The sequence below is a fragment of the Pedobacter ginsenosidimutans genome, from assembly GCF_001442625.1.
Classification (GTDB): domain Bacteria; phylum Bacteroidota; class Bacteroidia; order Sphingobacteriales; family Sphingobacteriaceae; genus Pedobacter; species Pedobacter ginsenosidimutans.
The window spans coordinates 57,672-173,014 of sequence record NZ_LMZQ01000013.1 but is presented as its reverse complement, the minus strand read 5'-3'; the positions used below and the strand labels follow the sequence as shown (position 1 = coordinate 173,014).

The window sequence follows — 115,343 nt, the reverse complement described above, 5'->3', positions numbered from 1 at the left end:
AGATATCCAGACCTTTTTCTTCAATATCCTCGCGTTCTGCAAATTCCTTAATACCGTTTAATAACTCCTGGATATTTTCATACCGTGCACGTCCTTCAACGCTATCATCAGTATATAATTCTTTTAAAATACCTGCATGTTGGGCAATAAACAAAGCCGTATCATAAGCATCGAGCTTTTTTGCCTCTGCCTGAAAGCTTTGCACCATCATGGCAAAATCGTTCAATTGATTGGCTAAACGCCCATCTACATATTCGTGCGCATTCGAAATTACATCCCACATGGTTTTTCCATGCTGATCTGCCGCCACAATAATTTTGTCAATAGAGGTATCGCCAATACCACGTTTAGGATAATTGATTACACGTTTTATAGCCTCTTCATCCTTCGGATTAAAAGTTAAACGGAAATACGCAATTAAATCTTTAATCTCCTTGCGCTGGTAAAAAGACTGACCGCCATATATCCGGTAAGGAATATTTAGCTTACGTAAACCCTCCTCCATAGCCCTGCTTTGCGCATTGGTACGATACAAAATGGCAAAATCGTTGTGTTGGTAGCCTTTGGTACTGCGCTCCTGAATAATGGCTTCGGCAACCAGTTTACCCTCTTCGTTATCGGTAAAAGCCCGCGAAACTTTAATGCGGTCGCCAGGTTCGTTATCAGAGAAAACATTTTTTTCGAGCTGATTTTTGTTGTTTGCAATGATACTGCTCGCTGCATCAACAATATTTTGGGTAGAACGGTAATTCTGTTCTAATTTATAAACCTTTAAATCAGGGTAATCGCGTTCGAAATTTAAAATATTCTGGATGTTTGCACCACGGAACGCATAAATACTCTGTGCATCATCACCTACCACACAAATGTTCTGATAAGCCGCTGCCAGTTTTTTCACAATGGTATACTGCGAAAAGTTGGTATCCTGATACTCATCCACCATCAGGTACCTGAATTTCTGTTGGTATTTGTTTAAAACATCAGGATGTTCTTTCAATAAAATATTGGTTTTGAACAACAAATCGTCGAAATCCATTGCACCTGCTCTAAAACAGCGCTTGGCATAGGTTTCGTAAATCTGACCGATTAATGGGCGTTTATTCTGAATATCTTCGGCCTGTATCTGGTCGTTAGCTTGATATTCACCCCAGGAAATTAAATTATTTTTGGCTGATGAAATTCTATTGAAAACAAAGTTCGCTGCATATAATTTATCATCCAGCTGCATCTCTTTCAAAATAGCACGGATTACACTTTTACTGTCATCGGTATCGTAAATGGTAAAATTGCTCGGATAACCGATTTTCTCGGCCTCTACCCTTAAAATTTTGGCAAAAACAGAGTGAAAAGTACCCATCCAAATGTTTTTTGCCTCTGCACCAACCACTTTACTGATACGCTCGCGCATATCCTTACTCGCCTTGTTGGTAAAGGTTAAAACCAGAATGTTAAAGGGGTCAGTACCGGTTTGAATAAGGTGGGCTACACGAAATGTAATTACCCTGGTTTTGCCCGAACCTGCACCTGCAACAATCATTACGGGTCCTTTTGTGTTCTCTACTGCTGCTCTTTGTTGTGGGTTTAATCCTGCTAAATAATCCAAATCGGCTCCTGTTTTTTTGAGGCTCAAAAATAACAATTCCTATCGTTTTTTGCCAAAGTTGTTAGTAATTAGTTTAAAACCTGATCGGTCGTTGTAATGGCTCGTCATTCTGAACTTGTTTCAGAATCCATCATGCCATTAAATTTGGGTATGAAGTCCCCTTAGGGGATTTAGGGGTAAAGCAACAGCTGTATTTCATCGGATTCAGTAGCCCTTTGCTTTGCTCATACACCTGCAGGCATTACCCGCTAGGCCGGTATCCGCTTCGCCAAGGTTTATATAAATTTAGCTTGTGCTACTATTGAGGGATTAAAGCCCAAAGTTAAAATTAAACTTGTATATCATTTAATAATGTTTTCCTTCTAATCGCCCGAAATGGGGGTATTTTACTTAAAAAAAACGTTTATGCTGTCAGAATTGCACCCTATTTATTTGGGTATAGAATTTGATATGCTTTCGCTATGGATGAGAATAAAAATAATAAAGATATTGAGTTTACTGATATCCCAGATGGTACTAGTGGAGATATTTATGCTAATTTAAAAGAGAAACTGGAAAGTGTTGAGCAGTTTCCAGGTATTTATAATTTTAAATTCATTATCACTGGCGGGCTAGATAAAATACAAGATTTACGTGCCATTTTACCTGATGATGAGTTTATTGAGCAAGCTTCAAAAACCGGGAAATATGTTTCGATTACCGTAAAAAAGAAAATGCAAAATGCTGATGAGGTGATTGCTATTTATAAGCAAACCGGAAATATCAAGGGGATTATGGTACTGTAGGCTCTCCCACATATCAAAATGATTTTCTTCTGGTTTTTAGAAAAGCCAGATCCGTATTTCATTTTTGAGGCCGTAGTGTACACCTACGCTGTTCGTAAACCTGATGGCAGCGGCAGCCCCGAAGTATGAGGGCTACAGCGAACAGCAGGACTGCAATCCCCAATGAAAAACCACGCTTTCATTTCCGATCAATAAAAAATATATATCGCCTAATTTTCTTTTTCGGAGCGTAATCAAATTGGTTCCAGTTTCGCTTTACAATTTGATTCGTCGTGCCTCCTTGGTGCAGCGTAATGCTCAATGTCATTAAGTTAAACACCGCGGTTGTCAGTCTGTCCAAAGGACTCCTTTGGGCAGACTGACATCTTTTTGCGATTTATCCTTTAACTTAATGATATTAGGGTATCCGCTTCGCCAAGATTTATATCATTTAGTTTGTGCTACTATTGAAGGTTTAAAATCTATCTATATATTCGTTCGTCATTCTGATTGCCCAGATGAGTACATTTCAGATTAAACAGAACCATTTTTAATGGCCCAATCTACCATTGAATCTAATACCTGAAAAAGATCCTCCCCCGATTTTGTGAGGCTATAGGTAACTACCGGCGGAACAATAGCTTGTGCATCTCTATGAACAAGGTCATCATTTTGCAATTGCTTTAAATGTTGTATAAGCATTTTTTCAGTTATCTGTGGTATCGCACGTTTTAACTCGCTGTAGCGCTTTGGTCCGCTCATTAAATGAAAAATAATAATGGGTTTCCAATAACCACCAATTTTTTCCATTACAAAGGTAACCGGGCAACTGGTTAGTGCTATGCCTTTATTAAAATTACGGGTCGAACTTTCTTTAACAGCTGTCATGGTTACATACTTTGGGGTAAGTACTTGTATAAAAGTAAGTACAAATATAGCTTTGTATTCAATATTTAAAAACAAAAAATCATGAAAATAACATTAACAGGATCAATTGGTAATATTACCAAACCTCTTGCCGAAATATTGGTAGCCAAAGGTCACGAAGTAAAAATTATTAGCAGTAACGCTGATAGAGCCGAAGAAATTAAATCGCTGGGTGCAATACCTTTAATTGGTAGTGTAAGCGATACCGGATTTTTAAAGGATGCTTTTACAGGGGCTGATGCCATTTACACCATGGTTCCGCCAAATTTTGCAGCACCAAAATTTAGGGCATATATTAAAGGTATCGGCGAAAATTATGCAGCTGCCATAAAAGAGGCGGGAGTTAAAAAAGTAGTGAATTTAAGTAGCGTAGGTGCAGATCTGCCGGATGGAACTGGTCCAATTGCAGGATTACATGATGTAGAAAATATTTTTGCCGCATTAAATGGGGTAGACGTAAAACATTTACGTGCTGGTTATTTCTATATTAACTTTTTAGCCAACATCGATATGGTTAAACATGCAAATATATTAGGGTCTAATTTTGGCGCCGATTCAAAACTTGTTTTGGTGCATCCCCGTAACATTGCAGAAGTAGCCGCTGAAGTATTGGAGAGCAATTTTACAGGTAAAACCATACAGTATGTAGCCAGTGATGATGAAAGTACGCCGGCCGATGTTGCAAAAGTACTAGGCACTGCAGTCGATAAACCAGCATTGCCATGGATAGAATTTAGCGATGAAGATGCATTTAACGGAATGGTAGGAGCGGGTTTACCTGAAGAAATAGCCAAAAACTATGTAGAAATGGGCGATGCAATCAGGAGCAATAAACTTTTTGTAGATTATTACAAAAACAGACCTGTTTTAGGTAGCATTAAACTCAAAGATTTTGCTGTTGAGTTTGCTGCGGCATACCAGAATTAATTGAATTATTGCAGCTGCCTGGGTTTAAACCTGGCAGCTGCTATTTTTTATATGGCCACACAACTTCCGGCTATTACTTTCCATTCCTGATCAAACACCTTCCAAACTCTTAAATATCTGAAAATACCTTCGATAGATTGCGAATTATATACTGCCTTTAGCTCAATTTTCACACTAACAACTGCAATATCGTTAATCAGATTAATTTGCTGTTCAGCCGGTAGAATAGAATTTACAACCAAATTTCCGGATGTGTAAGTTTCCAAATCCATCGCCTTTGTTATAGTTACTCCATTGGGCAGGTTAAAAAGTAAATCTTCATGCAAGAGCAGATCCAGCTCCTCAATATCACCATGTTTTATGGCTGTTAATAACCTATCTTCATTTAAAACAATCTGTTCCCTGGTATTCATATTAATTGTTTTTTCTTTAAAAAATTACATCCAATTCTCATTTTTACGCTCTACCTGATACAACCAGTAATTTACCAGCTGTTTAATTTCGGTATAATTGCCATATTTAAAATGAATCTGACCTGCGGCTGTATGTAAAGTGAGATGACCAACGTCGACCCCTTTATGCCATGGATATTGAAAAGTGGTAATGGCCTGAATTTTATTTGGCTTTACAATTTCATTCGAAATATCCCAAATCCCGCTGGTTTTGATGATGAAATCTTGACTTACTGAAATCTGATGTCGGCGATAACTGATGTAAATCATCAAAATTCCAATTATTAAATAAGCAATTGATACACCGATATAGGGTTTTACTTCAGGAACGTTAAACGCAATAATTAAAAATGTCGCCACAGGCAAAATCAGTTTAAAGAAAATGGGTAAATTCAAAAAACGCCAATCGGGGATAAAGGTTTTTCCTTTTAATGGTGCTTCACCCAGTATCATTTTTAGCAGTTCATCACGCTCAGTTGGATTACATCCTGGAATTTCCAAAGTGTTTCCTTGTATTTCATGCCCTTTTTTACTTTGACCAAAATGAGCCTGTTTTAAACTCATATTCAGCATATTCATCTTTTTCTGAAAGTAATTCTGGCTGTATTTGGTAATCTGGACTTTATTCGGACTTATTAAGGTGTTTTTTTTTGCAATCAGCCCTGAAGAGAGTAAAAGTGTGTTTTTATGCTCACTAATTTCGAGCTCGAAATACTTGTAAAAGGTTCTAACCAGGTTAATAATTAACAATACAATTAAAAGGCATGCAATTAAAATAAAAACGGTAACAATGGTTAACATACCCGTTACCGTACTCTGAATTTCATCTTTATTAATTTTAAAGGCATCAAGTAACTGCCTGCCTTCATAAATAACGGTGTAAAAAAAAGCGGCAAGTAAAGCTAAACTTTGTCCATAATTAGAGGTAAGTCCTACTTTGAACAAAGTCCAGGCGCTTATTCTTAAAAATGGTGTTTCTGCTGTCCCGTCGTTTTCTTGTTCAATTTCCGATTGTACTTCAGTTGCAGTTCTGCTATTTAATAAATGTTCTTTAAGGTTATAGGCCGAAGTTTCGTCAATTGCTTTTATGCTTACCTCTTCTCCATGAGCACCGGCAGTATCGATTTTTAACCCATAAACGCCGATAATTTTCTGCAGAATATTCTGGTTAATGTTAACCTGCTGTATTTTATCGAGCTGAATAATGACCTGATCGCGATTGAATATTCCCTTATTAACGACAAATTCCTGCTTTTCTTTATCTAAAAAGAAGGTAAATTTTAAATACCATAAATAAGCAAATATGAAACTGAATACGATTATCGCAGAAATGCTCAATATCAGGTAGGTGAAAGAAGTGCTCGACATCTTTACAAAGGCAATAATGAATAAGAAAAAACTCGCCTTACCAATTTTTAGCATGGTATGAGCACCCATTACAATGATACCAAAGGCCGATTCCCGTTGCGGTTTACTAAAATCGTTATTCACTGGCATTCAATTCTGTTGTTGGATTTTCAAGTAGGTCTAGTTTTTTCAAAAGCAGATCCCTAATACGCTTGGCATCATCAATTGCAATCCCCGAAATATGGATATGCCCTGTTTGGCCACCTGCGGTAAATAACTGTAATGATCCCAGTTTATATATTCTGGAAAAAATTCCTTCATTTAATTCGATATGTTGAATCCTGTTTAAAGGTACGATTGTTGTCGATTCAGCAATAATCCCACTTTTATAAATTACATCATGTATTCGGATGGCATAACCGCGTTTCTTAAAACTGGCACGAAAGAGTAAAAAGAAGATAGCTAATAAAGCCAGATAAAGCGGGATAATCCATTTTGCGTTTGGTCTTACTTCATCAACAAAGAATAGGAGTATCCCAATAGCGATTCCCAGTAAGCCAAAAAAGATCAATAGATTAATACAGATGATTTTCCAATAATCGGGATGTGGCCGGCTTAACTGAATGTCTTCATATTTTGGAAGAAGATCGAGATCAATAACTTCATTGGTGAAAAATGTCTCAGGAGTCATGGTTTAAAGGTATAAAACATATTAATCTATAAATAGACTAATGTTTAAATCTTTTGTTACCTCGCTACAATAAACTTTTTGGCAGAATTGTATTGACCGGAATCGGAAGAGATTTTGAAGAAATAAATGCCGGGAACAAAAGTAGAGGTATTAATTTCTAAGGTGTGTTTTCCCGTATTAAGGTATTCGTTTACTACTGTTTTTACCAATCGACCCATTAAATCATAAATCTGGATGTTAATTTTGTCCGTTTCAGGCAAAACAACATCAATAAATGTTTGCATGGCTGCAGGGTTAGGGTAATTCTGAGAAACGGTGAATTTTAGGAATTTATCAAAAATTGCTTTATTAATGGCGTCGAAAATTACATAGCTCACCAACCTGTAACCACGTGCATTTGGGTGAAAAGGATCCTGATAAAGCGAAAAATCACGTCTCATAGCCGCATTTATATCAGCTAAATATATTTTATATTCTGCAGCCAATTTTCTGTAGGCTGTATTAAGATTTCTGATATTGGTATTTACAGCCACATAACTTTTAATGGTCCTATCATCAACAAACTGGAGTGTACATAAAATTGGGACTAATTTCTGTTTAAGACTTGCCGTAATCAATACCCGCATATTGGCAACGGTTTCGGCAATGCTTCCTTTGCCAGTAGTCATCGCAACGGCATCATTAATGCCCATATCAATTACAATGAAGCCGGTTCTATCGGCTATTGCATTATCAATTCTGAGTAATCCCTGAAAAGTAGTCTGGCCACCAATACCATGATTGGTAATATCCACGATTTTGTTCGTATAACAATTTATAAAATTGTTCTGAAGCATGGTTTGAAAACCAACACCATTAACACCTTCTACCGTGCTGGCTCCAAAGGTTACAATATTTATACTGTCTTTCGAATAATACTGGGCTGCTTCCGGGCAACTTACGCGGGTAGGGGGCGGCCCCTGAGCTAAGGAAGAAATGCGGACAACAAGAAGCAGCAGCAGAGATAAAAATACTTTTGCGCTAAACTTCATTGTTAAAATTCTTTCGTACAGGATTTAAGGATATCTGTTATTGGCGCAATTTACAAAAAAGTAAATATAAATAATGTTGTGTTATTTTTTTTTACAAACATTAAATCATTTTTTTGTATCTGTTAAAAGACGGGTTTTAAGTTTGAAAGGTAACACCGTGATTTTGAGCTTTAAAAAGAATAATTAACGCCATCAACCGTCTGGCTATAAGCAAAATTTTTACTCTGGTATGGGGATAATTTCTTAACCGCTTAAGTGCCTTTTTATTTGGTAAAGCCTATATTTGTCCAAATTCATTTTGTTATGCAAGAGATTAAAAATTATGTAGAAACGCACAAACAACGTTTTTTAGATGAGTTGTTTGAGTTATTGCGTTTTCCATCGGTAAGTGCTGATCCGAAATACAAAGGCGATGTTTTAAAAACAGCTGATTATGTTGCGCAGAAATTAAAAGATGCAGGTGCAGATCAGGTAGAAATTTGCCCAACCGCAGGATATCCTATTGTTTATGGCGAAAAAATTATAGATGCTTCTTTACCTACTGTTTTAATATATGGTCATTACGATGTTCAACCGGCAGATCCACTAGAACTTTGGCATACGCCACCTTTTGAGCCAACAGTACGCGATGGTAAAATTTATGCCCGCGGTGCTTGTGATGATAAAGGACAGTTTTATATGCACGTAAAAGCATTCGAACTGATGATGCAAACCAATACTTTGGCCTGCAACGTTAAATTTATGATTGAAGGTGAAGAGGAGGTAGGTTCTGCAAATCTGGGTATTTTTGTAAATGCGAATACCGAGCGTTTAAAGGCCGATGTAGTTTTAATTTCTGATACTTCGATGATCAGCATGGAACATCCGTCAATCGAAACCGGTTTGCGTGGTTTAGCTTATATGGAAGTTGAAGTAGTTGGTCCGAACCGCGATTTGCACTCTGGAGTTTACGGTGGTGCTGTGGCGAATCCAGCAACTATCCTTTGCAAAATGATCGCTTCATTACACGATGAAAATAACCACATCACTATCCCTGCCTTTTATGATAAAGTGCTTGAGTTAACAGATGAGGAGAAAAAAGCATTAAATTCTGCACCTTACGACGAAGCAGAATACAAAAAGGATTTAGATATTGAAGAAGTTTGGGGCGAGAAAGGTTATTCAACCTTAGAGCGTACAGGTACCCGTCCAACTTTAGAAGTAAACGGAATTTGGAGCGGTTACATTGGCGAAGGTGCAAAAACCGTATTGCCAAGTAAAGCCAATGCAAAAATTTCTATGCGCTTGGTTCCACACCAAAGCTCAGAAGAAATTGCCGAGATTTTTACCAAACATTTCGAAAGCATTGCCCCTAAAAATGTAAAAGTAAAAGTTACGCCACACCATGGTGGTGAGCCAGTGGTAACCCCAACTGATAGTATTGCTTACCAGGCAGCCGAAAAAGCAATTGAAGATAGTTTTGGTAAAAAGGCTATTCCAACACGTGGCGGTGGTAGTATTCCTATCGTAGCTTTGTTTGAAGATGTACTGGGTATTAAATCGGTACTTTTTGGCTTCGGTTTAGATAGCGATGCCTTGCATTCTCCAAATGAGAAGTACGACATTTACAATTATTATAAAGGAATAGAGACTTTGCCTTTATTCCATAAATATTTCGCAGAATTGAGTAAATAAGCTTGATTTAATTTATCCGTTCTGACCCAACAGATCGTCATTTCGAGCGGAGTGCAACGCAGTCGAGAAATCTATTTTCAGCAGATCTCTCCATTTCGCCAAACTTCAGTCGAGGTGACGATTTTTTTGAAAATGAGCGTTCTGTATTTCATAGGCGCTGCAGTCCCGCCATTCGCTTTATCCCGATGAAAAAATCGGGATGCCTGCTACTGTCGGGTTTATTTAACAGCGGCTCGTTCTTCGAAGCGAAGGCTGTTCCTGCATTCGCTATAAAAACTTTAAATAGTCTCACAGCCCCTGCAACCTAAACCTGACCGCAGTGTAAAACCCGCAAGCCGAAGCATGAGGGCGAGGATTTGAAACGGAGGGCAGGGCTGCTTTACCCCAACTGCTACAGGTTTTGCTTTTCAAAGCAACTAAATAAGGTTAACCTCCATTTTCAGTCTGAGCGGAGTCGAAGACCATTCCTGTTTAATTTTATTAGACAGGTTTTTTGAAAATGAACGGTTGGTTTTTCATAGGTGCTGTAGTCCCGCCATCGCTTATAGTCTTCATTTCGGGCTATTTAGCTTAGTTGGGTTTATTAACTTAGGCCAGTTCCAATGTCATTAAGTTAAGCATAGGCATTGTCAGTCTGAGCCTGTCGAAGACCGTACCCATCTTTAAACAGCCTCGCGCTTTTACTTTCTGTAATTGCGTTTAAAATAATGGACTAATTTTTTTACCACGGTTTTTTTTCTAAATTGCTGCCATGAAATACCTATTCTCATCTCTTTTACTTTTATCCGGACTCGCTTCTTTGGCTCAGGATACTAAAACGATTAACCAATCCGGGAATCCAATTTTTCAAGGTTGGTATGCAGATCCCGATGCTGCTATTTTTAACAATAAGTATTGGGTTTATCCCACTTATTCGGCCAGGTATAAAGAACAGGTCTTTTTAGATGCCTTTTCATCAGACGACTTGGTGAAATGGAAAAAACATCCGCATATTTTAGATACTGCTGCTGTAAAATGGGCCAACAAAGCCATGTGGGCCCCTGCAATTGTTCAAAAAGATAAAAAATATTACCTGTTTTTTGGTGCTAACGATATTCAGAGTGATAAAGAAATTGGTGGAATTGGCGTAGCCGTTGCCGATAAACCGGAAGGACCTTATAAAGACCATTTAGGGAAACCTTTGGTTGATAAATTCCATAATGGAGCCCAACCTATTGATCAGTTTGTATTTAAAGATAAAGATGGTCAGTATTATTTAATTTATGGTGGCTGGAAACACTGTAATATTGCAAAGTTAAATAAAGATTTTACCGGTTTTTTACCTTTTGAAGATGGTACTACTTTTAAAGAAATTACGCCTGATAATTATGTAGAAGGCCCATATATGTTCATCAGAAATGGTAAATATTATTTCATGTGGAGCGAAGGCGGCTGGACTGGTCCCGATTACTCAGTAGCTTATGCTGTTGGCGATTCGCCATTCGGTCCGTTTAAGCGGATTGGTAAAATATTGAAGCAAGATGCGGCTATTGCTACCGGTGCAGGCCATCACTCTGTAATTATCAACGAGAAAAAAGGACAATATTACATTGTTTACCACCGTCGCCCCTTGAGCGAAACTGATGGCAATCATCGAGTTACCTGTATTGATGAAATGAAGTTTGATGCAGATGGTAACATTCTTCCTGTAAAAATTACAAATGAGGGTGTAAAAGCCCAGAAAGTAAAATAATTGCTGTTCGGTTGGAGGTTTTATTCAATTTCCAGCTGAACTTCACTCTTTTGTAAAACAGTTTTTGCCTGCTTTTTATTAAGTGTGTTAAACCCCCAGGTACATAATAAAAGCATTGCGGCAAGGCCCATCCAAAGCCAGTTGTAGCCTAAGTTTTTAGCAATAAAGAAGCCAAACAATGGGCCAACAACCTGCGCGCAAGACCAGCTCAAGGTATAACCTGCTGCATATAAGCCTCTGTTATGTTCGTTACTTCTGCTAATTACGATGGTGTTTATAAAAGGTAAGGTGAGCATCTCTCCGCAGGTAAAAACGACAATGGTAAGTACTGCTGCAACAATATGGAAACTAACCGGGGCACTTAGTATGATATACGAAATTGAAAATAGAACCGCACCAACAATAATAAAAAACATGGGTGATCTTTTTGCTTCAATTTTGTTGATCATAATCATTTCAAACAAAGCGATTACAGCCCCATTAAGGCCTATAATAATTCCAATTTGAAACTCATCAATATGCCATTGTTCCTTAAAAAATACCGGAACAACCCTAAACATTAGAAAAGCACAGGTAATAAAAACAGTAGTAAGCAGAATGAACTTTACATAGAAAATATCTTCCCACGGTTTCATAATGACCATGTTGCTGGCATTTTCTTTGGCATTTTTAATAAAATCTTTCACTTGTGGTAAAAACGACAGGATTAATAAACCAACAATAATGCTTACCCCACCTTCAACAATAAATAAAAGCTTATAATTAATTGAAGCAATAATTCCTGCCAAGCTAATGCCTACTGACCAGCCGATGTTTACTGCAAGCCTGTTTAAAGAGTACGATCTTGTTATCGTGCCTTCTGCAGCGTAGTGTGCAACAGCCGTGAAATTTGCAGGGCGGAATGCCTCAGAAAAAAAACTGATGACAACAGTTAAAATGCATAGACTATAAAAGTGAGTAATGGTAGAAAAGAGGATGAAAAGTAAACCACCTACAATCGACGAAAGGATCTGTACCGGACGGAAACCAATCATATCGGTCAATTTTCCTCCTGTTGCCGAACCCAGAATTGAACCTACGCCAAATAAGGTGATAATTAAACCTGCGTCCATTTCCGAGCGGTGTAAACTTTGGGTAACGTATAAGCCCATAAATGGAACAGCCATGCTCCCACATCTGTTAAACATCATTACAATGCTTAAAAGCCAGGTTTCTCTGCTTAATCCGCTGAATGATGTTTTATAGGTGTTGTAAATAAGTTTTAACATGGTGTATTTAGATGCAGTAAAAATAGCAAAAGCCAGATGTTAATTAATCATATGAATTCAATATCCACTTGTTAGATTAAAAAATATGAGCAAAGAATATCCCATAATTTTTCACAAATTTGCATCCGGAAACCGATCAAATGCCGCCAGAGAAAAGAACCCCAATAAACAAAAGCCCTGTTACCAGAAAACCTGCTGTTAGGAAACCTGTAGCCAGAAAACTCACAACAGGCAAAAAAAAGAAAGGTAGTATTTCGGTTCAACTTAAATTGGTTATTGCAGGTTTATTGTTGGTTTTGCTCTCTCCATTTTACTACGGTTATGTATTAAGAAGTTTTGTGGCTACCTGGCGCTGGGTTAAAGATTGGGGGCAAGACCCCAATTACAGAACTTACGAAAGTTTTAACATCAAAATCCCCAAAAAATATACCGTTCACGGTATCGACGTTTCTTACTATCAGGGCAAAATAAACTGGCAAAAAGTAAAGGAAATGAAAGAGGATGAGGTAAGTATCCGTTTTGCCTTTATCAAAGCCACAGAGGGATTAATGCTGGTTGATCCTTATTTTCAACGCAATTGGCGTGAAGCCCCAAAAGCAGGAATTATTTGTGGTGCATATCATTTTTTCAGACCAAAAAAAGACGGCAAAACACAGGCTAAATTTTTCCTGCAAGTGGTAAATATCGAGAAAGGTGATTTACCACCAGTTGTGGATATCGAATCGCTGGATGGCGTTTCTCCTTTGAAAATGAGGGCAGAACTGTCCGATTTTCTCAATTATGTAGAAATGAAAACCAAAGTTAGGCCGATTGTTTATACCGGACTTAAATTTTATGAGGATTATTTAGTCGATCATTTTGATGATTATCCCTTGTGGATTGCCCATTATTATCAACCAAAACTAAGGATGGATAAAAGTCGTTGGAAATTTTGGCAGCACTCTGATAAAGCTAAAATTAATGGCATCGGCCATGTGGTTGATTTCAATGCCTTTAATGGAGATAGTTTGGCGTTGGATCGATTATTAGTTCATTAGTTATTGGTTCACTAGTCATTAGTTCATTGGTCATTAGTCATATACCCCGCTTACCGTCATCCTAAACTTGTTTCAGGGTCTATTATTTGTGATTTTTACAATCTTTAATTGCTTAAATAGGTTGTTCCAGACCATTTGACATCATATTGGAAAACCAATGAACTATTTTAGTACACTTGCTATAAAACCAATAAACTATTGACCAATGAACAACTGAACTAAACCGTCCAGCTTTCACATTTCGCTAAGAAAAATTCATCCGCTTCGGCTCCGATACCGATTTCTTCGGGAACATCAAGAAAATAACCGTTATAGGTTAAGCCACCCACCACTGGGTCAACCAGGTGTCCCAATAGTGCAGTATCTAAGTCAAAAAACTCAACATTAGGACTGGCCAATGCAAAATGTAGGTTGGCGCTTAAAGCAATCCTAGTTTCGAGCATACTGCCAATCATGCATTTTACGCCTCTTTGTAAGGCCTCTTCATGGATTTTCTGCGCTTCTAAAATGCCTCCGGATTTCGAAAATTTAATGTTTAAATAAGTTGTAGACTGGCTATTGATCAGTTTACGGGCATCGTGATGGTTATAACAGCTTTCATCGGCCATGAGCTTAATCGGTGAATTTACATTCAGTTCTGGTAGTTTATCATCATACCAGGTCCGCATGGGTTGTTCGCAAAACTCAATATTGTATTTTTCCAATTCGCCTAACGCAAATAAAGCGTCATCAAAACTCCAACCTTGATTAGCATCCAGGCGTAAAACCAAATCTTCTCCTACTGCCTCGCGGATATGTTTTACCCTTTGTATATCATCGTGCACTTTTTTGCCCAGTTTAATCTTTAGGATGTGGCAACCCTGACTTTTATATTTCAATGCTGTTACAGCCATTCCCTCTGGTGTATCGATACCAATGGTCATATCGGTTTCAATGGTGCGTTTGGTTCCACCAAGAAATTTGTACAGTGGTAATTTTGCATTTTTGGCTGCAATATCAAATAATGCCATATCAAAAGCGCTTTTAATGGTATTGTTATGATCGGCATAACCTAATAAATCGTTCATCCGCTCTGGGATTTCTAAAGGGTCTTTACCCTTTAAAATGGCGGCGAAGTCTTTAGCCATGGCAATACAGGTTTCCTGTGTTTCGCCTACAATCATCGGGAAAGCAGAACATTCTCCAATGCCGTGAATACCTGTATCGGTAAAAATCCTCACTAATACATTCTGGGCAAAATGCATGGTTCCGGTTGCAATAACAAAAGGTTCCATTGGTATGCTAAAGCGGTATATTTCGGTATGGGTGATTTTCATGGTTTTAAGGTTGAGGGTAGAAGGTAAAGGGTGTAAGGTTTGCAAATCGGGATAGAAGCCGATAATGTGTACAACTCAATTCGTGACGCAATGCGTCATATTTCGATTAAATAACTCATCAATTCCATTCATCGTATAGATTTCCAACTAAAGTATAAAAACAAAAACTAAATCGAAACAGGTTTGTAGATTATTAATAGATTTACGCCTCAAATTAAAATTCCTTTTTCCCGCTTACATTTTACATTAGCAGCCATGTCTGATACCAATAACCTAATCCACGCTTCTTCACCATATTTGTTGCAACATGCTCATAATCCTGTTAATTGGTACGAATGGGGCGCAGAAGCGTTAGAAAAGGCAAAAACGGAAAATAAGCTTATATTGGTAAGTATTGGCTATTCGGCCTGCCATTGGTGCCATGTAATGGAACGCGAAAGTTTCGAGAACCATGAAGTGGCTGAGGTGATGAACCGTCATTTTATCTGCATTAAGGTAGATCGTGAGGAGCGGCCGGATATCGATCAGATTTATATGTATGCCATCCAGCTCATGACAGGCAGCGGGGGCTGGCCCTTAAATTGTATCTGTTTGCCCGATCAACGCCCAATTTACGGAGGAACCTATTTCAGGAAAAACGATTGGATCAATATTCTGGAAAATGTGGCTGCACTTTGGGCAAATGAACCCGATAAGGCTATTCAATATGCCGAGCGGTTAACCGCTGGCATTAAAGACAGCGAAAAGATAATCCCTGCAGTAAAAGCAGAAGAGTATACCCATGAACATTTAACTGAAATTATCGATCCCTGGAAACGTCATTTCGATATTGGTTACGGAGGTTATAACCGTGCACCAAAATTTCCTTTACCCAATAATTGGGTGTTTTTATTACGGTATGGCTTTTTAAAAGATGATGAATCTGTTTTTACGGCTGTTTGCCATACACTCGAAGAAATGAGTAGGGGTGGTATTTACGATCAGATTGGTGGCGGTTTTGCCCGTTATTCGGTTGATGATAAATGGCATGTACCACATTTCGAAAAGATGCTTTACGATAACGCTCAGCTCATCAGTTTATACGCTGAAGCCTATCAGTGTACCAAATTCGATTCTTTTAAACAAACTGTTGTTGAAACGATAAATTGGGTTTTTGAAGAGATGACTTCAGCAGATGGATTGTTTTATTCAGCATTAGATGCGGATAGTGAGGGGATAGAGGGCAAATTTTATGTATGGGATAAAAGTGAGTTTGATCAGGTTTTGGGGGAAGATGCCCGATTAATCGGCGCTTATTACAACATTACCGAAGAAGGTAATTGGGAAGAAGAACAAACGAATATCCTGCGTAAAACGATCAGCGACGATGATTTACTTGCAGAATTTAATATCTCGGCAGAGGTGCTTTACGATAAGGTAAACTCAGCTAAAGAAAAATTATTGGCAGTCCGTAGCAAACGAATCAGACCAGGTTTGGACGATAAATGTTTAACTGCCTGGAATGGTATGATGATTAAAGCTTTGGCTGATACCAGACAGGTTTTAAATCACGATTTATACTATCAAAAGGCATCAGCTGCGGCCAATTTTATTTTAAACCACTTAAAATCAGAAAACGGTGGCCTATATCGCAATTATAAAAATGGAAAGGCTTCTATTACGGGTTTCTTAGACGATTATGCCTTTTTTATTGAAGCACTGATTGCATTGTACGAGGCTGATTTTGATGAAAAATGGTTAGAAGAGGCAAAATTATTGACCGATTATGTAATCGCTAATTTTACGGATACAGATTCGCCAATGTTTTTCTATACCTCTGCCGAAAGTGAAGATTTAATCGCCCGTAAACATGAAGTAATGGATAATGTAATTCCAGCTTCAAATTCTACCATGGCGCAGAATTTGAAGCAACTGGGTTTGCTATTCGATATTGAGCTTTATACTGAAAAAGCCTCCGAAATGCTTGCAGCAGTTCATTTAAAGATAAAAACCTATGGTTCTGCTTATTCAAACTGGGCGATTCAACTGCTGAATGAAATTTATGGCATAAACGAAATTGCCATTACCGGTTTAGAAACGGATAGTATTAAGTTAGCGTTAAGCGGACATTATATTCCTAACAAAATTACATTGGGCGGAACAAAAAGTAACCTACCGCTGTTAAAAGGTAAGCAAAGCAATGAAACAAAAGTTTATATTTGCCGAAATAATGTATGCCAGTTGCCGGTTAACACTGTTGAGGACGCATTAGAGTATTTACAATAAATTAATTTAAATGAATATTTCACCAAACTCTGTAGTAGCGTTAACTTACGAATTGCATACTACTAACGAAGAAGGACAACAAGTTTTTGTAGAAAAAGCTGACGAACAAAATCCTTTAGTATTTTTATATGGCGTTGGCATGATGTTGCCTAAATTTGAAGAACATTTAACCGGTTTGAAAACTGGTGATGAATATGGCTTCGAGCTATCTGCAGCAGATGGTTACGGTGATATCGATCCAGGTGCTTTTGCCGATCTTCCAAAAACGATGTTTACTGAAGCTGGTGGCGAATTGCCAAATGTAGGTGATGTGATTCCTTTACAAGATAACAATGGTAACCAGTTTAGAGCAGGTGTTACTGCTGTTCACGACGAAACCATTTCAGTAGATTTAAACCACCCGATGGCTGGTAAAAACTTAGTGTTTAGCGGTGTGATTTTAAATGTACGTGAAGCTACTCAAGATGAATTGGCTCATGGGCATGCTCACGGAGCTGATGGTCATTCAGGTCACTAATTATAGATAAACGATTTTAAAGAAGTCAGGTTTTAAATAGCAAATTTGCCGTTTAAAACTTGACTTCTTTCATTGATATCCATGTTTTAATCTTGAAAAACCTCCTCTAAAACAAGCTTAAAGCCTGGTATAATCGTTGTGGTTACCTCTTCGCCCTCAGTAAGTAGTTTAGTAGGTTGAAACTTGCCATTATCATCGAGTATATACCTGAAAAATGTTTTTTCCGAAGGGCTTACAATCCAGTATTCTTTAACACCTGCTTCTTCATAAACCTCATATTTATTGATCAATTCTTTTTTATTGTTGCCAGGTGATAAAATCTCGACAACGATATCCGGTGCACCTATGCATCCACGTTTATCGAGTTTAGTCGGATCGCAAACTACCACGATATCGGGTTGCACTACCGTGAAAACCTCTTTATCATCTACACTTTTCTTTGCTAAACGTACATCAAAAGGTGCTGAATAAACTTCACATTTATGGCCGTTCAGTGCATTATAAATTGGTACGTAAATTCTTCCCGATATTTTTTGATGGATCCTGGAAGGAGCAGGGCTCATCTTGAAAATGTACCCTTTGATAAGTTCTAAGCGCTCTTCAAATTCGAAGCGCATATAATCTGCATAACTGTAAGTGGCAGAAAAATCGACCTCGTTAAGGGTTTTAAATGGAGGTTGCCCCTCTTCAGTAGGATATGATTTGATATTCTTCATATTAGGTATTTAACCAAATATACTAAATATCTTAGTTTTTTTTCTAAAAATCGATCTTCAAACGCAGTCCGCCATTAGTGAGGTTAAGGTTTTCTTTAGAGAAAGTTTTCATCGGCAGCCTTAAAAAAGGCTCAATGGCAATATTGTTTTTTTTGGATATTTTCTGTTTATAACCCAAAGAAAAATTATAGAATCCGATGTATTTATCAGGATCTATATTGGCTTCGGGCTGTGGTTCGGTCGTTTTTTCTTTCACAATCAATGTCTTCGAATCGGCATAGCCATTTGCTGTTGTGGAAGAAAAATTCTGCACCTGGTTTACAATGTAGTTGTTCTGCTGTGAGTTGTTTAAAACAGCCAGTGCAGAAACCCCTATATTAGTATAGAGTTTATCACTTATGTTGTATTTTAATTCTAAAGGAACGTTAATTCCGCGTACTTTGGCATCAACCGACTCGAGGTTTTTGCCTGATAAGGTTTGTGGCGCAGAAGCATTTAACGATTCGGTAGTACTAATAGAAGCATAAGAAACACCAGAGCTTATCGATAGTCTGTTGGCAATAGCATACGATAAAGAAAAGCCATAGTTCATGGTTACTTTATTATCATTACCCATCGCTGGGGCAACGTACACATCAGGCTGCCATTTAGAATTTTCACTTGTTTTGGATGGCGGTTTTTGCTGATTTACATAACTATCATGGGCAAGCAGTTTTTCAAAACTTGTTTGCGCAATGGGTTGAGGTTTCTTCTTTTCGGTTAAAATATCAAACTGTTTTGTTTTCAGGTTTGAAAGATTAGCACCCGCAAGCTTATTATCTAAAAGGTTATTGTTTACAGGAGCCAATTGCGCTGATGTATTAATAACCGAATAACTGCTCTGTTCTGTTAATAATGGTTTTGTGCTCCCCGTAACTTTGGCTGGACGATTGGCCGCTAGGTTATTTACAGACACTGTATCGTTATTTAATGAAGTAGGCTTGGTTTGAGTTTCAATATTAGCATTTGTGTTTCCATTAGCTGCTGGATTTTGCTGAGCTTTAGGTTTAGTTATTGCAATATCTTTTTTCTGATCTATATTGTTTTGCGCAAAAAATACACCTCCGAAGACCAAAATTAAGGCAGCAGCAGCCCACAAAGGCCAAAAAGCGATGCCTCGTCTCTTATTTTTTTTCTCCGAAAAGCGCTCCCAAGCACCATTAGGGTATGTTTCCTCATGGTTTTGGAGTTGCGCGGTGATATGCTCAATTAATTCCTTATCCATTTTTTTCGTATGAATTAACCATGGTATTTAGGTAAAGGGTACGTAACTTATTTTTAGAACGTGTAAGGTAAACACGACTGGAACTTTCAGGAATGTTTAACATCTTCGAAATTTCATCGTGGGCAAAGCCCTCAATTTCATATAAGTTAAATACCAGTCTCTGCGTATCTGGTAAGTGATTTAGTAAATTCAAAATATCGTTAACGTGTAGTTCCGAAGCAACCGAAACCTGGGTAACCGGATGTTCACTTTCTGCTAAATCATCAACATAAAACTGAACTTTCGAACTCCGTATCTTGTCTATTGCCGTCCGCGAAGCAATCTGGGCAATCCAACCTTTAAACGATCGCTGTAATTCTTCTGGATTTTTTGGTGCTTTGAAGCCGCCAACATGTTTAAAAATCTTGATAAAACTGTCATTTACAAGCTCTTCACTGTCAGAAGGATTCTTTGTATACCTTAAAATAATGCCCATTAAATAGCCATAAAATGATTTATACATCATTTCTTTACAGCCATTGTCGTTTTTTACACAGCCTTTTAAAATTTCCTCAAAACTGAGTATTTTTTTTATCACCCCTGTAAAGGACTATTTATTAAAGGTTTATCATGATTAATTATTGCAAATTTAAGAAAAATAACACCACCCAATTTTTTGAGTGGTGTCAATTTTCGTTTCCACAGGTAGAGTGAAATATTTTTATTTATTTGTCATCACTGATAAGCCAACTCCAGTACTATCGGTTTTGCTTGATAAGCCTTTAGCCCAGATGGTATAAATTTTACCTTTTTCGATTTTAACGGCTGGTAAACTCACTTTAACTGTTCCGCTCTGCTTTAATTGGAAAGTGTAGCTGTCATTTGGTGCGATATTGCTAAAAGTGGTGAACTCTTTAAACGCTTTTGCGGTAAATAAAGGTGCATCAGTGCCTGCAATTGCTAAATCAAATGGAGCAGAACCTGGACTTAAGTTTACAAAACGAACTTTAGCCTTATCAGTTTCAGGTGCTTTTAAATCATCCTCAAGGATTAAAAGTTTTGTTGATTTTAAAGTGTCTACTACGAAAACCGAATAAAATGATCCTTCTTTTAATGTAGCTTGAGCTGTAGTTAAATATTTTAAAGAGTCTTTTTTAGCAACCCCAACCAATCTTGTTCCTGGATAAGCGGCATAGTATCCTAAATCTTTAGTGTAGGTAAAGCTATTTATTTTTTGGTTATCCAAGATAAAATCCAACGCGCCTGTTCCAGGTGATGCATGAACAAAGCCAATACCAGCCGCTTCTATTGGATCGTTATTGAAATCCTTTTTACAGGCCGTAATGGTTAAAGCTATCGCTAAGAGAGAGAGAATAATTTTTGTAGTGCTAAAATTTTTCAAATTCGTTTTCATTTTAATGTTTTAAATCAATTTTTTGAACAAAATTGGTTAATGGCCATTAACGCTTTTTTCTTGTAAAACGATTAACGGAATGAAAACGCTACAGCAGGTGTATTTTTTTATAAAGAAAAAGCCACATGAGTGCATGTGGCTTTTAAATCGATATTTTAATTGAAGAAATTAAGAATACATTTCTTCTCTTAATTTCGCAACATCGCTGCTGTTGATATATTCATCGTAAGTCATCAGCTTATCAATAGTGCCTTTTGGTGTAATTTCGATAATGCGGTTGGCCACGGTTTCGGTTAACTGGTGATCTCGTGAGGTAAACAATATAGCACCTTTAAAATCTTTCATGCCATTGTTCAGTGCCTCGATAGATTCGAGATCCAGGTGATTGGTTGGCTCATCAAACATTAACAGGTTGGCTTGTTGTAACATCATTCTAGAGAACATACAACGCATTTTTTCGCCTCCTGAAAGCACTTTTACGTTTTTAAGTACCTCTTCGCCCGAGAATAACATACGGCCTAAAAAGCTACGTACAAATTGCTCATCCGCATCGGTACCTGAGTACTCACGTAACCAATCTACCAGGTTTTCATCTTTACCGGCAAAATATTCAGAGTTGTCGTTAGGGATATCTGCGGTGCTAATGGTAACACCCCATTTAAACTCTCCTCTATGGTCTGTATCTCTGCCCGTTAAAACATCATAAAATGCTGCAGTAGCTAAACTGTTCTGAGATAATACAGCAATTTTATCACCCTTATTTACCATGAAGGTAATTTTGTCGAACAAAACACCATCGTTTCCATTTTTGCCCAGGTTTTCTACCTGTAAAATCTGGTCACCAGCCTCACGGCCAGTATTATTGAAGATAATGGCCGGATATTTTCTGCTTGACGCTTTAATTTCGGTGATATCAATCTTATCTAAAGCTTTCTTACGAGAAGTTGCCTGCTTTGATTTAGATGCATTTGCACTAAACCTGCGGATAAATTCCTGTAGCTCCTTCACCTTATCTTCCATTTTTTTGTTCTGGTCGCTACGCTGTTTTAATGCCAACTGACTAGATTCGTACCAGAAGGTATAGTTACCAGTGTAAATGCTCATTTTAGCGAAATCGATATCCACAATATGCGTACAAACCGCATCTAGAAAGTGCCTATCGTGCGATACAACCAATACAATATTTTGATAATCAGCCAAGAAGTTTTCTAACCATGCAATGGTTTCGATATCTAAATCGTTGGTAGGCTCATCCAGTAATAAGATATCCGGATTGCCAAATAAGGCCTGTGCCAATAACACACGCACTTTCTGCGTATTGTCTAGCTCTTTTAGTAATTTATAGTGGTTATCCTCGGTAATGCCCAAATTGCTTAACATGGTTGCAGCATTGCTTTCCATGTTCCAGCCATCCATTTCGGCAAAAAGATTTTCAAGCTCTCCGGCACGTTCGCCATCTTTCTCCGAGAAATCTTCTTTCATATAAATGGCATCTTTCTCTTTCATGATGGCATAAAGTTCTTTATGACCAATCATTACGGTTTCTAATACCGAAAACTCATCAAATTCGTAGTGGTTTTGTTTTAAAACCGCCATTCTTTCGCCCGGAGTAAAAGCCACACTACCAGAAGTTTGGTTAACTTCTCCCGATAAAATTTTTAGAAAAGTAGATTTACCTGCGCCGTTAGCCCCAATTACGCCATAGCAGTTGCCTTGGGTAAATTTTAGGTTAACATCTTCAAATAATGTGCGTTTGCCGTATCGTAACGATAAATTAGAAACTGAAATCATGCTATAATTGAAATAAGCCGCAAAGATAGGGAAAAAGGTTGAGGGTAAAAAGGCAGAAGAAGGAAAGCTTTGGGATTAATATCTGAAAAGAGAATTGAAGGCGGGAAGGTGGAGGGTAGAAAGATTGGGATCGAGAATTTGAAAATGAAGGGTTCGGTACTTTGTAGCTCAGGCAGTCCCGTTATCCGCTTTATCCCGATAGAAAAATCGGGATGCCCGCTACTACCGGGTTTATTTTACAAAGGGGAGAAGCTTTTGGCCAATGACTTAAAAATCAAAGCCTCAAATTAACAAGATTAATACATGGTTATTCAGTCTTTTTCTCAATGTAATTTTAGTACTTTAGTGATACACACACAAAATGAAATCAATATGAAAAAATTAACACTAGGCATCATCATGTCTGCTATTTCCGTCGTGGCTTATGGCCAAGAATCCCAGTATAAATATAAAGTAGATTTTTTTGGAGATACCATTCTGGTCGATTCGAAAGATAACACTATCGGCAAACAGAAGAAAGACTTTTTTGGCAATACCATCATTGTGGATAAAAATGGTAAAACCATAGCCAAGCAAAAGCAGGATTTTTTCGGCAATACGATTTTAGAAAATGAAGCGGGAAAAGCTGTAGGTACACAAAAGAAAGATTTTTTTGGCAATACAGTATTAGAAAGTGATCGTGAACAAAACCTGGTGCCAAAGCCATTAGGAGGGATAGTACCTGGAGATGGAAAAACGCAAGTTACCACTAAACAAAAAACAGATGTTTTTGGCAATATCATTATTGAAGATGAACGCGGCCAAACAGTAAGTGTTTACAAAAAAGATATTTCAGGTAATATCATCATAGAAGACGGTAATGGCAAAACGATAGGCAAACAGAAAGTCGACTCGTTTGGTAATACCATTATTGAAGACGAACGTGGTAATGTAATATCAAAGCAAAAAACAGATATTTTCGGTAATATAGTCGTAGAAGATGGTAAGGGAAATAAGATCGGGATTTACAAAACAGATATTTTTGGAAATAAGGTTTTTACTCCTGAACATTAAAGGGTATTGATGATTTAATAAACTGTTTCAAAGGGGGGCGTCATTCTCGCGCATGCGGGAATCTTAATGCAAGCTACATATAGCATTTAGATTATCTTTGATGAGCACTTCGTGGTTCCCAATCAGATGAGGCCATCTCCATAAATATAGAATTGTCATCATGTCCAAAGGACTCCTACGGAGAGCTTGTCGAAGGATCTGTTTTAAATCTCTTAAAAGGCGTTTCGACAGGCTCAACGTGACAAATTCGATTGAATTACATTTATGATACAGCCTCATGACGATTTATCTCAATGTACTTTGTCGTAAAATATTTATTTTAGTCCCATGCCAAATCATGCCTTGCTCGAAACCATAAAAACAACCCTTCAGAAAAGCAAAGTAGAAAAATTAGCTGCCATAGCTTCTGAAGACACCTTTTCTGTAAAAGACCTGATCGAGTTGAGTTTTTATCATGATGAACAGATTGGTTTCAGGGCCGCATGGATTTTAGAAAATGTATTTGCTAACCATCAGCAAAGGTTTCTACCCTATGCGCTTTATTTTTTAGAAAAATTTCCACAACAAAACAATTTATCGGCATTGAGGCATTATGTCAAAATCCTGGCCTTTATGACGAAGAAAAATGCCGCTATGGAAATTAAAAAGATTCTTGCCGGTTATGATACCGATCATTTGGTAGCGGTTGTTTTTGCCTGGTTAATTGATGAAAAGATTCCTGTAGCCGTAAAATCACATTGTTTAAACATTTTGGCTAATTTAAACACCAAACACAATTGGATAAGAGAAGAACTTTTGCAGACCATGGATTTTCTGGTTGATAAAGAAAGCATCGGCTTTTTTGCAAAGGTTAAACAGATCAGGAAACAGTTGGCAGTTCGAAGTTAACAGTTTGCAGTTCACAGTTTGAAGTTTTCAGTTAGCATAGCGTCAAATCTTTTATTAGAGGTCGAATTTCTCTCTCTTTCAGCTTTAGTCTTTCAGCTTTTAGCTATTTTTACCAAATGAGTACAACATACGATATCATTTCAAAAGTTATAAAAGAACGACGCAGTATTTTCCCTGCAAGCTATATAAAAAAAGAAGTTCCTGTTGAAGTAATCAACCAGATTTTAGAAACAGCCAATTATGCACCAACACACAAATTAACCCAACCCTGGCGTTTTGTTGTGATCAGAAAAGCGGGATTGACAAAACTTGGGGAAGAATTGGGTAAATTATATAAGGAATTGGTTAGTCCGCAACAGTTTTTACAGAAAAAGTACAACAGCTTTGCCGAAAAAACAAGTCAGGCTGATTGCATTATTGCCATCAATATGCAGGTGAGTGGTAAAATACCCGAATGGGAAGAGCTGGCCGCCGTTTCGTGCGCTGTTCAAAATATGGCTTTAACTGCTGAAAGTCTGCAGGTTGGCGCTTATTGGAGTTCTCCACCTTTAATTGATAATTTGGGTGATTTTTTAAGTCTGGGCGAAAATGAAAAATGCATCGGCTTATTTTACATGGGCTATCATAACGAAAAACCCTGGGCGCCAAACCGAACTTCGATGGAAGAAAAGGTGAGGTGGATCGAAGAGTAGTCCAAGGTCTTCGTCATCTCGACTGGAGCTTAGCGGAATGGAGAGATCTTTAAACAAAAGTTCTAAAGGTTAACTTGAAAAGATTTCTTCCCGAATTTTCGGGATCGAAATGACGATCTATCTACTGATTCATTATTTATGTTATGTTAAATCCTCTAGACAATTATTTCGAAAAAAAAGATGAACCTCTTAAAAGCTGCCTTCAATATTTAAGGTCGCTTTTAATGGGCTATGCGGATATTACTGAACATTGGAAATACGGAATGCCTTTTTATTACCATAAAGGAAAAATGTTCTGTTATCTTTGGACACACAAAAAAATTCATCAGCCTTACATTGGTTTGGTTGATGGAAATAAAATTGAACACGAAGATTTGTTGCAGGAGAAAAGAGCCAGAATGAAAATTTTATTGATCAACCACCTCGAAGATATCCCCAAAAAGAAAATCGAATCTATTTTAAAACAAGCCTTTGCCTTAAGGAAATAGTCTATCTTCCCTTTAATCATCCGTTTTACATTTTCCATTACTTATGTCTGCATTAAAATCTAAACTTTATCAGCTTTGCTTAACTTTTATTCAAAACAGGATAGAAAATATTGAATATTCGCTGCAACAGGCCAGGCAAGCTTCGAATGATGATACAAAAAGCAGTGCAGGCGATAAATACGAAACTACGCGCGAAATGATGCAGCAGGAGATGGACCGCAACAGTAAATTACTGTACGAAGCCGGACAACAGAAAATTGCATTACAGCAGATCGAAAATGTAGAATCAGATCGCCTGGTTAAAAACGGAAGTTTGGTTTTAACCTCAGAAGGTAATTTTTATATCAGCATCAGTGCAGGAGAACTTAATACCGATGGACAAAAATTCTTTGCAGTATCGCAGGCTTCGCCAATCGGGCGGTTTTTAATTGGAAAAGCAATAAATGAAAGCTTTAAGTTTAACGGCAAAGATTATATCGTAAAAGAGATATTATAAACCTGAGTTCGATTACTTAACATACAAAAATCGGTTTGAGGATACCTTTTGGTAAGCCGATTTTCAGGGAAGAATGAATAAACAATTACTCCCGCATTTGTAAAAACAAGATCGCCGGGTTGCCCATTAATTTTGATTATTCCATTCTGGAGACCATAATTTTAGTATATTAGGTTAAACAAAAGGATGTCACTCAATTTAGTCAGTCAGACTAAAAATCCCAAAAATATTTCAAACCCCACGTTTATGCCACCTTCCGGCCAGGCTTGGCTATGCCTTGCTGTACACCTACTTGCCTACTGCTTAGGACTTGCTTTGGTTGAAACAGAATCACGTTGAAGATCAGCGATGTCAAAAATTTGCATCGCTTTAGGTTGGAGCGTTAAGAATAGCTAAATAAAAGGTTAAGAAAGGCATAACTTAGGGTTATTTTGAGCCACAGCTGTTTCGGTATTGGGGTACGGAAAATGGTGGGGGGAAGGTAAAATACAAAAGTACGAATATATTAGCCGCTTATGGCTTAAGGTTCCCGCCTGCGCGGGATCCGATAGCTATCGGATGACGACCGTATTATAGCGAGCGCATTAGACCCCTATCCGTCTATAGGCACTTATCCCCTAAAATGGAAGGGCTAAAAAACAATACTGCATCCTGCAATGTGCTCCTCGCTATCTGCTCCATACTATCCGGCCTAGCAGATTTTCGCAGGAAAAAGCATGGAAATCTGTGCACTCTCCATCATTGCCCCACAGCCCAAGGCAGGATCAAGCGGGAGCGCTGGGATAAGTAAGGGTAAGAGCCTAGATACTGTCGCGATAAAGATTTCCGTAGGTTTTTACAAGAAAAGATGCAAGCCTTGATTTTTGGTTACCTTTTTATCAAGAAAAAGGTAAGAGCCCTTCGGTGGCTAACCGAGGCAAGACTGCGCGAAGGGCAAGAAAATAGCAACCGCATTAAGATTCCCGCTTGCGCGGGATCCGATAGCTATCGGATGACGACCGTATAAGTTACCCCCTCTTAACCTCATACCACCGCTCCATCCCCTCCACAAACCCCTCAAAAAAATCCTTATAATACCCTTTCGGTACCTGAACCCTAAAATTCACCCTACTAAAAAACCAAACCAGTTTATAATCCATTTCAGCCTCAAGCAAATACCACAAATACGTTTTAACGCGATCGCAAACCAAAAACAGCGCAATGCTATCGCTGCTCAAACGCAACAGCTTCCCTTTCACCTTAAGCCTAAGCTCCAGTTCATAATAATCACCCTCATCCCTTAACACGAAACTTAAAACAGGTACCTCCATCGAAAATTCAACCAGTTTCATATCCCGCATTACAGGTTTGCCCGTAACATTTCGCAGGCCATAAGTGTAGAAGTAATGTGTAAAACGCTGTTGCATCAATAGCGGCAAAGCCTTGTTCCATAACTTTAAAAGTACCAATTGGTTAGCATCATTAAGTTTATTGGCTTCGGCTACTTTTTCGGGCAGGTGCCCATTGGCGTTAAAGCGTATGGCAGCTATCTCTTTCATAGCGAAGCAAATGCTGTTCAGTTCCTCTTGTTGCGGCGATAAGCTAATGCCATCAACATCGTTCGCATTAAACACGAAACGTTTAAAAGATTTAACCGTTTTCAGGTAAGCCGTGGCCGAAAAAACATAAGGAATTAAAAAAGGATAATGGTTGCTGTGGAAATTAAGCAGATCGGTATTGGCGAAACAATAACCAATGCTAACCGGAGCCAAACGTGCCGCGGCATATTTATCCAAGAACCTTTCACACGGTACTACCGCGCGTTCGGTAACATCCGGGAAATCATCACCAGGCCTAAACAAACCGCTAAACTTTTTCTTTAGTGTAATGGTAAAACCGCCAGGTTTTTTAACCACATCTACATATCTCGACCGCTTGTTGCCCAAAGCAAAACATGCTGGCCAGTAATATTCCTGAAAATCGCAGTAACCACTCCGCATCATGGCCCGCAAAGTAAGGTAAGCATAACGCCCAAGGTATGTTTCATCCGTATCAACACTACAGCTCACCAGCAGGCAATCGTATTCTACGCCAATGTAAACCCTTGCCACCTCCTCCTTTCCCAATTTAACAGTAACGGTTAACAAACCCTGATCGAAAGAAAGCGATTGTATGGCCAACGGTTCAGGCTTTTTACCAACGCTAAATGTGCTATGCGATTCAAGCATCGCTAACCTTAACACCCTGCTCCCTTTTTCAAAAGGCAGTTTATAAAACTGTGAAAGTGGTTTCCCTGCAATTGTAATGGATTTAGTCATCATACTCGTATGGTTTTACGAGTCTTGTTGGGGTAAAATATAAAAGTGGGCTTCTACCTACCATAGCTCCTTAAAGTTTCTCAGGCCTTACGTTGATATGGAATTACAGCAGAAACCCACTCTCATTTAGAAATGCTAAAATAGCATAAACTACACAAGAATAGGCTATAAATCTACTGTTTTGCATCAACGGCCTGAGATGTGGAGCTGCAAAACTCTTATTTATAACTCTTTATTAATTAATCAAATATAATCAATCCAAAACAAAAGGACAAATAAGTCCTAATATTTTTTCAATAATATGTGGATTTTGCGTTGTGGGAAAACAATATCGAGATCAAGAGTATTTAGTCAAAATTGGAAAACGCATTGTGGAAATCCGTGATCTTAGAAAAACCACACAGGAGAAGCTAGCAGAGTTAACCGGAATTGATACCAGACAAATAGGTCGTATTGAAAGAGCTGAAACTAACGTTTCTATCAGCAGCCTTAAATTGATTGCTGACCACTTAAAAATATCGGTATCTGATTTACTGGATTTTTCTAAATCAACAGAAAAATAACAAGCCATAAAAGCAACTTGTTCAGGAAAGCGAAGAAATTGAAGATAGGACCTTAGAGAAAGTAGTCAAGGTGTTGGGCTTGACCTCGAAAATAAATTAGATAATTCAATTCTACCAATTAATAGTTAATCGGCGGAATCAATAATGTTTGATAGCTAGATGAATTTTCCTTGAAGTGTTGTTTTATATTATTAATAGTTTCAGGTTTAACTTTTGGGTTAAAATAGCCATGATTAAAGTGATTATATTCCCCATAAATATCGCTTAAAACATAGTTTCCATTATCAAAAAAACTGAGTTCAGTACAGTACAAACCTGCATATTTTGGAATATCAAATTTAAGTAACCGTTGCATTTGTTTCGCAGCAGAGTACATACCTAACCAATCAAACAATACATCTCGCGTATCGTCCAATAACCCAATATTTTTTTTTGGATTATCCATATCCAGTACCCGATTAGCAAATTTGAGGGTTTGCATCTCATGTTCTTTAAGTGCTTCGGGCATTGTAATATGTACTAAAGAAACAAAAGGGAAACCGTCTTCAATTAAACCAAACAATTGAGTTACACCTAAAGAATTCGCATTTCTTGAAGGATTCTTCCTGGTAGGTCTAACAACTTTAACTTCTGCTGCTACCGTCCTATCGTAATACACATTTGCATCGGAGAAAGGAATAATAACCACATCAAAGTCACCAGGCTTCTTTTTGTCTTTAAAGTTTAATTCTTCTCTAAGAACCAATTTAGCAACATAAAAACCAGTGTAATCAATAAGATCGTCATTAATACGCATTGGAGCGTATAAAACATTAGAGAAACATTTTAAAGGAAAATGTTTCTTGTCGCTATTGATCAAAATATCAATAACTTCCTCTTCACTAAGTTGTTTATTTATTTTTTTAAGCCCAGAAACATACTCTTTCATAACTTCTAATTGCTCATCTTATAACAATGCGATTTTATTAATCGATCAATTTTAAAAAGTAAATGGCTTGAAGAGGTAATAGGCTCTTATTCTCATCGCTCATTTTTGCGTAGTGTTTTTGCCACAAGCTGATCAACTCAGCACCATCCATTAATCTAATGTGGATAGCTGAATCTCTGGCTGTTCTTTTTGCTTCAGCAGTAAAAGATCCTGATGTTACAAATAGACCTATTTCGTCTGAACTATTTAGTAGTCCTTTTAAACTCCTTACTGGCTCTGGCCCTATCGGATTTTTAGGATAATGTTTAACCTGTACTTTTATACGAGGCTTATTCACGCCTAATTCATCCTGATAAGCAATTACATCTATCCCCCCATCTTTTCCTTTAGGTGCAACGAAGTCTATAAAATACCCCATTGCTTCGAGCAGCTTAGCCACTAAATCCTGAAATTCATAAGGATTTTTACTGTTGATAAAATCAATAATCTCATCCTGAGCTTGTTCTTCAATAACCTCTAACTCAACCGCAGCTTTTTTCTCCGATTCATCATCTACACCAGATAAATCTGTATCTATAGAATTTTGTTTAAGGAGTTTTTGTTGACGAGCCCAATCCCTATATGCTTTATTAGCGGCATCAATTAGGCCATAACTACCTAAAGCCATTGCCTCCTCTCCTTCTGGCGTCAATATCCAAGTACCCTTATTCTTAATAAGATAACCAGCTTTTAGACAGTCGACAGTGTAAAATAAAAAAACAGTAAGCCATCGAGGTTGCCCATTTGACTCATATTTTTCTTTCTCCCATTCATTAAAGTCTATTTCAGCAGTCATCTTACCTAATAACTCTTTTCGACTCATCTCTCCGCCTGCATCTCTTAATAGCTCGAAAGATTTATATATTGTTTTCGCACCAGTTTGCTTGGAAGGAGAGTTTTTAGATTCTTTTAATTTCATGGTTTTTATTTGAAATAACTTGGTTATAAATTACCGGAAAATTCATTAGCGATTATCTTCGCCTGCTCTAAAATCGTTTTTACAGCTTGTTCCTGCTTCTCTGGTGGGTAACCATACTTTTTAAGAATCCTTTTAATCATTACCCGCATTTTCGCTTGAACACTTTCCTTTTTCTCCCAGTCTATAGTTACTGAATTCTTAACGCTTTCAACTAGTTCTCTTGCAATGGTTTTTAATATTTCATCACCCAAAACCTTTACGGCACTATCATTAACTTCTAGTGCATCATAAAAAGCCAACTCTCTAAAATCAAGATTTAAATTGTCACCACGTTTATCAGCTTCCTTTAAGTCTTTAGCTAACCTAATTAATTCTTCTATGATTTCGGCTGCTGTTATTGCGTTATTCTGGTATCGCCTTATTGCTTCAGCAAGCATTTCAGAAAATTTCTTGCTTTGAATGATATTTCTAGTTGAACGTTTTTTAATTTCATCATTTAATAACCTTCTTAAAAGCTCTAAGGCTAAATTCTTTCTAGGCATATCTTTCAACTCAGCCATAAACTCATCAGAAAGAATATTTAAACCTGATATTTCTGGATTTTGTAAACCCGCAGCCTGAAAAATATCGATTACTTCAGTTGAAATTAGTGCATCAGAAATAATTTGTCGGATCGCTGTTTCCACTTCTTCGTCACTTCTCTTCTTGTTACTTTCTCTCAGCTTAGAAATCCTTGCTTTAATAGCTTGGAAGAAACTTAAATCATCTCTAATGGCTAGAGCTTTCGGATTAGGAACTGAAATAGCAAATGCTTTTGAAAGGTTAGATACATGAGTACTGAAACGTTCTTGTCCTTTATCTAAACCCAATATAAAATCAGTTGCATCTAAAAGAAAACTAAGTTTTTCTCTTGGTTTTAAATCAAAGAATTTTTTATAGTCAAAACCGTGGTACAAATCCACCACTGTTTCATATAACTCTTCCATTTTGGCAACAGCCTCTTCCTGATCAAACTCTATTTTCCCCTTTCCGCCACTAGCTGTATAAACACTTAAAGCTTTCTTTAAATCTTGTGCAATCCCCAAATAATCAACAATTAAACCACCTTCCTTATCTTTGAAAACACGGTTAACTCTAGCGATGGCTTGCATCAAATTATGTCCAGTCATTGCTTTATCAACGTACAAAGTATGCAAGCAAGGTGCATCAAAACCCGTCAACCACATATCACGAACCAAAACCAATTTCAAACCATCTTTCGGGTCTTTCAATCGGTCTCCAATAGCTTTTCTTCTTGGTTTATTTCTAATGTGTTCTTGCCAATCCAACGGGTCGGATGATGAACCTGTCATAATCACTTTAATAGCACCTTTGTCATCTTCTCCACTATACCATTCAGGTCTAATTTTAATAATCGCATCAAATAAAGCCACACAAATTCTGCGGCTCATACATACAATCATCCCTTTGCCATCAAATACTTCACTACGTTGTTCAAAGTGTTTTACAATATCAGCAGCAACTTGTTGCAAACGCTTATTACTCCCAACAATCGCTTCTTGCTGTGTCCATTTTGCAAAACGTTGCTGGCGTTCGGTTAACTCATCTTCTTCAGTAACTTCCTCTATTCGTTGGTCAATTATGTTTTGTTCTTCGGGGTTAAGTTCAATTTTAGCTAAGCGACTTTCATAAAAAATACGAACAGTTGCACCATCTTCAACAGCTTGCTGAATATCATAAATATCTACATAATCCCCAAAAATGGCTTGTGTATTTTTATCTTCCTTCTCTATTGGCGTTCCTGTGAAACCTATAAAAGAGGCATTTGGCAAAGCGTCCCTCATGTGCCTTGCATATCCATCAATAAAATCATACTGACTGCGGTGTGCCTCATCGGCCACCACCACAATATTTCTTCGGTCTGATAACTTTGGATAAGTTCCCCCTTTTTCATCGGGAATGAATTTTTGAATGGTGGTAAAAACTACGCCACCCGATGCCACAGATAATAAATTTTGTAAATGATTTCTATTTTCTGCTTGCACAGGCGTTTGCCTGATTAACTGTTGACAGTTACTAAAAGTTTCAAAAAGTTGCTGGTCTAAATCGTTTCGGTCGGTTAAAATAACAATGGTGGGATTATTCAATTCTGGTGCCACCACCATTTTACCAGAATAAAAAACCATGCTTAAACTTTTTCCACTGCCTTGAGTATGCCAAACTACGCCAGCCTGCTGGTTACCCATTACAGATGCAGCTCTTATCGTTGAACGAATGGCTTTATTTACAGCATAATACTGATGATAGGCGGCTATCTTCTTTACTGTTTTTTCTTTTGTTTTCTCAAAAACAATAAAGTACCTAATAAGATCGATAAGTGTTTTCTTATCCAACATGCCTTTTAATAACACATCCATTTCTACCTGTGCAGGCTCTTTCTGAAACAAGGTTGAATTATATATTGTAGGTGGTTCTTCTACAACCTGGAATCCATCTTGTTTTTTAACTGGAATTTTCCAACCGCTAAAACGGCTATAATCACTAGTAATGGTCCCTGCTTTTGCAAACCAACCGTCGGTTGCAATTAAAATACTATTGAAATTAAAAAGTGTTGGTATAGCTTGTTTATAAGTTTGCAATTGATTAAAAGCTGCCTTTATATCCGCTTTTTCGTCTGTGGCGTTTTTTATCTCGATAACAACCAACGGTAAACCATTTACAAATACAATTACATCAGGGCGTTTGTTATTGTGATTTTCTACAATGTTAAATTGGTTAACGGCCACGAAATCATTATTTTCTGGCTTTTGAAAATCTATTAACCATACTTTAAAAGTTTTGATTTGCTCGCCTTCCCTACCTTTTACATCAACGCCTTCGGTAAGTAGTTTATGAAAAGCTTCGTTATTTGCCAATAAAGTTGTATACTGAACCCTCAACACATGCCGCAATGCTTCTTCCAGAATTTCGCTAGGAACTTCAGGATTTATTTTATCAATGGCATTTTGCAATCGATTAATTAACACAACTTCGCTTGAAAATCTTTGTATAGTTGCACCATTAATAACTTCATAGCCTTGCGCTTGCAAAGTTTGCAAAGCCATTTGTTCGATTTCCTCTTCTTTGAGTATGTTCATTTTGGCTATTCGATAAGTGATTTTAGTTTAGTCTCAACTTTCTCGAAATCAGTGATTTCAAATTCTTTTTCTTGTGATTTACTTACAACTTCAAATTTATATTTCCCACCTCCCATTTTTTTCTTAAAAAAACAGATAAATGCATTTGTTTCATGTTCTTCTTGGTAAAAATGAATAAATGGTGATACAGAAAATGCAACATCATTTACCTGAGCATAAACAGAGGTATTATTGAATTCATCCATTATCTCAATATAATTCTCCTTATTTAAAGCTATGATATCTTTTTTACCATCTAAAGAACTTCCGTTAAAGATTTCACATCTTGGAAATAAAGGAAAATCGGCATCATGGTAACGAAATAATTTTATTTTTTCAAAACCAATAAGTTGCTTTAAAATATTTGAGACAATTGGATAAAGTTCAGAATATAATTTTTGCTGTTGTTTTGCAGTCTTTGCTGAGGCATGCTCGAATCCATTCCTTTCTTGATTAAGTCTTCTTATATCTGTCAGTGTCGATATTGGAATTATCTTAGCACACTCAAAATGAAATGAATTTTTGTTAACGTAATCTAGTATGTTTTCTACAATAGTTAATTTATCGTGAACTTTATCAGAGCGAAATATCTCATATTTAATCAAGCCTAATTCCTTGAACAGAATATTTCTATGCCTAGCTTCTGCCACTACTAAACCAAATACAAATGAGATAATTGCTTCCCAACATGACTTCAATAAATCAAGCCGATGATGGTCATTTTGATAATTATTTTCTGCCTGGTCTATGTAGTATGCTATTGGAGTTGGGAAATTTTTTGTTATTCTAGATAAAACTAACTGTGGGTCCTTATTGTATCTTTCAAGAGATTGTTGGTACAAATCATATTTTAAATTGTATAATACCTCACTTGATGAAAATTCATAGTCATCAATTAAAATAGGAAAACTTTCGTTTAACCAAAGATTAAATTCAGGATTATCTATAAATTCAATTTTAGGCGTTAATTCCATATTTAGATTTGTATTTCACCTTTCATTAATTTGGGCAATAAGCTATCTCGTAATATGATTAGACTTTGAGTTTTCTTGTTATTATTAATTATGTTTTCTCTAATTGATTTTACAAGTTTGTGAAATTCACCCAGTACTTTTTTGTTTGGAATTACAAATTCATAGCTTGCTAATTCAGAACTTCTTAAGTGTAAAACGGTAGATCCGTTTGTATGACTTAGACAGAAATCTTTAAATGTCGAATTCTGCAAAAAAAAGAACAAAACTTCATTTGTCAATTCACCATCTTTAGACTGACATTTTACCAGATCAATTGAGGCAATTAGTTTTTCATAATTATACGGATTCTCAACAATTGCAGGGCAACCAATAATGTCAGCATTTTGTGTAATGTCCGTTTGGGCAATTACTACATCACCTTCCTCTAATATTTGAGAGTTCTTATATTTTCCGTCAAATTCTTTAAAACCTCTAAAATTTAAACCTCCTCCTCTGTTCATTGATTTTAAAGTGACTAACGCTAGTTTTGATGGCACTAATTCATTGCTCCTATAAGAAACACCTTTTATTAGATTACAAACATCTCCTAACCTTGCAATTCTCCACCCTTCAGGTAATTTGTCCCCTTTAAACAAGCACATTTCCTTAAATATTGCCTGTGCAATAGCTTCGAGCGTTTTATTAGTTTGTTGGTTTAACTCTATTTTGTCATCTAGACAAGAAAGGATTGAGGCAATTCTTTCTTGTGTTTTAATCTCTGGGATAAAAATCTCAAACTGTTTAAGGGCAATAATAGTCAAGGCTTTCTGAGCCGAGCCAATCATTAAGCTTTCAATCCTTGCTTTACCTTCATTCGACTTAATCCAATGATATAAATAATAACTATTAAGTTTTTTATCTATCTGTTTTAGCCATATTAAATTACCATCCTTAAAATAAAAATTTCCATCATTTTTAACGACATATGGTATTCCTGCCCTTTCTCCAACTGCGCTTATTAATATATCTCCATCTTGAGGAATCCCATACTTATTTTTTATTTCAAAAAATCTTTCTTCAGAGATAAAAAGAACATCTTTTAAACTTTCACCTAAAGATTTCTGTATTATTTCTTTTGAACGATAAAAAGGAATTCCTGCATTAGTATAATCCGAAAGAAAAATTCTTTTACTAGAAGTTATGTCGGCAAGCTCGCCTAATTTGTATTTCTTCCACCTACTAAAACTCATATCCAATGCTTTTTAGGTTTTTGCGTATCTTCTTTTCCAACTCTGCACTTTTCTCAAACTGTTCAGCCAACGTCGCAGTTAAGCTCTGCATTTTTTCAGCAAACGGAATAAGGTCTTCCAACTCATCTTCAGCACCTACATACCTGCCCGGCATTAATACATAATTATTTTCTGCCACCTCTTCCATAGTTGCAGCTTTGCAAAAACCAGCTATGTCTTGATATTTACCATCTATATTTCTCCAGTTGTGATATGTATCTGTAATTTGTTTGATGTCTGCCGTAGTAAGTTCTTTGTTTCTACGGTTTATCATTGTGCCTAAATTTCTGGAATCGATAAACAATATTTCATTACTTCGGTTTTTGAATTTTTTATCTGATTTGTTTTTGGCTAAAAACCATAAACAGGCAGGTATCATTGTGTTGTAGAAAAGCTGTGCCGGCAAGGCCACTATACAATCAACAATACCTGCTTCAATCATGTTTTTCCTAATGATACCTTCATTTCCCGTATTGCTATTCATACTGCCATTGGCTAATACAATACCAGCTGTTCCGTTCGAACTCAATTTATTTATGAAATGTTGCAGCCATGCATAGTTGGCGTTACCAACTGGTGGTATGCCAAACTTCCAGCGTTTATCATCTCTTAGTTGTTCGCCTTTCCAATCGCTAATATTAAATGGCGGGTTAGCAATAATATAATCTGCTTTTAAATCGGGGTGTAAATCGTTGGTGAAAGTGTCGCCAAATTGTATATTGGCATCAATACCACGAATAGCCAGATTCATCTTTGCCAATTTCACCGTGGTTGGGTTGCTTTCTTGTCCGTAAATACTTAAATCGCCAATTTTACCTTGGTGGCTTTCAATAAATTTTTCACTTTGAACAAACATGCCCCCACTGCCACAGCAACCGTCATAAATTCTGCCTTTGTAGGGTTCGAGCATATCAACCAAAACTTTTACAATGCTTTGTGGGGTATAAAACTGTCCACCATTTTTACCCTCGGCGTCGGCAAACATACCTAAAAAGTATTCATACACTTGCCCTAATAAATCTTTGCCTTTGTGTCCTTCGCCACCAAAGCCAATATTTCCAATTAAATCAAGCAATTCGCCCAAACGAGGTTTATCTAAATCAGGGTCGGCGTAGTTTTTAGGTAAAATACCTTTTAAATTATCATTGATTTTCTCAATGCTATCCATCGCCTGGTCAATGAGTATACCAATAGTTGGTTGTTTAGCATTTGCTTGTAAGTAATTCCAACGCGCCTTTTCTGGCACATAAAAAACATTGTATGCCAGATATTCGTCTGGGTCTTCAGCATCTGCACCATCAAACTCACCTTGTCCATCCACTAATTTTTCGTGCAGTTCTGCAAAAGCATCAGATATATACTTTAAAAAAATTAATCCTAATACAACATGTTTATATTCTGCTGCATCCATGTTACTACGTAACTTATCTGCAGCAGACCAAAGCGTCTTTTCTATCTCTCTTATATTACTCATTATCATTTATAAACTTTTCGCACTAAAATATGCAAAATATAGCTGTTAATATCCCTCAAATTAATTTTAACAAGTTATTTCAGATAAACAGTTGCACTTCAGTCAAATTAAATATCTATGATTTCTCAGATATATACTTGATAATGATCTATAATAAAACCATTGGCTTGTCGGTCCAAATTTAATCTGTAACTGGCCATAAGATTTGGTTTTAAATTTATTTAGCCAAACTCACCAATTCCATTCATCATTTCCTACGGTTTCCCGTAGCTCCACAAAAAAATCAACCTATCTTTTTAGTTGTAAAGAAAATAATACTATCTTACAACTAATTAATTATATTCATTTACTTTTTAATCATTAATCTATGTCTAAAACAAATGACACCGGCCACGCCAAAAACGTAGCCAATTTCGAAACACTTATTGCCTATTTAACTGGTTATGGCGCAGTTTACAACCCTAGCAACGTAAACATCCAGTTAAGCAGTTTAAATGAAAAGGTAGCCGCAGCCCGAACCATTAGCGAGCAGGTACACGATCTGGCGGCCAAAAACAGCAACGCCATTGCCATCCGCGATCTGGCTTTTCAGCCTTTAAAAAAGCTGAGTACCCGAATCGTAAATGCGATAAAAGCGAGTGATGTAGCGCAACAAGTAATTGATAATGCCATTACCCATAACCGCAAAATACAGGGCCAAAGGGCATCGGTAAAGTTAACAGAAGAAGAAAAACAGAAGCTGGCGGCAATCGGCACCGTTGTTAACCAGGTATCGGCCTCGCAACAAAGTTTCGATAGCCAGCTCGATACCTTCGATAAACAGATCAAACTGTTAGCTACCATCCCGAGCTATACGCCGAACGAGGTAGAATTGCAGCAGGCCACCCTTACCACCCTTTACAACGATTTATTGCAGAAAAACCGCGATGTGGTATCAAAAACATCCGAGTTGAGTACCCTTCGCCTTAACCGCAATAAGATTCTATACGATGCTAACACAGGTATAGTCGCGCTGGCTTTAGATGCAAAGAACTACAGCAAATCGGTGTTTGGCGTAAGTACCCCGCAGTACAAACAAATTTCAGGCATCCCGTTTAAAACGATAAAAATTTAGCCTATCATGAAAAAAATCATCCCATCCCAATGTACATCTTAAAACAGCAACCCGGTTGCTGTTTTTATTTAAAAGACATCCTGCAAACTGTTAACTGCATTTATAATGTTCTTAACTGCAAACTAAAAACCGTTAACTGCCAACTAAAAACAACCTACCTCTCCAATAAAGTTATTAACTGCGTTGGTAAAACCATCAATTGCAAGTATAAACCTAGCAACTGCTAGTATAAAGTTGTTAACTGCACTGATAAAACTGTTAACTGCAGGCATAAACCTGTCATCTGCAAGTATAATGTTGTTAACTGAAAGTTTAGAACTAGCGACTGCAAGTTCAGAACTATTAATTGCGCTAACAATTCTGCCATCGGCAAGCATAAACCTACCAACTGCAAGTATAATGTTGTTAACTGAGCTGATAATGCTGCCATCGGCAAGTATAAACCTATCAACTGCAAGTATAATGTTGTTAACTGCGCTGATAATTCTGCCATCGGCAAGTATAAACCTATCAACTGCAGGTATAATGTTGTTAACTGCGGATGTTGATTAAACACCGTTCAAAGATTTCTCTCCCGAAATTTCGGGACTGCGCTCCAGTCGAAATGACGGATTATCGCGATTGAAATAACACTAATGATTCTCTGCATCCTGCAATCCGGTCTCAGGATATGATGGAAGGAGATCCTTCGACTCCGCTCAGGATGACAAAAACACAGAGGAAAATGCAAGGAGGATGAATTGATCGCGATTGAAAGAACGCGATAAATCCGCTGCCCCCTGCTATCTGCTCCCTGCTATTCGGCCTGGCAGATTTTCGTAGGAAAAAGCACGGAAATCTGTGCACTCCCTCTCATAACCCACAGCCCAAGGCAGGATCAAGCGGGTGCGCTGGGACAAGTAAGGGTAAGAGCCTAGATACTGTCGCGATAAAGATTTCCGTAGGTTTTTACAAGAAAAGATGCAAGCCTTGATTTTTGGTTACCTTTTTATCAAGAAAAAGGTAAGAGGCCTTCGGTGGCTAACCGAGGCAAGCCCGAGTCTAGGGGTAAAGAAATAATATCATTTCCTAACCATCCCTGCACATCCTGGATTAGGAGGGGAGTACCCTCTCATCGTTCCAGATATGCAGCCCACATCAAAGTAGAAATAAGTGTTAAACACTTGCTAATAAGCCCATAAAAATAATCGAACGCTGGTTATAAAGTTTTCGGTTGACAATTTGCAATGTTCAATAACTTGTGTAAGGTAATTTTAAAATATGCGTTTTAATCTTTGTCGTCTGCGGATAACCTTTTTTCATATTTATTCCCGTTGATTTAAGATGATAAAAGCAGACGATAAGTTTTCAGTTGGCAGTTTTCAGTTAACCAGTCCCAACAGTTAACCTATTAAGCAATAATCAACTGTAATCTATTTAATTCCCATTCTCTGTGCAAAAGCTGGTACCAAATAAGTCTTTAAATCCGAATAAGGAATAAATACTACAATCTGCCCTTGTGCATAACTCGCTATTTCATATGGGTTGTACATAAAAGCAATTCCGTTCGCATTGAAATAAAAATTTTTGTTCGGTTTTATAAAGTCATCAAAAAGAACAGTGCTCAGTGCATCTTTAGCTTTAATGTTATATTCTTTGCGGAGATTACGTTCTAAAATGCCTTGTAAGGTATTCGAATCTATTTTGATGATATCGCTCAGCACCAACTGTTTTTTGTTTTTTACATCTAAACAGAACATTATGCTGCTGTAATTGCCATGCGCACCGCCGGTGTAAGCATCAGCAAGGAAATCGATCACTACATAGCCATTATCATTAAAATTAACCGATTGCTGACTGTTATTGGTGTAGTTCATCCATGCCTGGAAATCGTCGCCACGGCTATTTTTTGATTGCTCGGTAACCTGGGCCTTATAATCTTTAAAATAAGCGGTGGCTATATTTTTAAAGCCGATAGAACGGTCAACAGTAGATTTTACACCCGATATTTTTTTAAGCTCGGAGTTTAGCCAGTTGCCGTATTCATCATTATTTTTGCTTTCCAGGTATTCAAAACTGATTTCAGCAGCAGGCGATTTTGGCTGATCTGCAAATGCCTTAATTGAGTCTTTGTAAATCCCGGCGTTGAACGGATAACTGCCCTCAGGATATTTTTCTGTTAAGGTTATTGGGTATTTTTTGGTTTTATCACCACTTTCCCAATTCCCACTAAAACCATCTCCATTCCATTTTAAAGCTAAATGCGGCGATTTAAAATCCCGGGTGAAGTACGATTCATAAAAACTGTATTCAGTGAGTGCAATACTATCTTTCCCGATTAAAGTATCGGTTGATAGGTTAAGCCACGAGCCGTCATAGTAATAGGTGCCGCTTACATCATCATCAACTTTTTGCAAATGCATTACTACTTTTTTGCCTGCAATGGTACCTTCCAATCTCTTGTAAAAACTTTCTGTAAGTTCGGCCTTTGCATTCACTGTACTATCATTTGTAGTTTCAGTGGTATTGGCTCCATTTTTAGGGTTATTACAAGCAGATATGATCAGTAATCCGGAAAGGAAAGAAAGCAAATAATATTTCATAGCGATGGTATAAATTTTTAGTGTTGCTAAGTTCGAATGTTGAAACGTTGTGCTTAACCTTTCAACATTCAAGCACTTTAAACTTTAAACCTCTTTGCTATGATTTTGTTTTATTAAAACTCTTGTTAATACTGTAATATAAATTTTTTGCAGTATATCTTCCCGGATCAATTATTCTCCTAATGGTATAAAGCGGGTAATTTTCATCCCGTGCTGTTGAAAGTATAAATGCCGCTTTAAAACCATGTTCTTTTAGCTTATGTAAAGTTGAAGCCTTAAAAACACCATAGGGATAAGCGAAATACTCCACTTTTTTTCCTGTAATTTCTTCCAGTTTTTTAGTTGGTGCATCAATTTGGGTTGTCCAGTCCCCGTCGGTAAACTGTGCAAAGTTTTTATGATCGTAGGTATGGCTGGCAATCGTATTTCCCTCGTCAGATAATTGTTTAATCTGTTCTTTAGTCATGTAATTGATCCGCCCTTTTCTGCCGATTGATACCGTCATAATAAAATAAACACCTTTAAAGCCGTATTTTTTCAGCGTTGTATTTCCAATGGTAAATTGATCTTCATCCGTATCATCAAAAGTAATCATGATTGGTTTTTCGGGCAACTTGGCACCGTAAACCAAATAATTATACAACTGATCGGGTAAAATAGAATGGTAACCACTATCTGCCAGCATTTTCATGTGGTCTTTAAATTTATCAGGGGCAATAATGTCGTCGTGTGCTCTTTTGCTATCGCTGGCAATGTTGTTTCTAATCTGGTGATAACAAAGAACCGGTACCTCCCTGCGGGCCAAAATGGTTTTGTTATCGGCAGGTTTAGTATTTGCCGAATCTATTTTAACTTCCTCAGTAGAAGCTTTTGCAGCAGTTTTTCCTTTTGAAGCATCAGATGATTGGCACGAAGCAAAAAATAATGTAGAAGCAGCGCTTAAGAGCAGAAAATTCTTCATATTCATTTAATAACGTTGTACGTCTAATTAAAAGCTGTTTTTTATGCTGTTGCTTAATGTTTTAGGCGACCAATAACCACTGGCAATAATCCGGCGGATCGTAAACAATGGGTCTTTTTCGTCGCGTTTGGTTGATAATTGATAAGCCATTCTAAAACCACGTTTTTTAAGCTCTGGAATACCTTCTGCATTCCATAAACCAAAAGGATAGGCAAATTCCGTCATTTTTTTACCTGTAATTTCTTCCAGTTTTTTTGTTGGTTTATCCAATTGCTCTTCCCAATCTTTGCCTGCATATTTTTTAAAGTTTTTATGATCATAAGTGTGGCTGCCGATAACATTTCCTTCGTCAGAAAGTTGTTTTATCTGCTCTTTGCTCATGTAATCTACAAATTTGCCTTTTTTGCCGATCGAAACAGTCATGATGAAATAAACGGCTTTGTAACCCAGTTTATCTAAAGTAGGGCGCACAATGGTAAACTGATCGAGATCCGTATCGTCAAACGTTAGCATAATGGGCTTGCTCGGTAGCGCAGCACCAGTGTTCAGGTAGGCATAAAGCTGATCTGGCAAAATGGTATGATAACCACTATCGGCCAGCATTTTCATCTGGTCTTTGAAATTCTGGATTTCTACAATATAATCTTTACCTACTTTGCCATCAGTTGGTTTCCAGTTTCTTACCTGGTGATAACATAAAATAGGTACCTGTTTTCTCGCTAAAATGGTTTTGGCATCAGCAACTTTTATTTTCGAAACGTCAACCGGTGTTCCCGTACTTGCGGCAGTTTTGGAAGATTGTGTGGTAGAATCTTTAGCCGTGGCGTTTTCTGTTTGAGATTTAGATTGGCAGCTGGCAAATAAGATTACTCCGGCTGTTATTAGGGTTAAAAAGCTGTATTTCATTATGAGGATATATAGCTACAAAACTATAAAATCTGTCAATTATTTAGCCATCAAAATAAATTGTGTTAATAATTAATTTCTGGTGCATAAAATTGAGCTAACTATCGCTTTTATTACACATTGAAACCTGCTTAATATACTTTAATTAAATAATTTAGCAGCTCAAACAAATTTTGATGAATAAACTTTATAAACTCCTGTTGTGTGCGCAGTTTTTATCCTTAACTGTAGCCGCACAAAACAAAACCTTTACCTTAACCGAAAATATTCAGCCACAGCCTAAGGCAAATTATCAGCTTGCATCGCGTTTTTCGCCAAATAAGTTGAAAAAAATGGTTTATTCTACGACTGTAGATCCGCATTGGCTAAAATTGAGCAACCGCTTCTGGTACACTTTCGAAAGCCCGAAAGGGAAATTCTGGTACCTTGTAGATCCTGCATCAAAAAGCAAAAAGCTGATGTTTGATAATGCTAAACTGGCCGCTGATATTACCCTAATTGTCCGCGATCCATTCGATGCCGAACATTTACCACTCGAAAACCTGAAATTTGCTGCCGATGAAAAAAGTATTTCTTTCGAAATCAAAAGCACGGTTGATGAGCTAAAAAAAGACAGAAAAGACAAAAAAGCTGCAGATTCAATGCAGAAGAAAATATTTTCTTTCAAGTACGAACTGGCCAGTGCGAAATTAACTGAAGTGCCAAACTTCAGTAAGCCAAAGCCAAAACCATCATGGGGATCAGTAGCGCCCGATTCGTCGGCCATTATCTTCTCCCGTAATTACAACCTGTATTGGATGGATAAAGACAACTATAAAAAAGCAGTCAAAAATGAAGATGACAGCACGATTGTAGAACATCAGCTCACTAAAGACGGTGTTAAATTCTATTCGTACGGAAGTGATGGCGATGGCGAGAACAACGTAGAGAATGAAAAAAACAATAAAAAACGCCGCGGTGCTTATGTGCTGTGGTCGCCGAATTCGAAATATTTTGTATTGGACAGAACCGATTCGCGTAAGGTTAAAGACCTTTGGGTAATTAATAGTGTTACACCTGGCCGCCCAACGTTAGAAACCTATAAATATCAAATGCCGGGAGAGGCTGAAGCCCCTCAGGATGAAGTTTTGTTGTTCGATTTTGCTGCAAAATCTTATAAAAAATTGAGTGTTGCTGCATTTAAAGATCAAAGTGTTTCGGTTTGGAGCAAGCCATCATTAAATAAAGACCGTGATAACGAATTCCGTCCGTCTATTTGGTTGGGTAACGATAGCAGGTTCTACTTTTCGCGCACCAGCCGCGATTTAAAGCGGATTGATATTGGTACGGTTGATATTGCTACCGGAAAAGTTACGCCTTTAATCGACGAACGTTTTAATACCTATGTTGAAGTTAACCGCCCAGGTTTGGTAAATGATGGCAATGAACTGATTCATTGGAGTGAGCGCGATGGTTGGGCACATTTTTATCTTTTTGACGGAAACGGGAAGCTGAAAAATCAGATTACCAAAGGCGCTTTCCACTGCGAGAGTATTGTAAATATCGACGAGAAAAAACGTATCCTTTATTTTACGGCCAACGGAAGGGAAAGTAAAGAAGATCCTTATTACTTACATTTATACAGCATCAATTTTGATGGCTCGAACATGAAACTGTTAAATGCAGGTGATTTCGACCATCTGGCGAATATGAACGATAACAATACTTTCTTTGTTGATAATTATTCGAGGGTAAACACAGCGCCAAAAGCGACGCTTTATAACGGAACCGGGAAAAAAGTGATGGATCTTGAAACTACAGACCTTTCATTATTGATAACAGCAGGTTACAAATTCCCTGAACCTTTCAAAGTAAAAGCAGATGATGGAATTACCGATCTGTACGGTGTAATGTATAAACCTTTCGATTTCGATCCGAATAAAAAGTATCCGATTATCGAATATGTTTACCCAGGCCCGCAAACAGAAGCTGTAAACAAAGCTTTTAGCAAAAGTATGGACCGTACCGAGCGCTTAGCTCAATTTGGTTATATCGTAATTACGGTAGGTAACCGCGGTGGAAACCCTTCTCGTTCTAAATGGTACCATACTTATGGTTATGGTAATTTGCGCGATTACGGTTTGGCAGATAAGAAAACTGCTATTGAGCAATTGGCAGCCAAATATTCTTATATCGACGAATCGAAAGTGGGCATTACAGGTCACTCTGGAGGTGGTTTTATGTCAACCGCTGCTATGTTGGTTTATCCTGATTTCTTTAAAGCTGCTGTTTCGAACGCAGGAAACCACGATAATAGCATTTACAACCGCTGGTGGAGCGAAAAACACCATGGGGTAAAAGAAACGATCTCGTTAAAAGGAGATACCTCATTTAAATATAGCATTGATAAAAACCCCGATCTTGCCAAAAACTTAAAAGGGCATTTGTTATTGATGCACGGTGATGTAGATAATAATGTGCATCCGGCAAACTCTATCCGCGTGGCCAATGCTTTAATGAAAGCTGGTAAACGTTTCGATTTCTTGATTATTCCAGGTCAGCGTCATGGTTTTGGAGATATGACTGAGTATGCTTTCTGGAAACTGGCCGATCATTTTAACAAGTATTTAATAGGCGATTTTTCTGAACCGAGCGATGTTGATCTGGTAGAAATGGACAGAGATATCGAACAGAACGGAAAATAGTTTTTAATACAAGAGTTATTACTATGGCCTGTGGAAACGCAGACCATTTTTTATAACGATAGCTAATTTCCTTGCCATGGTTTGTGTCCTCACAAACCATTTTATAATTTTTTGGAAAGCAGGGCCAGGTAACTCTTCGGTTATTTCAGTCCTGCTATTGCCTATAGTCCCGATTGGAATTTTCTTAAATACAATATAGGTTTAAATCGGGAGCTATTTGGCGCTATCAGGTTTAGGCACGAAGTAGGTGCTCATGCAACCTCAAAAATGGAATGCTGCATTGGCCACCTAGCCCCGGTTGAAGTGTTACCCTGCAGCAACGAGGTACGAGGCAGCGAAGCGTATAAACGAAAAACGGGGTGAGGCTGGATGTTCTGCACAGGTATTGCGCTCCGAAAAACTCGCCACTGCTGCATAAGCCTTCATCAGGTGTGGCAATCTATCTAATTAGTGTTACTGTTAGATAGCTTTTTGGGAAAGCAAGCTCCGGTAGTTCTTCGGTTATTTCAGCCCTGCTATTGCCTATAGTCCCGATTTGAAATTTTCTTAAATACAATATAGGTATAAACCGGGAGCTATATGGCGCTATCAGGTTTGGTTAACTTAGGGTTGTGTTCCAAATTTAAACCTTTCTATTGCAGAGTTTTTCCCCTTTCGCCACGTTTTGTGTTCTCACAAACCATTATAGTGATTTAGAAACAATTTGAAGGATATGGCTGTTGTTTTATTATGAATTACAAAAGCACAATTTTGGCATCATTATTTTTAGTTGGAGTAATTGCCAGTAGCAACGCTCAAGATATAGATCAAAAAAATGTTCCATCCGTTATTAAATCAGCATTTAATAAAGCTTATCCAAAAGCAACAGATGTAGATTGGGAAAAGAAAGGCGCAAATTATGAGGTCGATTTTAATTTGGGAAAGGTAGATCATAAAGCCACCTATGCGGCTTCGGGTAAAACGGTTTCTTTCGAAAAAGATATTCCAAATGCCCAATTGCCGGCAGTAATTGCTAAAAATATTAAGGCAAAATACCCAAAGGGTAGAATCGATGATGTAGATTGGATTAATACTGCCGGAAAAATAACCTACAAAATCGATATCGAAGGTACGCCGGATGTAAATGTTTGGTACGACGCCAGTGGAAAGTTTATCAAAGAGGTAGCCGATTAAATTTTTAAACACAATTGTCATGGTTTGTGTCCTAGCAAACCATTTCGTTATTTGTTTAACCACAGATAAATAGGATGAACACATATTCATCCGTGTTTATCAGTGTCCATCTGTGGTTAATAAACAAAAAAGCCCCGAAAATTTCGGGGCTTCTGATCTGTTAAGGTAATCCGTTAATGTTTTTTTATTTGTAAAGGTAATTTACTGCAATCACATCATTTGCATTGAAAGTACGGTTACCACCATTAGAACAGGCCAACATAAATGAGCCTGCATCAGGAGTTGAAGGCGTTCCTGGTATTCTAACGGCGCCTACGTTTGATGCACCTTCGTTGCCTGCACCACTTGCGCCACAGCTAAAGGCACGGTTCATATAATCCGTATGGCGGAAACCGATGCAATGGCCAACTTCATGCTGGATCACAGAAGCTAGATACAGTAAATTAGGATTTGAGCCATAAGCCGCTGCATTGGTGTTCATTCTGATCTGGTTAAAAGGCTGACCTGAAGAAGTAGGGAAGCCCGCAGAGCCTAAGGTAATAAAGCCACCACTTGGACCTTCGTTAAAACCCACAACATTAATATTTCCAGTGGTGCCTGCACTAGCCCTTTGGAAGGTAATACGTAAACCCAATGAGTTGTATCTCGAAATCATGGTGTTTACAGCATCGCTATATACCTGAGGTAAATTGGTTACCGACACTGTAATTACACGCGGTAATGATTTAACTAAGTTTGTGGTTCGGTACTGTTCAGTTTCGGCAATGTTTAAATTTGCACCAGTAGAAGGTTCAGCTAAATTGTCATCAGTTAAAAGAATATCTCCCTCTACCAAATAACCTTCATCTATCTTACGGATATTGTCGGTACTAAAGCCTAGGGATTTGATCTGTGATAATTTGTCTGCTGAAATTTCAGTTTTGCTTTCTACTGCATTTTCTGTATTATTACTCTTACAAGAGTATAGGTTCGTGAGTAGAAGACATGCTGATGCAATCGATAAAAATTTTGTTGTTTTCATCTTAGTTAGAATTAAATTAGTTTAGGTTGAATAAGTTAGTTAATAAAATTTGTGGATTACCTTATTAATCCTAATTTAGAGAAGATAAATGATGTAAACAAAATTTTATAATAAAATAATTTTTGAAAGTCAATACTGTATTTTTAGTTATATGTTTTTGTCTGTCTGCGCTTGGTTTAAACGCACAGGTACAACCTGCTGGAATAGAAAAATATTTTGAAAAATATATTTCCAAAAATGGAAATTCGCAAAAATTAACTGCCGAAGGGCTCATTTTGGTTCGGTTCAATCGTACGTTGACGGCTACCGAAATTCAATTATTGAACCCTAAAAAGAAGCTTGCCGGCGATTATTTTATTGTCGAAAAATCGCCTGTCTCCAGCCTCTCTAATCATGTAATTTATCAAGAGAAAGCTAACGGACTATGGAAAGCCAGCGATCGGTTAATCAAAGTGCTCGCCAAGTCCACAAAAAAGAACGATTCCATTCTGGTTAGGTTATCCTTTAAAAATATAAATGCTTTACCTGGTTCTGCTAAAAACTTAAGCATAAAATCAACAGATCATATCAACAACATGATTATGGTTAATATTTTGCCTGCTGATTTAATGTTGATATTGGAACTGGATGACATTTTATATGCTGATATTTTGCCTGTGGCTAAAGAGGAGGTGGTGATTAATGGACTCGATCTCGGTTTAAACCAAATTTCCAATGCCCATAGTCTTTTTCCAGGTATCGATGGTGCGGGGATAAATGTTTCCTTCAAAGAAGGGATGTACGATGCAGGCGATCTTGATTTGCTGGGGAAAACTTTACCTGGCGCGATTATCGGCAAAACGCCAACTTCCCACGCTACTATTATGGCCACTTTGGCATTAGGAAACGGCAATTCCTTTATCCGTGGTTTAGGTGCTGCGCCTAAATCCAAATTGGCATATTCTGATTTTTCTAATTTAATGCCAGATTTGGTGACTGATTTAAACCGGCTTCAGATTAAGGTTCAAAACCATTCATATGGTACCGATATAGACAATGACTACGGAATGGAAGCAGCTGCGTATGATAAGCAGATCTACGAAACCGATACTTTGATCCATGTTTTTTCTGCCGGAAATAAAGGAACAGCAACACCATCAGTTGGTTTTTATCAAGGGATAACCGCCAGAGCCAATTTAACAGGCAATTTTAAGCAGGCTAAAAATTTATTGGTGATAGGAGGGATTAACAGAGAAAATATTTCTGAAAATCAGAGCAGCAAAGGTCCTGCCTATGATGGACGCGTAAAACCGGAACTTGTTGCCTTGGGTGAAGACGGAACATCGGGCTCTGCTGCAATTACCAGTGGATCAATCGCTTTGTTAGAACAGTTTTATCAGCAGAAATATAAAAAGGCGCCTTCTGCTTCATTAATCAGAGCAACAGTAATTAATTCGGCTGATGATTTGGGAACAGCACAGGTTGATTTTTTATATGGCTATGGAAAATTGAATGTAGCCCAATCGTTAAAAACTTTAGATGAAAACAGGGCATCTTTGTACGAAGTGGCCAAAAATCAGGATTTGCTTATTCCCCTGGCAATTCCGGCTAATGTAGCTGAAGTGAAACTCACCATTACCTGGAACGATCCTCCTGCTGTTGTAAATGCAGCACAAAGTTTAGTTAATGGATTGGATTTAAGTCTCGAAAATCCTGCTGGGAATTTAACGTTGCCCTGGGTGTTAAGCAGCTTTCCACATTTAGATTCCCTCTCAAAGCCCGCGGTGCGTAAAGCCGATGTCGTCAATGCCATTCAGCAGGTTAGTCTCGATAATCCCACTGCCGGTGCTTATAATATTCATGTTAAGGGTAACAGGATCACACAGGGTAATAACCAGCGCTTTGCGATGGCTTATCGTTATACATTCAAAAACACTTTTTCCTTCATCAGTCCTGAAAAGAACGAATACTTTTTTGCCAATGAAGATAACTACGTCCGGTGGGAAAATACCTACACCAGTAAAACCGGAAACCTATCGGTGAGCTATGATGAAGGGACTACATGGAAATCAATTGCTTCGGGGATCGATTTAAGTAAAGGTTTTTACAATTGGAATGCTCCAGATTTGTTTGCTAAAGCAATGATAAAAATGGAAGTGGAAGGCAATATAATATTGAGCCAATCTTTCATTATTTCGAGTCCAAGGGTGTTAAAGGTTGGCTATGCATGCAAAGATGGAATTGCACTGAACTGGAATCCACAACCTGGGGCAAAAGATTACACGCTATATAATGTAGTAGATAATATCCTCTCTCCAGTGTTAACCCTTGCTGATACCATAGTTAAGCTTGATGCAAGCAAGATTAATAGTAAATATTTTGCTGTGGCAGCAAATGGCACAGGTTTTACAGGTCTGAAAAGTTATACCATCGATTATACACAACAAGGGATTGCCTGTTATGTAAGGAATTTATCGGCATCTGTAAATGAGGATAAAGTAAAACTAGATCTCAATATTGGAAGTACCTTAGATTTAAAGAATATCATTTGGGAAAAACAGACCGGACCAAATACTTTTAACGTTTTACAGCAGACCAAACCAGTTTCAAATCAACTCGATTATACAATTATTGATGAAAAGCCAAAAGCTGGAATCCAGTTTTACCGCGTTACTTTCGAAACTGCCAACGGCCGGGTGCAGAGCGATCTGGTTTCGGCAGTATTTCTTAAGGACAATGAATTTTCTTTCTTTCCCAATCCAGTAACCGATTATTTAACCGTTCTGAGCGGATCATTCGAAGATTATAGCCTATCTGTCTTTAACATCCTAGGACAGAAGGTTTTTGAGGAAAGGGCCACAAGTTCGAACCGTTTTTTGCTCAACGCTTTATCAACAGGTGTTTATGTTGGTGTAATCAATAAAAACGGGCAGCAGTTGAAGAAATTTAAGCTGATTAAGCAATAGATTTAATCATTCAGATCTCTCCTCCAAAGGAGTTCCTTCGGAATACTGCGGGCGAGATGACGATACGTTTCATAAATACCTGTAAGAATTTGCCATTTTCTTCGTATTTTTCAGCAAATGCGATTAATTAGCTAAAAACAATCCTTTATAAATGAAAAAACTCCTTCTATTTTCCAGTTGTGCGCTCCTTTTCTTTAGTTCCTGCAAGCAAGGCATAAAAAGCACTGATACTAGTGTCGATTCTTTAGCCGTAAAGGCCATTAATGATTCGAGTTTAACCCAATATCTATCGGTAATTGCGGCTGATAGTTTAGAAGGGCGAAAACCTTTTACCAATGGAGAAACCAAAACCATTAATTATCTAAAAACCCAGTTCGAAAAACTAGGCCTACAGCCGGGCAATGGAGATAGTTTCTTTCAGGAGGTACCCATGGTAGAAATTAAATCTGTGCCAGAAGATAAAATGGTTCTCAAAGGAAAAACAGCATCCTTAACACTCAATTATTTAACCGATTTTGTGGCTGGCACGCGCCGTGTGCAAGATGAGGTAAGTATGAGCAATTCGCCTCTGGTTTTTGCGGGTTATGGCATTGTTGCACCAGAGTATGGCTGGAACGATTATGCTAATCTTGATGTAAAAGGAAAAACGGTTGTAGTGTTGATCAATGATCCCGGTTTTGCTGATTCTACTTTGTTTAAAGGTAAAAATATGACTTACTATGGCAGATGGACCTATAAGTTTGAAGAAGCTGCCCGTCAGGGTGCAACAGGGATCATCATCGTACACGATACCGAACCAGCGGCTTATCCCTGGACAGTTGTGCGTAGTGGCTGGTCGAAATCTAAACTTACGCTCCAAAGCGAAGACAATGGCATGAATAGGACTGTGGTAGAAGGCTGGATTACTTTAGATAAGGCAAAACAGCTATTTGCAATGGATGGCAAATCATTTGATGAGTTGGCTTTAAGTGCCCGTAAAAAAGGTTTTAAGGCTGTTGATTTAAATATCACCACCTCACTAAAGGTTAAAAATACCATCAAAAAATCGGTTACTTATAATGTTCTGGCTAAAATACCTGGCGATAAGCGTAAAGACGAAGCTATTATTTATTCGGCACATTGGGATCATTTGGGCGTGGGAGAAAAAATACAGGGCGATTCTATTTACAATGGAGCGGTTGATAATGCAACTGGCGTAGCTTCTTTATTCGAAATTGCTTCAGCCTTTAAAAAGTTGCCTAAAACTCCTGGACGCACCATTTTATTTATTTCTTATACCGCCGAAGAGCAGGGCCTGTTGGGTTCAGAGTATTATGCCAAACACCCAGCTTTCCCTTTGGCTAAAACGGTTGCCAATATCAATATGGATATGATGGGTATAGCTGGTAAAACTAAAGATATCGTAGTGTATGGCTTTGGCCAGTCAGAACTGGAAGATTATGCTGTAGCGGCTGCGAAAAAACAGGGGAGGGTAATCGTACCAGATCCTGTTCCATCATCGGGCTTGTATTACCGTTCTGATCATTTTAACCTAGCTAAGGTTGGTGTACCCTCATTGTTTACAGGTTCAGGCGTAGATAACATTAAAAACGGCAGGGCATGGGGATTAAAGCAGGTAGCCGATTTTACCAAATTCCGTTATCATTCACCACAGGATAATTTCGATGCCAAAACATGGGATTTATCAGGTATTATAGAAGATGTAAGAATGCTCTTTGATATGGGTTACCGCATCAGTAATGAAGATTCATATCCGAAATGGAAAAACGGATCTGAATTTAAAGCCATCAGAGAAAAGAAGTAAAACAAAAAGCGTCCCGATGGTAAACCGGGACGCTCTTTGAAAAAAAGTCATTTATTAAATTTCCCTTAAGGGAGAATTAATTAAAAGTAGAACTGTACACCTAATCTTGGTGCGAAAGTATCAGCGTTTAAGCCAAAAGTATTGGTTTTAACTTTTGCGCCAGTTCCTTCAGCTTTTAAAGTATAGTTTTCATAACTTAAACCTTTAACCGAAAGTTCGATACCGATTCTTTTTGTAGGGAAAAATGCAAATCCTGGAGCAAGTTCTACACCGATTTTAGTAGTAGTACCGGTTTTAACAGCGTTATCACCGTTCGCATCAGTTGTTTTTAACTGACCGAAAGCCAAAGGCACAGATAATTGTCCGAAGAATTTGAATTGATCTGATAAACCAACATAGTAACGACCGAATGGAGCAACTTTAAAAGCACCATCTTGAGTTTTCTCACTTACCTTTTTATCGTATTCGTAACCAACACCAGTACCGATCGCAAAGTTGTTGCTGATAAAATAACCAACACTTGGTAATACGCTAAAGTTGAAATCTGCTTTTGGAGCGCCGTCAACTTTCGTAGAGTTTACACCTACATTACCACCTAACATAAAATTTCCTTTTTCAGTTTGTGCTTGTGCACCATAAACTAAACCTGCTACTGCTACTAAAGATAATAATAGTTTTTTCATCTTTTTTATTATTTATTTGTTATTAAAATATAGTCAATTTTTACTATTTTAATATCTGACTATATTTGCCTAAAAGTCAACACTTGTGCCAAAAAACTCTACCTACGTCATCAAAAAATCAGTTTTTAGTCAACTGCTTAATTGATAATCAGATATAAATTTAATGTTAGCTCAATATTATTTTAGTGTGACTAAAAATTAATCGACTGATTAACTTTTTAATCATGACAAATTGACAATCTGACTTTTTTTGTATAAATGTCAGACTTTGAAGTGTCTAAAATGGCAGGTTTTGGATAGGGATCTTTGCCGTTTTGAATTAAACTTTGCAGGCAGAAATTAAATTTTCAATTTTCTTTTTAATAATGCCGATGGTTTTCTCGTCGATTAGATTTCCTTCAGCATCGAATTTATTTTGAGCCTGGGCAACTAACACTTCTGGTTGTAAAACCGGATTCATATTCAGGAAGGTAAAAACAGGCAAAAATGCAGTTTGCATTCTAACTGTTCCCCACATGCCCTGTGTTGCACCCATCACAGCAACTGGTTTATGCATCAAGGGTGAATCTTTGCCGCGGCTGGCCCAGTCGATGGCATTTTTTAATCCACCTGGAATAGAATAGTTGTATTCGGGAGAAACAATAATAAAAGCGTCTGCAGTGGCCAATGCATCTCTAAATTTCACCACGCTGGCCGGCCTTTCTTCAACTTCGGGTAAATCATGATCTGCATTGTAAACAGGGATCTCATCGAAAGTCACCGTTTCGAACTGGATATCTTTGGGGATTAAACCGCCTGCGACTTTAAGTAGCATGGCATTGTACGATCCTTTTCTTAAACTTCCGCATAGGCCAACAATTTTTCTGTTCTTTTCCATAGCTATAAAACCAAAACTTTATAAAAATGTTTGGTTTTTGCAAGGACATATCGTTTAGTTTAAAAATTTATAATCACTATTTTTGACGGTATAATTTACCGTTATGACTGAGAATAGCACGACCACTTCCGTTATTGAAAAAACCGTTTTCCCGATACTTTTCGCTTTAAGTTTTTCGCATTTACTTAATGATACTATACAATCGTTAATTCCTGCAATTTACCCTATCATTAAAACCAGTTATCATTTAAGTTTTTCACAAATTGGGCTAATTACTTTGACCTTTCAATTGGCGGCATCATTATTACAGCCTTTTGTGGGTTTGTATACAGATAAAAAGCCTCAGCCATATTCACTAGCCGTAGGGATGGGTTTTACCCTGGTTGGGTTAATTTCGCTTTCACAATCGACCCATTTTTACACCATATTGCTTTCTGTATGTTTTATTGGGATCGGTTCTTCTATATTTCATCCCGAGGCTTCTCGTATGGCACACGCCGCGTCAGGAGGAAAGCGGGGATTGGCTCAATCTGTTTTTCAGTTGGGAGGTAATGCAGGGAGTTCTTTAGGCCCATTATTAGCTGCATGGATCATTGTTCCCTACGGGCAGTTCAGTGTGATCTGGTTTTCGGTAATTGCACTTTTAGCCATTATTATTTTAACCTATGTAGGCAATTGGTATAGGGGATTTATGCTTTCGAGAAGTAAAAAGATCAATATTCAAACTGTTGTAAACCAATTTTCGAGAACTAAGGTGATTTTCTCGGTGTGTATTTTACTCTTGTTGATTTTCTCAAAGTATTTCTACATGGCAAGTTTAACCAATTATTTTACCTTTTATCTGATCGATAAATTCCATGTTTCAGTGCAGACCTCACAGATCTATCTATTTGTGTTTTTGTTTTCGGTAGCTGCCGGAACCTTGTTAGGTGGGCCAATAGGCGATAAAATAGGTCGTAAATATGTAATCTGGGCATCGATATTGGGTACCGCTCCATTTGCATTATTACTACCACATGCCAGCTTGTTTTGGGTAGGTGTACTTATTGTTCCCATCGGGATGATTTTGGCATCAGCATTCTCCGCAATTCTGGTTTATGCACAGGAGTTGATTCCTGGGAAAGTTGGTTTGGTTGCTGGATTATTTTTTGGCTTTGCCTTTGGAATGGGTGGTATAGGATCCGCCTTGTTGGGGAAATTAGCTGATTCTACGAGTATTGAATATGTATTTAATGTTTGTGCGTTTCTGCCTTTAATCGGTTTGTTAACAGGATTCTTGCCGAATATAGAAACAAAGAAAAAATAAAAGGAGACTGTCTCGGTAGTATTGATTTTGTCATCCTGAGCCTGTCGAAGGACTAGCTAAAATATATGTTTTAGCGTTTCGACAGGCTCTCCGTAGGAGTCCTTTGGACAGCGTGACAGATTCGATTAAGTTTATGATAGAAAGAATAAATATTAATCTGGATTCAAAGGTTAGCCTGTAAATTATTGACAGTTGATTTTTTCAATAAAATAATAGGTGTCCAATGCGTCTTCCGATTTGGAATCGTCGTTTTCATTGGTGATTGATTTTACTTTACCATCACTTTTTTGCGAGCCAGTATTATTGTACTCAAATTTGATATGACCAATTGATTTAATTTTTCCATCTTCCGATTTAAAAACGGAATTATAATATTCAATTCTGATATCGCCAATAGCTTTAATTTTTCCATCCTCAGAAGGGAATACACTATTATAGTATTCCACTCTTTTATCGCCTATTGTTTTTACTTTCCCATCTTCCGATTTAAAAACCGAATTGTAGTATTCAATTTTAGTGCCGTTAATAGACTTGATTTTTCCATCTTCAGAAGGGAATACACTGCTGTAATATTCTATTTTGCCACGAAAGCGCTGAGCATTTGCCTGGTTGGAAAGGCTTAAAAGAAATAATATGCTGATTAAGCTTAATATTTGGATGAATATTTTTTTCATTTTATAAGCTGTTAAAAATGATAATTGAAAGTAAATGTTGGGGTAAAATTCTGTAGCGCCAATTTCAGGTTATTGGTTTTGTCGTAATTGTAGAGCGATTCTTCGGCATAATAATTTTGATGGAAGAAAGATACCACTGGCAATGAAAATTCCAAAGTAGCATGTCTGGATAGGAAATAACTAAAGCCAGGGCTTATACTTGCGCCCCATCCCTTTATTTTGGCATCTGTTCGGATTAAGTAACCTTCTTCATCAATCCTGTTAAAAGTATTGATCTGGAGTAATAGGTTAGCCTGCATAAAAAACTTAAACCGATTTTTGACATCCACATATTTGCGTACGAAAGGGGAGATACCAAGGCTAAATTCCTTTACCCCACGCTGTTCTTCGTAATATCCGTATTCTTCATTCCATGCGGTATAACTTTCGCCCCTAAGTTTCGACAGGTTTAAAGGAATTTCTAAGCCTATTGCAAAATTATTGGCTAAAAAATAGCCTCCCCTTGGCGTTAAGGTAAACGTGTTTAAACTGACCGACGAACTGTTTTGTTTAGAGGTTCCGAAACTGATGCTTCCGCCTATAAAGCCAGAGCCCTTTTCAGTTTGGGCATAGCAATGCCAACTAACGGCGCATAGCAGCGCCATGATGATTAATTTAGGTTTCATTTTATTTGTGTTTTTGTGTGTAATCAATAATAATCATTATTGAAACAAAAAACAAGAAAACGAACTATTATGTTAGTTACTTTTAATGAGGGCATTTTAAACAAAAAATCCCACAGAAATTAATCTGTGGGATTTTGATTGTTATGTTTTAATCTGTTTTTTGGTTCAGGAACACAAAATTATGATCAAACATATCCAGTTTAATTTTGCTGTCTTTATCTATCTTACCCGCCAATATCTCTTTCGACAACTCATTTAGGATTCTTTTTTGAATAACCCTTTTTAACGGCCTGGCACCAAACTGTGGATCGTAACCCAATTGTGCCAACCAATCTAGAGCTTCATCACTGGCATCCATTTCTATACCCATTTCGGCCAATGTTTGCTGTACATGTTTAAACTGCAAGCTTACAATATTCCTGATTTCGCTGCGGTTTAACGGTGTAAACATAATCAGCTCGTCAATTCTGTTCAAAAACTCCGGGCGAATGGTCTGTTTTAATACCTCGAACAATTCGTTTTTGGTTTTCGCAATTACTTCCTCACGGTTTTCATCGCTTAAGTTTTTAAAGTTATCCTGAATTAAATGCGCACCAATGTTCGAGGTCATGATGATGATGGTGTTTTTAAAATTCACCGTCCTTCCTTTATTATCGGTTAAACGCCCATCATCCAATACCTGTAACAGGATATTAAATACATCCGGATGTGCTTTTTCAATTTCATCTAGCAATACCACAGAGTAAGGTTTACGCCTAACGGCTTCGGTTAACTGTCCGCCTTCATCATAACCAACATAGCCAGGAGGCGCTCCAATTAAACGTGAAACTGCATGACGTTCCTGATATTCGCTCATATCGATTCGTGTTAGCGCATTTTCATCGTTGAATAAAAACTCTGCCAATGCTTTCGCAAGCTCAGTTTTACCTACTCCGGTTGTACCTAAAAAGATGAAAGAGCCAATTGGTTTACGTTTATCCTGCAAACCTGCACGCGAGCGACGGATCGCATCAGAAATGGCTTCTATCGCTTCATCCTGACCCGCTACGCGCTGGTGTAATTCTTCTTCTAAATGAAGTAATTTTTCGCGTTCGCTGGCAATTAGCTTGGTTACCGGAATGCCTGTCCAGCGACCTACTACGCCTGCAATATCATCAGCTGTAACTTCTTCCTTAAGCATACGGCTATCGCTTTGCTGGCTTTCTAAATCGGCTTTCAGTTTTTCAACTTTATCCTGTGCCTCTTTAATTTTTCCGTAACGGATTTCGGCTACTTTACCGTAATCGCCGGCTCGTTCTGCTTGTTCGGCTTCTAATTTATAGTGCTCAATCTGCTCTAATTCGTTGTTAACCGCATCTACCAGGTCTTTCTCGCCTTGCCATTTGGCCTTAAATTCATCGCGCTCTGCTGATAGGTTGGCAATTTCTTCTGAAAGCTCTTTAACCTTCCTGTCGTCTTTTTCACGTTTAATGGCTTCGCGTTCTATCTCTAAACGCATAATTTCACGGTCTAAAGCATCCACATTTTCTGGCACGCTATCCATCTCCATACGCAATTTCGACGCAGCCTCGTCCATTAAATCGATCGCCTTATCTGGCAAGAAACGATCTGAAATATACCGCTGGCTCATTTCTACGGCTGCGATGATCGCTTCATCTTTAATCCTTACTTTATGGTGTGTTTCATACCGTTCTTTTAAGCCACGTAGGATAGAAATCGCATCCTGGGTATCTGGTTCTTCAACCATTACTTTTTGGAAACGACGCTCTAGTGCTTTATCTTTTTCTAAATATTTTTGATATTCATCTAAAGTTGTTGCACCAATGGCACGCAATTCTCCACGGGCAAGGGCAGGTTTTAAAATGTTCGCCGCATCCATTGCTCCTTCGCCACCACCGGCACCTACCAAAGTATGGATTTCATCAATAAACAATACGATTTCGCCATCGCTCTGGGTAACTTCTTTAACCACAGCTTTTAAACGTTCTTCGAACTCGCCTTTATATTTTGCACCTGCAATAAGCGAACCCATATCAAGGGAATAAACCACTTTGCTTTTTAAATTTTCAGGTACATCACCTTTAATAATCCTAAAGGCAATACCCTCTGCAATGGCTGTTTTACCTACACCTGGCTCACCAATTAAAATAGGATTGTTCTTGGTTCTGCGTGATAAAATCTGGATCACGCGGCGGATTTCTTCATCGCGACCGATCACAGGATCAAGCTTTCCGCTCTCGGCATATTCGTTTAGGTTTCGAGCATATTTGCTCAAAGCCTGGTAAGTTGCCTCGGCATTTTGGTCGGTTACGCGGTTATCACCACGTAATTCTACAATGGCTTTTTTAAGGTCTTTTTCGTTAACACCCTGTTCTTTTAATAATTTTGAAGTACTATCGTTAACGGCCAGTATGCCTAATAATAGATGTTCTACAGACACAAATTCATCTTTAAATTCTTTTAAAAATGTTTGCGCTTTCTGCAGGGCGCTATTGGCATTAGATGACAGATAGACATTGCTTCCGCTCACTTTCGGGAACTTGGCAATCTCTGCATCTAAGTTTTGATTTAGTGAATTTAGGTTAACGTTCAGTTTCTTTAAAACATAAGAAACCACGTTTTCATCAACAGTAAGCAAACCTTTAAGCAGGTGTGCCGTTTCAATAGCCTGTTGCTGATTGCCTTGGGCTATTTCAGAAGCCTGTTGAACTGCTTCCTGGGCTTTTATAGTAAAATTGTTGAAGTTCATATTCCCGTTTAAGTCAAAACAAATGCCATGTTAGTTTTGATTTTTAAATCGGAAATTTTGTCGGTAATATTTTTATTTTCATGACTAAATTACTGATAATTAGTTATTTATGCTGAAAATTTGTCGTATTGGGGGATTGCGAATCGCCAACTGTTAACTGATTTGGGCGTTACCCAAGCTACGCAAGGGCCCGGGCTTTCCAGGGCTGCGCTGCGCTCCGGTACCGATGAAGGATCGGTACTGAACCCTTACAATCTCTAACGCGGAATTTATCGCTGGAAGATATCTCGCTTAAGAGGCAAGCATCATAAATATGGACCTGTCATCCTGAGCTTGTCGAAGGACTTAGCTAAATACGCTTTAATGTGTTTCGACAGGCTCAACATGACAAAATCTGAGAAGAAATTGTTTTTTATGATATAATCTTCTGTATTATCTTATGGTGTTTTATGTTCAATTACATACTTACCAGCTGCTAAATCTATCTTCCCAATGTTGTTTATCTTGCCATTTACATAATTATTCATGCCATGAGTAAGTGGAAGGTTAATAGTGGCTGTAGAATTTGCAGGAATGGTAATATCGTACCTGATTCCATTATTAATTCTTTTCCATGCACTCACAATTTTACCATACGGACCAATATGACTGGCCTCAAAAGAATTCAGGCCTTCCATAATGTGCGGATCCAATATTACATGTTTAAAGCCGGGTTGTTTTTCGTCTGGCTTAATACCACCTGGTGATTTATATAACCAGGCGCCAATTTCTCCAAACATAATGTGGTTCATCGATATATCCGATTTTGCATCAATAGGCCAGTTCTCGTATAAAGTGGTGGCTCCGTTTTCCATCCACCAGCCCCAGCTAGGGTAGGTTTTTTGAGCAGCAACTTTATAAGCTATGTTGCTGTAACCATTTTCGCTCAGCGCATTTAAAATGGCTTTTGTACCCAATAATCCCACATCTAGGTGGAAACCATCGGCTTCTACGCGTTTGGCTAAATTTTGGGCGACTAAGGCAACCGATTCTTCCGGAACAATTTTCCAGTAAAGCGGAACACTCATTTCGGTCTGTACGCCAGAAGCATAAATCCCTTTTTCCTTATTCAAATATCTGGCATTAAAAGCATCTTTAATTTTTTTAGCCAGGGCCATGTACTTTTCATAATCATCGTTTTTACCTAAAATTTTTGCTGCCTTGGCCAGAATAACCACATCAGCATAATAATAACAGGTCGAAGTAAGTTCAACAGGAGATTTTGATTTCACCGGAATCCAATCGCCCAAACCCCAGGTGGTTAAACCTGTCGGATAGGTTTCGTCAATATGGTTCACGTATTTTCTGATGTTTCCGTAACAATCGGCAAGTAGTTTTTTGTCGCCGTAAAACAGGTAAACATTCCATGGAATAATGGCAATTGTACTGGTCCAGTCTGGTCCGTTGCCCCATTCGTAACCCCAGCCATCGGTAGGGATAATGGAAGGTAAAACACCATTTGGCTGTTGCTCATCGCGGTGATCGGCAAGCCATTTTTCGTAAATGGTAATGCCGTCAAAACCATACAGGCCCGTTTCTATTGCAATCTGTGCGTCGCCTGTCCAGCCGTTTTTCTCTCTTTGCGGACAATCGGTCGGGTAGCCAAAAAGATTCGATAGATAAGAATTGTTGGTGGCGTAATAGATTTTATTGATGATCGGCTCTGAAGATTTAACCTCACCAACAACTGGCACGTCACTATGCATAAAATAGCCTACCAGATCTTCTTTTTTTAATTGGATGGGAGCGGAGCTGCTCACTTCTACATATTGAAAACCCTTATAATTGAAATGCGGTATAAAACTTTGTTCACCTTTTCCGTTTAAAATCAGGATATCCGTCTGAAATGGATCAGTATTATCAGTTGGCCGGTAATGGGCGTCAATATTGGAAATGTCTACGTGTCCGTTGGTATATAAACGTTCGCCATGTTTCAGTTTTATAACGGTTCCTGCCGGTCCGCTTACCGTGATTTTGCTTACGCCTGAGATATTCCTGCCCAGGTCGAAAAGATAAGTGGTATCGTTAAACTTTCTTAAACTTTTACTGGCTATTTCTTCAACATTGCGGATGGGGTGCATGGCTTGTGCAACAATATTTTTAGATGGCGCTGAACGGTACATCACATTTTTCCAATCCGCATCATCAAAATCTGGCGTGTTCCAGCCTGCTTTTTCCAGGCGGGCATCGTAATGCTCGGCGGTGTAAATACTATTAAAAATAATCGGGCTTAAAGCCGTTTTCCATTCTTTACCCGATTTAATGGTTTCGGTTGTGCCATCTTCGTAAGTAATGTGCACATCAAGACAAAAAGCTGGCCTATTTCGCCATGGAGCACGGTCGAAATACCAAACTGCGGTCGATTGGTGGTTGTACCAACCATTGCCTAATAATATGCCAATAGCATTTTTGCCTTTGCTGATGGCCTTGGTTACATCGTAGGTAACGTATAATGTTCGTCTATCAAAGCGGGTATACATCGGGTCCATGCGGTGGTTGCCGATTTTTTTGCCATTTATAGAGAGTTCGTACAAGCCAGCTGCAGCGATGTAAGCCCTGGCCGATCTGATTTTTTTAGTTGTGGTAAAGGTGTTTCGGAAATAAGGTGCAGGCTTAAGCTTGGTATTTTCATTATCCGAAATCCATGCACCTTGCCAGTTTTCCATTTTCATCATGCCGGTTTCAAAGTTGGCGATATATGCATTGTTTGATTTCTTTTGGCTTTCATCAGCAATATCAACCCTCCAGAAATATTTAGTAAAAGGTTTTAGTGCTTGCCCCGAGTAAATAACCAAATTATCATCTGATTTAACCCAGCCTGTATCCCAAAGTTTTGCACTGATTTTAACAAGCGAAGCCGAATCGGTATCTACCAGAGCGCGGTAGGCTGTTTGTTTGGCTCCTTGGCGGGCATCGTTCATTTGCCATGTAAAACGCGGATTTGGATTATCTATACCGATTGGGTTAACTAAATATTCGGTTTTTAAGGCTGTAACGGATTGAGCAAGTGTTTTGGAAATAGGAGCAAGGGCAAGAAATAAAGCAGTTACCTGGAAAAATCTGAGGTTCATAGTTTAAAGGTTATTCGAAAACTAAGGTATTAAAATAATGTGCTGATAAGAGAACGCAATGGAATTTTTACGCATAAAAAAAGACGAGGTTTAATTCGTCTTTTGTATCTGTGCAATCATTTAAATCTGTGCAATCACTTTTTACCCTAATATTTCTTTCAGTTTTTCCGTTTGGTGATCGGCCAGTTTTTGTAGTGGACCAGATGCCAGCATTTTCATCATCATGTTCAAATCAGCTGAGATAATGTGTTTAGCTGTAGTTGTTCCGTTTCCGTTATCTGCTACAGTCCACTTTAATTCTACATCGAAAGGTGCTTTTTCACTCGGAATTGCTGTTATTTCCTGATTTTCGATACGGCTCGAAATCTTAATGGCCAATTTTGCCATATTTTGGATGGTAAACCGTGCATCATCTTCTGTAGATTCCCAGTTGTAAATATTTTCTGGCATCAGTTGCTGATGATTGTTCATATTGGATAGAAATGCATAAACCTCTGCAACTGGTTTATTCACCTCTACTGCGCTTTCAATAACAGTCATTATATATTTTTTATAGATTTTTGTTTTTTACTCCAAACTTAAGACTCCGAACTCAAAACTTGTCCTTGGCCCCATTCTGAAGGATTTAAACGCCATTTACCTAATAATTCCATATCACTTTTGGCAATAATGCTGTGCTCGGCAGCATAATCGATTAAAGCGCCATAGTTTGATAAGGTTAAGTAACGGCATTTTGCAGCTGCGAAATTTTCGTCTGCTTTTTCGAAACCGTAAGTGAAAATTGCCGCTAAGCCAGCTACCGATAAACCTGCAGTTCTTAATGCATCAACAGCTTGGAGACTGCTTTTTCCGGTTGAAATTAAATCTTCGATAACCACCACACGTTGACCTTCTACCACTTCGCCTTCAATTAAACTTCCAGTGCCATGCTCTTTAGCTTTCGCTCTTACATAGATAAAAGGTAAACCAAGTTCTTGAGCTACTAAAACGCCTTGAGGGATTCCGGCGGTTGCAACACCTGCAATAACATCTACCGAACCAAACTCTTCCTGAATGGCCTGTGCAAGTTTCTGACGGATGTAAGTTCTAACCTGAGGGTGGGAAAGGGTAATTCTGTTGTCGCAATAAATTGGCGATTTCCAACCAGATGCCCAGGTAAAAGGATTATTTGGTTGTAATTTGATTGCTTTTATCTGTAATAAAAATTCCGCTACCTTTAATTCAATATCACTTTTATTATACATGGCTCAAAATTACAGATTTATTTGTGTTTGTCATAACGTTTATTAAGCCCCACTTGTTTTAGCGGGGAAAGAAAATGTCGGGATTTGAATTTAATCACGACTTCCAAATGATACAAATATCGGAAATTTTGATGGATGGTAAAAGCTATTTCTTGCCACTCCTTGTAAATCAGTATGATAAAGAATATCAGGGCTTAAAATATCTTAGAGATATGTTGTTGCGGTAACGGATTATTTTTAAGCTGCGACACTTTGATTACAGCACTTAATTATCTCAATAAGGCATAATTTGTTCCGATTTTTACAATCTTGAAGCTTGGAATTGCCCTAATTTTACGATCTTGTAATCAATTGGCATACATGGAATTTAAACAGTTTTTACCTTCAGATCTCTTAAAACCTTATATCAGGCATTATTATATTTTCAAGTCGGATGCTGATTCGACTTTTGAGGATGTAGTATTTCCCAGTGGGGATATGGAGGTAATCTTTAATCTGGGGGGTGGCAGTTGGGAATCGCTTGTAAACAATGGTTTTAAGAAAACACCAAAAATTGAACTTTGGGGGCAGATTACAAAACCACTTGCTATCCGATCGGTAGGTAAACATTTTATGCTTGGGATCAAATTTTATACACACTCGGCATCATACTTTTTTAATGATCAGATGGGGGTTTTTAACGACTCGATTACCGATCTTCGGGATGTGATCGGAGGAAGTGCAGATGTGCTCCATCAAAAACTATTGGAAACCGAGGGAGAACAAAAAAGGATCGATCTTTTAGAGGCATTTTTGTTGAAAAGACTGATCAGTCATGAAAAGAAATCCTTTTATATCAATAAGGTAGCCGATATCTTAAATAGTATCCTAAAAGATGCTTCGGGAAGCAATATTACCTATATCGCATCAAGGCATAATATCACTACGCGTTATTTGCAACGGTTACTGCATCAGCATACCGGGCTTTCGCCAAAATCTTACGATAAAATTAACCGTTTTCAGCAGAGTTTAAAGATGATTTCAAAAAACGAGGAGCCATTTACCAATATTGCCTATGCCTGCGGATATTTTGATCAATCACATTTTATAAGAGACTTTAAATCCTTTACCGGACTTACTCCTTCGAGTTATCTGGATAACCTTACTCCGGTAAATCAGCTGCTTTTTCCATAAATTTTATTTTGTTCGGATTTGTACAATCCGTTGATTTTTAAGGGCTATATCTTTGATGTATAATCAATTAAAACAAGATATAGCTTATGAATTCTTTTGAAACATTTAAACATCTGCACAAAAATACCACCCCACTTTTAATTGGGAATGTATGGGATGTGAAAAGTGCAGAAATCTTTCAAACCAATGGTTTTAGGGCCATTGGGATTTCCAGTCAGGCCATTTCGAATGCCTTGGGTTATCCAGATGGAGAAAACCTGCCCTTTGAAGAGTTGCTCCGTATAACAAGGCGCATTACCAACATGGTTAATATTCCACTTACCGTTGATATGGAGGCTGGGTATAGCCGCGACCTGCAAGGCATTTTAGAAAATGTAGAAAAACTACACGATTGTGGCGCAGTGGGAATTAACCTTGAAGATACTTTGCCGGGCGAAAAGAGAAGCTTGGTGCCGGCAGCTTCGTTTGCCGAAACAGTTGCTCTGGTGGCTGAGCACATCAATAAAAAGAAACTGAATATCTTTCTGAATATCAGAACGGATGCTTTTCTCCTGGGAGTGCCAAACGCTTTAGCGGAAACCAAAAAACGCATTAAATCTTATCAGGAAGCTGGGGCAGATGGGATTTTTGTGCCTTGCATTACCGATAGTAGTGATATTGCTGCTGTAGTTCAATCTACTTCACTTCCCATCAACGTAATGTGCATGCCCGATCTTCCAGGATTTAAAGTGTTGGAATCGCTTGGGGTTAAGCGCATCAGTATGGGTGGATTCTTCTTCAATAAAATATATGATAATGCGGGTCAGCTCGCCAGAAAAATATTGAAAGAACAAGAATTCTCCAGCATTTTTTCTTAAACATTAATAAAAATCAATATGAATTTACCAAAAAGGGCAGAAGATGCCCACTCGGCATTAGCTGCCGCATTTAACACTGGCGATGTGGCCACTGTTCTTAGTATGTATGATGCGTCGGGTATCATTGTTCCAGAACCTGGGAAACCTGTATCAGGCGAAGCACAATTTGAAGAAGCCATTAAAGCCATTCTTGCCATAAAGGGCACTATGGAAATTAAAACGGTGTACTGCTTGCAAACTGGAAATCTCGCTATAGGAAGGTCGGAATGGAATATCACCGATGGTGAAGAAGTTAAGGTTAGTGCAAAAGGCATCGAGCTAATGAAGCAAAGCGAAGATGGCACTTGGAAAATCGTTATCGATCATGCTTTTGGAGCGGAAGGAGATCTGATCGCTTAAGTTACAAAGAATCGTCATTTCGAGCTGGGCAACGCCACATCCGAGATGACGATCCTCAGCGTTTATTTCTCTCCATTCGTCATCCTGAACTTGTTTCAGGGTCTTTCCAACTTGTGTATTTGTAACAATCGATAAAATTTGCCGTCTTAATTAATATCCTCAATTTATGATTGTTTTAAAATCTGATTATTTCAGTTCGCATGAGCGCCTTACCCTTTTTATCAACGAGAACCATATTAAGCGTGAAGATATTTTAGCAATTACGCAGGCTCCAAGCTTCTTTACCATCTTTTTTTATGCTGATGATGCTGTTGTAGAAATCACACATGGATTGTTCTCCTAATAATTGAGACTCCTGTAATATTAATGCGTTACAGAATATACTGAGATCCCTTTTGACTGGAATGCTGTTTTTTCGGGGCCATTATAATCTGTAACCAAAATATCTACCAGCGATAAATCATCAAACTTTAAATATGAAGTTTTTCCTACTTTGCTGGCATCGCATAGCATGTAAGTACAATCACTTTGCGATGCCATAGCCAAAGTATTCGAAGCTTCGTGCTCACTTCCAGCATATAGTCCCTCGGCAGTAATTCCATCCACACCTAAAAAAGCTTTCGAAGCACGATATCTGCCTATATGCTCAAGTGACATTGTTCCATGAACTGCCTGCCTGATCGGATCAACTTCACCTCCAATAAGGTTAATGGTTACGGCACTATTTTGTAACTCATTAACTACAGGTATGGAATTGGTTATTACTTTTATTTTTTTGTTTTTGATGAACTGGCATAACCTAAAGGCCGTACTTCCGCAGTCAATGAATATAATGTCGCCATCATTAATATCATCTGCAGCCCTTTTACAAATCGCATCTTTTGCTTTAAAATTAACAGCAGCTTTATTGGCAAATGATACCGGTTTTATCAATTGACTTACTTTCATGGCCCCGCCGTGCGTACGGTAAAGCAGTCCGTTTGTTGCCATATTTGCAAGATCTCTTCTTACAGTAACTTCAGAAACGCCTATTTCTTGTGCCAACTGCCGAATATCAACTTCGCCATGATCCTCTAGAAGTTCTAAGATTTTATGCGCTCTTTTTTGAAATGTCATATATAATCAGTTAATTCGATCAAAAATAATCATAATCAATCAAAAATAATCATTTATGAAAAATATTAATATCCTTAACACGCAAATACTTTCAGATAACTGGTATACTTTGAAGAAAGTGAGTTTCGAAATAATAAGGCTGGATGGTGCTAAATCTATTCTGGAGCGAGAGGCGTACGACAGGGGAAATGGAGCCACAATTTTATTGTACAATAAAGAATATAAAACAGTTGTGCTCACACGCCAGTTCAGGATCCCGACATTTATCAATGGAAATGAGACGGGTTACCTGATTGAATGTTGTGCCGGACTGTTGGATAAAGATAATGCTGAGGATTGTATCAGAAGAGAGACCGAAGAAGAAACCGGGTTTAGGATTGATCACGTAGAAAAAGTTTTCGAAGCCTATATGTCTCCTGGTTCGGTTACCGAGCTGTTATACTTTTTCGTTGCTGCATATTCAAGTGACATGAAATTGCATAACGGAGGCGGGCTGAAAGAAGAAAACGAATATATCGAGGTATTAGAATTGCCATTTGAAAAAGCCCTGGAGATGATAAAAAGCGGTGAAATAAAAGATGGGAAAACGATTATGCTCCTTCAATACGCCTTATTAAACGGCCTGATGTTGTAACAGCATTGTTTGAATTTTGCAATGATTTATTTGATTTGTGTAATTGTTCTTAGCAAACCGCTACATACCTTTGTTAAGGTAAAATTAATTTAAATTTTTATGATAGCAACAAAAGGATATGCGGCACAAAATGCCGAGACAGATCTTGCACCCTGGAATTTTGAGCGCCGGGAAGTAGGTCCTCATGATGTTCAGTTCGAGATACTTTTCTGTGGGGTTTGCCACTCAGATCTGCACCAGATAAAAAATGATTGGTTTCCTGGGATATTTCCGATGGTTCCTGGTCATGAAATTGTAGGCAGGGTAGTGAAGGTTGGAGATCATGTTAAAAAATTTAAGGTAGGTGATCTTGCTGGTACTGGTTGTATGGTAGATTCTTGCCAGGTTTGCGAAAACTGTAAGCAAGATTTAGAACAATATTGTTTGGAAGGAAATACGCAAACATACAATAGTTTAGAAAGAGATGGTAAAACACCAACTTATGGTGGCTATTCGGATACGATCGTAGTGCGCGAAGAATTCGTACTTCATGTATCGGATAAATTAAATCTGGCTGCTGTAGCACCGCTTTTATGTGCAGGTATTACCACTTATTCTCCCCTGAAACACTGGAAAGTAGGGAAAGGCCATAAACTGGCTGTACTGGGTTTAGGTGGCTTAGGCCATATGGCTGTGAAATTTGGTGTAGCTTTTGGCGCCGAAGTAACGGTATTGAGTACTTCACCAAAGAAAGAAGAAGATGCCAAAAAACTTGGTGCTCACCACTTTGTGGTAACAACCGATCCTGAGCAGGTTAAAGCTGGCAGAGGTACGTTCGATTTTATTTTAGATACCGTATCTGCTGAACACGATTTTAACATGTATCTGTCTTTATTGAGAACAAATGGTATACACATTTGCGTAGGTGTTCCACCTAAACCGGCAGAAATTGCTGCTTTTAGTTTGCTTGGTGGTAGAAAAAGTCTTGCCGGATCGGGTATTGGCGGTATTGCCGAAACTCAGGAAATGTTAGATTTCTGTGCGGAGAATAATATCGTATCTGATATCGAATTGATTGATATCAAAGATATCCACCAGGCTTACGAGCGTATGGAAAAAGGTGATGTACGTTACCGCTTTGTAATTGATATGGCAACGTTGTAGATCTAAATATCAGATAAACTAACAATTAGGGGTTTGGGGCTGAAAAAGGTTTCTAAACCCCTGTTTGTTTATCAGACAAATCAATCTCCTAAGTCGTATAATTTTGCTTTACAAATTCTGATATAGAGATGTTATGATTGGATTCTACTTTTGAAATCTGTTTTTTGTTATCCAACAGCAGATTTTGGAGCGTACCTAGCGAATCTTTAAGATAAGAGATGGATAACATACGCGAAATCCTGCTTCTGATCTTTTCGGCCAGGAACAATTCGACCAGGATCAGTGTGATTAAAAAGGTATAATGGGTGAAGATCAGGTTATTGGTATTCTTGCTTAAGGCGGGCAATCCTAATGATACCAAGCTCATATCTATTATTAAAGGAATGCCGATAATGGCAATAATTGAAATTGCACTTGCTTTTAACGTAATACGTTTTTCTGCTTGCTTTATCTGTTCATTAAAAGCAGAAAATTTAATGTTCAGCGGTGTATTTCTATTGCTTTGTTGTTGTTCTAGCTTCTGAAGGTCTTTTCCATACGCTATATCTATTATTCTAACCTGCTCTACGATGGATGATTCGGCATTGTTAAGCTTTTCCTGATCTTCTACGATAGATTCTTGCTCGGCTATAATTTTATCCATTACCATCAAATCGTCGGGGATACCATGGCGAAGCTTTTGTTCTGCGGCAATAATACGGTTATCTAATTGTTTAAACTGCCTTTTAAGCTCTGCAATTTCTTTATTGTAATACTCTTTTTTTGAAGCATAGTTGTTCTCCAAACTATGGAGTTCAGATGCGTATTCGAAATTGGCCAATAACTGTTCATTGCCGGCAAAACGCTGATAAAGCCCAGTTAATGTGATAAAGAGCGTACCTGTTGATTTTTCTGGGTTAGAAAGATCGTTTCGGTATGCTTCCAGATCTGTTTCGGATAATGAAGGTATGGGCATGGCAGATTAAAAGGTTAAAATTATAAAAAATATTCATCGTTGCAGGAATTATTCGCCATTGTTTTCTAACTGAATGCTCCAATACAGATAACTAGCCATTTTTTTTACATTCTAGTGTGTATGGCTTTTGGTTATTCAGGTTCATCATTGATTAAATATTATTTTTTTTTCACTCTTTAATAAATTATTCTATATTTGTAGCAAGCAAGGGGTGAGAGCCTTGCATCAATCTTTGATTGAGAGCGTTAATTTAGATAAGGTTACAACATTAATTGTTGTAACCTTTTTTTATATCCTATACTATAAATAACTCAACAATTTTTCTACTTTTAGAGCATTGCAAAATATATAGGTTTCGCAGAAAGAACTCTTTAAATGTAATCGGGAAAGGAGCGGGTTGCTATAAAAAAGCACCATTCTCTATTTAATGTGTGTTAAAAATATATGCCAAGAAATTATAGAATTTATATCAACGATAACACTTTGTTTATCTCAGATTTTTTGCCAGAACAAAAAGAAAAAATTCAACAACTGGAATTTCAGGATTTTAATCTGCAAACATTCTACAAAAAACTAAAAAACGGTTCTAAAAAGAGCTATATTTTCTTGACAAAAAATCCTCAGGAAACCTTTAAAAAATTAAAGAAAGATTGCACTATTATTAAGGCCGCTGGTGGTTTGGTAGAGAGTGCAAATGGCAATTTTCTGTTTATTTTTAGGAACAAAAAGTGGGATCTGCCCAAAGGGAAGCTAGAAGAAGGTGAAAAAATGAAGGAAACCGCTGTTCGTGAGGTAGAAGAGGAGTGCGGAATCAGGGTTTTTAAACGCGAAGAAAAACTTTGTAAAACCTATCATGTTTACCCAATTGGTACAAAAATGGTAATCAAGAAAACCAATTGGTACAAAATGAAGGTTAAAGGTGAACCAAAACTGGTGCCTCAAAAAGAAGAAGGCATTGATGAAGCAGTTTGGTTAGATAAAAACCACATTTCGCCAGTAGTTAAAAATACTTTTCCATCAATTATGGATGTGCTGAGGGCCGGAGGAATATTGTAAGACCCCCGAAGCGTCAGATGGTAACATCTGACTACACAAAATTCCATTGAGTTTGTCACGTTGAGCTTGTCGAAACGCCTTCAAGATATTTAAGTAAGTCCTTCGACAGGCTCTCCATAGGAATCCTTTGGACAGGATGACATTTATATTTATAATACAGACTTGCACATTACTCATAATCCAACTCATCAACTACTTTTTTAACCTGCTTTAAATACTTGCCATAGTAATACCATGCCCATAGTTCGGTAATCACACCTATAATCAGAATGGTAATAAAACAGTTTAATAAGATGTAAACCGATGAAAGCTTAGCTAAAATTTTATTGAAAATGGAAGCCTTTTCTATAAATAAATAAATTGCAATGAATGCAACGCCGATAAAGGCAACGATATAGGTAAGGGCTTTATATAGTTCGATATTCAGTTTCATTTCGTAGAAAAACCAGAGGATGTTTTTGCGTGTATCTAAACTCATATCGTAAGAGTTTTTATAGAACAGATAAAACTTGAAAAAATAATAAGCGGTAAATCCGCAGGTAATGGCATAAAACATTAAAAACACCTGATTCATTGCCGATGAAAACCCAAAAAAGTAAGGTACAAAGGCCATGAGTACCAAAAAGAAGATCTGGTAAAAAAACTCGTGTTTCATTTTTCCCCTTATTTTATCAATTGGAGTATGTGCCTGTTTTATTTTAAGCATATCTGTAGAAATGTTGCTTCCTTCAGGAGTTTCAGCATTCCATTCATTTTTTATATCGTCAAAATTCATAACCGTTTTTCTTTATGATGGATTGTAATTTTTCTTTGGTTCTGTTGAGTTTAACCCGTGCATTTATCTCGCTAATGCCCAGGTTTTCGGCAATTTCGCGATGCGATTGATTTTCGAGAAATAGAAATATCAAAGCTTTTTCTATAACATTCAGCTCTTGTACTGCAGTGTACAAATAGGCTAGTTTTTCTTCCCTTTCGGCACTTTCATTTATATCTATTACATCGATATTTTCATCCAATGGTGTTTTATCTACTTTTCTATTGTCCTTCTTAAAGTAAATTAATGCAGTATTTAAGGATACGCGGTACATCCATGTGGTAAATTTGGAATTGCCCTTAAAAGTGGGGTAAGCTTTCCATAGCTGTAATACGATTTCCTGAAACAGATCGCGCTGCTCTTCGGCACCGTTCATATACATTTTAGAGATTTTATGTATAATCGCTTTGTGCTGATTGATCAGGGTGAGGAATATGTTTTCTGTTTCTTTCATTTAATATTATAACCCATTTGTAACCGATTCTTTAAAACGTTACATTTTAAATTTAAATAATATTAAACTACTATAAGGGAGGATGAACACAGATGAGATTCCAGTAGATTGGTCGTCTTTCCCGCGCAGGCGGGAATCTTACAATGCACACTATGTAGCGATCGTAAGATTGCTTCCTCGGCTGAAAAAGCCTCCTCGCAATGACGATCTTTAGATTAACGGAGTATTATAAAAAACTAAGTGCTTCTTTAGGTACAAATGGACTCACATCGCCATGGTTTCTTAAAATATCACGAACAATGGTGGAGCTGATGGCCGAATATTCGGGCTTGCTTAAAAGTAAAATGGTTTCTACCTCTGGCATCATCGTCTGGTTAATCTGTGCGATGGCTCTTTCATACTCAAAATCGGATGCTGAGCGAATACCGCGTACCATATATTTGGCATCTATTTTCCGGCAGAAATCTACTGTTAAACCTTCGTAAGTTTGGATTTCTATGTTTTGATAACCTTTAAAAACAGTCTGTAGAATTTGAAGACGCTGCTCTGCACTTAAGAAATTCTGTTTAGAACTGTTTAGTCCGATACCCACTACAATTTTATCGAAAAGTGGAGTGGCACGTTGTAAAATGTTTACGTGAGCAATAGTGATCGGGTCAAATGAGCCTGGAAATAGTGCTATCTTCATGATTCAAATATAGATTTTTATGGCGGAATTATTTACCACAAAGACACGAAGAAAACAAAGAGCGTTGTTTTTTTGCCACGGAAACACGGACTTGCATAGATTGAAGTATATTTTTAACATGTTTTTATCATTAAGAAATTAAGGACATTAAGAAATTCAATGGCATATGATTGAAGCAGGCTATTGACAATAAGCCTGATTGCAATGGAAAGCCCGGAACCCGATCCTTTATCGGGTGAGGACTTGCAATGAAAAGCAGGACTGAAGGCCGCCACAACACGCTGTGTGCTCAATTCTAAAAATAAATTAACTATGCGCCATTAACCAATGAACTAATGACCAATGAACAATTGAACTACTATAACTCAAAAAAGCTAAACGATGAATTGCCATATTTTCTAGTTTCGGTGTAGCCGGGCTGGCTGTTCAGTTTCATGTTACTTTGGTGTTCTACAATTAACAAGCCATCAGGTTTGAGTAATTTTTGCTCTTTCACCATCACCGGAATCTGTGGAATGTTAGGCATATTGTATGGCGGATCGGCAAAGATCAGGTCGTAAGTGCCTGTCATTTGTTTTAATAACTTGAACACATCGCCTTTACGCACATCAACTTGATCAAACTGGTGTTGTTTTGCTGTGTTTTTAACCCAGTTTACGCAACCATAATCCATATCAACGGCTAAAATACTTTCTGCACCGCGTGAAGCAAACTCAAAAGTTAAATTTCCGGTACCACAGAATAAATCTAAGACAGAACAGGTTTCGAAATCATATTTGTTGTTGAGGATATTGAAGAGTGCTTCTTTGGCCATATCCGTAGTTGGGCGTACCGGTAAATTTGCAGGGGGCTGCAAACGGATACCCTTTAATTTGCCACCAATTATTCGCATAAATCTAAAGCAAGGAGACCGCTGAAATAGTGCTTCGGCATATCGGCCAATAATTCGCTATTTTGTTTTCCAGCGGGAAGGAAGAAATAAAGTTGGTTAAAGTATTTTAACAGGCAGTTATAATGCTCATCATCTTCGTTTATAATGCCTTGTAAATAAACGGGAATGGCATCAGTTAAACCCAGTTGTTCGATCATCAGCAACAGGAAATAATTAAATTCCTCAGCGTTTTCTGATTGATAATGGTTTTGAAAAACTATTTTTTTATCTTTTATGTAGAGTACATTGAAAGATACTGCTGTAAAATCGATTAATAAAGACTCGTCTGCCAAATGATTAAATAAAACCATTAATGGTTCAGACTGGGGAAATAAATCTGTTTTCTCGGGTAAATTTGCTTTTAAATCCTCATCTAAACAAAAAACAGTATTAAAACCTAACTTATCGTTGTGTTTAGTATAAACTTTAGCATCAGAACCTAAATACTTAGCATAAACGGATAGATTTTCACCATCAAACCATTCATCAGGAATAAAAATAAAATTTGAGGTATGGATTGCGGCTTTTATTGTTGCATAGTTTAATGATAAGTAACTATCGGTTTCAAAGGCAGATTTCAGTTCTTTTTGTACATCTTCACAACCTTGTTTATCAAAAATGATATTAATCTCTTCTGTATCTTTACCTATCACAGCATAAGAAAAGCTGTCATTTGTTATTTTTAATAATAAATGACAGTTTGCAGATGCATCAGTTTTAAAATTCGGGTCGACTAATAAGAGACTATTGTTACTCATTGAAACAAAAATAGACTTTTTTAAGGATTAACAGTAAGATGAGGTTAATTTTTTGGTTGCTTTGTTTTTTTGCCACGGAAACACGGAGTTCACGGAAACCTGAGTGAATTGATATTCGCCCAAAATATGAAGTTAACTTTGGTTTCTTTGGTTTCTTTGCGCTTAATCTTGTCTCTGCGCGCTTTGCGTTTAAAGAATATCAAAAATATCTGTGTTTATCTGTGAAGATCTGTGGTAAAAATGTCTATGTTTTTTTACCAAAATCAAACCTTTCGGATATTCAAAAATCGAAATATTCGGCTTAAATTCGGAACATGAGTTACAAGCCTACCTATAAAGCGGCAAACACGATTGCAGCAACTATTGAGCAACATTTTGTTAAACTGCATAAAAATGCAATTGCACAGGGTGAAATAGATTTGGCTACTCAACCGGATCGAAAAATAATTGAAGCGATAATTGACGTTGCTTTTTGGAGCAGCTTGCGTAAAGAAGAGGGGCATTCGCCGAGGATTTCGATTGCTTTTTTACCGCCGGAACAAACCTCGAAACCATTGCGTTTTGCGAAAAAACTAGCGTTAAATGCCAACACCTTAACCAAAATAGCGCCTGGGATTGAGCGCTCCGGAATTCACTTAGGCGTTTGGGAAGAGGATGGCGAACTCTATATCTGGGGTACAACCCTTAATATTCCGAACTTTTGTTTTGTTGTTGATGTTTCTGAACCTGGATTAATCGTAATTAAACACCGAAGGATTTATGGCATCGGTAAGTTTACCAATGTTGCCGTACTTAAAGGAGAGCAGATCCGTATTGTTGATGATACCAGTTGTGCAAATAAAGATTGTCCACCTATTTTGCAGGCCTTGTTAGATCTGACTGTTTTAGCCAGCTGGAACGACCCTATTAATATTTTGATCCAGTTTTCTGTTTCTATGCGTGCGCATGGTCGTGGCGGAGCCCTGCTAATTGTACCGAAAGGCGATACGAAGTGGGAAGAATCCATTATCCATCCGATACAGTATTTGGTAGAACCTCCATTTTGTGGTCTATCCAACCTGGCGAAACAGAACGGAAACCAAAGCGAAATTTTTTCGCAGGGGGCCGTGCGCCGCGAGGTTGAGCATTTGGCAGGTTTAACAGCTGTTGACGGTGCAACGATCATCAATGAAGAATTTGACCTGATCGCATTTGGCGCGAAAATCGGCCGTGCTAAAGGTAAACCAACCGTAGAACAGATTGCATTTTCGGAGCCCATTGTTGGTGGTGAAGATAAAATTCTTTATCCCGGACAGCTCGGAGGGACCAGGCACTTTTCTGTGGCCCAGTTTGTTAACGATCAGCCCCAATCTATTGGTTTGGTAGCCTCTCAGGATGGTCATTTTACCATCTTTAGTTATAGTAAAAAACAAAATATGGTAATGGCACATCGGATTGAAACCTTACTTTTGTAATTGGCAGTGCGCAGGGAGCAAAGCGCATAAACCTTTGTATTGGTTTGAAAAGGTACTGTAATGCCAGTCGGTTACTGCAGTCCGTCTTTCCGCTAAATTCCCGATCAAAACCTTTTGCAAAAAACAAGCAGGCGATTAGATCGGGAGATATCGCTTCAATACGGTTTAGTTAACTTGGACCGATGCTAAAAACTCAGGTTTTATTCATGCGCCCTGAAAACAGTTAACCGATTAACCATTTAAACAATTAACCATTAATGATCCCGGATAAAAGTCAACTTATAGCTTCAGCATATGAACATACACCAACCAAGGAGCAATTGCTTTTTTGCGAGCGGATGTCGGTATTTTTGCAACAGGATGACGAGTACCGCTGTTTTGTGCTTAAAGGTTACGCTGGTACGGGTAAAACTACCTCTGTAGCGGCCTTGGTTAAGGTTTTGAAACAATTTAATCTGCGTAGTGAACTGCTTGCGCCAACAGGAAGGGCAGCGAAAGTAATGAGCCAGTATTCATACCGAAAAGCTTTAACTATACATAAACGGATTTACCGCAAGCGCTCGGCGGCATCGCCCGAAATGCAGTTTCAACTGGCACCTAACCTCTCGGAAAATACGCTGTTTATTATCGACGAGGCCTCGATGATTGCCGATGAATTTAACGAAACAGGTTCTTCAATATTGAGAGATCTGCTGGAGTTTGTGTACAATACCAAAAACTGCTTTTTGCTTTTTGTGGGCGATACGGCCCAGTTGCCCCCTGTGGGGAGTTTAGATAGTCCGGCACTGAACGAACAATATCTCAAAGATAAGTTTGCGTTAACTGTTTCATCTGTTGAGTTAAAGGAAGTGGTTAGGCAAGGAAAGAAATCAGGTATTTTGGCCAATGCCACGATGTTGAGAAATCAGATAGCTAAAAATCCTGAAAATCCGATGCCTAAATTCCTGACTAAAAGTTATACCGATATATATAATATGCCCGGGGCGCGTTTGGTTGAAGGGTTGGAATATGCTTACCGCAAATTTGGCATGGAAAATACCCTGGTGGTTTGCCGCTCCAATAAATCGGCTAATGTGTATAACCAACAGATTAGAGCAAGGTTGTTGTACCGTGAAGAAGAATTAACAGGTGGCGATCAGATTATGGTGGTGCGGAACAATTATTTCTGGCTGCCAGAGAACGAAGATACTGCTTTTATTGCCAATGGCGATATGGCAAAGGTGATTCGCGTGAGGGGAGAAGAGGAACGTTATGGTTTCCGTTTTGCCGATGCTACTTTAGAGTTTATGGATTTTCCGGCCGCAGGACAGATTAGTTGCAAAGTAATGTTGGATACGCTCAATTTAGAAAGTGCTAATCTGCCTTACGAGCAGAATAAAAAGCTTTTTGATGGGCTTAATGAAGATTATGAGCATATTGCTAATAAACGACAGCGGATGTTAGCCATTAAGGCTGATCCTTTTTATAACGCTCTGCAAATTAAGTTTGCCTATGCGGTAACCTGCCATAAAGCACAGGGCGGACAGTGGGATGCTGTTTTTGCTGATCAGGGTTATCTTACTGAAGAAATGATCGATCTCGATTTTCTCCGTTGGTTATACACTGCTGTAACGCGAGCAAAAAAAGAGTTATATTTAGTCAATTTTACACCGCAACTTTTTGCAAAGACAGCGCAGGAGGACTACTTTTAGAACGTGATTACACTGATTTAAGGATTGCACAGATTTATTCTCTTTTGTGTTTTCGTGTCTTTGTTGTGGTGAACATACTAACCAATTATAATATGAAATTTGCCTTTAGTCTTAAAAACAAGCTGAAAATTGCTTTTTTGCTGTTCTGCATCATGTGCTGCACCTTGTTGATCCGCTTTTTGGAAGATAAAAGTGTAGAGAAGATTAACGAATCTTTTATTTCAATGTACAATGATAGGCTTGTTCCGGCGACAGATTTATACTTTATTGCTGAAAACCTATATTATAAAAATCAAATCCTTCAGGAAACATTGTTAGGTAATGGTGCTGTTCATCCCTCAACTGGTATGGTGAAAATGAATAAACACAACCGTAAAATAGATTCGGTCATTACTAAATATGAACTTACTTTATTGGTAGAACAGGAGAAAAGTTTTTTAAACGACCTTAAAAAAGCATTAACCGTTCAACAGGGGTTGGAGGCGAAAATAATTAACATAGCAGGTACTGAAGGAAGAATAATTTATGAGTCGATGGGAAAAAATGCTGTTGATGAAACCCTGGCCAAGCTTTCGGCCTTAATTAAAATACAATCTAAAGTTGGGAACGAGCTGATTAAGGGTTCAAAAATTTTTGTTTCAGGAACCAAGGTTTACTCCACTTTACAGGTCATTTTAGCCATTGTGATTGGAATTATGATCGTGGCCATTGTTTCGGCCTCGAATGCGGTGAAGGTGCAGAGTGAAAAGTTTAATCTGAATTAGGTTTTAACCTCTCGTATTAGGATTGACCACGAAGACACAAAGAAAAATTTCGTTATCTCGATCGTAGCGGGGATCCTTCAACTACGCTATCAATGATATACTCTAATAAAAAGCGTCGTCATCTCGACTGGAACGCAGTGGAATGGAGAGATCTATCTAGAGAGATTTCTCCATTTCGTTTCACTTCAGTCGAAATGACGATTTATATATTGGCCACGGAGGCACGGAAATCACTGAAAATTATTCCGTGTTAATCTGCGTTTCCGTGGCTAATTATAGATAATCTGTGCTTATACTTTTGATCTGCGGCGATCTTATTCTGCTTCGTCGTCTGTAATCAGTCTGATCGAATCGTCAGAAAGTACAATTAAACGCTCCTTATATAGTGAGCCAATGGTTTTTTTGAAAGCACTTTTACTGATCTGGAAACGGTGATAAATATCTTCAGGAGAACTTTTATCGCCCAGCTCAATTACGCCACCACTCTTTTTTAGCTCTCTTAACATCATCTCTTTCGAATCGAGAATATGGCCGTAACCACTTGGCTGTAGAGTTAAATCGATCTTACCTTCCACTCTGATTTTCTTGATCCAGCCTTTGCGCATTTCGCCCGGTTGGATATTATCAAAAACCTCGTTATTATAAAGTAAACCAATATAAGTATTGTTGATAATGGCGTTAAAACCAAGATCAGTTTCTTCGGTAATCAATAAGCTCACCTCATCACCTTCTTCAAAATCAAAACCGTCTTCTTCAACAAAATCGTATAGCTTAGAAGAAGCCAATAAGCGGTCGTTACTTTCGTCTAAATACAGGTAAACCACATATTTATAGCCTTTTTGCATTGGCCTTTTTTGCTCGCGGTCTGGTACATATACATCTTTATCGATCCCAAGATCCATAAAAACGCCATCATCACCATCAGAAACCACTTTCAAAAAAGCGAAATCGCCCACTTCGGCATATGCTTTCTGGGTAGTACCGGTTAAGCGGCCATCTTTTTGTACAAAAACAAAAACGGTAATGTTATCGCCAATTTCTACGCCATTTGGAACGTATTGGTAAGGGAGGATGACCAGTTTATCGCCATCGGTTAAGTTTAATCCAGCTTCTGTTTTGCTTAAAATCCTTAACTCGTTGTATTTTCCTATTTCAATCATGTGTTTGGGTTTAACCATTTTCTTCAATGGCTTTTGCTGCAAAGGTAGCAATGTTTAGCTGCAAATTGGTTTTTAAATCAGTTGAAATAATTTTAAACACAGATAAAAAGGATGCACCCAGATATTAAGATCTGTGTGCATCTGTGGTGAAAAAACTAACCTAATATTTCTTTTTAGCCAAGTTATCATTGACTGACTCGGCTAGAGCGGTCGTCCTCTCGACCGAAGCAACGCGGAGTGGAGAGATCTATTACATGGGAGCTATCAATGATGATCTATCACAGCTATTTGAACCTGCAATGAAAAAAAATATATATTTTAGCAGCTTATCTAATATTAAATCTACAATATGAACAAGCAGATTCCTCCATTTTTTTTAAGCGACGAATATTTTATTGATGAGAAAGTAAACTTTTTAAAGTTTGCGAACGAGTATAAGGTTTATAACGATCAGGGTGCTCAGATCGGGATTATTAAACAGCGTATTTCTGGCTGGCAAAAAGCTTTAACCTTATTGGTTGATAAGCGAATGATGCCTTTTAAATTAGAAATTACCGATACCAATGATCAGTTACAGGCCACCATTACAAGAGGGTGGACCTTCTGGATGTCGAAAATTATTGTGACCGATCCGCTTGGTGTTGAAGTGGGGATTATAAAACAAAAATTTAAATTCTTCAAGCCAACTTTTACCATTTCGAGCCCAACATCTGGAGAAGAGATCGCAAAAATATCTGGCGATTGGAAAGCCTGGAATTTTAGTATCACCAATAACGCAGGTGCCGAAATGGGCAAAATAAACAAAAAGTGGGCTGGTGCTTTGAAAGAAGTTTTCACCACGGCCGATAAATACAATGTGTCTATCGATCCAAGTTATGCCGAAAGCAATCAGAAAGTTGCAATTGTGGCCACTGCCATTACCATTGATATGGTTTTGAAGGAAAGTAAGTAGGATAATTATTGAATGAGAGAATGATTGAATTATTGACTGAGCATATCCCTCTAATAAATTACATTCTCTCATTCAATAATTTAGTCATTTAATCATTTCTTTGGGTTAAATTTGGAGCCTACAATTTAAGGTATCTTCATTGATATGGAAAAAACCAAAGAAGCCAAAAAGCCGAGTATTTTCAGTTTACTTGGAAACTACAGAGGCTTAATTTTTATGCTGATCCTGTTTGCGTTGCTCAGTAACGGTATCAACTTACTCTTACCAAAGATTATTGCAAGCGGTATCGATTCTTATACCAACAAAACTTTCAACCTTCAATCCATTCTGCTTCAGTTTTCACTGGCTATTGTACTGGTTTTTATCTTTACTTATTTGCAGAGTATTGTACAGACCTATGCTTCTGAACGTGTGGCAAGAGATTTAAGAACAAGATTATCTGATCAGATTTCGCGACAAAGCCATGCCTATATTATTCAGGCTAATCCCTCAAAACTGTTAACCAATCTTACGGCCGATGCCGATTCGATTAAAATGTTTGTTTCGCAGGCTATCGTTTCTATCTGCTCGTCTATATTTTTAATTGTTGGGGCAAGTATTCTGCTACTGATGATTAACTGGAAACTGGCACTTTGTGTGATTGCTATTGTGCCGATAATCGGTGGGGCATTTTTCTACGTGTTAAGCAAGGTAAAAGTGCTTTTCAAAAAGAGTAGGGAAGTGATCGATTGGCTGAACAAAGTAATTAGCGAAAGTATTTTAGGCTCGGCTTTAATCCGGGTAATTAATTCACAAGCTTTAGAATACAATAAATTTATAGATGCAAATGCCAAAGCGAGAGATTTAGGAATTTCCATTCTCCGTATGTTTGCGGCACTGATTCCGGTTATTGTTTTTACAGCCAATTTATCTGGTTTGTGCATTCTGGTATTGGGTGGTCACTTTGTCATCACCAATTCGATGACCCTGGGAGAATTTACCGCTTTTAGCAGTTATCTCACACTCATTATATTTCCCATTTTGGTAATCGGTTTTATGAGCAATGTAATTGCGCAGGCTACAGCATCTTACCAAAGAATAGAAAGTGTGCTGAATGCTGCTGAGATCAAGCATCCAGGTACGCTAAGCACACAATTGCGAGGGGATGTAGAAGCGAAAGACCTTAATTTGAGTTTCGGACAAAAACCAGTTCTAAAATCGGTTTCATTTTCTGCCAATGCAGGTTCTAAAACCGCTATTATCGGCCCTACGGCTGCGGGTAAAACACAACTACTTTATATTTTAACAGGTCTTATTGAAGCAGATTCTGGTGCGGTGCTGTTTGATAACGAAGAAATTAAAAAGTACAACCAAGAGAATTTTCACCAACAGGTTGGCTTCGTATTTCAGGACAGTATTATGTTCAACATGAGTATCAGGGAAAATATTGCCTTTAGCGATACCGTTACGGACGAATCGCTGGCGAAAGCCATAGCTACCGCTGAACTGAAAGATTTTGTAGATGCCTTACCTGATCAATTGAATACCATTGTTTCAGAACGTGGAAACAGCCTTTCGGGTGGACAGAAACAACGGATTATGCTGGCCAGGGCTTTAGCGGTGAATCCGAAGATCTTATTGCTTGATGATTTTACAGCCCGTGTTGATACCAATACGGAGAAAAGAATTTTGGAGAACATCCAACAAAATTATCCTGGTTTAACTTTACTTTCCATTACACAAAAAATAGCTTCTGTTGAACATTACGATAAAGTGATCTTGCTGATGCAGGGCGAAATCATTGCAGAAGGAACCCATCAGGAATTGCTGAAAAGCAGTCCCGAATATGTTCAGATTTACAATTCACAACAGAGCACCAGTAATTATGAACTACAATCTTAACCAGCTTAACAGCAAGCAGGAAAAGCAATCTACTTTTAAGGCGCTGAAAAGCCTGCTTAAACTGATCTCGGCTGAACGTAAAAACCTTTGGCTGGCGCTGATTGCCATTTTAGTTAACTCAGGTCTATTGCTTTTGGGTCCATTACTGGTAGGCCATACTGTTGATACCTATATCCGCACCAAACAATTTCATGGTGTGCTTATTTTTGGTGGCATATTGTTAGTGATGTACATGATTGCCATGGTTACCGGCTACACCCAAACCAGGTTGATGGGGGGAGTTGGCCAGCGAATGTTATACACTTTGCGTAATGCCATTTTTAATAAACTACAGGAGTTACCCGTTTCATTTTTTAATCAGAACAAAGCTGGCGATCTGATTTCGAGGGTAAATAATGATACCGATAAGTTGAACCAGTTTTTCTCACAGTCCTTAATGCAGTTTATAGGCAGCATTGTAACCATGATCGGTGCCGGTATTTTCTTGCTTTCGATTAATTTAGAACTAGGTGCCGCAACACTTTCGCCTGCGGTGGTGATCGTTCTTTTTACGATGGCTTTATCACCCTGGGTAAAAGGAAAAAATGCCAAAAACTTAAAAAGCGTTGGCGGAATGAGTGCCGAAATACAGGAAAGCCTGAACAACTTTAAAGTGATTATTGCCTTTAACCGCAGGGATTATTTTAGGAAACGTTTTAATGAAGCCAATACTGAAAACTATAAAACAGCCATAGGTGCAGGTTTGGCCAACAATATTTTTGTGCCCGTTTATGGTTTATTATCAAGCATAGCACAGCTGATTACCTTATTATTTGGTATTTACCTGATTTCTACCGGTAACTTTACATTGGGTTTATTGGTGAGTTATATTGCTTATACTACCAATTTTTATAATCCGTTAAGACAATTGGCTGCTCTTTGGACAAGTTTTCAGGTGGCGATGGCCAGTTGGGACAGGATATCGCAGATCTTATCATTAGAGAGCAACTTAAAACAGATTCAAATTGACGAAAATGTCACTTCTGATGCTTTGCTTGAGTTTAAAAACGTGCATTTCTCTTATGATGACAGTAAAGAAATCCTTCATAACATTAACCTGAGATTCGAAAAAGGAAAAACTTATGCCTTAATTGGTCCAACCGGCGGGGGGAAAACCACTACTGCTTCTTTAATTTCGCGTTTGTACGATGCTACAAAAGGAACAGTTTTATTAAATGGTAAAGATATCCGTTCATTTTCTGCTGAGGAAAGAACACAAAAAATCGGATTCATTTTACAGGAACCATTTTTATTTACCGGAACTGTAAAAGAGAATATCTTGTATGGTAATAGTCAATATAAGGATGTAAGTGACACGCAGCTGGAGAAAATAATTGAAGAAGCCAATCTGAATGCACTTTTAGCCATATTTGATGAAGGGTTAAATACACCGATTACTTCCGGATCGGACAGTATCAGTTTGGGTCAGAAACAGCTGATTGCCTTTATGCGTGCGGTGCTAAGAAATCCTGAACTGTTAATCCTTGATGAGGCTACAGCCAACATCGATACCATAACTGAACAGCTTTTGGGTAGCATTTTAAATAAATTGTCGAAAGAAACCACGCTTGTTATTATTGCGCACCGTTTAAACACCATAGAAAACGCGGATGAAATTTATTTTGTAAATGAAGGCGAAGTGCAAAAAGCCGGAACGCTGAATGATGCACTAAATATGTTATTAAAAGGGAAACGGGTAAGTTAATATCGTTATAAACCTATCAGGTTTTTGAAACCTGATAGGTTTTTTAAAAAAAATACAAATGAAAAAATATTTCTTCTTTTTGGCTTTTTCAGCCTTAAGCACCATCTCTTTTGCGCAAAGCGAAGGGCAAAACCTTTTTGTTCAGGATAGTTTAAAGTTAATTTCTTCACAGTTTAAGTTTACAGAAGGTGCATCAGTTGATAAACAGGGGAATGTGTTTTTTACTGATCAGCCTAATGATAAAATCTGGAAATATGGCATCGATGGCAAACTGAGCCTGTATATGGACAAATCGGGAAGGGCAAACGGTACTTATTTCGATAAAAAAGGCAACCTGATTGTTTGCGCCGACGAGAATAACCAGATCTGGTCTATCGATAAAAACAAAAAGATAAAAGTGCTCTTCAGCGATTATGAAGGCAAAAAGGTAAATGGACCAAACGATATCTGGTTGGATGCTAAAGGAGGCATTTATTTTACTGACCCTTATTATCAGCGCGATTATTGGACCAGAAAATCACCTGAGATTCAAGGTCAAAAGGTATATTATCTTCTGAAAGGAAAAAAAGAAGCGATTGTAGTGACAGATGATATCATCAAGCCTAACGGCATAGTAGGTACTCCTGATGGTAAATTTTTGTATGTGGCCGATATGGGTGCCAATAAAACTTATCGTTATCGTATTGGTACCGATGCGAGATTAACGGATAGGCAACTTTTCCTTAATCAGCATTCTGACGGAATGACTTTAGACAGTAATGGAAATATTTATGTAACCGGGAAAGGGGTGAATATTTACAAAGCTACTGGCGAAAAAATCGGTCATATTGATATACCCGAAGAGTGGTGCGGTAACATTTGTTTTGGTGGAAAAGACAAAAATATGCTTTTTATAACGGCTTCAAAATCGCTGTATGTTATCCCAATGAATGCGAAGGGAGTGGAGTAATAGCTCGTTATAGCCATTTAAGAGTATGTAAAGCCGAAAAAACTAAGAATGAATTAACATGAAAATTTTTTCTGTTCAGTTTATTCAACCCCTAAAAATATTAAAGGCATTAATTAGTTTTGAGCTTCCTACTTATAGGGATAGACGACTATGAAAAAGCCCTCTCAGGATTGAAGGGCTTTTTTACTTTAATCCATCCTTAAGGTTTTAGGTTCTGCATGTAGCCGGTTGGCGTTACGCCGAACTCTTTTTTAAATGCTTTTGTAAAGTATGATTGTGTTTGAATACCGATCCTGTACATAACCTCTGTCATCAAAACATCTTCACTTTTCATGATCTCAATGGCTTTTCTGAGTCTAGCTGATCTTACAAACTCACCAATAGATTGTCCTGTGATTGATTTTATTTTCTGGTAAAGTTTGGTTCTGCTCATTCCAATTTCTTTGCAGAGGTAATCGATATCCATTTCAGGATTGATCATTTCCGCATCAATGATCGATAATAATTTGGTGAGGAAAGCCTTGTCTCTTTCAGAATGGGCAAGCGCTTTGGGCTCTGTATCTTTATTTTTTAAATAGTGGTCTTTCAGTTTTTGCCGTTGCTCAAAAATATTTTTAACGGTAAGCTGTAACAGGTTAATGTTGAGGGGTTTGGTGAAATAAAGATCGGCGCCCGATTCGGCACCTTCAATTTCAGCTTCCACACTGTTTTTAGCGGTAAGCATTAAAAACGGGATATGGCTTGTTTCAATATCTTCTTTAATGCGCTTACAAAATTCTGTTCCGTTCATGCCAGGCATCATCACATCGCTGATAATCAGGTCAGGTAAATTTTTTCGAGCCTGTTCAAGCCCTGAGTGGCCATCTGAAGCTTCAATAATGGCATAAAAAGGACTTAGCGTATCCTTTAAAAAAGTTCTCAGTTCTTCGTTGTCATCTACAATTAGGATACTGGTTTTAGTATTCGCAGGTGTTTGTTCGGTTCCCGGTTGGATTACTTCAGTTTCCGACCGGTAGCTGATACTTTCGAGCCTTGTACCACCAGGCTCGTTATTTTGGCTGAACTGTTCATTTTGCGTATAATCTGCCTTGCTGCTTGGGATGCCGATAATAATTTCTGTTCCTTCATTCCGCTGGCTCGATACCTGAATTAATCCTTTATGCAATAAGGTTAAGCTCTTTACGAAAGCCAATCCCACTCCCGAGCCCAGATGCGTTTCAGTTATCCGGTAGTAGCGCTCAAATAAATGCTGGATAGAATCTTTAGAAATCCCAATTCCACTATCAATCACGCGGAAATAGATGTAAGCTTTGGCCTCATAGTCACTTTTGATCACCAATTGGTTTTCAAATTGTGGTTTATAATCGATCGGTTCGTTGAAAACCTGAAGTTTGAGTATTCCACCAGCTTTAGTATATTTAATGGAGTTATTAATCAGATTGAGGATAATTTTTTCAATTACCTGTCTGTCGAACCAGATATCGGCTGGGAGATTTTCTTTTTCTACGGTAAAGCTGATTCCTTTTTCAGCAGCCATTTCCGAAAATTCTTCGGCAACCTCATCAATAAAAAGGTTCAGGTTACCGTTTATCACATTGAGTTTTAAAGCCCCCGAAGCTGTTTTTCTAAAATCCATCAGTTCATTAATGAGCCTCAATAAACGATTGGCATTGCGGTGAATGGTATGGTAATAACTTTGGAAACTTTCTTGTGTATCTTCCCTCAACAGGCGTTCTATTGGGCCCAATATTAGCGAAAGCGGTGTGCGGAACTCATGCGAAATGTTGGTGAAAAACTGAAGCTGTGTCTGGTGCATTTCTTCTCTTTTTTCTTCCTCTATTTTTCTGATTTCCAATCTACGTTTAAAGCTCAGCGCTAAATAGGTTAAGTAAAGAGCGGTTGCAATAACGATTAACCTAAACCACCAGGTTGCCCAGAAAGGTGGAGAAATGATGATTTTTACAGCAGTCCCGGTGGTATTCCAAACATTATCGTTGTTCGATGCCCTAACCCTAAAAGTATAAGTTCCCGGATCGAGGTTGGTGTAAAAGGCCTGTTTCACATGGCCGGCAAAAACCCAGTCTTTATCTTCACCTTCTAAGCGGTAAGCATAGTTATTATTTTCGTTGGCCACATAATTTAAACTGGCAAAACGGAACGATATTGAAGCCTGATCATAATCCAGCTGAAGTTCTTTGGTGTAACTGATGTCGTTTTCGAGTACAGAACCTGCTGTGTTTGGTAAGATTTTTTGATTGAAGATCTGAAATTCGGTAAGGTAAACAGGTGGGATAAATTTGTTGGTCTGAATATCATCAGGGAAAAACGTGTTGAAACCGTTTATTCCCCCAAAAAACATTTCCCCGTTTCGTGTTTTTAAATAGGCATTGGTTTCAAATTCAAGTCCCTGCAAACCATCAGCTGTATTATATTTTTTAAAAGTCTGGTTTTGTGGATTAAATCTCGTCAGGCCATGGGCAGTTGAGATCCAGAAATTGCCCTGGTCATCTTCCGTAATTCCTTTTATAAATTCAGTTGATAAACCTGCTTTGGTGGTGTAAAGTTCAAATTTGTTCTTTGCACGGTTAAAGCGGTAAAGACCAGCCTGCCCGATCCAAAGGTTTCCATTACTGTCTATAAAAATCACCCTTAAATCCGGTCGTTTTCCACCGCCCAAAAAATAATGGGTAAATACCTGGCTATTGAGGTTGTAACAGTTTAAACCGCCATCATCGGTGCCGATCCAAAGGTTTTTGTATTGATCTTCATTAATGGAAACAATGTTGTTGCCTGTTAACTTACTGCCATTTTTCCCCCCGGTAATGCGTTTAAACTGTTTGCTTTGCGCGTCGAAAAGGTTTAAACCACCATAATAAGTGCCGATCCAGATGTTTCCATTGCTGTCTTCGAACGATTTTTGTACATAATCCGAAGAAATGGAAGTAGGATTGGCATTGTGGTTAAAACGGGTAAATGAGCCATCGTTGTGCATGAGGTTTAAGCCACCCGCCCAGGTACCGACTAATAACAAGCCGCTTTTGGTTGCTGTTATATCTAAAACGGCATCGGCACCAATACTATTTAAGTTGAAGGGATTATAGCGGTGATGGATAAAGGTTTTACTGGTTTTGTTATAAATATCGAGTCCGCCACCATCGGTTCCAATATAAATGTTGCCAGCTTTATCGTCATGGAAAGCCCTCACATCATTGTAGCTTAAACTGTTTTTGTTGGGCTCCTGGCGCACCAATTTAAACTTTTCTGCCTGTGGGCTATAAAGGTTTACGCCCCCGCGGTGGGTACCGATCCACAGGTTATCCTGCTGATCGACAAAAAGGGCCGAAACGGTACGCTGCGATAAACTAAAAGCATTGCCAGGCTCGTTCTGATAATGTGTAAATGTTTCAGTTTTTGGATTAAAAAGGTTTAGGCCACCATTAATACCACCAACCCATAAGTTTTTATGCTTATCGAAAACAATTGCCCTTATCAGGTTGCTGCCTATACTATTGCTGTTTTTTTCCTGGTGTTGGTATGTTTTAATGGTATTCTTGCCAGGATCGTAATGGATGAGGCCATTTTCTTCTGTTCCAAACCAAAAAGAGCCATTTGAATCTTTTTTAATCACTCTAAAGGATTCATTTTCTAATGTCTTAATAATTGCTGCTTTACCTGATTTAAGGTCTAATATATGAATACCAGCATCAGTAGCCATCCAGATATTTCCTGCAGCATCGCAATACAGATCATTGATGTAGTCTTTTCGGTCGATTTTTGCCACATCGGATTGATATTGATATCGGCTAAAGGTATTCGAGGTTTTGTCGAGCAGGTTCAGTCCACCACCATAAGTGCCTACCCAGATTCCTTTGCTGGTTTCTTTAACTGAGGTAACAATGTTGGTCTGGTTCTTTTGGTTTTTGGCCCTGTAGGTAAAGAAATTGTTTTTCTCGGCATTAAACCTGTTCAGTCCATCCGAAGTGCCGATCCAAAGGGTATGGTTTTGATCTTCAAAGATGCACCTGATAAAATTATCACTGATGCTATTTTCGTTTTTGTTGTGCTTAAAAACAGTAATCTGATTGCCATCGTATTTATTCAAACCATCGCGTGTACCAAACCAGATGAAACCCCGATGGTCTTGAAAGATGCATTCAATGGTGCTGTTCGATAGTCCATCCTCTACACTAACGTGCTTAAATTTTAAATTTTGTGCGCTAACATTTCCTATCGAAAAAATAAAGAGGAGCAGGAAAAAAGTTTTCGTTAACGTGTTCATTTGACAGTTTATGCAGACAGTTCTGAGCCGATAAAGATAATTGATTTTTTATCAACCTTATTATAGAGGATGGGTTATCGTCGGAATTATAAACGATGGTTATCCTCGCAACCTCATTCACAACTTGATTGGGAATTTTGAAGCCTTAGCCAGGCTTGCATTATTCATTAATATTAGCTTCGCTGAGCACTTCGTGTTTTCCGCCTGCGGGGGAATGATACATGAGGAATGACGGATTGAAAGCAATTTAAAGCAATAATATGTCGATTAGCACAAAAGAAATGAACAATAGCACAAGGCGGACAATGCGATAAATCCTTCATTTGTATCGTTAATTCTAACCATAATATTCTATGCACATTTTTACATCTTTCTTCAAGGGTAACAAGCGAATGTTAATGCTTTTACTTCTGATTTTTACCCATGGATATCTTTTTGCACAGCAAGCAACCATTACCGGTGTTGTTAAATCAGCGCCCGATAATTTAGGTATGCCGGGTGTAAGTGTTCGCTTAAAAGGAACGGCGATTGCCACCTCTACTGATGCAAATGGAAATTTTAGTATCAAGATTCCTGCTAAGGCTGGTATGCTCGAATTTACTTCGGTAGGTTATAAAGTCCAGGAAGTCCCGGTTTCGAAAACCACAACCTTAAACATAACCTTAGTTGAAGATGCTTCTACCCTAAATGATGTGGTTGTAGTGGGGTATGGAACCACCCGAAAACAAGATCTTACGGGTTCTGTAGCAGTTGTTGGTGTAAAGGATTTCCAAAAGGGAAGTATTAGTACGCCAGAGCAGATGTTATCGGGTAAGGTGTCGGGGGTTTCGATTACTTCGAACAGCGGTCAGCCGGGAAGTGGCAGTACCATCCGTATCCGTGGCGGTTCATCATTAAACGCAAGTAACGATCCGTTGTTTGTGATAGACGGCGTACCTTTAGAAAGCGGTGGCGTTTCAGGCGCATCAAATCCTTTGAGTTTCATCAATCCGAATGATATTGAAACCTTTACGGTTTTAAAAGATGCATCGGCAGCAGCCATTTATGGTGCAAGAGCATCAAATGGTGTAATCATTATCACCACAAAAAAAGGTTTGGGCGATGCCTTAAAAGTAACTTTCAATTCGGTAAATTCTGTTTCTAAATTAAGCAAACCGTTGGATGTTTTAAATGCTGATGAAATCCGTGCGATTGTGAATTCGAAAGGAACGGCAACGCAAAAAGCACAATTGGGCACATTTAATACCAACTGGCAAGATCTGATTTATCAGGATGGTTTTTCTACCGATAACAATATCAGCATTAGTGGCGGAATCAAAAAATTGCCTTACCGTTTGTCAATCGGTTATCAGAATCAAACAGGTGTGTTAAGGACGGATGAATTGCAGAAAACTTCAGCTGCCGTTGTCTTTAATCCAAGGTTTTTTGACAATCACTTAAAACTCGATATCAATCTGAAAGGAAGTATGCAGAAAACACGTTTTGCAAATACATCCGCTATTGGTGGTGCAGTGAGTTTTGATCCAACACAAGCTACTTATACGAACAAGCCAGACTATAATGGTTATTGGGAGTGGTTAGATTCAACTACACCGACCGGTCTGGTTAATTTAGTTGGCCGTAATCCGGTTGGCTTATTGGAACAAAGAGAAGATCGTGCGAAACCAATGCGGAGTATCGGTAACCTGCAACTGGATTATAGTTTTCACTTTTTGCCAGAACTGCACGCTAATTTAAACGCTGCTTATGATGTGGCTTCGGGCAAAGGAACGGTTTATGTAGATCCAAATGCTGCGGAATCGATCTTAAGCAACGGCGTAAACAATCAATACAAACAAAATAGAAGAAATACGGTTCTGGATTTTTACCTGAACTATGTTAAAGAATTTAAATCGATTAAAAGTAGGATTGATGCAACCGCAGGTTATTCTTACAATGATTATTTAACTACACAGTACAACTATCCCAGTTTTGATGCTTATGGAACTAAAGTTGTAAACTCAGATCCTGCTTTTGCTTTTAACAAACCTCAATATCGTTTGATCTCTTATTTTGGAAGATTAAATTACAACTACGATGAGCGTTTTCTATTAACCGCAACGGTACGTCGTGATGGCTCATCCCGTTTCGGGCCTTCTTTTAAATATGGCGTTTTCCCATCTGCGGCCTTAGCGTGGACAATTAAAAATGAGTCTTTTCTGAAGGATAGTAAAATTGTTTCTGCATTAAAACTACGTGTAGGTTATGGTATAACCGGTCAGCAGGATGGGATTGGCAATTACGGATATATGTCTACCTATGGTTTGAGTGCCTTAAATGCCTCTTACCAGTTTGGCAATACCTTTTATCAGATGTACCGTCCAAGCGCTTACATTGCAAACATCAAGTGGGAAGAAACTGCAACAGCCAACATTGGTTTGGATTTCGGATTTTTGGATAACCGCATTACGGGCACACTGGAAGTTTACCGCAAGAAGACCAGCGATTTGTTGAATTTAATTCCTCAGCCTGCCGGAACCAATTTCGCTGCAACAGCAATTGTGAATGTTGGTGATATGGAAAACAAAGGAGCAGAGTTAACCCTGAATTTTAACCCAATAAGAGAGAAAGATTTCAACTGGGATTTTAGCTTTAATGCCACTTATAACAAAAATACCATTACCAATTTAACGGTAGTACCAAATGATCCAAATTATGCGGGCTTTCCGAGTGGAACCATTGCTGGTGGGGTTGGGGGACAAAATGCCTTTATCAACGCGGTTGGCGGACCGAAAAATACCTTCAACCTGTTTGAACAGACTTATGATCAGAACGGAAACCCAATTGAGGGCGTTTATATAGACCAGAATGGTGATGGTGTAATCAATCAGAACGATTTCAAAAAAGGAAAACAAGCAGATCCTAAAGTTTTCCTGGGTTTTAGTAATAACCTGAGTTACAAAAAATGGAACTTATCATTCACCTTGAGGGCAAATTTAGGTAACTACGTTTACAACAATAACTATAGCCAAAGCGGTAATTTAAACCAGATTTTAGGAACCGCAATTATTTTGAATGCTTCACCCAATTATCTGACTACCAATTTTAAAACCCAGCAGTTATTGAGCGATTATTATGTTCAAAATGCTTCTTTTTTAAGAATGGACAACGTTAATCTGGGTTATGCTTTCGGTCAGGTACTTAAAACTAAAGCAAACGTACAGCTAACGGCCAGCGTACAGAACGTATTTGTAATTACCCAATACAAAGGATTGGATCCAGAGGTGGCCTCTGGAGTGGATAACAATATCTATCCACGACCTCGTATTTTCTCTTTAGGCTTAAATGTTAATTTCTAAGATGATGAACTGCTTTAACAAAAAATATATGAAACCACGTGTTTTACCATTATTCACGCTAGTTTGTGCCATCGGGATGCTGATCACATCGTGCAACAAACTGGATTTAGTACCCACAAACGATCTTACGGCCGATAAGGTATATACCACAGCTGCCAGCTATAAACAATCATTAGCCAAGGTGTACGGTGCTTTTGCCCTCACCGGAAATGCATCCGTTGGTCAGCCCGATATTCCGGTAGAGATTATTAAAGACGAAGGTAATTCCGATTTCCTTCGTTTATACTGGAACTTGCAGGAATTAACTACTGATGAGGCTGTTTGGTCATGGCAGAACGATGCGGGTATCCAGGGACTGCACGAAATGACCTGGTCATCAATCAATTCCATCATCAATGGTTTATACTACCGTTCATTTTTTCAGATTACACTTTGCAACGATTTTATCAATCAATCTTCAGATGATAATTTAAGCAAAAGAGGAATTACAGGCGCTGATGCCGATCAGGTACGCAGGTTTAAGGCTGAAGCCCGTTTTATCAGGGCGTATCAATATGCGGTATTAATGGATATTTATGGAAATCCGCCACTGGTTACCGAAACTACCGAAATTGGGGGTAAAGATTTGCCGAAACAGATTGCCCGTAAAGATTTATTCGCCTATGTAGAATCAGAACTTAAGGCCATTGAAAATGATCTTGCTGCGCCAAAAGCAAACGAATATGGCCGTGCTGATAGAGCTGCATCATGGGCTTTGTTATCGAGGATTTATCTAAATGCAGAAGTATATACCGGTACCGCCAGATATACCGACGCGATTACCTATTGCAACAAAATTACGGCCGCAGGTTATACGCTTCATGGCAATTACCGCGAGTTAACTATTGCCGATAATCACTTAAATACCGACGAGAACATCTTTACCATTAATTACGACGGCACAAATACCCAGAATTTTGGGGGTACTACTTACCTGATGCATGGTCCTGCACACGTACCGGCAGAAGTTTCAGGATCCAACGGCGATTGGGGTGGATTAAGGATTACCCAACAATTTGTTAATCTTTTTGCCGATAAAACAGGTGCAACGGATACAAGGGCTCAGTTTTATATGTCGGGACAAAATTTGGAGGTGAACGATTTGTATACTTCTAATGATGGTTACTCCAGCACTAAATTCCGCAATAAAACCCGCTCAGGTGGGCCTGCTCCGCACCAGGATGTAGCCAAAGACTTTTCGGATATCGATTTTCCACTTTTCCGCTTAGGTGAAACCTATTTAACTTATGCCGAAGCTGTTTTACGGGGTGGCTCAGGCGGTAGTTTAACACAGGCATTAACGTACATTAACCAGTTGCGTACCCGTGCATATAACGGAAGCGTAGCCGGAAACATCACCTCAAGCGCTTTAACTACCGATTTTATTTTAGATGAACGCGGGCGTGAACTTTGGTACGAGGCAATCCGCAGAACGGATTTGATCCGTTTTGGAAAGTTTACCACCGCTGCTTATTTATGGGCATGGAAAGGTGGCGTTAAAAACGGTGCAGCCGTAAACAGCAAATACAACCTTTATCCATTGCCGCCAACGGATCTTTCGGCTAATCCAAATCTTCGTCAGAATACAGGTTATTAATCCAAAACAATTATGAAACAGTTATCAATTCAGATCATATATACTTTGCTTTTAATCAGTCTGTTCTTTGGCTGCAAAAAAGAAGAAAGTACAAACATCGTTATGCCACCAAATGCAGGTAGCCTTGCTTTTAAAAGTTCGGTAGCCAGTGTAGTATTAACCTCAGCGAATGATGCTGTTCAGGTGGCGACATTTAGTTTTAAAGCCGCAAACTTTGGTGCAAGTGTTATTCCAACCTATTCACTGGAATTTGATGTGCCTGCAGATACTGTAGGTGCAAACGCCTGGGCCAATGCGGTAATCGTTAAACTTACTGCCGGTACTTTTGAAAAAGCTTATCTGGGTGCCGATTTTAATTCACTTTTAGCCAATCAGCTGTTATTGCCAACAGGTGTAATAAGTACCGTAGTGGTGAGATTGAAAGCAGAAGTGACCCAAAATACCGGGACAGCCTCAACCATTAAACCAATTTATTCGAGTTTAACCATGACGGTTAACCCATACAAAGCCACCATAGAATATCCTGCTTTGATGGTAAAAGGAGGTAATTCCTGGAAAACACCAACCGCAAGAACCAATGGTTTTGTACTAACCTCTGCTAAATTCAATTCGAAATACGAAGGTTATCTTAATCTGCCAAATGCCGATGGTTATGGTGGCGATGCTTTTCAATTGGTATCTACAAAAGATGCGAGCAAGGTTTACGGCTGGGGAGGCACTTCAACTACGATGAGCTTAACAGGAGGTAATTTGTACCTTACACCAGCTCCGGCTTATATGAAAGTAAATGCCGATGTAGATGCATTGACGATCACCTATACACCTGTTAAATTTTTTATCTCTGGCGATGATAACGCCTGGAGTACTTCATCCACACCATTGATTTACAATGCAGCAACAGGCAAGTGGGTTGCGGCAAATGTTTCATTAACTGCAGGCAAAACTTTTGTGTTTACCTGTAATGGTGGTTACGATATCAGTTACAAAGTAGATGCCAATGGGGCCTTAGTTTACGCTGGTGCACCAACCTGGGGCGGTATCAATATCCCGGTTACCAAAACAGGGATTTTCACCGTTACTTTAGATTTAAGCGCTGGTGATGGAAATTATACGTATTCAATTAAATAGGCTAGAGATGTTAAAAAATATAAGCATAAACAGCATGAAATGGCTGGGATTTATTTTATTGCTGGCAATGATAGGTGCCGGATGTAAAAAATCAGTTAAAGGCGAAACACAAATTTATCCTGAGCCAGATCCTGTGGGCACTTATGCCTTGGGAGCCGATGTAAGCTGGCTGACCGAAATGGAAGCTGCAGGTAAAAAGTTTTACAATGCTGCAGGAGAACAGCAAGATCTGCTTAAAATTTTAAAAGATAAAGGTGTCAATACCATTCGTCTTAGGGTTTGGGTAAATCCAGCTGCAGGTTATTGCAATACAGCCGACGTTTTAGCCAAGGCAAAAAGGGCAAAAGCCATGAACATGCGTTTGTTGATCGATTTTCATTACAGCGATTCTTGGGCAGATCCAGGGCAGCAAAACAAACCTGCCGCATGGGCAACACAGGATTTTGCCGGCTTAAAAACTTCGGTTTACAACCATACCGTTGAGGTTTTAACCGTTTTAAAAACCAATAAAATTATACCTGAATGGGTGCAAGTGGGTAACGAAACCAATAATGGCATGTTATGGAATGATGGAAAAGCATCTACAAACATGAAAAACTTTGCAGATCTGGTGCTTTCTGGCTATAATGGTGTGAAAGCAGTAAATCCAACTTCGAAAGTGGTGGTGCATATTTCTAATGGTTATGATAACAGTCTATTCAGGTGGATGTTCGATGGACTAAAAAATTATGGTGCCAAATGGGATGTAATCGGGATGTCAATGTATCCTACAGCTACAGATTGGTCGGCAAAAAATACCCAGTGTTTAGCCAACATGACGGATATGGTTTCCCGTTACGGATCGGAAGTAATGATCTGTGAATTGGGAATGCCAGTTTCAGAAGCGGTAGCCTGCAAAGCTTTTATTAAAGATTTAATCGCGAAGAATAAATCGTTGCCAAATAACAAAGGATTAGGGGTTTTCTATTGGGAACCGCAATCTTACAATAGCTGGAGTGGTTATAAATTAGGTGCTTTTGATGATACGGGCAAACCAACGGTTGCAATGGATGCATTTCTGCCTTAACTTGGCAGTTGGTCAGGATTTGTAATCCGGACCTGGCGGGAAGCGGATTTTAAATCCGCAGTTAATGAACAATTTTTTATTTATGATTTTACTCAAAAAACTGTCTCTTTCTGTTGCTTTTGCCCTTATGGCAATCGTTACCCATGCGCAAAATAAACAAGGTATTGATATAGATGCATCGGGTGTAATCCGCTGGGAGAAAGATAATAAGGAAGCTGCTTTTTTCGGTACCAATTATACCGCACCTTTTGCCTATGGTAATCGGGCCATTTTAAGAAGGGGCGTAACTGCCGAACAAGCCATAAAAGACGATGTTTATCATTTCTCGCGATTGGGTTTAGATGCTTTTCGTGTACATGTCTGGGATCAGGAAATATCAGATGCTGAAGGAAACCTGATCAATAACGAACATTTACGTCTTTTTGATTTTCTGCTTGCAGAGCTTAAGAAACGTAAAATCAAAACCCTGGTTACGCCAATTGCCTTTTGGGGAAACGGTTATCCGGAGAAAGATGAAAATACAGGAAGCTTTGCCAATAAGTATGGTAAAGATAAATCTGTAGTAAATGAAGAAGCTTTTAAAGCACAGGAAAATTACCTGAAACAGTTTTTTAAGCATAAAAACCCTTACACTGGTTTAACCTACCAACAGGATGTAGATATTTTAGCCACCGAGATCAATAACGAACCGCATCACAGCGGGCCAAAGGAAAGGGCAACCGAATACGTTAACCGCATGACTGCCGCCATAAAAAGTACGGGTTGGACAAAACCTGTTTTCTATAACATTAGCGAATCGCCCTGGTATGCTGATGCCATTGTAAAAGCAGCTGTTCAGGGGCATAGCTTTCAATGGTATCCAACAGGTTTGGTTGCCGGGCATACTTTACAAGGAAATTACCTTCCAAATGTAGCCCGGTATAAAATCCCTTTCGATAGCATTCCCGCATTTAAAAACCGGGCTAAAGTAGTTTACGAATTTGATGCCGGTGACGTAATGGCGCCGATTATGTACCCTGCAATGGCCAGGAGTTTTAGGGCTGCAGGTTTTCAATGGGCAACCCAGTTTGCCTATGATCCGATGGCAACTTCTTATGCCAATACCGAGTATCAAACTCATTATTTAAACCTCGCTTATACGCCATCAAAAGCAATCAGTATGTTAATTGCTTCGAAGGTTTTCCATCAATTTGGTCGTTTAGATACTTTAAACAACGGCAATACTTTTGGCCCGTTTAAAATTGATTATAAAAATTCGTTGAGCGAAATGAATACCGCTGAAGAATTTTATTATACCAATAACACCACCTCAAAACTAATCAATGCAAAAAAACTAAAGCATATTGCAGGTGTGGGCAGGTCTAAAATTGTTCAATATCAGGGCAGGGGAGCCTACTTTATCGATCAGGTGGCTAGCGGGGTGTGGCGTTTGGAAGTAATGCCAGATGCAATCCCCATCAGAGATCCTTTTGAAAAAGCTTCACCACAAAAAGAGGTCACAAAGATTATCTGGTCTACTTTACCAATCGATATTGATCTTCCCGATCTGGGCGCTGGCTTTACAGTCAAAGGATTAAATCAAGGCAATACCTTTAATTCAGCTGCTGTTGAACATCGTTTTAGTGTTTCTCCTGGGGCTTATCTGTTGATTAAGAAAAACTTAAAAACCAATCTGAACGCTCAAAGCATTAGTCAGCATATAGCCTTAGGTGAATTTGTTGCACCAAAAGCTTCCAATGAGGCTATTTTTGTTAAACATGAGGCTTTAACAACGGTTTCAGAAGATATAGCCTTACCAATCAATGCACAAATTACAGGCTTAGGTGCAAAAGATTCAGCATTTGTTCAATTGAATGCTGCCAACCGCTGGAAAAATATTCCGCTAGAAAAAAATCAGGAATACCAATATCATGCAACAATTCCGGCCGAACTAGTGAAAAATGGTGTGCTGAAATATCAGATCATCGTTCATAAAGCTAATGGCGATTACATCACTTTTCCGGCAAATGTAAAAGGAAATCCCAATGCCTGGGATAAGCTTGAAACGGAAAGTTACCAGACCTATGTGGCCGTTAAAGATGCCATTGTAGAAATTTTCAATGCAGGCAAAGACAGCAAAAATATCAATATCTATAATCCTGATTGGGGAAACAATAAAATTGAATATGTTTCAGAAGAAAATCCATCGGTACTGAACCTGAAACTCTCCATGGGTAAGCCAAAAACTAATCAATTGATGGGTTTTCAAAGCTTCTTTGCTGATAAAATGACTGGGAGAACTGCCGAGCTGAACAATTTAAAAACATTGGTGATCAAGATTAAAGCAAATACCGAAAACACAAAGATTAAAATCGGTTTAACTGATACTGATGCACATTTCTTCGCGACAGAAATTCTCGTCGGAAAAGATTTTAAACTGATCGAAATTCCATTAAATCAGCTTAAAAACGATGCGCAATTGTTGCTTCCACGTCCTTATCCGGGTTTTTTACCACTTTACTATCAATCACCAAGTCAAGCTGCCTTTAATTTGAAGCATGCTGAAAAACTTGAAGTTACATTTGGTTATGGAAACCCCACTAAACCAACTCATATTACTATCGAATCTATCTATTTAAAATAACCATCAATTATATGTTCCGATTGAAGAAAATACTTTTTACCATTTTTATGGTTAGCCTGGCTTATTTAAATGCCTTTGCACAACGAACCGAAATTTTACTTGATGAAGGCTGGAAATTCTCAAAAGGAAATTTCCAGAATGCTGCCGAAGCTACTTTTAATGACACTGGCTGGGAAACTGTTTCTGTTCCGCACGATTGGGCAATTAGTGGACCTTTTGATAAGGAAATAGACAAACAGGTAACCGCTATCACTCAGAACGGCGAGAGTAAGGCCACTGAAAAAACGGGCAGAACAGGAGCCTTACCTTATATTGGCGAAGGCTGGTACCGAAAAAAACTGAATCTCCCAGTGCTTAAACCAAACCAGAAAGTGCTGCTTCAGATAGATGGCGCCATGAGCGAACCTCGTGTGTACCTGAACGGGAAACAGGTTGGACAATGGAATTATGGTTACAATTACTTTTATATAGACATCACTAACGACCTAAAAACAACCGGTAATTTATTGGCTATCCATCTTAAAAATATGCCAAAATCGTCTCGTTGGTACCCTGGGGCAGGTTTATACCGCAACGTGCATTTAATCATCAAAGACGAAAAAAGCATCGAACAATGGGGAATTACAGTAACTACCCCAATAGTTAAGAAAGAATTTGCCAAAGTGAATATCAAAACGAAATTAACAGGTAAAGGTGTTCGTTTGGTTACGCAGATTTTAGATAGCTTAGGTAAGCAGGTGGCAATTGATACAGCGAAATCAATCTTTGGAAATGAAACCGATCAAAATATAGAAATTAGCAATCCCAAACTTTGGAGCCCCGAAAGACCTTATTTGTACACTTCGGTATCGAGCGTTTATGAAGGTGGGATATTGAAGGATGTAGTAAAAACAAGATTTGGGATAAGAACGATCAATTTTAGTGCAGGAATAGGATTTAGCCTGAACGGCCAGGTAAGAAAGTTTAAAGGCGTGTGCCTGCACCACGATCTTGGTCCGCTCGGCGCTGCGATTAATACCGCTGCATTAAGAAGACAATTAACGATTTTGAAAGAAATGGGCTGCGATGCCATCAGAAGTTCGCACAACATGCCATCACCCGAGCAATTGGAGTTATGCGATGAAATGGGATTCATGTTTCTTGCCGAAAGTTTCGATGAATGGGCAAAGGCCAAAGTAGAAAACGGTTACCACCTTTATTTTAATACCGATGCTGAAAAAGATATTGTAAATCTGGTACAGGCCAATAAAAATCACCCTTGTATTGTGATGTGGAGCTCAGGAAACGAAGTGCCGGATCAGTTTGGTTCAGAAGGTGTTAAAAGGGCTAAATGGCTTCAGGAAATTTTCCACCGAGAAGATCCTACACGTCCTGTTACCGTAGGAATGGACCAGGTGAAGGCAACCATGCAATCGGGTTTTGGTGCACTAATGGATATTCCTGGCTTAAATTATCGGGTACATCTTTACGAAGAAGCCAATAAGGTTTTTCCACAGGGCTTTATTTTGGGATCTGAAACAGCCTCAACGGTAAGCTCCCGCGGGATATATAAATTTCCGGTTGTAAAAGGATTTGATAAACAATATCCTGATTTTCAGTCTTCTTCTTATGATCTTGAATATTGTAGCTGGTCTAATGTACCTGACGATGATTTTGTGATGCAGGACGATAAACCATGGGTAATAGGAGAATTTGTTTGGACAGGTTTCGATTACCTTGGCGAACCAACTCCTTATGATAGCAGCTGGCCATCAAGAAGCTCGTATTTTGGGATTTCTGATCTTGCAGGTTTACCCAAAGACCGTTATTACCTGTACAGAAGCCGTTGGAATAAAGCTGCGCCAACATTACATTTACTGCCGCATTGGAACTGGGAGGGAAGAGAAGAGCAAACTACGCCAGTTTTTGTATACACCAGTTATGATAGTGCCGAACTTTTCTTGAATGGTAAAAGTTTGGGTGTACGAAAAAAAGATAAATCAACACCACAGAACCGCTATAGGTTGATGTGGATGGATGTAAAATACGAACCAGGAACCTTGAAGGTTGTAGCTTTTGACAGCAATGGAAAACCCGTAGCCGAAGAAAAGGTAACTACGGCAGGGAAACCTTATAAAATTGTATTAACACCGGATAGAAAAGAGATTACGGCCGACGGAAAAGATTTGTCTTTTGTAACCGTATCGGTAGTTGATCAAAACGGTATACCTTGTCCAACAGCCACCAATGCTTTAAACTTTGAAGTTAAAGGAGCGGGGACATTCAAAGCGGTTTGTAATGGGGATGCTACTTCTTTGGAATCGTTTGTAAAACCAACCATGAAATTATTCAGTGGAAAACTGGTGGTGGTGGTACAATCAAATAAGAAAGCCGGAACTATACAATTAAATGTTAAAGGAAAAGAATTAAAGAGTGAAGGTTTGGAAATTGTTTCCCTAAAGTAATCTTTCATATCAAATATATCTTTATTTAGTGCATAAAGTTATAATCCAACAGATTTTTATTTAAATAATTGATTTTAAATGTGTTAATAATAAATAATTATCGTTTTAGTTGAAAAATTATCATTAAAAGAGCTGCATTATGCGGCTCTTTTGTTTTTTATTGGTTTTTAACGCGAATTGTATAGGTCCTGTTACAATTAATCTTATTTGGAATATTTTTTTAAATTAGCATATATTAAAAAAACCTGATAAGCTTATGGAAAATCTAAAAGAAGAAACCAAAATCAAAGCTTTCCTCACCAGGATAAAAGCAGAGTGGCCAGGAGTGGTAGAACGCTTTGAGTTTAAAACAGGCAGTGTAATTTACGTTCATTTAAAAGAAGGCATATCGAGTATGGATTTTCTCGGTAAACTTTCCAGACAGGTAGAACGTTTTGTTGATTTCAGTATGCCTATTATCTTGTATCATATTGAGAGTGATGGTATGAACTTAAGGTCGCACCCGATTAATTGGTATTCTTCCATCACGCAAGGAAAATCTTTTTAATGCTCATAAACATTCGTGGTTAATACCTTAGACTGTAAAATGGCAATCATAATCTTTACAGTTGTAAATCTTTTTGTGCATAATTAGCAATTTTGTTTGCCAGTAATTTTGGTTTTTGGGTTTTAATCCTATTTTTGGTTTTTAATTTAAAAACATCCAGTATAATGAAAAACGGAACAGTAAAATTTTTTAACTCAGAAAAAGGCTTTGGCTTTATTAAAGAAGAAAGCGGATCTGAGATTTTTGTGCATGCATCAGGCCTGATTGACGAAATCAGAGAGAATGATACAGTTGAATACGAAGTTCAAGAAGGCAAAAAAGGCCTTAATGCAGTGAAAGTAAGAGTTGTTTAATTCTTCCCCAAAAGATTTTGAGCAGGATTTAGTCCTGCTTTTTTTTGCCCTTATATTTTTATTTCGCCATCGAAACCGGGTACATCATTAACTGAACAAAAAGGTTGAAAAAATTTCGTTCTCATTTCTAGTTGATTACCAATCTGACCCGCTTTACAAGCTATCTCTATAGTTGTTTTCTGAATTGGATTTTTATTTTTGCTAATGTCGTCAAGTCGGCCGGAACCAAACAAATTAAATATTTTTGCAACTTTCTATTTTTTCAATTCAGGAACCTGTTATAAACAACAAACCTCTTGATCGGGGTACTTTTATGGCTGCGGCACAGTTTGTAACGGCACTTAATTTTGCTGGCGAATTTGAGCTCTTAAGTTTATCGGCCATGAATACACAGGTTGGAGCAGCTAAAAAAGGTGGGCTGGTGTTTGTGCGCAATGGGAAGTTGAAAATGCATCCCGAAATCTACGATCATTTATCCCTGATATCGATATCTTCCATCTGTGCAGGAAGTGTGTATTTCTATGGCCGTGATAAAATTGCTGCAGAAATTGTAAATCTTCCTTACAGGGATGGCCTTTTAAACTTAGAAGGTGCTGAAGAAGATTATATGGCCTTTAAGCGTTTATGTAGTCCTGTTTCACGGTTCTTTTTGCTACAGGCCAAAAAAGTACAGTGGTCTGCAATCCTATCTACCTTTAGGTTTTTTATGATGGAAGGCATTTGGGATGTGGTTAATTTTGTTGCTCATGCACTGCATCAGGCCGATGCCGATGTGCTCGCCTGTGCACAACTTTTAGAAAGTATGCAAAAACAAGAATGGTATCCTGGTTTTTGTCAGTCATTACAAGATTTCCACGGCTCTCGTTATCCTTTAAGTAAAGTTGGCTTAGAATCAGAACTGCCAGAAATGGCCTAAATTATTTCAGGTAATTTTCTAATAAAACACTTATTTCATCTCCAATAGCTCTATTACCCATGTTATTGAGTTTTTGTTGTGAAGAATTGTGCTTTTCGATATATGTAGCCTCTGTTTTATTGAATTTAAGATAACCCTGCTCAAAATAACGTTCTTCAATTTCTGTAGAAGAATCCATCGATCTGAACCATAGTTTAATCAATGAGCCTGTAATTTTATCGAAGTAAAGCCAGTGGTAGGTTGCTTCAGCATCTGCATTATCGGGCAGACCAAGACGTTGAATTTCTAGAATAGCAGTATCAGAATTTTGGAAAAAGTATAAAATCTTATATTTAGACGACATGCCGCAAAAATAGGACTTAATTTTTTATCACAAAAAACATTTTTGCTGTTTAGATTTAATATTGTTGATATAGGTAAACTTTTTTGTTTTGAAAGTCGAACAAAGTGTATGCATTAAAAAAGAGATGTCATCCTGAGCTTGTCGAAGGATAATCGTTTTTTGATTTGACAAAAATTGAAGGTCTTCGACAGGCTCAGACTGACACCGTGAAAGGTTTGACTAAACCCAAGGTTGGTGGCGCACCGATCTACTTCAAGTGAGATTCGCTTGTGAGGCCACCAGACAATATATACTCTTAATGTTTCTCGCCCTTAATCACCTTAAACAAATGCAAAACCTGTGGAAACAAGGCATCCATGCTTTCTTCTACACCACTTTTTGAACCGGGAAAGGTAAGCACCAATGTTTCTCCTATAAAACCTGCTACACCGCGCGAAAGCATGGCATAAGGCATGCGCTCTTGTCCGTAACGTCGGGCTGTTTCCATAATACCATCGATATTGCGGTCAATTAAAGGAGCAATGGCTTCTGGAGTTACATCGCGGGGTGAAAGGCCAGTTCCTCCGGTAAAAATGATCAAATGGTAACCACTTGCACTTAATTCGTTGGCTTTATCACGGATGATATTGATTTCGTCGGGTACGATTTCATACTTCTCGGCATTGATGTCCCATTGTGCTAATCTCGAAATAATCGCTTTGCCAGAGCTATCCTGTGCTTTGTTTTCGAAAACAGAATCTGAGCAAACTACAACAGCAGCTTTTAGTTCAGGGAATTTGGCATTTTTAAGATCAGATTTTCCTCCTGATTTTTTTAAAAGTCTAATATTTTCTATTTCAACACCTTTATCAATCGGTTTTAACATATCGTACATGGTTAAAGCTGTAACTGAGGCACCATGCATGGCTTCAACTTCTACACCTGTTTTGTATATAGTATGTACTTCAACCGTAATAATGATGGTTAAACCCACAATTTCGTAGGTAATAGCGGTATACTCAATTGGAAGCGGATGACAGTCCGGAATTACATCACTGGTTTTTTTTACGCCGAATAAGCCCGCTGCACGGGCAAATTCAAATACATCACCTTTGGGGATTTTGCGTTGCTCAACGGCATCAATGGTTTCTTGCTTCGATACCTTTACAGTAGCGGTTGCAATAGCAATCCTTAAGGTGTTGGATTTTCTTGTGATGTTTACCATATTAAATATTTTCTTTCCACTGATGGGTTTCGTCTTCGAATATTTCTTTTCCCCAGATCGGTAACTCTGCTTTTAACCGGTCTACCACCTCACTACAAGCTGCCATTGCCGGTTTACGGTGTGCCGACGAGGTGAAAACAAAAAGGCAGATTTCGCCTGTTTTAACTGTGCCCAAGCTATGATAAATATGCATGCAATTGAGTGGATATTTATCAAAGATTTCTTCCCTGATCTGATGCATTTTTTCGAGCGCAAGGTCTTCGTAGGCGGTATATGCTATTGCTGCAACAAATTTGCCTTCAATTTCATCTTTTCTTACCTGACCCATAAAAATACTATGGCCACCAATAGCTGTTTTGCTGTTGTGTTTGGCAATACTGTCGGCTATAAAATCAGGTTCGATTGGGCCATTTACAAATATGTTCTTTATCTTTTTTTCGCTCATGTTAGGGTTTGAGAAAATGATCTCTCCATTTTACAATACCACCTTTTAAACTGTATATTTTTTTTGCATCGCCATATTTTTCCTGCATAGCTTCTGCTGCGGCTACACTTCTGATGCCGTGCTGGCAAATCAGAACCACATGTTTTTGATAAAATTCTTTACTCATAAAAGCGCCAAACTCCGACATTGGTACCTGCGTAAAGATTTGTTTATCCAATATCGGCACTTCGTGTCTTTCGCGTACATCGATTAAAATTGTCGATTCTAACTGCTGAAGTTTAACCAGTTCGCTGGCATCAATTTCTTTATATCCCTGTGGTCCTTCGCTCGTATCCTGATAATCCATATTTAAAAATTCATCAACAGTTTTGGGTAGGGTATAACTGCCTCCATGACTGATGTTGATGGTATATTGTTCTTGTGTAAGTAAGTTGTAACTTAAAATTTTATTGGTGAGTGGTTGCCCGATTTTGGCAATCAATTTAATGGTTTCTGCGGCTGCCATGGTACCCAATATGCCTGGCAATACACCTAAAACGCCATTTTCGGCACAATTGGCTACTTCTCCTTTATCGGGTGGAATGGGAAAGATATCGCGGTAATTGGTGCTGGGGGTTAAATGATCAGGAGTGTTAAATATGGCCAACTGACCCTCAAAACCTGAAACTGCAGCAAATATAAGCGGTTTGTTCAATAGTGCACAGGCATCGTTAATCAAGTACCTGGATTCGAAATTGTCTGTACCATCCAATATGTAATCGTATCTGGATAGAATATCGAGAATATTATTTTTCTGCAAGCGGATGGGGTGGCGGATAATCCCGATCTGGGTATTCATATCCTGCAGGCGCTTTGCTGCAACCTCTACCTTCAGCTTTCCGATATCAGCTGTAGTAAAAAGAATCTGCCTATGTAAATTGGACAATGAAATGGTATCGTCATCAACAATACCAATATGGCCAATGCCGGCAGCGGCAAGATATTGCAATGCAGGACAGCCTAAGCCACCGGCACCAATTACCAATACTTTTGCCCTTAAAAGCTGCTGTTGTGCTTCCTCTCCAAATCCCTTAAGGATAATCTGCCTGTTGTATCTCTCTGCACTCATATCGTTTATCCCCCAGAAAAAGGCGGCATTATTGCTATTGTAGCACTGTTGGTAATTTCGGTATTTTCCTGAACGATATTTTTGTTCAAGGCAAGTTTATATTTCATGCTTTTTAAAGCAGGAAACTGGTTTTCGAGGTACTGTTTAAAAGCATCGGTATCAGCAATGCCATCAAGCTCAATATTTTGATTGTTGATAAACTCGGCAATCTTACCAAAACTGATCAATTCGATTTCCATCTGTATATTTTTGTTTTTATCGGTGATGAAGCTATCATGAGCATATTTTTCATCAGTATATGTTTGTTTTTTAATTGTTATGAAGCTATCATGAGTTTATATGCATTTCTGTTGGTGACTTGTAAACTCATGATGGTTTCACAAGTTTCTATTTGATTTTTATGTTCAAGCACTCGCAGGCTCGGTTTATTACCGTTTGTGAGTGTTTGCTCATGATGGTTTCATGCTGCTAATTTACCTGTAAGATGCTGATTTTACTCAATCCTTTTACAAATCTTCTTCCTGTAGCGAAATCGCTGGGCGTAATAATGGCGATATTTCCCTTTTCAGCCTTTGCAGGATCGGTATCATAACCTGTTAAAACCAATATTTGATTTCCCGTAGGCGAATTGAAAATTTCGTTCCACGAGTACAGCACTTTATAATTATCAGTTGCGGTAAAAACCAGAAAATATTCACTTAATGTTTTTGGTGAGGCAGCATCTATTTCTACTTTGGCCAAAATATCTTTCAAAAGCACACCTTTAATGTTTTTGATGCTGCTTTTACGCTGCATCAAGTGGTTAAAAATCGTCATACTATCCAAATTAACGGATTTATAGGTGCTTAAATTGTCTAAAGTGATTGTTAATGGCTTTTTAACCTTTCCTTCGATTATAAATTGCTTGCTTTCTTGAGCATTCACAGTAAAACTTAAAAATAATAAGGCGATGATCAGGTATTTCATATTATGCATGTGTAAATAGTAATTTATAAGCGGCCAGCGCCAATACACAGGCCAGCACATTTTTTAAAACGGTTTGCGGGAATTTTAAGGCACCAAAATAAGCGCCGCAAATGCCACCTACGAAAGCTACGCCAACATAAGCGAGCATATGGCTGTTAAATTCGAAACCTTTAATGAGCTGGCCGCCTAAACCAGCAACCGAATTAACAAAGATGAAAGCTGCACTGATGGCGGCGGTCTGTTTTTGATCCGTCCACTTTAACAGCAACAGGATAGGAGAAAGGATAATCCCCCCGCCAATACCAATCATGCCCGAAAGTAAGCCGATAATACCACCAATGGCAAGCGATAGCGGAATATTTGATGGTTTGAAATCTTTTGGATCGGTATTTTTAAAGAAGAAAAAACGGATGACGGGAATGAGTAAAAGCATACCTAAAATCTTTTTGTAAATGGAACTTTCGATTACCATCATACCGCCCACAAAAGAGAGGGGGATAGAGGCAAGCGCAAAAGGCCAAAAGGTTTTCCACTTGAAATGGCCACCACGGTAAAACTGGATAAAGGAGGTGGAGGAGACAAACAGATTGAGCAATAACGCAGTAGGTTTCATGATGGCTGGCGAAATGGCAAAAATGGCCATCAGCGCGAGGTAACCGCTTGCTCCGCCATGCCCTACTGAAGCATATAAAAAGGCAACAATAAAAAGTAAACAATAAAAAAGGATGAAGCTTTCTTGCATGGTTTAGTCTGGTAAAATCATTACGGTTAAGATGTTGCTTTTTTTAAATTGTTCTTGGATTTCATCAAGACAAATTAGACAATTAGCCTGTGCAAAGGAGCTTAACCGGTACGATTCCTGTGCACTTAGCGGGGTAACCAGCCCATTTTCATATTTGCCCTTCAGAAAATGTGTAAGCCCAGCAGCTTTGCTATAGGGATGTGTAAGCGCTGCCTGGACCTCAATTACGCTATTGCTTTTATGAGATAAGGTTTTAACAGATGGCAGTACGTAATTATAGTAGCAGCTGAGTACAGATGATGGGTTACCCGGAAGTCCGAATATTAATTTTTGATCTTTTGTGCCAAAAAATAAAGGTTTGCCTGGCTTCTGTTTCACCTTATGAAAAATCTGTTTAATTCCGCAATGTGTTGCTGCTTCGATTACAAAATCATAATCGCCTACACTTACGCCTCCGGTTAGCAGCACAACATCGCTGCTTTCTATTGCAGTTTCCAATACTTTTTTTAAGATCTCGAGATCATCATCGGCTTCGTAAACAACAATTTGTTCAATGCCTTCATATTTTAAAGCTGCAGAAAGCGAATAGGAATTCGATTCGTACACCTGACCAAATTCGAGTGTTTTTCCTGGTTGTTGTAATTCTTTCCCTGTTACAATAATCGAAATCTTTGGCATGGGATAAACGCTAACTTTGTTAATACCAATTCCGGCCAGAAAGCCAATAGCGGCAGGACTGAGCAGATTTCCTTTTTCCATCGCTAATGCTCCAGCCTTAATTTCTGAACCTTTATCCCGTACATTTAAGCCAAGCTTTAAATTAGAATCTTGCAAGGTGATTTTCTCATCCTTGCGTGTGATTTTTTCCTGCATCACCACAGTATCGGCACCTTCTGGTAAAGGAGCACCTGTAAATATTCTACTGGTTTGCCCGTTTTGTATAGTGATGGTAGTTGCCGTTCCTGCGGCCATTTCGCCGATTAAGGTGAGCTCTTGTTCGTGATCTGCAAACTTAATGGCATAGCCATCCATGGATGATTGGCTAAATGCAGGAATATCGTATTTCGCATAAACTTCAGCTGCAAGAACGTGCCCTGATGCCTTTGCTAAATCGATTGAAATGGGATTTAATGCTGTTATGTGTTGAGAAATGAGGTCTTTGGCTTCTTTAACGCTAATCATGAAAATTTTATCCTCCAATGGTAATCATACTTCTGTTTTGAATGGTAGTTGCATCAATTTTTTCGAAATCGCTTGCCAACTGTCCGCCTAATGCTTTCTTTTTGCTCCAAATGGCGGATTGAATTAGTGGGAGCACATCTTCATTTTTTCGCAATACGGTAAGCAGATCGGTTTCACTATCCGAAAACAGGCAGTTTTTTAATTTGCCATCTGCAGTTAAGCGCATGCGGTTACAGGTATCGCAAAAAGGATTGGTCATGGTGCTGATAATGGCAAAGGAGCCTTCGTGACCAGGAATCATGAAACTTTTGGCCGTATCGTGCGGTTCTCCCTTAACAGGTAATACGGTGAAATCTTTTTCAACAACGGATAGGATTTCATCTAAAGAAAACATCTTATTGCTCGTCCACTTGTTGCCGCTAAAGGGCATGAACTCAATAAATCGGATTTGGATGGGATTGTGTTTGGTCCAACTAATGAAATCGCAGATCTCATTGTCGTTAAGCCCTTTCATCACCACCATATTTACTTTTACCTTGATTTTGTGCTGCAAAAGGAGTTCGATATTACTGCGTACCTGATGGAAAACATCCCTTCGGGTAATCATAAAGAACTTCTCAGGTTGTAATGTATCCAGACTAATATTAATGGTTTTAATATCTGCTTCTTTTAAAACAGGTAACATTTCTGCAATGCGGGTTCCGTTTGTGGTAATTACGAGCTCAACCGGAAGTTTACCTAATGCCGCAATAATTTTGGCTGCATCTTTTCTCACCAATGGTTCACCACCTGTAAGCCTGATTTTTTTTACGCCATTGGCCACAAAAATTTCTGCCAGCTTAATAATTTCGTCGGTTTGCATGAGCCGGGATGCAGGGGTGAAGTCGTATTCTTCCTCTGGCATGCAATAAAAGCAGCGAAAATTGCAGTTATCCGTAAGCGATATCCGCAGGTAATCGTGTATTCTTCCAAAAGAATCTGCTATCATTGCTGGCTAATTAAATTGTTATAATCTGTTTCCGTATCAATATCAATCTCTCCTTGTTCAAAAACAACTGTTTCTACATCCTGAGGATATTGTTTTAGTATCTTTTTTGCTCCTTCTGCTCCTTTGAGCGATAAAAGTGCTTCAAAATAATCTTTTTTGAAGAGGGCAGGAGTTCCTATCGTTTCGGCATAGGTACTGGCAATTATATTTTTACCTGTTTCTTTCTGCTTTTCGATCAAGTTATTAAAGTTACTCATTTTTATAAAAGCCTGGTCGGCTACAGCAATAATGATACTTTCAATTTCACTATTATTTTTGACCATAGTTGAAAGTCCGGCAACAATACTCGATGCCATTCCACTTTCCCAACTTTCATTAATAACGAAATTAGCCTGATCATGCTGATGCTGGCTGGCTATTTCTTTAGCAGTTGCACCTAAAACAACGATAACAGGTCTGCAACTTGTTTCTAAAGCTTCATTTATTACGGTTTGTAATAGCGTTTTTCCTTTGTAATCCAAAAGCTGTTTTGGTCTTCCCAAACGTGAAGAACTACCTGCTGCCAATATGATAATGCCTGTTTTCAATGCTTAATTGTTTTTTAGTTCGTAAACATGGATCGGTTTTTTCTTCTCTTTTAAAAACATGGCCGAAGCACCTGTAAAAACAGATTTAATCTCCGCGAGGATGGAAATGGCGATTTCTTCTGCTGTTTCTGCACCAATATCCAGTCCAATCGGACCATGCACACGTGTTTGGTTTGCTGGCGTTGCCAAATCCAGTTCATCTAACATCCTAACTAGCTTTTTCTTTGGGCCCAGAGTACCGATATATGGAGCGTTTGTGTTTAATAGATATTTAAGTAGTTCGAGGTCGTAATTATAATTATGGGTCATCAGAACAAAAGCCGTTTGTTCATCTATCTGAATCTGAGCTAATACATTTTCGGGTTTGCTCACCAAAACTTTGGTTGCATTTGTAAAACGTTGTGGTGTAGCATGTGTAGGCCTTCCATCTATAACCGTTACTTCCCAGCCTAAAAGATATGCCATTTCGGCTAATGGCTGTGCATCATTGCCTGCGCCTGCTATAATTAATGAAATTGGGGGTTGGATGAATTCGAGAAAGGCATCAATTTGTTGGTTGTCCAAATTATACGCTTTAATTGCTGTAGTCTTATGTTCTGAAACTTCAAGAATATCTTTAATTGTCTTATCGAAGATCGCCTGAGGGGTTTTAGATAGAATAGGTTCATTTCTAAAAAGCATGGCTGTACCCAACTGCAGTTTATCTGTTAGGGAAAAAAGTGTTGCTAAAACTGCATTTTCCCTTTTGCTTTGCAATGCTGTTAAAATGGCGATGGGATTTAACTGATCTTCTTCTATAATGGGTTCGAACAAAATATGCACAACACCATTGCAGCCCAGCTGAACACCAAATTTGGCATCATCTTCGTCTGTAGTATCGTAAGTAATGAGCTTGTTTTCTTGTTGTACAATTGCCGAAAGTGCTTTCCGCAACGCATCGCCTTCTAAACAACCGCCACTAATGGCACCTGTTAACTGGCCATCTTCAGTAATCAGCATTCTGGCACCGGGCCTGCGGTAAGAGGAACCTTCTACCTTAACTACCGTTGCAAGGGCTGCTTTTTTCTTTTCCTTCTTTGCTTTTTGATATGCCTTTATGATATCGGTAATTTCTTTCATTAGGGGTTGATGCAATAGATGATGCAATTTAATGATAATCTATTACAAATAGCCAAAGCAAAGGAAGATGTACCCTTTATTTGTGCAGTCGGATGTTACCATCTGACTGATAAAGTAAATTCCAATGTGGAATTGCAATAGGAACTCCAATGCTTATTACATCTGAGAACGAGATTATGTGTCAGATAGTAATATCTGACACCACTGGAAACAAATAAAAAGCTTGGATTTTTTTGATTCTATTTGTGCAGTCAGATGTTACCATCTGACTGATAAAGTAAATTCCAATGTTGAATTGCAATAGCAACTCCAATACTTATTACATCTGAGAACGAAATTCAATAGGTTGTATCATAATATAGATTTGTCATCCTGAGCCTGTCGAAGGACCCGCTTAAATACGCTTTAAGGTGTTTCGACAGGCTCAACATGACAGCAACTGAGGTGAAATCGCCTTTATGATATACCCTCCCACCACATATGATATCCATAATAATTGCCGGAAATTTCAATGTTAGGCTTAAAAAGGCTCGGAATGAAAAATTTCGAGGTTAATACAGCGCAAACCAATACTGTTAAAGAGTTCGGTGATTTCTTTTGTCCAATCTCTTGGCGAATCTACCCTGAGGATTTTATCAGAATCCCATAAATCGATATTCCATTTGATTTCTTTGAACTGGCTGTTCAGCAATGGGCTGATTACGTTTAACTCGTTATCCGTGGATACATTTGTTTTGAAAACGGCTATCATATAGAAAAGTTTTTAGGTTTGTTGGAACTGTAGACGTACAACTTTAGAAATTACTTTAAATAGGATTGATTTTTTTTCTTTTTATTTGAGCCAGTCGTTATAACGATATAAATCCTGCTAAAAAACATAAAATAATTTGTAAGGATGTTTCATTTCATGCGACAAAGCAATTATGGAGTATATTTATATTAGATAATACCAAAAAATGCAAAACGAAACGGATAAGGAATATACAATCAAGAACCTTCATTCAGACCCATTGAGCTGGGTAGAAAAATATGCCGATTACCTGTATGGCTTTGCCTTTTCGAGAATAAGAGATGAAGAAGCGGCCAAAGATTTGGTTCAGGATACCTTTTTGGCAGGTTTGCAAAGATTAGGCGGTTTTGAGGGTAACAGTACAGAGAAAACCTGGCTAACGGCAATCCTTAAAAATAAAATAGCCGATTTTTACCGAAAACGTTCTTCCCATAATTTAAAAGTAGGAAGTGCAGCAGATGAAGTACAAGGTTTTTTTGATGTGGAATCAGGGCATTGGACGGAAAAAGATTATCCACGGGCATTTGGTTTGGAAGTAGATAACCCTTTAATGATGAAAGAATTGGGGATTGTATTGAACGATTGTTTGGCCAAACTTCCCGGCTTATGGTTTTCTGTATTTTCGATGAAACACATAGATGATCTGGCTTCGGAGCTGATCTGCACCGAATTAAAACTCACTGCAGCTAATTTCTGGGTGATTATGCACCGCGCAAAACTTAACCTGAGGGCCTGCCTTCAAAAAAACTGGAACTGATATGACGAACGCGCTAAAAAATATAATCTATAACTGTAGACAAGCTACTTTTTTGATCGAAAAAAGAATTGCCGGAAAAATTACAGCTGCCGAAACACTACAATTACATGTACATCTGGCAGGTTGTTCGGTGTGCAAAATTTATCAGCAGCAGAGTATATTGATTAATAGGGTGTTTGTAGGTTTTGAAAACAGCGATTTTAAACTGGATGAAGCCTTTAAAAAAACATTAAACGAGAAGATTGAAAAAGAAATAAATAAAAATTGATTTTAACTGTAAGGTTATTGCTGTTGGTTCGACTAAAAGGAAAAACATAAAGACAAAAAATGAAAAGGATTATCTTATTTACAGCGTTAGCACTTGTATTATCGCTGCAAACAAAAGCACAAGAGGGTTTAAAAGAAGGTGATAAAGCGCCCATGTTTAGCGGAATGGATCAAAACGGTAAAACCGTGAGTTTGAAAAGTGCACTTAAAGCGCACCGTTCTGTGGTATTATTTTTTTATCGCGGTCAATGGTGCCCTTATTGTAATAAACACATTAAAGCGCTGCAAGATTCTTTAAGTTTATTAAGTGGGAAAGATGCATATGTGATCGGAGTTACACCCGAAACGAAAGAAAACATTGATAAAACAATCAAAAAAACAAGCGCTGGTTTTTCTATCCTTCAGGATAAAGACGATGAGATTATGAAAGCCTACAATGTTAACTTTATGATGGACGAAGCAACCTTTACCAAA

99 protein-coding genes (2 of these 99 cut by a window edge) are annotated in these 115,343 nt (G+C 38.3%); 46 read left to right on the top strand and 53 right to left on the bottom strand.

The window, feature by feature from the left end; translation table 11 throughout:
- Positions 1–1,603, bottom strand: partial view of an ATP-dependent helicase gene (locus ASU31_RS16770; RefSeq protein ID WP_057933526.1) — the 5' portion only. 701 nt of this gene lie to the left of the window's left edge; only the first 1,603 of its 2,304 coding nucleotides appear in the window; the start codon lies at positions 1,601–1,603; the stop codon falls past the left edge of the window.
- 461 nt (positions 1,604–2,064) lie between these two features.
- Here ASU31_RS16770 and ASU31_RS16765 point away from each other — a divergent pair, with 461 nt between their 5' ends.
- A complete protein-coding gene (locus tag ASU31_RS16765; protein WP_057933429.1) occupies positions 2,065–2,388 on the top strand; it encodes a DUF493 family protein in 324 nt (107 codons plus the stop codon).
- A 513-nt stretch (positions 2,389–2,901) separates the two neighbouring features.
- Here the strand turns inward: ASU31_RS16765 and ASU31_RS16760 are convergent.
- Positions 2,902–3,255: a winged helix-turn-helix transcriptional regulator gene (locus ASU31_RS16760; protein WP_057933428.1), complete on the bottom strand. Its 354-nt coding sequence runs from the start codon at positions 3,253–3,255 to the stop codon at positions 2,902–2,904.
- A gap of 81 nt (positions 3,256–3,336) precedes the next feature.
- Here ASU31_RS16760 and ASU31_RS16755 point away from each other — a divergent pair, with 81 nt between their 5' ends.
- Positions 3,337–4,221, top strand: a complete 885-nt coding sequence (locus ASU31_RS16755; RefSeq protein ID WP_057933427.1) for an NmrA family NAD(P)-binding protein — start codon at positions 3,337–3,339, stop codon at positions 4,219–4,221.
- A 47-nt stretch (positions 4,222–4,268) separates the two neighbouring features.
- Here the strand turns inward: ASU31_RS16755 and ASU31_RS16750 are convergent, their stop codons facing one another.
- From ASU31_RS16750 to ASU31_RS16735, 4 genes are read right to left on the bottom strand one after another with little or no spacing between them, the layout of a single operon-like run.
- Positions 4,269–4,634 (bottom strand): nuclear transport factor 2 family protein, encoded by a 366-nt coding sequence (locus tag ASU31_RS16750; RefSeq protein ID WP_057933426.1) that lies wholly within the window; start codon positions 4,632–4,634, stop codon positions 4,269–4,271.
- 24 nt (positions 4,635–4,658) lie between these two features.
- Positions 4,659–6,170: a PH domain-containing protein gene (locus tag ASU31_RS16745; RefSeq protein WP_057933425.1), complete on the bottom strand. Its 1,512-nt coding sequence runs from the start codon at positions 6,168–6,170 to the stop codon at positions 4,659–4,661.
- On the bottom strand, positions 6,157–6,711 hold the full coding sequence (locus tag ASU31_RS16740) for a PH domain-containing protein (protein WP_057933424.1): 555 nt from the start codon (positions 6,709–6,711) through the stop codon (positions 6,157–6,159). Before ASU31_RS16740 ends, ASU31_RS16745 begins: the two co-directional genes overlap by 14 nt.
- 56 nt (positions 6,712–6,767) lie before the next feature.
- Positions 6,768–7,742, bottom strand: coding sequence for an SGNH/GDSL hydrolase family protein (locus tag ASU31_RS16735; RefSeq protein WP_057933423.1), 975 nt, complete (start codon positions 7,740–7,742; stop codon positions 6,768–6,770).
- A gap of 303 nt (positions 7,743–8,045) precedes the next feature.
- On the opposite strand from ASU31_RS16735, the gene ASU31_RS16730 reads away from it, so the two are divergent.
- Together ASU31_RS16730 and ASU31_RS16725 are read left to right on the top strand one after the other, a co-directional pair.
- Positions 8,046–9,416, top strand: coding sequence for a dipeptidase (locus tag ASU31_RS16730; protein ID WP_057933422.1), 1,371 nt, complete (start codon positions 8,046–8,048; stop codon positions 9,414–9,416).
- Positions 9,417–10,167: 751 nt separating this feature from the next.
- Positions 10,168–11,148 carry a glycoside hydrolase family 43 protein gene (locus tag ASU31_RS16725; protein WP_057933421.1) on the top strand — a complete coding sequence of 327 codons (981 nt, stop codon included), beginning with the start codon at positions 10,168–10,170 and terminating at the stop codon, positions 11,146–11,148.
- 20 nt (positions 11,149–11,168) lie between these two features.
- Here the strand turns inward: ASU31_RS16725 and ASU31_RS16720 are convergent, their stop codons facing one another.
- Complete coding sequence (locus tag ASU31_RS16720) at positions 11,169–12,416, bottom strand: MFS transporter (RefSeq protein WP_057933420.1); 1,248 nt, start codon at positions 12,414–12,416, stop codon at positions 11,169–11,171.
- A 140-nt stretch (positions 12,417–12,556) separates the two neighbouring features.
- On the opposite strand from ASU31_RS16720, the gene ASU31_RS16715 reads away from it, so the two are divergent.
- The gene (locus tag ASU31_RS16715; protein ID WP_057933419.1) at positions 12,557–13,453 is read left to right on the top strand and encodes a glycoside hydrolase family 25 protein; all 897 of its coding nucleotides are present in this window, start codon (positions 12,557–12,559) and stop codon (positions 13,451–13,453) included.
- Between the two features lie 218 nt (positions 13,454–13,671).
- Here the strand turns inward: ASU31_RS16715 and ASU31_RS16710 are convergent, their stop codons facing one another.
- Complete coding sequence (locus ASU31_RS16710) at positions 13,672–14,769, bottom strand: mandelate racemase/muconate lactonizing enzyme family protein (RefSeq protein ID WP_057933418.1); 1,098 nt, start codon at positions 14,767–14,769, stop codon at positions 13,672–13,674.
- A gap of 255 nt (positions 14,770–15,024) precedes the next feature.
- On the opposite strand from ASU31_RS16710, the gene ASU31_RS16705 reads away from it, so the two are divergent.
- Both ASU31_RS16705 and ASU31_RS16700 read left to right on the top strand, forming a co-directional pair.
- A complete protein-coding gene (locus tag ASU31_RS16705; protein WP_057933417.1) occupies positions 15,025–17,034 on the top strand; it encodes a thioredoxin domain-containing protein in 2,010 nt (669 codons plus the stop codon).
- A gap of 10 nt (positions 17,035–17,044) precedes the next feature.
- Positions 17,045–17,551 carry an FKBP-type peptidyl-prolyl cis-trans isomerase gene (locus tag ASU31_RS16700; RefSeq protein ID WP_057933416.1) on the top strand — a complete coding sequence of 169 codons (507 nt, stop codon included), beginning with the start codon at positions 17,045–17,047 and terminating at the stop codon, positions 17,549–17,551.
- Between the two features lie 86 nt (positions 17,552–17,637).
- Here ASU31_RS16700 and ASU31_RS16695 read toward each other — a convergent pair whose 3' ends face one another.
- The 5 genes from ASU31_RS16695 to ASU31_RS16675 all read right to left on the bottom strand — a co-directional run bounded on the left by ASU31_RS16695 (position 17,638) and on the right by ASU31_RS16675 (position 22,715).
- Positions 17,638–18,267, bottom strand: coding sequence for a Uma2 family endonuclease (locus tag ASU31_RS16695; protein WP_057933415.1), 630 nt, complete (start codon positions 18,265–18,267; stop codon positions 17,638–17,640).
- 43 nt (positions 18,268–18,310) lie between these two features.
- Complete coding sequence (locus tag ASU31_RS16690) at positions 18,311–19,531, bottom strand: hypothetical protein (RefSeq protein ID WP_057933414.1); 1,221 nt, start codon at positions 19,529–19,531, stop codon at positions 18,311–18,313.
- Positions 19,524–20,108 (bottom strand): RNA polymerase sigma factor, encoded by a 585-nt coding sequence (locus tag ASU31_RS16685; protein WP_083505402.1) that lies wholly within the window; start codon positions 20,106–20,108, stop codon positions 19,524–19,526. Before ASU31_RS16685 ends, ASU31_RS16690 begins: the two co-directional genes overlap by 8 nt.
- Positions 20,109–20,231: 123 nt before the next feature.
- On the bottom strand, positions 20,232–20,924 hold the full coding sequence (locus tag ASU31_RS16680) for a DUF4397 domain-containing protein (RefSeq protein ID WP_057933413.1): 693 nt from the start codon (positions 20,922–20,924) through the stop codon (positions 20,232–20,234).
- 168 nt (positions 20,925–21,092) lie between these two features.
- Positions 21,093–22,715, bottom strand: coding sequence for an ABC-F family ATP-binding cassette domain-containing protein (locus tag ASU31_RS16675; RefSeq protein WP_057933412.1), 1,623 nt, complete (start codon positions 22,713–22,715; stop codon positions 21,093–21,095).
- Positions 22,716–23,087: 372 nt separating this feature from the next.
- Here ASU31_RS16675 and ASU31_RS16670 point away from each other — a divergent pair, with 372 nt between their 5' ends.
- The 5 genes from ASU31_RS16670 (at position 23,088) to ASU31_RS16650 (ending at position 26,332) form a co-directional block, all read left to right on the top strand.
- The gene (locus tag ASU31_RS16670; protein ID WP_057933411.1) at positions 23,088–23,768 is read left to right on the top strand and encodes a hypothetical protein; all 681 of its coding nucleotides are present in this window, start codon (positions 23,088–23,090) and stop codon (positions 23,766–23,768) included.
- A gap of 327 nt (positions 23,769–24,095) precedes the next feature.
- Positions 24,096–24,656, top strand: a complete 561-nt coding sequence (locus tag ASU31_RS16665) for a hypothetical protein (RefSeq protein ID WP_057933410.1) — start codon at positions 24,096–24,098, stop codon at positions 24,654–24,656.
- A gap of 116 nt (positions 24,657–24,772) precedes the next feature.
- On the top strand, positions 24,773–25,348 hold the full coding sequence (locus tag ASU31_RS16660; RefSeq protein WP_057933409.1) for a nitroreductase family protein: 576 nt from the start codon (positions 24,773–24,775) through the stop codon (positions 25,346–25,348).
- 143 nt (positions 25,349–25,491) lie between these two features.
- On the top strand, positions 25,492–25,836 hold the full coding sequence (locus ASU31_RS16655; RefSeq protein ID WP_057933408.1) for a DUF1801 domain-containing protein: 345 nt from the start codon (positions 25,492–25,494) through the stop codon (positions 25,834–25,836).
- 43 nt (positions 25,837–25,879) lie between these two features.
- Positions 25,880–26,332 (top strand): hypothetical protein, encoded by a 453-nt coding sequence (locus tag ASU31_RS16650; protein WP_057933407.1) that lies wholly within the window; start codon positions 25,880–25,882, stop codon positions 26,330–26,332.
- Positions 26,333–27,339: 1,007 nt separating this feature from the next.
- Here the strand turns inward: ASU31_RS16650 and ASU31_RS16645 are convergent.
- Positions 27,340–28,632 carry a hypothetical protein gene (locus ASU31_RS16645; protein ID WP_157258067.1) on the bottom strand — a complete coding sequence of 431 codons (1,293 nt, stop codon included), beginning with the start codon at positions 28,630–28,632 and terminating at the stop codon, positions 27,340–27,342.
- Between the two features lie 314 nt (positions 28,633–28,946).
- Between ASU31_RS16645 and ASU31_RS16640 the strand changes: the two genes are divergently transcribed.
- A complete protein-coding gene (locus ASU31_RS16640; protein ID WP_057933405.1) occupies positions 28,947–29,192 on the top strand; it encodes a helix-turn-helix domain-containing protein in 246 nt (81 codons plus the stop codon).
- A 118-nt stretch (positions 29,193–29,310) separates the two neighbouring features.
- Here ASU31_RS16640 and ASU31_RS16635 read toward each other — a convergent pair whose 3' ends face one another.
- The 6 genes from ASU31_RS16635 to ASU31_RS16610 are packed head-to-tail and all read right to left on the bottom strand — an operon-like array spanning position 29,311 to position 37,970.
- The gene (locus ASU31_RS16635; protein WP_057933404.1) at positions 29,311–30,120 is read right to left on the bottom strand and encodes a hypothetical protein; all 810 of its coding nucleotides are present in this window, start codon (positions 30,118–30,120) and stop codon (positions 29,311–29,313) included.
- Positions 30,121–30,157: 37 nt separating this feature from the next.
- Positions 30,158–31,078 (bottom strand): restriction endonuclease, encoded by a 921-nt coding sequence (locus ASU31_RS16630; RefSeq protein WP_057933403.1) that lies wholly within the window; start codon positions 31,076–31,078, stop codon positions 30,158–30,160.
- Positions 31,079–31,101: 23 nt separating this feature from the next.
- Positions 31,102–34,215, bottom strand: a complete 3,114-nt coding sequence (locus tag ASU31_RS16625) for a type I restriction endonuclease subunit R (RefSeq protein WP_057933402.1) — start codon at positions 34,213–34,215, stop codon at positions 31,102–31,104.
- A gap of 5 nt (positions 34,216–34,220) precedes the next feature.
- Positions 34,221–35,228 (bottom strand): hypothetical protein, encoded by a 1,008-nt coding sequence (locus ASU31_RS16620; protein WP_057933401.1) that lies wholly within the window; start codon positions 35,226–35,228, stop codon positions 34,221–34,223.
- Between the two features lie 2 nt (positions 35,229–35,230).
- On the bottom strand, positions 35,231–36,457 hold the full coding sequence (locus ASU31_RS27245; protein ID WP_083505401.1) for a restriction endonuclease subunit S: 1,227 nt from the start codon (positions 36,455–36,457) through the stop codon (positions 35,231–35,233).
- Positions 36,447–37,970: a class I SAM-dependent DNA methyltransferase gene (locus ASU31_RS16610; RefSeq protein WP_057933400.1), complete on the bottom strand. Its 1,524-nt coding sequence runs from the start codon at positions 37,968–37,970 to the stop codon at positions 36,447–36,449. The genes ASU31_RS27245 and ASU31_RS16610 overlap by 11 nt, the downstream gene beginning before the upstream one ends.
- 367 nt (positions 37,971–38,337) lie before the next feature.
- Here ASU31_RS16610 and ASU31_RS16605 point away from each other — a divergent pair, with 367 nt between their 5' ends.
- Positions 38,338–39,084: a hypothetical protein gene (locus ASU31_RS16605; protein WP_057933399.1), complete on the top strand. Its 747-nt coding sequence runs from the start codon at positions 38,338–38,340 to the stop codon at positions 39,082–39,084.
- Positions 39,085–39,318: 234 nt separating this feature from the next.
- Positions 39,319–39,636, top strand: coding sequence for a hypothetical protein (locus ASU31_RS27560; RefSeq protein WP_167346197.1), 318 nt, complete (start codon positions 39,319–39,321; stop codon positions 39,634–39,636).
- A gap of 860 nt (positions 39,637–40,496) precedes the next feature.
- Here the strand turns inward: ASU31_RS27560 and ASU31_RS16595 are convergent.
- From ASU31_RS16595 to ASU31_RS16585, 3 genes are all read right to left on the bottom strand, one after another.
- Positions 40,497–41,666 (bottom strand): DUF3298 and DUF4163 domain-containing protein, encoded by a 1,170-nt coding sequence (locus ASU31_RS16595; RefSeq protein WP_057933397.1) that lies wholly within the window; start codon positions 41,664–41,666, stop codon positions 40,497–40,499.
- A gap of 97 nt (positions 41,667–41,763) precedes the next feature.
- Entirely contained in the window at positions 41,764–42,627 is an 864-nt protein-coding gene (locus ASU31_RS16590) for a polysaccharide deacetylase family protein (protein ID WP_057933524.1), read from the bottom strand.
- 27 nt (positions 42,628–42,654) lie between these two features.
- Positions 42,655–43,533, bottom strand: coding sequence for a polysaccharide deacetylase family protein (locus ASU31_RS16585; RefSeq protein ID WP_057933396.1), 879 nt, complete (start codon positions 43,531–43,533; stop codon positions 42,655–42,657).
- Positions 43,534–43,709: 176 nt separating this feature from the next.
- Between ASU31_RS16585 and ASU31_RS16580 the strand changes: the two genes are divergently transcribed.
- Both ASU31_RS16580 and ASU31_RS16575 read left to right on the top strand, forming a co-directional pair.
- Positions 43,710–46,217 (top strand): S9 family peptidase, encoded by a 2,508-nt coding sequence (locus ASU31_RS16580; protein ID WP_057933395.1) that lies wholly within the window; start codon positions 43,710–43,712, stop codon positions 46,215–46,217.
- A gap of 750 nt (positions 46,218–46,967) precedes the next feature.
- On the top strand, positions 46,968–47,390 hold the full coding sequence (locus tag ASU31_RS16575; protein WP_167346196.1) for a PepSY-like domain-containing protein: 423 nt from the start codon (positions 46,968–46,970) through the stop codon (positions 47,388–47,390).
- Positions 47,391–47,574: 184 nt separating this feature from the next.
- Here ASU31_RS16575 and ASU31_RS16570 read toward each other — a convergent pair whose 3' ends face one another.
- Positions 47,575–48,411 (bottom strand): M57 family metalloprotease, encoded by an 837-nt coding sequence (locus ASU31_RS16570; RefSeq protein WP_057933393.1) that lies wholly within the window; start codon positions 48,409–48,411, stop codon positions 47,575–47,577.
- A gap of 122 nt (positions 48,412–48,533) precedes the next feature.
- Here ASU31_RS16570 and ASU31_RS16565 point away from each other — a divergent pair, with 122 nt between their 5' ends.
- Entirely contained in the window at positions 48,534–51,356 is a 2,823-nt protein-coding gene (locus ASU31_RS16565; RefSeq protein ID WP_057933392.1) for a S8 family peptidase, read from the top strand.
- Between the two features lie 151 nt (positions 51,357–51,507).
- Positions 51,508–53,160: a M28 family metallopeptidase gene (locus tag ASU31_RS16560; protein WP_057933391.1), complete on the top strand. Its 1,653-nt coding sequence runs from the start codon at positions 51,508–51,510 to the stop codon at positions 53,158–53,160.
- Positions 53,161–53,240: 80 nt separating this feature from the next.
- Here ASU31_RS16560 and ASU31_RS16555 read toward each other — a convergent pair whose 3' ends face one another.
- Both ASU31_RS16555 and ASU31_RS16550 read right to left on the bottom strand, forming a co-directional pair.
- Complete coding sequence (locus ASU31_RS16555) at positions 53,241–53,843, bottom strand: outer membrane beta-barrel protein (RefSeq protein WP_057933390.1); 603 nt, start codon at positions 53,841–53,843, stop codon at positions 53,241–53,243.
- Positions 53,844–54,162: 319 nt separating this feature from the next.
- Entirely contained in the window at positions 54,163–54,720 is a 558-nt protein-coding gene (locus ASU31_RS16550; RefSeq protein WP_057933389.1) for an NADPH-dependent FMN reductase, read from the bottom strand.
- Between the two features lie 103 nt (positions 54,721–54,823).
- Between ASU31_RS16550 and ASU31_RS16545 the strand changes: the two genes are divergently transcribed.
- Positions 54,824–56,026, top strand: coding sequence for an MFS transporter (locus tag ASU31_RS16545; protein WP_057933388.1), 1,203 nt, complete (start codon positions 54,824–54,826; stop codon positions 56,024–56,026).
- Positions 56,027–56,208: 182 nt separating this feature from the next.
- Here ASU31_RS16545 and ASU31_RS16540 read toward each other — a convergent pair whose 3' ends face one another.
- The 6 genes from ASU31_RS16540 to pyrE form a co-directional block, all read right to left on the bottom strand.
- On the bottom strand, positions 56,209–56,700 hold the full coding sequence (locus tag ASU31_RS16540; protein ID WP_057933387.1) for a hypothetical protein: 492 nt from the start codon (positions 56,698–56,700) through the stop codon (positions 56,209–56,211).
- An 11-nt stretch (positions 56,701–56,711) separates the two neighbouring features.
- Positions 56,712–57,365, bottom strand: coding sequence for an outer membrane beta-barrel protein (locus tag ASU31_RS16535; RefSeq protein WP_157258063.1), 654 nt, complete (start codon positions 57,363–57,365; stop codon positions 56,712–56,714).
- Between the two features lie 148 nt (positions 57,366–57,513).
- Complete coding sequence (clpB, locus tag ASU31_RS16530; RefSeq protein ID WP_057933385.1) at positions 57,514–60,114, bottom strand: ATP-dependent chaperone ClpB; 2,601 nt, start codon at positions 60,112–60,114, stop codon at positions 57,514–57,516.
- Positions 60,115–60,551: 437 nt separating this feature from the next.
- Entirely contained in the window at positions 60,552–63,224 is a 2,673-nt protein-coding gene (locus ASU31_RS16525; protein WP_057933384.1) for an alpha-L-rhamnosidase, read from the bottom strand.
- Positions 63,225–63,365: 141 nt separating this feature from the next.
- On the bottom strand, positions 63,366–63,764 hold the full coding sequence (locus tag ASU31_RS16520) for an SRPBCC family protein (RefSeq protein ID WP_029280423.1): 399 nt from the start codon (positions 63,762–63,764) through the stop codon (positions 63,366–63,368).
- 38 nt (positions 63,765–63,802) lie between these two features.
- Entirely contained in the window at positions 63,803–64,468 is a 666-nt protein-coding gene (gene pyrE / locus ASU31_RS16515; RefSeq protein ID WP_057933383.1) for an orotate phosphoribosyltransferase, read from the bottom strand.
- Between the two features lie 360 nt (positions 64,469–64,828).
- Here pyrE and ASU31_RS16510 point away from each other — a divergent pair, with 360 nt between their 5' ends.
- From ASU31_RS16510 to ASU31_RS27555, 4 genes are all read left to right on the top strand, one after another.
- Positions 64,829–65,641 (top strand): helix-turn-helix transcriptional regulator, encoded by an 813-nt coding sequence (locus ASU31_RS16510; protein WP_057933382.1) that lies wholly within the window; start codon positions 64,829–64,831, stop codon positions 65,639–65,641.
- A gap of 86 nt (positions 65,642–65,727) precedes the next feature.
- Positions 65,728–66,498 (top strand): isocitrate lyase/PEP mutase family protein, encoded by a 771-nt coding sequence (locus ASU31_RS16505; protein WP_057933381.1) that lies wholly within the window; start codon positions 65,728–65,730, stop codon positions 66,496–66,498.
- Between the two features lie 18 nt (positions 66,499–66,516).
- Entirely contained in the window at positions 66,517–66,897 is a 381-nt protein-coding gene (locus ASU31_RS16500; protein ID WP_057933380.1) for a YybH family protein, read from the top strand.
- Between the two features lie 166 nt (positions 66,898–67,063).
- Positions 67,064–67,240 carry a hypothetical protein gene (locus ASU31_RS27555; protein WP_157258061.1) on the top strand — a complete coding sequence of 59 codons (177 nt, stop codon included), beginning with the start codon at positions 67,064–67,066 and terminating at the stop codon, positions 67,238–67,240.
- A gap of 20 nt (positions 67,241–67,260) precedes the next feature.
- Here ASU31_RS27555 and ASU31_RS16495 read toward each other — a convergent pair whose 3' ends face one another.
- Positions 67,261–68,013 carry a DeoR/GlpR family DNA-binding transcription regulator gene (locus ASU31_RS16495; RefSeq protein WP_057933379.1) on the bottom strand — a complete coding sequence of 251 codons (753 nt, stop codon included), beginning with the start codon at positions 68,011–68,013 and terminating at the stop codon, positions 67,261–67,263.
- A gap of 55 nt (positions 68,014–68,068) precedes the next feature.
- Between ASU31_RS16495 and nudK the strand changes: the two genes are divergently transcribed.
- Complete coding sequence (nudK, locus tag ASU31_RS16490) at positions 68,069–68,647, top strand: GDP-mannose pyrophosphatase NudK (RefSeq protein WP_057933378.1); 579 nt, start codon at positions 68,069–68,071, stop codon at positions 68,645–68,647.
- Between the two features lie 99 nt (positions 68,648–68,746).
- On the top strand, positions 68,747–69,790 hold the full coding sequence (locus ASU31_RS16485; RefSeq protein WP_057933377.1) for an NAD(P)-dependent alcohol dehydrogenase: 1,044 nt from the start codon (positions 68,747–68,749) through the stop codon (positions 69,788–69,790).
- Between the two features lie 88 nt (positions 69,791–69,878).
- On the opposite strand, the gene ASU31_RS16480 is transcribed toward ASU31_RS16485, so the two are convergent.
- Entirely contained in the window at positions 69,879–70,745 is an 867-nt protein-coding gene (locus tag ASU31_RS16480) for a hypothetical protein (RefSeq protein ID WP_057933376.1), read from the bottom strand.
- Positions 70,746–71,189: 444 nt separating this feature from the next.
- On the opposite strand from ASU31_RS16480, the gene ASU31_RS16475 reads away from it, so the two are divergent.
- Positions 71,190–71,801, top strand: a complete 612-nt coding sequence (locus ASU31_RS16475) for an NUDIX hydrolase (protein WP_057933375.1) — start codon at positions 71,190–71,192, stop codon at positions 71,799–71,801.
- A 169-nt stretch (positions 71,802–71,970) separates the two neighbouring features.
- On the opposite strand, the gene ASU31_RS16470 is transcribed toward ASU31_RS16475, so the two are convergent.
- The 5 genes from ASU31_RS16470 to ASU31_RS16450 form a co-directional block, all read right to left on the bottom strand.
- A complete protein-coding gene (locus ASU31_RS16470; protein ID WP_057933374.1) occupies positions 71,971–72,576 on the bottom strand; it encodes a hypothetical protein in 606 nt (201 codons plus the stop codon).
- A complete protein-coding gene (locus ASU31_RS16465; protein WP_057933373.1) occupies positions 72,566–73,069 on the bottom strand; it encodes an RNA polymerase sigma factor in 504 nt (167 codons plus the stop codon). Before ASU31_RS16465 ends, ASU31_RS16470 begins: the two co-directional genes overlap by 11 nt.
- A gap of 226 nt (positions 73,070–73,295) precedes the next feature.
- The gene (coaD, locus tag ASU31_RS16460) at positions 73,296–73,757 is read right to left on the bottom strand and encodes a pantetheine-phosphate adenylyltransferase (RefSeq protein WP_057933372.1); all 462 of its coding nucleotides are present in this window, start codon (positions 73,755–73,757) and stop codon (positions 73,296–73,298) included.
- A 358-nt stretch (positions 73,758–74,115) separates the two neighbouring features.
- A complete protein-coding gene (gene rsmD, locus ASU31_RS16455) occupies positions 74,116–74,649 on the bottom strand; it encodes a 16S rRNA (guanine(966)-N(2))-methyltransferase RsmD (protein WP_057933371.1) in 534 nt (177 codons plus the stop codon).
- Complete coding sequence (locus ASU31_RS16450; protein WP_057933370.1) at positions 74,640–75,446, bottom strand: DUF3822 family protein; 807 nt, start codon at positions 75,444–75,446, stop codon at positions 74,640–74,642. The genes rsmD and ASU31_RS16450 overlap by 10 nt, the downstream gene beginning before the upstream one ends.
- 314 nt (positions 75,447–75,760) lie before the next feature.
- Between ASU31_RS16450 and ASU31_RS16445 the strand changes: the two genes are divergently transcribed.
- The 3 genes from ASU31_RS16445 (at position 75,761) to ASU31_RS16435 (ending at position 79,355) form a co-directional block, all read left to right on the top strand.
- Positions 75,761–76,900, top strand: a complete 1,140-nt coding sequence (locus ASU31_RS16445) for a putative sensor domain DACNV-containing protein (RefSeq protein ID WP_057933369.1) — start codon at positions 75,761–75,763, stop codon at positions 76,898–76,900.
- Between the two features lie 257 nt (positions 76,901–77,157).
- Positions 77,158–78,591, top strand: coding sequence for an ATP-dependent DNA helicase (locus ASU31_RS16440; RefSeq protein WP_057933368.1), 1,434 nt, complete (start codon positions 77,158–77,160; stop codon positions 78,589–78,591).
- Positions 78,592–78,683: 92 nt separating this feature from the next.
- On the top strand, positions 78,684–79,355 hold the full coding sequence (locus tag ASU31_RS16435) for an MCP four helix bundle domain-containing protein (RefSeq protein WP_057933367.1): 672 nt from the start codon (positions 78,684–78,686) through the stop codon (positions 79,353–79,355).
- Between the two features lie 314 nt (positions 79,356–79,669).
- Here the strand turns inward: ASU31_RS16435 and ASU31_RS16430 are convergent, their stop codons facing one another.
- Entirely contained in the window at positions 79,670–80,515 is an 846-nt protein-coding gene (locus tag ASU31_RS16430) for a CvfB family protein (protein WP_057933523.1), read from the bottom strand.
- Positions 80,516–80,864: 349 nt separating this feature from the next.
- On the opposite strand from ASU31_RS16430, the gene ASU31_RS16425 reads away from it, so the two are divergent.
- The 4 genes from ASU31_RS16425 (at position 80,865) to ASU31_RS16410 (ending at position 86,041) form a co-directional block, all read left to right on the top strand.
- Positions 80,865–81,467, top strand: coding sequence for an LURP-one-related/scramblase family protein (locus tag ASU31_RS16425; RefSeq protein ID WP_057933366.1), 603 nt, complete (start codon positions 80,865–80,867; stop codon positions 81,465–81,467).
- Between the two features lie 144 nt (positions 81,468–81,611).
- Complete coding sequence (locus ASU31_RS16420) at positions 81,612–83,348, top strand: ABC transporter ATP-binding protein (RefSeq protein ID WP_057933365.1); 1,737 nt, start codon at positions 81,612–81,614, stop codon at positions 83,346–83,348.
- Positions 83,293–85,092 carry an ABC transporter ATP-binding protein gene (locus tag ASU31_RS16415; protein WP_245224557.1) on the top strand — a complete coding sequence of 600 codons (1,800 nt, stop codon included), beginning with the start codon at positions 83,293–83,295 and terminating at the stop codon, positions 85,090–85,092. Before ASU31_RS16420 ends, ASU31_RS16415 begins: the two co-directional genes overlap by 56 nt.
- Before the next feature lie 58 nt (positions 85,093–85,150).
- On the top strand, positions 85,151–86,041 hold the full coding sequence (locus tag ASU31_RS16410; protein ID WP_057933363.1) for an SMP-30/gluconolactonase/LRE family protein: 891 nt from the start codon (positions 85,151–85,153) through the stop codon (positions 86,039–86,041).
- A gap of 199 nt (positions 86,042–86,240) precedes the next feature.
- On the opposite strand, the gene ASU31_RS16405 is transcribed toward ASU31_RS16410, so the two are convergent.
- Entirely contained in the window at positions 86,241–90,320 is a 4,080-nt protein-coding gene (locus ASU31_RS16405) for a hybrid sensor histidine kinase/response regulator transcription factor (RefSeq protein ID WP_057933362.1), read from the bottom strand.
- Between the two features lie 398 nt (positions 90,321–90,718).
- On the opposite strand from ASU31_RS16405, the gene ASU31_RS16400 reads away from it, so the two are divergent.
- The 9 genes from ASU31_RS16400 (at position 90,719) to ASU31_RS16355 (ending at position 104,371) form a co-directional block, all read left to right on the top strand.
- Entirely contained in the window at positions 90,719–93,658 is a 2,940-nt protein-coding gene (locus tag ASU31_RS16400; protein ID WP_245224556.1) for a SusC/RagA family TonB-linked outer membrane protein, read from the top strand.
- A gap of 28 nt (positions 93,659–93,686) precedes the next feature.
- Positions 93,687–95,294, top strand: coding sequence for a RagB/SusD family nutrient uptake outer membrane protein (locus ASU31_RS16395; RefSeq protein ID WP_057933522.1), 1,608 nt, complete (start codon positions 93,687–93,689; stop codon positions 95,292–95,294).
- A 12-nt stretch (positions 95,295–95,306) separates the two neighbouring features.
- Positions 95,307–96,422, top strand: a complete 1,116-nt coding sequence (locus ASU31_RS16390) for a SusE domain-containing protein (RefSeq protein WP_057933360.1) — start codon at positions 95,307–95,309, stop codon at positions 96,420–96,422.
- Between the two features lie 7 nt (positions 96,423–96,429).
- On the top strand, positions 96,430–97,488 hold the full coding sequence (locus ASU31_RS16385; RefSeq protein WP_245224555.1) for a glycoside hydrolase family 53 protein: 1,059 nt from the start codon (positions 96,430–96,432) through the stop codon (positions 97,486–97,488).
- 64 nt (positions 97,489–97,552) lie between these two features.
- Positions 97,553–100,111, top strand: coding sequence for a membrane or secreted protein (locus tag ASU31_RS16380; protein ID WP_157258059.1), 2,559 nt, complete (start codon positions 97,553–97,555; stop codon positions 100,109–100,111).
- A gap of 20 nt (positions 100,112–100,131) precedes the next feature.
- Positions 100,132–102,555, top strand: coding sequence for a DUF4982 domain-containing protein (locus ASU31_RS16375; RefSeq protein WP_245224554.1), 2,424 nt, complete (start codon positions 100,132–100,134; stop codon positions 102,553–102,555).
- Between the two features lie 256 nt (positions 102,556–102,811).
- Entirely contained in the window at positions 102,812–103,102 is a 291-nt protein-coding gene (locus ASU31_RS16370; RefSeq protein WP_057933358.1) for a hypothetical protein, read from the top strand.
- A 164-nt stretch (positions 103,103–103,266) separates the two neighbouring features.
- Positions 103,267–103,455, top strand: coding sequence for a cold-shock protein (locus tag ASU31_RS16365; RefSeq protein WP_025142821.1), 189 nt, complete (start codon positions 103,267–103,269; stop codon positions 103,453–103,455).
- Between the two features lie 244 nt (positions 103,456–103,699).
- On the top strand, positions 103,700–104,371 hold the full coding sequence (locus ASU31_RS16355; protein ID WP_157258057.1) for a hypothetical protein: 672 nt from the start codon (positions 103,700–103,702) through the stop codon (positions 104,369–104,371).
- A 1-nt stretch (position 104,372) separates the two neighbouring features.
- Here ASU31_RS16355 and ASU31_RS16350 read toward each other — a convergent pair whose 3' ends face one another.
- The 12 genes from ASU31_RS16350 to ASU31_RS16295 form a co-directional block, all read right to left on the bottom strand.
- Complete coding sequence (locus tag ASU31_RS16350; RefSeq protein WP_057933355.1) at positions 104,373–104,714, bottom strand: hypothetical protein; 342 nt, start codon at positions 104,712–104,714, stop codon at positions 104,373–104,375.
- 295 nt (positions 104,715–105,009) lie between these two features.
- On the bottom strand, positions 105,010–105,918 hold the full coding sequence (gene moaCB / locus ASU31_RS16345; protein WP_057933354.1) for a bifunctional molybdenum cofactor biosynthesis protein MoaC/MoaB: 909 nt from the start codon (positions 105,916–105,918) through the stop codon (positions 105,010–105,012).
- Between the two features lies 1 nt (position 105,919).
- Positions 105,920–106,363 carry a molybdenum cofactor biosynthesis protein MoaE gene (locus tag ASU31_RS16340; protein ID WP_057933353.1) on the bottom strand — a complete coding sequence of 148 codons (444 nt, stop codon included), beginning with the start codon at positions 106,361–106,363 and terminating at the stop codon, positions 105,920–105,922.
- Between the two features lies 1 nt (position 106,364).
- Entirely contained in the window at positions 106,365–107,471 is a 1,107-nt protein-coding gene (locus ASU31_RS16335) for a HesA/MoeB/ThiF family protein (RefSeq protein ID WP_057933352.1), read from the bottom strand.
- A gap of 5 nt (positions 107,472–107,476) precedes the next feature.
- Entirely contained in the window at positions 107,477–107,710 is a 234-nt protein-coding gene (locus ASU31_RS16330) for a MoaD/ThiS family protein (protein WP_057933351.1), read from the bottom strand.
- Between the two features lie 229 nt (positions 107,711–107,939).
- Entirely contained in the window at positions 107,940–108,437 is a 498-nt protein-coding gene (locus tag ASU31_RS16325) for a molybdopterin-binding protein (protein ID WP_057933350.1), read from the bottom strand.
- A 1-nt stretch (position 108,438) separates the two neighbouring features.
- Positions 108,439–109,179, bottom strand: a complete 741-nt coding sequence (locus tag ASU31_RS16320) for a sulfite exporter TauE/SafE family protein (protein ID WP_057933349.1) — start codon at positions 109,177–109,179, stop codon at positions 108,439–108,441.
- Positions 109,180–109,182: 3 nt separating this feature from the next.
- Positions 109,183–110,361, bottom strand: a complete 1,179-nt coding sequence (locus tag ASU31_RS16315; RefSeq protein ID WP_057933348.1) for a molybdopterin molybdotransferase MoeA — start codon at positions 110,359–110,361, stop codon at positions 109,183–109,185.
- Between the two features lie 7 nt (positions 110,362–110,368).
- A complete protein-coding gene (gene moaA / locus ASU31_RS16310; protein ID WP_057933347.1) occupies positions 110,369–111,349 on the bottom strand; it encodes a GTP 3',8-cyclase MoaA in 981 nt (326 codons plus the stop codon).
- Positions 111,346–111,936, bottom strand: a complete 591-nt coding sequence (locus ASU31_RS16305; RefSeq protein ID WP_057933346.1) for a nucleotidyltransferase family protein — start codon at positions 111,934–111,936, stop codon at positions 111,346–111,348. The genes moaA and ASU31_RS16305 overlap by 4 nt, the downstream gene beginning before the upstream one ends.
- A 3-nt stretch (positions 111,937–111,939) precedes the next feature.
- On the bottom strand, positions 111,940–113,055 hold the full coding sequence (locus tag ASU31_RS16300; RefSeq protein WP_057933345.1) for an XdhC family protein: 1,116 nt from the start codon (positions 113,053–113,055) through the stop codon (positions 111,940–111,942).
- Between the two features lie 520 nt (positions 113,056–113,575).
- Entirely contained in the window at positions 113,576–113,806 is a 231-nt protein-coding gene (locus ASU31_RS16295; protein WP_036669980.1) for a hypothetical protein, read from the bottom strand.
- Between the two features lie 205 nt (positions 113,807–114,011).
- Between ASU31_RS16295 and ASU31_RS16290 the strand changes: the two genes are divergently transcribed.
- The 3 genes in view from ASU31_RS16290 to ASU31_RS16280 are tightly spaced (at most 59 nt apart) and all read left to right on the top strand, a layout consistent with a single transcriptional unit that may run on beyond the window.
- A complete protein-coding gene (locus tag ASU31_RS16290) occupies positions 114,012–114,602 on the top strand; it encodes a sigma-70 family RNA polymerase sigma factor (RefSeq protein ID WP_057933344.1) in 591 nt (196 codons plus the stop codon).
- Between the two features lies 1 nt (position 114,603).
- Positions 114,604–114,870, top strand: coding sequence for a zf-HC2 domain-containing protein (locus ASU31_RS16285; protein WP_057933343.1), 267 nt, complete (start codon positions 114,604–114,606; stop codon positions 114,868–114,870).
- A gap of 59 nt (positions 114,871–114,929) precedes the next feature.
- On the top strand, positions 114,930–115,343 hold the 5' portion of the coding sequence (locus ASU31_RS16280; protein ID WP_057933342.1) for a peroxiredoxin family protein. It continues 168 nt past the right edge of the window; the window shows 414 of its 582 coding nt (coding positions 1–414); its start codon is at positions 114,930–114,932; the stop codon falls past the right edge of the window.

Excerpts from the sequence above, each read along its gene's own strand:
- ASU31_RS16765 (WP_057933429.1), top strand. The coding sequence starts at position 2,065 with ATGGATGAGAATAAAAATAATAAAGATATTGAGTTTACTGATATCCCA.
- ASU31_RS16760 (WP_057933428.1), bottom strand. The coding sequence starts at position 3,255 with ATGACAGCTGTTAAAGAAAGTTCGACCCGTAATTTTAATAAAGGCATA.
- ASU31_RS16755 (WP_057933427.1), top strand. The coding sequence starts at position 3,337 with ATGAAAATAACATTAACAGGATCAATTGGTAATATTACCAAACCTCTT.
- ASU31_RS16750 (WP_057933426.1), bottom strand. The coding sequence starts at position 4,634 with ATGAATACCAGGGAACAGATTGTTTTAAATGAAGATAGGTTATTAACA.
- ASU31_RS16745 (WP_057933425.1), bottom strand. The coding sequence starts at position 6,170 with ATGCCAGTGAATAACGATTTTAGTAAACCGCAACGGGAATCGGCCTTT.
- ASU31_RS16740 (WP_057933424.1), bottom strand. The coding sequence starts at position 6,711 with ATGACTCCTGAGACATTTTTCACCAATGAAGTTATTGATCTCGATCTT.
- ASU31_RS16735 (WP_057933423.1), bottom strand. The coding sequence starts at position 7,742 with ATGAAGTTTAGCGCAAAAGTATTTTTATCTCTGCTGCTGCTTCTTGTT.
- ASU31_RS16730 (WP_057933422.1), top strand. The coding sequence starts at position 8,046 with ATGCAAGAGATTAAAAATTATGTAGAAACGCACAAACAACGTTTTTTA.
- ASU31_RS16725 (WP_057933421.1), top strand. The coding sequence starts at position 10,168 with ATGAAATACCTATTCTCATCTCTTTTACTTTTATCCGGACTCGCTTCT.
- ASU31_RS16720 (WP_057933420.1), bottom strand. The coding sequence starts at position 12,416 with ATGTTAAAACTTATTTACAACACCTATAAAACATCATTCAGCGGATTA.
- ASU31_RS16715 (WP_057933419.1), top strand. The coding sequence starts at position 12,557 with ATGCCGCCAGAGAAAAGAACCCCAATAAACAAAAGCCCTGTTACCAGA.
- ASU31_RS16710 (WP_057933418.1), bottom strand. The coding sequence starts at position 14,769 with ATGAAAATCACCCATACCGAAATATACCGCTTTAGCATACCAATGGAA.
- ASU31_RS16705 (WP_057933417.1), top strand. The coding sequence starts at position 15,025 with ATGTCTGATACCAATAACCTAATCCACGCTTCTTCACCATATTTGTTG.
- ASU31_RS16700 (WP_057933416.1), top strand. The coding sequence starts at position 17,045 with ATGAATATTTCACCAAACTCTGTAGTAGCGTTAACTTACGAATTGCAT.
- ASU31_RS16695 (WP_057933415.1), bottom strand. The coding sequence starts at position 18,267 with ATGAAGAATATCAAATCATATCCTACTGAAGAGGGGCAACCTCCATTT.
- ASU31_RS16690 (WP_057933414.1), bottom strand. The coding sequence starts at position 19,531 with ATGGATAAGGAATTAATTGAGCATATCACCGCGCAACTCCAAAACCAT.
- ASU31_RS16680 (WP_057933413.1), bottom strand. The coding sequence starts at position 20,924 with ATGAAAACGAATTTGAAAAATTTTAGCACTACAAAAATTATTCTCTCT.
- ASU31_RS16675 (WP_057933412.1), bottom strand. The coding sequence starts at position 22,715 with ATGATTTCAGTTTCTAATTTATCGTTACGATACGGCAAACGCACATTA.
- ASU31_RS16670 (WP_057933411.1), top strand. The coding sequence starts at position 23,088 with ATGAAAAAATTAACACTAGGCATCATCATGTCTGCTATTTCCGTCGTG.
- ASU31_RS16665 (WP_057933410.1), top strand. The coding sequence starts at position 24,096 with ATGCCAAATCATGCCTTGCTCGAAACCATAAAAACAACCCTTCAGAAA.
- ASU31_RS16660 (WP_057933409.1), top strand. The coding sequence starts at position 24,773 with ATGAGTACAACATACGATATCATTTCAAAAGTTATAAAAGAACGACGC.
- ASU31_RS16655 (WP_057933408.1), top strand. The coding sequence starts at position 25,492 with ATGTTAAATCCTCTAGACAATTATTTCGAAAAAAAAGATGAACCTCTT.
- ASU31_RS16650 (WP_057933407.1), top strand. The coding sequence starts at position 25,880 with ATGTCTGCATTAAAATCTAAACTTTATCAGCTTTGCTTAACTTTTATT.
- ASU31_RS16645 (WP_157258067.1), bottom strand. The coding sequence starts at position 28,632 with ATGATGACTAAATCCATTACAATTGCAGGGAAACCACTTTCACAGTTT.
- ASU31_RS16635 (WP_057933404.1), bottom strand. The coding sequence starts at position 30,120 with ATGAAAGAGTATGTTTCTGGGCTTAAAAAAATAAATAAACAACTTAGT.
- ASU31_RS16630 (WP_057933403.1), bottom strand. The coding sequence starts at position 31,078 with ATGAAATTAAAAGAATCTAAAAACTCTCCTTCCAAGCAAACTGGTGCG.
- ASU31_RS16625 (WP_057933402.1), bottom strand. The coding sequence starts at position 34,215 with ATGAACATACTCAAAGAAGAGGAAATCGAACAAATGGCTTTGCAAACT.
- ASU31_RS16620 (WP_057933401.1), bottom strand. The coding sequence starts at position 35,228 with ATGGAATTAACGCCTAAAATTGAATTTATAGATAATCCTGAATTTAAT.
- ASU31_RS27245 (WP_083505401.1), bottom strand. The coding sequence starts at position 36,457 with ATGAGTTTTAGTAGGTGGAAGAAATACAAATTAGGCGAGCTTGCCGAC.
- ASU31_RS16610 (WP_057933400.1), bottom strand. The coding sequence starts at position 37,970 with ATGAGTAATATAAGAGAGATAGAAAAGACGCTTTGGTCTGCTGCAGAT.
- ASU31_RS16605 (WP_057933399.1), top strand. The coding sequence starts at position 38,338 with ATGTCTAAAACAAATGACACCGGCCACGCCAAAAACGTAGCCAATTTC.
- ASU31_RS16595 (WP_057933397.1), bottom strand. The coding sequence starts at position 41,666 with ATGAAATATTATTTGCTTTCTTTCCTTTCCGGATTACTGATCATATCT.
- ASU31_RS16590 (WP_057933524.1), bottom strand. The coding sequence starts at position 42,627 with ATGAAGAATTTTCTGCTCTTAAGCGCTGCTTCTACATTATTTTTTGCT.
- ASU31_RS16585 (WP_057933396.1), bottom strand. The coding sequence starts at position 43,533 with ATGAAATACAGCTTTTTAACCCTAATAACAGCCGGAGTAATCTTATTT.
- ASU31_RS16580 (WP_057933395.1), top strand. The coding sequence starts at position 43,710 with ATGAATAAACTTTATAAACTCCTGTTGTGTGCGCAGTTTTTATCCTTA.
- ASU31_RS16570 (WP_057933393.1), bottom strand. The coding sequence starts at position 48,411 with ATGAAAACAACAAAATTTTTATCGATTGCATCAGCATGTCTTCTACTC.
- ASU31_RS16560 (WP_057933391.1), top strand. The coding sequence starts at position 51,508 with ATGAAAAAACTCCTTCTATTTTCCAGTTGTGCGCTCCTTTTCTTTAGT.
- ASU31_RS16555 (WP_057933390.1), bottom strand. The coding sequence starts at position 53,843 with ATGAAAAAACTATTATTATCTTTAGTAGCAGTAGCAGGTTTAGTTTAT.
- ASU31_RS16550 (WP_057933389.1), bottom strand. The coding sequence starts at position 54,720 with ATGGAAAAGAACAGAAAAATTGTTGGCCTATGCGGAAGTTTAAGAAAA.
- ASU31_RS16545 (WP_057933388.1), top strand. The coding sequence starts at position 54,824 with ATGACTGAGAATAGCACGACCACTTCCGTTATTGAAAAAACCGTTTTC.
- ASU31_RS16540 (WP_057933387.1), bottom strand. The coding sequence starts at position 56,700 with ATGAAAAAAATATTCATCCAAATATTAAGCTTAATCAGCATATTATTT.
- ASU31_RS16535 (WP_157258063.1), bottom strand. The coding sequence starts at position 57,365 with ATGAAACCTAAATTAATCATCATGGCGCTGCTATGCGCCGTTAGTTGG.
- clpB (WP_057933385.1), bottom strand. The coding sequence starts at position 60,114 with ATGAACTTCAACAATTTTACTATAAAAGCCCAGGAAGCAGTTCAACAG.
- ASU31_RS16525 (WP_057933384.1), bottom strand. The coding sequence starts at position 63,224 with ATGAACCTCAGATTTTTCCAGGTAACTGCTTTATTTCTTGCCCTTGCT.
- ASU31_RS16520 (WP_029280423.1), bottom strand. The coding sequence starts at position 63,764 with ATGACTGTTATTGAAAGCGCAGTAGAGGTGAATAAACCAGTTGCAGAG.
- pyrE (WP_057933383.1), bottom strand. The coding sequence starts at position 64,468 with ATGTATAATAAAAGTGATATTGAATTAAAGGTAGCGGAATTTTTATTA.
- ASU31_RS16510 (WP_057933382.1), top strand. The coding sequence starts at position 64,829 with ATGGAATTTAAACAGTTTTTACCTTCAGATCTCTTAAAACCTTATATC.
- ASU31_RS16505 (WP_057933381.1), top strand. The coding sequence starts at position 65,728 with ATGAATTCTTTTGAAACATTTAAACATCTGCACAAAAATACCACCCCA.
- ASU31_RS16500 (WP_057933380.1), top strand. The coding sequence starts at position 66,517 with ATGAATTTACCAAAAAGGGCAGAAGATGCCCACTCGGCATTAGCTGCC.
- ASU31_RS27555 (WP_157258061.1), top strand. The coding sequence starts at position 67,064 with ATGATTGTTTTAAAATCTGATTATTTCAGTTCGCATGAGCGCCTTACC.
- ASU31_RS16495 (WP_057933379.1), bottom strand. The coding sequence starts at position 68,013 with ATGACATTTCAAAAAAGAGCGCATAAAATCTTAGAACTTCTAGAGGAT.
- nudK (WP_057933378.1), top strand. The coding sequence starts at position 68,069 with ATGAAAAATATTAATATCCTTAACACGCAAATACTTTCAGATAACTGG.
- ASU31_RS16485 (WP_057933377.1), top strand. The coding sequence starts at position 68,747 with ATGATAGCAACAAAAGGATATGCGGCACAAAATGCCGAGACAGATCTT.
- ASU31_RS16480 (WP_057933376.1), bottom strand. The coding sequence starts at position 70,745 with ATGCCCATACCTTCATTATCCGAAACAGATCTGGAAGCATACCGAAAC.
- ASU31_RS16475 (WP_057933375.1), top strand. The coding sequence starts at position 71,190 with ATGCCAAGAAATTATAGAATTTATATCAACGATAACACTTTGTTTATC.
- ASU31_RS16470 (WP_057933374.1), bottom strand. The coding sequence starts at position 72,576 with ATGAATTTTGACGATATAAAAAATGAATGGAATGCTGAAACTCCTGAA.
- ASU31_RS16465 (WP_057933373.1), bottom strand. The coding sequence starts at position 73,069 with ATGAAAGAAACAGAAAACATATTCCTCACCCTGATCAATCAGCACAAA.
- coaD (WP_057933372.1), bottom strand. The coding sequence starts at position 73,757 with ATGAAGATAGCACTATTTCCAGGCTCATTTGACCCGATCACTATTGCT.
- rsmD (WP_057933371.1), bottom strand. The coding sequence starts at position 74,649 with ATGCGAATAATTGGTGGCAAATTAAAGGGTATCCGTTTGCAGCCCCCT.
- ASU31_RS16450 (WP_057933370.1), bottom strand. The coding sequence starts at position 75,446 with ATGAGTAACAATAGTCTCTTATTAGTCGACCCGAATTTTAAAACTGAT.
- ASU31_RS16445 (WP_057933369.1), top strand. The coding sequence starts at position 75,761 with ATGAGTTACAAGCCTACCTATAAAGCGGCAAACACGATTGCAGCAACT.
- ASU31_RS16440 (WP_057933368.1), top strand. The coding sequence starts at position 77,158 with ATGATCCCGGATAAAAGTCAACTTATAGCTTCAGCATATGAACATACA.
- ASU31_RS16435 (WP_057933367.1), top strand. The coding sequence starts at position 78,684 with ATGAAATTTGCCTTTAGTCTTAAAAACAAGCTGAAAATTGCTTTTTTG.
- ASU31_RS16430 (WP_057933523.1), bottom strand. The coding sequence starts at position 80,515 with ATGATTGAAATAGGAAAATACAACGAGTTAAGGATTTTAAGCAAAACA.
- ASU31_RS16425 (WP_057933366.1), top strand. The coding sequence starts at position 80,865 with ATGAACAAGCAGATTCCTCCATTTTTTTTAAGCGACGAATATTTTATT.
- ASU31_RS16420 (WP_057933365.1), top strand. The coding sequence starts at position 81,612 with ATGGAAAAAACCAAAGAAGCCAAAAAGCCGAGTATTTTCAGTTTACTT.
- ASU31_RS16415 (WP_245224557.1), top strand. The coding sequence starts at position 83,293 with ATGTTCAGATTTACAATTCACAACAGAGCACCAGTAATTATGAACTAC.
- ASU31_RS16410 (WP_057933363.1), top strand. The coding sequence starts at position 85,151 with ATGAAAAAATATTTCTTCTTTTTGGCTTTTTCAGCCTTAAGCACCATC.
- ASU31_RS16405 (WP_057933362.1), bottom strand. The coding sequence starts at position 90,320 with ATGAACACGTTAACGAAAACTTTTTTCCTGCTCCTCTTTATTTTTTCG.
- ASU31_RS16400 (WP_245224556.1), top strand. The coding sequence starts at position 90,719 with ATGCTTTTACTTCTGATTTTTACCCATGGATATCTTTTTGCACAGCAA.
- ASU31_RS16395 (WP_057933522.1), top strand. The coding sequence starts at position 93,687 with ATGAAACCACGTGTTTTACCATTATTCACGCTAGTTTGTGCCATCGGG.
- ASU31_RS16390 (WP_057933360.1), top strand. The coding sequence starts at position 95,307 with ATGAAACAGTTATCAATTCAGATCATATATACTTTGCTTTTAATCAGT.
- ASU31_RS16385 (WP_245224555.1), top strand. The coding sequence starts at position 96,430 with ATGTTAAAAAATATAAGCATAAACAGCATGAAATGGCTGGGATTTATT.
- ASU31_RS16380 (WP_157258059.1), top strand. The coding sequence starts at position 97,553 with ATGAACAATTTTTTATTTATGATTTTACTCAAAAAACTGTCTCTTTCT.
- ASU31_RS16370 (WP_057933358.1), top strand. The coding sequence starts at position 102,812 with ATGGAAAATCTAAAAGAAGAAACCAAAATCAAAGCTTTCCTCACCAGG.
- ASU31_RS16365 (WP_025142821.1), top strand. The coding sequence starts at position 103,267 with ATGAAAAACGGAACAGTAAAATTTTTTAACTCAGAAAAAGGCTTTGGC.
- ASU31_RS16350 (WP_057933355.1), bottom strand. The coding sequence starts at position 104,714 with ATGTCGTCTAAATATAAGATTTTATACTTTTTCCAAAATTCTGATACT.
- moaCB (WP_057933354.1), bottom strand. The coding sequence starts at position 105,918 with ATGGTAAACATCACAAGAAAATCCAACACCTTAAGGATTGCTATTGCA.
- ASU31_RS16340 (WP_057933353.1), bottom strand. The coding sequence starts at position 106,363 with ATGAGCGAAAAAAAGATAAAGAACATATTTGTAAATGGCCCAATCGAA.
- ASU31_RS16335 (WP_057933352.1), bottom strand. The coding sequence starts at position 107,471 with ATGAGTGCAGAGAGATACAACAGGCAGATTATCCTTAAGGGATTTGGA.
- ASU31_RS16330 (WP_057933351.1), bottom strand. The coding sequence starts at position 107,710 with ATGGAAATCGAATTGATCAGTTTTGGTAAGATTGCCGAGTTTATCAAC.
- ASU31_RS16325 (WP_057933350.1), bottom strand. The coding sequence starts at position 108,437 with ATGAAATACCTGATCATCGCCTTATTATTTTTAAGTTTTACTGTGAAT.
- ASU31_RS16320 (WP_057933349.1), bottom strand. The coding sequence starts at position 109,179 with ATGCAAGAAAGCTTCATCCTTTTTTATTGTTTACTTTTTATTGTTGCC.
- ASU31_RS16315 (WP_057933348.1), bottom strand. The coding sequence starts at position 110,361 with ATGATTAGCGTTAAAGAAGCCAAAGACCTCATTTCTCAACACATAACA.
- moaA (WP_057933347.1), bottom strand. The coding sequence starts at position 111,349 with ATGATAGCAGATTCTTTTGGAAGAATACACGATTACCTGCGGATATCG.
- ASU31_RS16300 (WP_057933345.1), bottom strand. The coding sequence starts at position 113,055 with ATGAAAGAAATTACCGATATCATAAAGGCATATCAAAAAGCAAAGAAG.
- ASU31_RS16295 (WP_036669980.1), bottom strand. The coding sequence starts at position 113,806 with ATGATAGCCGTTTTCAAAACAAATGTATCCACGGATAACGAGTTAAAC.
- ASU31_RS16290 (WP_057933344.1), top strand. The coding sequence starts at position 114,012 with ATGCAAAACGAAACGGATAAGGAATATACAATCAAGAACCTTCATTCA.
- ASU31_RS16285 (WP_057933343.1), top strand. The coding sequence starts at position 114,604 with ATGACGAACGCGCTAAAAAATATAATCTATAACTGTAGACAAGCTACT.